We start from the raw sequence: 114,996 nt of genomic DNA, 5'->3' as shown, positions 1-114,996 counted from the left end.
CTATTCTATGTCTCCAGATCACTGCGCACAACGAAGCGAGTTTCGTCGAATGGTTCAGGCACTCCATGCCGCCAAGATCGAAGTAATACTGGACGTAGTGTTCAATCACACATGTGAGGGAAACGAAACAGGACCGACTTATAGTTACAAGGGAATTGATAACGCGAGCTACTATCTAGCTTCGAAAAAGCCAGCCGAAAAATATGCAAATCTAACCGGCTGTGGAAACACTCTGAATACGTCAAACCCGATTGTTCGAAGAATGATTATCGATAGTCTCCGCTATTGGGTGACAGAGATGCACGTCGACGGATTCCGTTTTGATTTAGCGTCCGTCTTTGCGAGAAACTCCGATGGGTCTCTCAACCTCAATGATCCGCCAATATTTGCCGAGATTACAGACGACTCTGCCTTGCGAGATATTCGGTTGATTGCTGAACCATGGGATGCAAGTGAAGCATTTCTTCTAGGGAAACAATTCCCTGGTGCTTCGTGGATGCAGTGGAATGCGCGGTATCGAGACACGCTCCAAAAATTTATTCGCGGCGATTCTGGAATGATTGGAGACCTGATGACTCGAATATACGGGAGCTGTGATTTGTTTCCCGATGACCCGTACAACTCATTTCGACCTTGGCAAAGCATCAATTATGTCACCTCCCATGATGGGTTCACCTTGTACGATTTGGTTTCTTTCGACCAAAAGCATAACGAGGCAAATGGACATAGCAACAGCGACGGAGCCGAGGATTACTCCCACAATTGTGGCATTGAGGGCGAGGTTAATGTCCCGGTCGATTTGATGCGGCTTCGCAAGCAAAAGATCAAGAACTTCTTCTGCCTGCTGATGCTATCCAATGGTACGCCGATGTTTCGTATGGGTGACGAGTTCATGCAAACACAGGGAGGAAACAATAACCCCTTCAATCAAGACAACGAAACTAGCTGGCTCGACTGGAGCCGGCTACAATCTCACGCCGATATCTTCCGGTTTTTCAAGGCGATGATCGTATTCCGAAAAAAACACGTATCACTATCGCGTTCTTGCTATTGGCGGGACGATATCGCTTGGTTCGGTGCTGATGGTCCCGTCGACCTTTCTTTTAACTCCAGAACGTTGGCGTTTTTCCTGAGCGGCAAATTGGAAAGTGACGACGATCTCTATATTTTAGTCAATGCGTCTTGTGGACCCGTAAGCTGCCAAATTCAACGTGCGTCGTCGAACCGTTGGCGAAAGGTCATTGACACCGGAGCAGATTCTCCGAATGACATCATCGAATACGACTTGTCTGAAGCCATCATGTCGGATGCCTTGACACTCGCTTCGAATTCCGTTGTCGTACTAGTCAGCGCACGCTGAATGTTCACTCTTTATTCATCGATTGAAGATCTAAACGAAGACAGTTAATGAATTATCAACCTACACTCTTTTGGCTTTCGGAGTCGGGAGCGATTGGCTCCCGAACCGATAGCACCCACAACCAAGTCATGCGACCGAATGATCGCATGACATATTGTGTCAGATACCAACGCATTACTTTGTCGTTGAGGGTACTGCAGATCCGTGATCGTGATTCGCCGCATGCTTTCCATGGGCGGCGTCCTCATGACCTAGCTCCTTCAGTAGCATGTCATGCTCTTTCTTGATTTGCTCAAGACTAGCCTCGAGCTTCGTTGCCATTGAACTGCAAACTTTGCCATCCGGTGTCGCTTTGCAGCACTCTTCATGCAGAGACTTATGCATGGCCGTGCATTCGGTCAGCTTGGTTTCAATCTTTTTTACTTGTTCTACAACCTTGGGGTTCGAGGCATGCTCCTCGCGAACGATAACCATGTCCCGTTGGATTCCCTGAAGTTGCTGGCCAAGGATTTGAGATTCCGCTTGAGTTATTTGGTGTTGGATCATCGGTACTTGGGTTGCGTACCGTTGAATACCGCGCGAGTAGTCTCTCGCGTGCTGGATGTTCCTCGACGTCCTTTCGTTCGCAAAGAAGCTGGCGCCGTTGTTGCGTGACACCTTGTCGTTGATCCGTGACTGAGCATGTGCCGGTTGCATTGTACCGATAGCAACAATCGCAACCAGAGCCGCGATCAATGACGAAGTGGCATACCGTGTTAAACTCATTTTTCGTTCCTTTCAAGAACTTTGCTCTAACCGAGAGGGCGATGCAGCAACATGCCGCGATCGCGGATTGAATTAGCAACTCCCGCTGTCTGCTGCATATTAGATGCTCCACTGCTCCATGCACTTCACAGAATTTCAAGTTTTCTTTTCTGAGTATGAATTGTTCGCTTACTCGAATTAGACCATTTGCTCTTTGGTATCACCGACGTACCGACCTAAATTCGGCAAGAAAGCTGTCGTAACAGAGTACGATCCCCAACGTAACCTCGCGAATTTAAAGAAAACAACGGAAATCAGATGGCGTTTCAAATTGAAACGCGGATACATATTGTCATTTCCGATTAGAAACTTTGCCACTTTTCCGACTTATTTGCCACTTTTCCGACTTAGCTGCGCAGACCAAATTGTGCATCGGAACTTACTTGCCCTTTCGCTTTTGGATCGGTAACTCCCGCTTCGCGAGTTACTTACGAAACAGAGAGCAAACTACGCTAAGGGGAAAGGGCCTCGTTCCAAGCGCACAACCCAACCGGAAAAGTGGCTCAATTCCTAACCGGACTCGACAGATACATCAAACTCCGGATTACAGCTTGAAAGCAACGCTACCTTTTCACTTATTAACTCGTAAACGCGATAAACGCTCGTTTGCGAGCACAACCTGCTGCACAAGTCGATTAACTGAACAACCCATCAGCAAGCTTATGTCAGCAACAGCAATTTTTCGTGCTAGCTCGTACAGGATGACTTTGAGTGAGGCTATTTCAATTCAAACGCTTTCAGCGCTGGATTAGTTGAGAGAAGTTACGAACCCCCACAGCATCCGCTGCTGCAGCCTGGTTCACTTGAACCGAGAGTTCACGTTGAGCTGCTGGATGACAACTTAGAACTTTGCCTGGACGGCGATGCAGGCGCCGCCGTCTTTAAGGCCAAATCGGCAGAGGCCAATTCCGCCCCAGAAACGACGAAAGTCGGCGTTTTGCCGAATGACTGGGAACCTGGCCAGCCCGTTCCTTTGCAGCCGGCAGCCGAACACAGTACCGAACTGCTTACATTTGACGCATGAACGCAGAAACTATTTCGAGCAGCAACCCATGCTGCACGTGGCTTTTCCTGTTGTGGCTGTAGCAGCTCCCTTGCCCGAACAGCAGCCTGCGGAGCAACTTCTGGAATCCTCATCGCAGCAATCGCAATTGCAATTTTCACAGGTACAGACGCCGCTTTCACAGCAACAACCTCCATCTGGGCAGCAGCTTGTACAAGCACCAGCTTTTGCGACTTCAGTCGAGGGTTTGACAGCAAAGTTTGCTCCCATCGCGATTCCAATTCCGACCACACATAACAGTACAAGCGTAGCAGCGACTTTCATGTTTAATTACCTTATCAAATTCGCGGACAGTGGTTTACATCGAAGCACTGGCGGCTTCTTCTAAATTGGATGCTCGACACAGCAATATCCTTCACCGAGGGGTCAAAATATTTTTGTTTGCCCTGCGTTTTGTGGTCGCTCAGCGATCATCATCGCGATCCAGGAGGTTTCTTTTCGAGCGGCGAGAAAATATTTTTCCCCAGACCTGACATACGAAGGCCATAATTATATGCAAGCGGCTTGGATGCGTCTCAGCAAGCGAAACTTCACATAACTCTTAAAACTTTCCGCATCTTAAGGAAATGCTTGAAGCCACAGCGTTTTTCGGCGTTTCGGAGCACAAACTGCAAGGGTGGCATTTGTTGCTTCGAACTGTTCGAGGCTTATAGCCTTCCATGCCCAAAGAGGTTTTACGATGACCCAAATCCAATCCCTGTTTGCTGCCTTTGCATTGGCGATCGTCACGCCAGCCGTTCCTTTCGCTGATAAACATGAGGAGAACAAAATGATGATGAAATGTGCCCAGGTCTGTTCGGCTTGCCAACTCGAATGCGATAGCTGCTTCAACCACTGCCTCAAGATGGTCACCGATGGCAAGACTGAGCACAACGCGACTGCCCAGCTCTGTGCTGATTGTGCTGAGTGCTGCAAAGCATGTGCGACTTTGTGCGCTCGCAACAGCCCGCTGTCGAAACACATGTTGGAATGCTGCGCGAAGTGTTGCGATCAATGCGCAACCGCTTGTGAAAAACTCCCCAACGATGAACACATGGTGGCCTGCGCAAAATCATGCCGCGATTGTTCGAAGATATGCATGGAAATGTCAAAACACGATCACAAGTAGTTTTCGCTCTGTCATGTTTCTACCAACTGTCGACAGGCGCTTGCCTTACGGTTTGAATCGGACGGAAACGACAGCCGCTGGGGTTTCCAGCGACAGTTGGTGGAAGGCGAAAGATCGCCACTTTCTTTCCAGTGCATCGAGGTTCGCGATTTGATAGTGGCTTTTGAGCGCGACCTCTGTTCCATGATCGAGAGAGGAATTCGCAAACTCAATAACTTTCGCGGGACTCGATTGTTCGGCAAGCATTCGAACGAGCAATAGGCTTTGTCCGTAGAAGGTAGGCATTTGATCGGCTGATGAGAACGACTGGAGGGGCAAAAGTTGCGATAGGGCCATTGTCTTTCCTGCCGAAATCGCCTCGCGACAATCCCGAAGATGTAAATGCTGTTTGGTGGTCGTATCCGCCAGCATGGCAACTCCCTCATCGAGCCAGTGTGGCGGTTGCCTTCCTCGTAACAAATCTGCGAGCACGATATGCGTCAACTCATGAGGCAGCGCAGGCAGTTCACCAGCTTGATCAAGCAGAAGATCAATCTCGCGTACAACGACCTTTCCATCTCTGAATTCAATTGAACTGCAACCATTCGTCTGCCCACCAGCAAATCCTATCCTCCGAAAATAGTCGGCTCGAGTTTGATGCACACGGATTTTGCACCGAGGTTCCCAGGTGATCCCTGCCTGATCGCCGCCCCAAACTCGAAACAGTTCCGATCGAGATTCTTCGCAAAGTCGCAATACTTGATCTGTCGATGGCCCATTAGAACGGTTTTCGACTTCAAAATTATTTGAGGAAGAAGCAGGGTTGGCGTTATCGGACAACGCTATTTCAATCTCGCAAGCTACCAACAACGCAATCAGGGAAACGACAAAAAGCAATCGAATCATTCGCCCAGTCCAGCCTATTGAAATGTGTTTCTCCATTTAGCAAAGAAAGGTAGCAATGGAGGGTGGCGAGTCATTTACTCAAAGCGAATGCCAAATGGGGAGCTCGATCCGAGAACGCTGAGCTAACTCCTTACAGGGGTTAAAGTAAGAAAATGTGAAAATATTTTGAACTGTATTGGCTGTCCCATTCTGCCCAAACATTCAGCGGCGGCTGCATCGAAAGGCAGCACTCCCTCGACCATCTGCCATCCGACGGATTTGGATCGAATCCACAAATTCTTTTGCAAGGCTTGAAGGGATGAGCTGGTTGTCGCATCTAAATGTTAGGTGGCGACAAACGGATTTAGTCGTTTAAAACGTCGCATGATGCAGGGTCAAATTGTCCATTGCGGACAGGAGTTAGATAATGAAAAAGCTGTTGTTTTCAAGTTGCATCGCGTTGGCGGTGAGCGGTGTTCAAGCAAATTTGGCATCGGCGCAGACTAGTGCGGCGTGCTGCTGCCATTCGACTATTGCTAGCGTAAGTTCTACCGATGCATCGCGACCGACTACGTCCTATCAGCGGTTCTCTTACGAACCTACGCCGATGAGCGCGGTGCAGCCCGTGCCGTTGGTCACAAGTGTTGTGGAGCCTCAACCGAACGTCGCCAGGATGGCTCCGGCTGTCCAATCCTATCGGCGATATTCGTATCAACCGACTCAAGCTGTTCGTTCAAGTGGATCGAATGCTCGAAAGGAACGATGGGAGTATTCGAAGGCTGATCCGCGGAGATATCGGTAGGAACTTAGCATTGGTCCGGATAGGGTTCGATCGAAGCGACATGCGTCTCGCAGCATTTAATACGCTGAAAGCCTGCATCTAATTGAGTGCAGGCTTTCGCCATGAATGAGTCATTCCTCATTAATTCGACTTTTAATATATTGGCGGATCAATCCAATGAGCTTATTGACGTGTCGCGTTCAATGCATACTAAAAAGCAAATCAGCATTACTATTGTTCGCTGGGTTTCTTGTAACTGGCGTTATTGGCTGTCAGGAGTCGGTACGTACAACCGGTTCACAGACTGCTGATGACCATAGTAGTCACGGCAACTCAACCATGCCGTCAGTGCAGATTGTCTTTGATACTACAAGTCAGGAACTCAAGGTTGGCGTTCCGATTTCGCTAGAATTCCATTTGGAAGAGAATGGCAAATCCATAACGGAACTCGTTCCTCTGCATGAGAAGCTCGCGCATCTCATTGTCATCCGGGAAGGTCTGGATCAATTCAGTCACCTGCATCCTAAGGTTGGAACCGATGGAGCGATGAACGTACTCGCTACGTTTCCAATGCCAGGAAACTACTTTCTATATGCGGACTTCCAACCTAAGAACCGAAGTGCATTGCTCGCGAAAGCACGCGTCACCGTTGCAGGCCCATCGTTCGCTGCAGCCCCGCTTCTTCCGAATGCGAAACCGGAAGTGATCGTTGAAGATCTCAAAACGCATGTCACGATCGACGCGATGCGAAACGAGTCAACGATAACATTTCAAATTCGCGATTCGACTGCCCAACCCGTGACGGATCTTCAAGCGTATTTGGGTGCAATGGGACATCTCGTGGTCGTCAGTGCAGACGGCCAAGAGTATGTCCATGCTCATCCGATTGAGGACGCCCCGGCCGCAAGCAAGGGTATTGTCGCGTTTGGAGCACATTTGAAAGCGCCGGGCATTTACAAGCTCTGGGGACAATTTCAACGCAGAAACGAAATCGTCACGATCCCGTTTGTGGTTGAGTACCGATCCAAGGAAAGCGACAATTCTCAGCCAGCGCATGCAGATCACTAGCTTCATCGACGGATCGTACCGGGCTATTCGAAACGTTGTTTGATCCGAAGAAACGGACGTTCAACGCAATGGAATGACAACACGGCGATGGTCGCGATCAAACCGAACATTCCCACAACATACAGCAAACTTTGCACTAGTGGGTTGGACGGAAGCAGTCCGAACCATGCGGTCAGCGGCATCAGAGTAACCAGCGGCAGTTGAACGACATACATGCCATAACTGTACTTGCCGAGGAAACGCAGAAACGGGCTCTCAAACGATTTGACCAACACGGATGTTTTTGAACTCAGCAGTACTATCGCCATTCCCGCAATCAAAAACATCGGACAGAGCGTGTTAGGAATGCCGAGGAGTCGTTTCTCCGTGAATGCGACAGCTAACAAAATTGGTAGCAATACAAGTGCAAGCACCACTGAAACATTTTTGACAGCAGTTTGCTTGACAGAGTCGTTGAGCAAGACAGCCAGCAATGCTCCCATGCAAAGTGCATCGGCGCGAAAAAGAGTTAGGACATCGACGGCGACATCGAAGTCGCTGTTGATCGCTGCCAAGGTTCGTGCGATTGCTACGACGACAATCGTTCCAACGCAAACTCCGATCAGCCGTTTCGAAGCGAGCATCAAAACTACCGCAGGCCAAACGAAATAAAAATGCTCTTCGACGGCCAGTGACCAGAAATGATCAAACGGACCAAAACACCATTCGTTCAACCACGACATGCGAAGGTTGGACGTGTAGGTCCAAAGATAGAATTGCTCGCTACGTGGTAGATCGAAGACGCTTGTCGCGACCACATTTGGAATGATCCACAAACCAACGATAAGACTGAGAAAGTACAGCGGAAATATTCTCAACGAGCGACGAGCGATAAAGTTACGAAAATAGTTTGGCTTTCCCTTGGATCGAAGCAAGATGCCGGTGATCAGAAACCCCGACAAAACGAAGAATAAATCGACCCCTCGTTCGCCGATTGGGGCGAATCGTCGAACCATTGCTATCGCTGGATGAATATTCGGATCGAGCTCTTTGCACAATCGGTAGAGCGTTACCGTCAAGATGGCAAGACCGCGAACGCCATCGAGCGCGAGGCAATGAGAATTGGGCGACCATGCAAGTTCAGGCTCTTGATTGTTTTCTGCGTAACTCAATGCCAACCTCGCAAGCGAAGTGCATTGGTGACCACAAAGAAGCTCGAAAGACTCATCGCGACGCCCGCCAAGATCGGGGACAAGCTGAGTCCAAGCCATGGTTGGAGCAAGCCCGTTGCGACTGGGATCAAGACGATATTGTAGCCAAATGCCCAAATCAGATTTTGCTTAATATTCGACATCACGGCTTTCGATAACCGGATGGCTCGCGGTATGTTTTGGATGTCCCCAGACATCGCAATCACGTCAGCGCTCTCAATCGCTAAGTCTGTCCCGGTTCCCATGGCGATGCCAACGTTTGCAACGGTCAGCGCGGGTGCGTCGTTCAGTCCATCGCCGACGAAGGCGACACGTTTGTTTTCTTGTTGAAGCTTTTGGATCACGGCTGCTTTGTCGTTCGGTTTGACTTCAGCAAATACCCGGGCCTCGTCGATGCCACATTGTTTCGCAATCGACTTGGCGGTGCGGATGTTATCACCAGAGATCAAAGCAACCTCGTAGTGCTGCGACTTCAGTTCAGCGAGGGCGTTCGGTGTCGAAGGCTTGAGCGGATCAGACACGATCATTAGAGCGGCAAGTTGTTGATTCACAGCGGCGAAGAAGAAGCCATGGCCTTGTTGCATCGCTTGCTCGATAGCATGTTTTGCATCTGCAATATCGATGGCGTTCTCGCTCATTAGCTTTTCCGAACCGACAAGAACTCGATCACCGTTTGTAAGCCTAGCCTTTACTCCCGCCCCTGGGATCGCTTCGAAGTCTATGAGTTCCAACGTGGTGTTCAGATTTCGTGATCCCGCTGCTTGAACAATAGCCGTAGCCAACGGATGTTCCGACCGGCGTTGAATAAGTGCCAATTGCGAGAGCAAACGGTCTTCTTCAAATGGCGCAAACGCCTGAAAGAACGATAATTCTGGTTTTCCAACCGTAAGCGTCCCTGTCTTGTCGAACGCAATCGTTGTGACTTCACTCAGGGACTGCACGGCTTCTGTCGATCGAAACAAAATCCCCAGCTGAGCGGCTTTGCCGGTCCCCACCATAACGCTTGTCGGTACAGCCAGTCCCATCGCACACGGGCAAGCGATAATCAGTACCGCCACCGCATGAACGAGTGCCTTGTCAATGGAGCCGCCGGGAAGAAACAACCAAGCCATTGCGGTTGCCAATGCGATCATCAAAACGACTGGAACAAAGTAGGCAACGACTTGATCGGCGATTCCTTGAATGCGTGGCTTGGTCGCTTGTGCTGACTCGACAAACGCGACGATCTTAGCCAGAGTCGTGTTTGCACCGACGGCGGTCGCGCGAAACTGAATACTTCCATTGCCGTTGATCGTTCCTGCAACTACCGTATCGCCTGGTGCTTTGGCGACGGGCACAGGTTCGCCGGTCAACATGCTTTCGTCGATGTACGTGCTCCCACTTTCGACAATGCCATCCACAGCGATCGCGCCTCCAGGACGTACTTCGATAAGTTCATCGAGCATCACATCGTCGACGGATATCGATTGGGATTTGCCATCGCGAACGACAGTCGCGGTCTTGGGAACCAGGTTCAAGAGAAACTTCATCGCATCGGACGCTTGATGCCGGGAACGAGTTTCGAGATATTTACCTAGCAACACCAGCGTGATGACAACAGCCGAGGCTTCGAAGTAAACATGTCGCGATTCAGCGGGCAGCCACGCTGGCCAAACTGTCGCCACTACGCTGTACGAGAACGCGGCCGTCGTGCCCAATAGAATCAGTGCGTTCATGTCCGGTGCGGTAGAGAATAGACTCTTGAGGCCTAATCGAAGAAACTTCGATCCGAACCAAAATTGCACAGGTGCGGCAAATGCCAGCATGATCCAGTTCCATGATTCCATAGGAAGCCAAGCCATCATGGCAGACATGATATCGTGCGATAACATCGGAACCATCGCGATGAGGAACAGAGGTATCGTGAATGATGCGGCACCGACGAACTTCCACCAAAGTACGTTTGTCTCAAGTTCTCGACGATCGGCTTGCATTTCTAAGCTGTGGGAACCGGACGCTAACGCATTGCCGCCGATTTCGATCGGCTCGTACCCAAGTTTGCGAATCGCATCTTGGATGGCTGTGAGATCATTCGGACTTGCGTCATGGTCCAACTGCACCCGAGCTCGTTCAGTCGCGAGATTGACGCTGGCTTCGACGACGGTCGGGATTTTCCGCAATCCATTCTCCACGCGACGAACGCAGGCCGCGCAAGTCATCCCGCCAACGCCAACTTCGATTGGCTGTATCGCATTTTCCATGTTGTTCATTGCTCCGGAAACCGAGAATAATATCTGGCAGCTAATCGTTTAACGATGCTTCGTAGCCGGCTTCTTTCACCGCTTCGACAACCTGCAGCGCTATCGGCGTTCCGGACACGATCGCTGTCCCCGCCGACAAATCGACTATCACTTCAGTAACCGCTGGAACTTGTCGAATCGCCTCTTCCACCGCCGACTTGCAGTGCCCGCAGGTCATGCCAGTGACTCTAAAAATGTGTTGGGTGCTTTGATTTGTCATTCGAGTTTCTCCTTTTGTGAATTCGAGTCGAGTTATCTGGTTTACGAATTACGAGGCTCTAGCGGTAGGTTTTTACAACAGAAAGTATGCGTACCGTTCATCCTCAACGATAGCTTCGTAGGGAACAATGACAACGCACAATGGCTCAAAACCTATTTGCTTAGCCGCAGCCCAAAACTCGTCGATAAAGTACGCCACCATCATTGTCATACCCCACGAGTATCCCCAAGTCCGCCCCCGCGTGGATCGTTTTATTGTTGCATAGCGAATCTGAACGAAAGCCAACCCACCATCGACTAGCGAGTCGAGAGCAATCTCGAGCACCCGAAGACCATATTCCTTAGATGGAAGCAACTCATAAACGTAGGTACACAGAAAGATGTCAAACCTACCTTGCAGTTCATTAGGTAGTGACGGCGAACTTAAGCATATTTCCAATGGTTGAAAGTTTTGGAAATCAATGGAGTTCATCTGGCGCGAGCACTCATTCAAGCTAGCATTCGAAACGTCAGCGCCAACGTATGTGCTCGCTATGCTCGCAAATGAAACCGCGTTCGCACCTCCACCACATCCCCACTCCAGAATTCTTGAGCCGCGAGGCGGGCTCTGGAACGGGCTCATTTTGGACATGTAATCAAAAAGTGATCGATGAAAATTGCCGATTTTCGCCCATCGCTCCTCGTCTTTGAAAATCCCTGTTCCTCTCCAATGCGAATTCACGTGAAAATCTGGCCGTTGTTCGCCTTTCCAGTATGCATCGGCGTCAAACATCAAATGCCAATCGCTATGTTTGTAACCAATCAACGACAACGTGCGATCAACGGCGGGGCGGATGGACTTTAACATTTTGCGAATTTTGACCATTGAGCTAGCTGGGTAGGAAGGTTCGGGAAAATGCGCCTCCCGTCGCGATAGATGCCGATAAGTAACTGAACCTTCAGTTTTCGGACGAAAATTCTGAGGATGCGTCGATTCTCTTGTCTTCTTGAAAACTGATGTCTTGAGTTGCACGAACATGGGGTGGATTGCCGGAATTCCTACGATCCATTGAGACTTTCACCCGCCGTGGCTAAAATTTTCCGCCGCCGTGAAGGAAACGGCGTCCAGCAGCATCCAACTTGTGTCGACCCCAAAAAACTCGTATTCAAAGTACATTATGTTCCGAACGACGCTCCATTCTGTTTTGCTGCTGGCGGTTGCCTACAGCCAAATTCTGGGTGGGGTTTCGTGTTGCTGCCTGGGCCGATCGCTTCTCGAGAGCATCGGCGGAACGCCATATGCTGTTGCGACGGATGTTGCGCCATCGAAATCGGTTGCCACACAACAGGCCCCATGTCCCAAATGCGCTGCGCGTCCGACCGGAAAAACGGATGAGGCTGTACGGTCAGCGACGAAAACGTCGCGGCCTTTGCATCTGGGTATCTGTCAGGGTGGCCAATGCAATTGCAGCAAACTTGTTTTGAATGCAAGCGAGCCACCAGAGTCAGTTTCGGTACCGGCGAAGACCATCGCCTGGGCATCTGTTGCGGTTGGATCGCATAAACCTGTCGCGATTTCCTTATCGAACTTTGGCAAGTTTGAAGTACCCATTCGCTTTGGTGGACGTTCGTGGCAGTCGATTGCCTGTGTTTGGAAGAATTGAGGGTTTCAGCGAACATTTGTTTTATGTTTGTTGAAAGCGTTGCGACTCTGCTGTTGGCTAGCAACGAAAAGCTCTCAGTTATTTTTCAAAGTCATAGGTGTATCATGTTTGCGAGAATTGCTTTGTTGGGTTTTGTTGCTTTAGCTTCTTTCAGTTTCGAATCGAAGGGTGGCGTTCATGCTGCGAACGAATCTTCTTTATCGGATAAGGGTCAGCCAATCTGTTGCATGAAAAATGCTTACTGCTGCCTCGATAACCGATCCTGCTGCCGCCGTTAGTCGCTAGCGGTGTAACCGAAAGTCAGCCTGTTTGGAGTTGAGATCACTTCGAGCAGGTATCACTTTTTCGCAAATAGGAGTGAAGAATGCAGCAATCAGAGTCATCTAACCCACTGAAGTCGACGCCGCACGCAGCATCGATAGAAAATGTTTCGATTGACGAACTGAGGAAGTGGGTCAGCAGTGCAGCGAACGGAAACCGAGAGTTCCAGAAACGAGTTTACGAACTTCTGGCTTCGAGGATTTATCGAGTGGTCCGCAAGATTGTAGGAGACAGCAATGCAGACGACGTGATGCAAGATTTTGTCATCCAGTTGTTTGCGAAGCTCAGTCAGTTCCGATTCGAATCGTCGTTAGTGACTTGGGCCCATCGAATGGCCGTCAATCAGAGTTTGCAGTACTTGAGGAAAACTAACCGTGAGGAGCAGCGAACACGCAAAGTCGCGCTGGCATCGGAAATGGTCGACGATCCAAGCTATCAAAATCAAGCTGACGATGCAGAGGTTTTGCAACTCGCCATGGAGCAAATCTCCGGCGAGCAGCGAGCAATTTTGCATATGAAAGAAGTGGAAGGGTTGGGTTACGAGGCAATTGCAAGTGTGCTTGGTATTCCTGAAGGCACGGTGGGTTCAAGATTGAATAAAGCAAGAAAAGAACTTAGGACTTCGCTGATCCAATTGGGTTGGGAGGCATAATGATGAACTGCGATTGGGTTGAAGAACAGCTATCGGCTTACATTGACAATGAACTGGGGGCGCAAGAGCGACTCAAATTTGAGTCACATTGCGATCAGTGCGATTCATGCCGTGGAATTGTTGCTGAGTATCAAGCGATCGGTACTCTTATGCGGCAGTCGGAGGCACGCGTCGATACGAATTCCCTTTGGGAGCGAGTTGAGCATCGATTGGCCGTCAATCGTGTCATCTCGATTTCGACGAAGTCGCAGCCCAAAAACTGGGTCTACGCAATACTTGCGTCAGCCGCATCAGTTGCACTCATTTGGTTTGTTGCCAGGAATCCAATATCCAATCACTTTGATGGCGATGCTTCCCATGAACATGCAGCGCTTGCCGTTGATTTTCAAGAAATCATCCGTGCGGCTAAGTCTGAGCCCAAGGCCGCAATCGCAAAGCTGGTGTCAAAGTACCAAGGCAAGGAGCTTGATGCAAAAGCCACGGCAAGCTACCTCGGCTATGAACCGGCGATTTTCAAGAGCGTCCCCGAAGGTTTCACGCGGGTATCAACGCATGTACTCAATATGCCGTGCTGCAAATGCTCGGCGTCGATCTGTGAACGTAACGACGGTACGTCGCTGATCGTTTTCGAGCACAAAGACGAACAACCTGTTTGGTTCGGTGAATTGCCATCCATCGAAACACAATGTAGCGGTAAGTCTTGCAAGATTATTGAAGCCGCAGGCCAGCTCGCTGTGAGTTGGAAGAATGACGATCGTCAATTAACGATGATCGGTGCAAATGATATTGACGAAGTCAACCAATGGGTTGCGTCGATGAAGTTGTAACTGGTTTCCCCTTTTTTATTACTAAGAGGTCAAAATGATTCGTAGATTTACTAAGTTTCTCGCGTTGGCACTATCGTTTGTTCTCATTGGATCTACTTTTGCGGATGAGCCAAAGAAGGAGAGTCCAGAGCAACGTCGGGAACGATTGCGAATCGCCGTACAAGCAATCTGTCCGGTCTCCGGTGAATCGCTGACCAGTCATGCCAAGCCGGTCAAGATGACTGATTCAGAGTCAAAGGAAGTTCTTTATGTTTGTTGCGAGGATTGCTTGAAATCCAAGCCGAACGCGAAGTACCTCGATAAAATTCGCGGCAACTTCGCTAAAGCTCAAGGTCATTGCCTCGTGATGACTGACAACGAAGTATCGGAGAAGTCTAAGCATGGAATTATAGAAGGCCATGCTGTGTTTGTCTGTTGTCCGCCATGCATCAAAAAGATGACGGCCGCCCCGGAGAAGTTCCTGGCGAAGCTTGACGATCTATACGAAGCGTCGCTTAAGAAATAGTTCGATTCACTATCAAAGAAGGTTTAACAATGACAAAAAGATACTGGCTAACTGCGAGTTTGGTTTGGAGCTCAGCACTCGGCGTGTTGATCATCGCAGGATGCAATCCAACAAATCAGCTAAGCAAAGGAGACGCAAAAGATTCCCAATCAACAATCGCTCAATCGAGTGTGTCTGGGACCGCCAAAACTTCCGAAGTGACGCCCCTCTCGGCCGCAATGCCGGAATCAGACTCCGAACACGGGCACAAAGCCGGTGCGCATGGCGGAATCATGGTTTCCCTTGGTCGCGACAGCTATCACATCGAAGCTGTTGTCGAATCGGATGGCACTATTCGTCTCTATACGCTTGGCAAAGACGAAACACGCGTTATTGATGTCGAAAGACAATCACTGAAAGGCTTTGTGAAAGCGGATGGCGATGCTGATTCCAAGAGCATTCTGTTCGAGCCAAGTCCTCAAGATGGCGATGCGGAAAACAAAGCATCTCTATTCGTTGGGAAGTTGCCAAGCGAGCTTGTTGGTCGAAAGCTTGATGTGACCATTCCTAATATACGAATCGCAGGAGAACGATTTCGACTGGGGTTCCAATCCGGGCAAGAGTCGCATGGTGATTCACCCGAGATGCCAGACAAACTGGCGGATGATGCCGAAACGGAACTTTACCTGACACCCGGTGGTCGGTACACAGCGGCGGATGTCGCTGCCAATGGAAATGTCACAGCATCGCAAAAGTTCAAAGGAATCAAGTCAGCACATGACATGAATCCTAAATCAGGCGACCGTATCTGCCCAATCACTGAGACCAAAGCAAATCCAAAGTTTTCTTGGATCATTGACGGGAAGACCTATCAATTCTGTTGCCCACCATGTGTCGATGAGTTTCTGAAAACGGCTAAGACATCTACGGATCCGTTGCCTGAACCTGAGTCGTATACTAAGTAATGCAAATGAGAATCGAGGGATTCGTGCGTTTAGCTTTGCTTTTAACATTGAGCTTGGCGAGTTCATTGTCGCTGGCTCACGAAGGCCATCAACCACTACCTACAAAAGGTGTCCAAGTCGATACAGAGCGAGGTTACATCACTCTGTCCGGACAAGCCCGCGATGCGATCGGCCTTGAGACTGCTGAGGTCACTGTTGGCGAAGTTTCCTCACGCCTATTCGCTTACGCGGAGACCATCGCGCCATGGAACGCAAAAGCGTTTGGTTCGGCGCAGATATCGGGCCGAATCACGCGACTGCTTGTACGCCCCGGCGATACCGTTGCGAAAGGTCAAGTCGTTGCGGAACTCTCAAGTCGCGAACTGGATTTGCTTCAGCTCGAATTCAGCCAAGCTGAGATGGAACTCGCACTCAACAAGCAATTGCTTGAAATGACAAAGCCGTCCGCCAACTCAGGCGCAGTTCCAATGCAGCGTTTGTTCGATCTGGAAAATGCGTATCAACAGAGCGAGAACAGCCTGGCAATCGCTCGCATACGTGCTAAGACCTTAGGAGTCGACGCAAATGCATTTGAACAAAGCGATCAGCAGCCAATTCGACATTTGGTTCGTTCCCCGATCGCTGGAAAGGTGGTCCACTCGGACTTGTCGGAAGGCAAATTTGTAGATGCTTTTGAGCACCTTTTTGAAATCGTTAATAGTGACGCAACTTGGGTGAGGTTGCAACTACTCGAGAAGGACCTATTCAATGTTTCGATTGGGCAAACGGTGTTCTTAGAGTTTGCCGAGGGAACGGTGCGTATTGAAGGAACCATTGACCGAGTTGACGCGGGCTTGGAGCCGAAAACGCAAGTTGTCTGGGCTTGGGTAACTGTTTCGAATCCCGCTGTTGTTCCCGGCTTAGTGGGTAGCGCAGTCATACACACCACCTCAGACAAGGATCGGATGGCGATTCCACTCAGCTCTGTTTACAGCGATGGACTTCAAACGTATGTATTTGTCGAGGAAGCATCGACGCGCAGTTCAGCAGAATATAGGAAACGTAACGTAAAGATTGGCTACAGAAAGCTGAGTGAAAAAAACTCTGCGAACTCCGGCATTGAAATTATTCACGGCGATGTTTACCCGGGTGATCGCGTCGTTGTCAAAGGTGGTCATGAACTATCAAGTCTGTTTTTTCTCGGCGTCCTTAAACTTTCGCCGGAGGACCGCATTCGACTTGGGATAAATACAGCGACTGCGACTCATCGACAGATCGCAAATGCTATCCCGCTTGCCGCCAGCGTAACGCTTCCGCCCGAGAATCGATCGGTCGCATCTTCTCAACTCGCTGGTACTATCCATTCACATACGCTGACTCCAGGCAGAGAGGTTCGAGCTGGTGAGATACTGATGGAGATTGCGTCTCCTGAGTTCTATACACTGCAATTGGATTTGCTGAAAACCACACTTGATGCCGATTTGGCTCGACAACGAGCGCGGCGATTACAGGACGCCGGCGGTGATGCGATCTCGCGTCGCGTTCTATTGGAAACCACTGCAAAAGCAGACCAGTTGGAGGGTCGTGCTGAAAGCCTGAAACGACAGTTAGCTTCCTTGGGGCTAAATTCTGGTGAGATCGAATCGATATCGCGTCAGAAGCAGATCATTGATTTCTTGCCCATCCGGGCGGCAATTGATGGCCAGCTCGTCTCTTGGGTCGGAACTTTGGGAGAAACGGTTGTGGCTAATCAATCGCTCGTTGAAATTCATAATCTAAATTCGATTTGGATCGAAGCACATCTGCCAACACAACTTCGAAACAAAATTTCCGTCGAAAGCCAGGGCCAAGCTTCGGTGCTCTCTAACGACAACATCCATTTCCCGGTTCACGTGAACCGCATCGGCCCGACCGTCAGCGAGACGACAAGGACACAGCGGATTTGGCTTGTTCCCAGTCTCGATCCTAACCCGATGCTTAAACAAGGGTTAACAGATCGCGCCTCGCTTATGCAGCAGAAGCTTCGTGATGGGATGCAACTCACAGTATTGATTAAATCCGTAGATGGCCCATCTGCTTTGGTTGTACCATCGGAAGCAGTGTTGCGCGACGGCTTACATGCTTTTGTGTTTGTGCAGAAGGCAGATGATTATATCGAGCGTCGACGGGTGACGGTGGGACGAGCTGACGGGGAGTTCATTGAAATCACAAGCGGCATCGTTGCGGGCGAAGCGGTGGTCTCCGCAGGCGGACGCGAGTTACAGACCGCTTTTGCATCTCTGAGGTAAATCACTTGCTCGACGGAATCATTCGCTTCTCATTGCATAATCGAGCGATCGTCGCTATCGCATCACTATTGGCGATGGTTGTCGGCGTATCGTTTTTGCGTACTATGCCTGTCGATGTGTTTCCGGATCTTAACAGGCCTACTGTCACGATCATGACGGAGGCCCCAGGACTAGCACCAGAGGAAGTCGAGGTGTTGGTAACTCGCCCAATTGAATTGCTCCTCAATGGTGCTACAGGCGTCAAGCGTGTCCGTTCCTCTTCTGCGATCGGACTTTCGATTATCTGGGTCGAGTTCGATTGGGGTACTGATATCTTCATCGATCGCCAAATCGTCAATGAAAAACTGCAGCTCGCGCAGTCCAAGCTACCTCCCAACACGAATCCAACACTCGCTCCAATTTCGTCAATTATGGGCGAGATTATGTTGCTGGCTCTTCGGAGTGATTTCCCGGCAAAGTCTCCAGCGGAGGCTGATGCCAAGGCCATGGAATTGCGTACGCTGGGTGAGTTCACGGTTCGCAATCGATTGCTTGCCGTCGAAGGCGTATCTCAAGTCTCGGTGATGGGTGGAATCCTTCGCCAATACCAAATACTCACATCTCCTTCGCGACTAGCGGCTCGCAATGTCACTCTTGCTCAGCTTACTGATGCGACCACTAAGGCCAATGTACTAGCAGGCGGTGGCGTCATGAATCGTGGCGATAAAGAATCGCTGCTACGCATTCAAGGTCAATCTCTGACACTTGCGGAGATCGCCGCAACCCCAATTCTATGGCGAGAACAAGTCCCGATTCGTATCGGCGACGTTGCGGATGTAGTTTTTGGAGGTCCAATCAAACGCGGCGATGCATCCGCCGTTATCAAGATCGACGCGGACACACACTTTGCTGTAGCTCATCCAAAGGAGTACGAGCAGAGCAAGACCGTTGAGAAACCTGCTAAACAATCTCCAATTGTAGAAGGCGACAATGCTGTACCCAAGGCGTATCGCGAATTGCGAGGTGGCACAGCGGTGATGCTGACAGTCCAAAAACAGCCCGATGCTGACACAATCGCCCTGGATAATCGGATTAACGTCGTACTCGAATCACTGAAGCGAGAACTCCCTGCCGATATCAAGATAGAGACCGAGATATTTCGCCAAAGCCATTTCATCGAAGCGGCCGTAACTAACGTTAGTGAAGCGGTTCGCGATGGTGCGATTTGGGTCGTTGTTATCTTGTTCCTGCTGATGGGGAACTTCCGAACGAGCATCAGCTCATTGACGTCAATGCCTCTGTCGATCCTTTTGACGATCATCGTCTTCTACATCTTCGGAATTACGATCAACACGATGACACTGGGTGGAATTGCCGTGGCAATTGGTGATTTGGTCGATGACTCGATTGTAGATATTGAGAATATCTATCGGAGACTGCGAGAGAACAAGCAATTGCCACTCGCCGAGCAGAAAGCCCCGATCGACGTCATCTTTTCTGCATCTAGTGAGATTCGCAACTCGATCGTATATGCAACACTGATTGTCGTTCTCGTGGTTGTGCCTTTATTCATGATGTCGGGCCTAGAGGGGCGTTTATTTGCTCCGTTAGGGATTGCCTACATTGTCGCATTGCTATGTTCGCTAGCTGTTTCGTTAACCTTCACACCGGTATTGGCAAGCGTGCTATTGCCCAACGCTCCGTTTCTTGCAGATAAGCGTGAACCGCTTTTCCTGCGTTGGCTCAAGTCAGTCGACGAGAGAATGTTGCGATGGACCTTGAACCGTCCACGATTAGTGCTGAGTAGTGTCTGCGTGTTGGTAGTGCTTAGCTGCCTAGCGCTCCCATGGATGGGTGGCGAGTTCCTGCCACCATTTAACGAAGGGACTGCGACGATAAATTTAAGATTGGAGCCAGGCACTTCGCTTTCCGAAAGCCAACGCCTCGCTGCTCGTGTGGAATCGATCATTGTCGAGGTCCCCGAAGTTCTTTCCGTCGCACGGCGGACGGGTCGAGCGGAACTCGACGAGCATGCTGAAGGAGTGAACAACACGGAATTCGAAGTCCGGTTTGCCGAGCATAAGACGGATATACAAGGCTGGTTTTACACTATCCTTAGAGCCATCCCAGTCGCCCACCTGTGGAGTTTCGACTACCACGGTCGTCCACAAGAGGAAGTTTTTGCTGATCTCCGAGATCGCATCTCCAGCATCCCTGGAGCGGCTGTCAACATTGGCCAGCCGATCTCGCATCGACTTGATCACATGATGTCAGGTATTCGTGCTCAAATCGCTATAAAAGTCTTCGGGCCAGACCTTCGAGAATTGCGAACTGCCGCCTATGACATTCAGGCTCGCATGCAATCCATTGACGGAATCGTCGACTTGCAGATCGAGCCTCAGATTGAGATTTCCCAAGTTCAGATGCGAGTCAAACGCGAACAAGCCGCGCGATACGGTTTGGCTCCTGGAGATGTCGCCGAGCTCTTGGAGACTGCATTCAAAGGTCGCGTCGTTTCACAAGTCATCGAAGAGGACAAGTACTTCGGGATGGTTGTATGGTATGACGAAGATTCTCGCCGCGATCCCAAGGTTATCGAAGAGACGATTATCGAAACGCCATCGGGTGTCAAGGTTGCGTTGTCTCAAGTTGCCGAAGTACTCGATACGACTGGTCCAAACGTATTGAATCGCGAGAATGTTCAGCGCCGAGTTGCCGTTTTCTGCAATGTACAGGGTCGAGACTTGTCCAGCGTCGTAGCTGACATAAGGGCTGCACTTACACCAGTGGAAGCATCGCTTCGCGATTTACCTGGGGAATACTATCTCGATTACAGTGGCCAATTCGAAGCACAACGGGAAGCCACGTTTCGACTGTGGGGACTAGCTGTCCTCAGTATGGTCGGCGTTTACTTATTGCTGATGAAAGCACTTGGTTCACAGCGAGCGGCTCTTCAAGTTATCGCAAACGTGCCTCTGGCCGCCTTCGGAGCGATCATTGCACTATTGGTAGTCAATAGGCCCGATCTTGGTGAACTTGTAGATCACGCATGGTACACTTGGCCCATGGTTTGGATACAGACGACACATCTATCACTTGCCCACTGGGTCGGCTTTATCACGTTGATTGGCATAGTAAGCCGCAACGGGATCATGATGATTTCACATTATCAACATCTCATGGAGGTTGAAGGCATGCGCTTCGGCAAAGAGATGATAATACGCGGCAGTCTCGAACGCCTCGCCCCCGTTATGATGACCGCAATGACCAGCTTCATTGGGTTGGTGCCGCTTCTTTTTGGCTATGGCGAGCCAGGAAAAGAGATCCTTTATCCGCTATCAGTCGTTTTGTTCGGCGGAATGCTCGCCTCGACGATTCTCGACCAGCTTGTGACGCCGGCATTGTTTCTACTATTCAGCCATCAAGATTCGTTATCCCGAACACTTGAGACAGGGAACAATCCGTGAAAGTACGCGATAGCGGAATGCCAGAGGAAGTGTATTGGGAGACATTGGTGGATGTTTCATTGACAGTCGAACGATTTGGGTTTTCGCGTTATCGGGACGTGGTTGAAATGGGTTGTGGCTACGGCACGTTTTCGGAGTCTGTTGCAAGGTCAATTTCTGGCATGCTTTACGCTTACGATATCGATCCGGAAATGATTCAACGAACTAAATTGCGAGTAACTGACTTACCAATTGTCGTTGAAAAGCGAGACGTTTTCGTCGATGGATTCAAAAGCGAAGTGGATGCTGTAATGCTTTTTAATATCTTACATTGTGAAGCGCCTGAGCAGCTGCTTCGATTGGCATCGGCAGCTGCCCCAAAAATACTCGTAACGCACTGGAAATACACATCCACACCGCGCGGGCCAAAGCTCAGTATTCGGCCTCGTCCAGAAGCAATCGGTCAATGGGCTGCAAATTGTGGTTTATTTGTAACGGATTCATTCGAGCTTCCGCCGTGGCACTTCGGAATGGTACTTTCGCGGGCGTAACCGCTAAAAAATCACAAATGAAATGGCTTCAACCATCGCTCGTTCTCTCACACAAGGGTAGTTACCATTGATTTTTAATCAGCTGATCGTACTGAGTTTGTCCGTCTTGACGATATTCGTCATTCCGCTGCATGCCGATGAACCCTTTGTTATCTACAAAGGTGAATCACCAAACATCCCCAAGCAGCCTCAAGCGTGCGTGTCGCCCGACGGAATTGTCCATTTGACGTTTGGTGTGGGTGGTAAGATTCTCTACTGCAACAACAGCGACGGTTTTTTTGCAAACCCAGTGAACGCGTTTGAAGTTCCGAATCTTTCACTTGGAATGCGGCGCGGACCACGAATCGCATCTACGAACAAGTCAATCGTGATCTCAGCCATCGGTGGCGTACAGGGAAAAGGAAAGGATGGCGACTTGCAGGCATACCGATCGAAAGACCAGGGCAAGACATGGCTTGGGCCGATAAAAGTCAACGACATAGAAGCATCTGCACGCGAAGGCTTGCACGCGATGACGGTGTCAGAAAACGGTGTGTATTGGTGCGTATGGATCGACCTTCGTTCCGACAAGAGCGAGCTTTACGCATCCCGTTCGGAAGATGAAGGTCGAACGTGGAGAAAAAACCAGCTCGTCTATCGTTCCCCCGATGGTAGCGTCTGCGAATGTTGCCATCCTTCGATCGTCACCTTTGGCGAATCAATTCATATCCTCTTCCGCAATTCGCTTGACGGCAATCGAGATATGTTTCTCATCTCATCAAATGACGGTGGGAAGTCATTCGGCGGAGCGAAGAGGCTTGGCATTGAAAGTTGGCAGCTCAATGGATGCCCAATGGACGGTGGCATGTTGGCGGTAAAACCTAGCGGCGAGGTCATTACGGTTTGGCGACGTAAGGGTGCAATTTTCACAACCGAAAAACCGTCCAACCTTGAATCCAGCCTTGGCGAAGGCGAGCAAGCATGGATTGCAGCGAACGCGGATGAGACCTATGTAGTCTGGTTGGCCTCTCGGGACGGCGATTTGCTGTTCGCAAAGTCGGGCTCAAAAGTCGAAAAAATCGCAAACGCTTCACGTGATCCAGTCATCGTAGCTGGAACACGTAATTCTTCCGGCGCTCATTTGTTCTGGGAGCAACGCACTGACAGTGGTACGTCTATTGTGTGGAAAAATGTTCGTTGATTTCTAACTGACCATCGTCTGGAAAGGCGTATTGAATTTTGACGAGCACGTTGCTCGGTGTTGTGAGGTAGACTAAAACCGCGCCACAAAATCGACTGCACTAAATCAGACGTGAAACCGGAGTGAAATACCACATTCAATGAATAATTAACGAGCCGATAGAAGCTCATGTAAACTTCGACATGACTTCGCAAACTCAACTACCGCACTCACGGGCTGTCAAAGCGATATGGATCTCACTCGGCTCAGCCTTCGGATGCGGGTTTGTGTTTTTCGTCGGTCAATTCGTGAATCTGTTCTTTCCTTTCGCCCAATCGCCACGAGGTCTGCTGACGGGATATGTACCTCGAATTGGACTCTTTCTGCTGTGGGTCGGAGAGGCACTGGCCGTCGTCGTCGGCCTGGCGAGTTTATTGCTGATTTGACGATCGGACATGAGTTCGAAAGCCATAATTGGAATCGTGGTGGGGAGCGTATGCGGCATCACCGTGGGATTAATCGGCGTGATTTTTTTTGGCTCATCGTGGGGCATGTCGCCATTGGATTTTAGATTGAGCTAGATCCCACAATGACTTGTCCCTCAGAGCAGACTGTGGGGACCGAGGAATTCGTTCATGCAGAGTCAGAGATATTTGGTTTTGATTCGACGCATTCGAGCCGCTTCAGGATCTGGGTCACGTTGGCTCGGCTTACCCCCAGAAAGCGGGCCAAATCCGCCCGAGTTTTGAATTCGCCGCTGTTTAGCAGCGATTGATAGTAATTAGCCAATCGCAAGGGATCGCGGGCAGGAGCTCGCTGCTTTGCTGGCGTTTCTCGGATTGTTGGCAGTGCATTCCACGGATAGAATGCAATCACTCCGCGAGAAACCCTCGAAAACGCACCGAATTCGACGAATCCGTGATGTGAATGCTGGACGCCTCGGGGACTTTTCCGTCACCGTTCACATCAATGTCTGAGTTAACAGCACTGAGATTTTTTGCGGTTCGCTGTTAAAGTACTTGTGGCAAGCCGGAGCAATTACGGCGTGCCTGTGCCACGGTCATCAATGGCTTGGACTAAGTGTCTTTACACGCTGATGTTCTTCTCGTTCTCAAGTAGGTGAGATTTGTTTCGTCTTCCGGAACTACTACAACCTCTTGAATGATCACTTCAATAAGAAATGGACGAGCGAACTAACTAGCTTCTGACTTTGTTTGCCAAACTGCTCGCAACGTGATCAAGTTCGTTCAAAAGAGTCTCCCTCCCGAGACTAAACCGAATTGCCCCTGTGCATCGATCGGCGCTGAGTCCCATGGCGGATAGAACCGGACTCAAATGCTGTTTGCCGGCGTGGCAAGCGGAACCGGTGGAAGCAGCCAAGAAGGGCATTTGAGCAAGTAGATCGTAGCCAGCGATGTCGTCTAAGCTGATGTTAAGCGTATTCGGCAGCCGTTTAATGGGGTGGCCGTTTAAATGAACTCGCTCACCGAATTCATCCTGCAGTCGCTTCCAAAAGTAATCACGCAAGTTTTCGATTTGACCGTCGTCAATCCAATCTGCTGCTTCTTGGCAAGCGACTCCTAGCGCAGCGATCTCGAGGATGTTTTCGGTTCCCGCGCGTCGGCCCCCTTCGTGCCCCGCGCCGTGCATAAAAGGGGCAAGCTCGATTCCTTCTCGAACGTAGAGTGCGCCAATGCCTTGCGGCGCATAAAGCTTGTGTCCCGCGATCGATAGCATGTCAACGCCCATCGATTCAACGTCCACTGGAATCTTTCCGACGGCCTGGGCGGCATCAGTGTGAAAGAGAATCTCGTGTTCATGGGCGATGGCTGCAATCTCTTCGACAGGCTGAATTGTGCCGACTTCATTGTTCGCCATAATGACCGAGATGAGCACCGTCTCGGGCTCAATTGCTCGTCGAACATCATCAGGATCAACCAGGCCATGCTCATCAACAGGCACTCGAGTGACGCGAGCCCCCAAAGTTTCGAGAAAACGCAGTGGCTCACTGACCGCGGGGTGCTCGATCGAACTGATAATGAAATGGGGCTGCTTTAATCGTTGGTGGTTCGCGAAGAACACTCCCTTGATTGCTTGGTTGTTGGCTTCGGTACCGCCGGATGTGAAGATGATTTCAGTTGGATCGCAGCCGATCAGCGAGGCAATGCGAATCCTCGATAGCTCGACGATCTCTGCTGCGGGCGTACCGGCCCAATGTCGGCTAGACGGATTGCCGAGATCGCGCTCAAGCAGTCTCAACAGTTCGGCTTTGACCAACTTTGAAAGTGGCGTCGTTGCGTTGTAATCCAGGTAGATTCGCTGGCTCATGCTCGCGCTCGCACGGTTCGCTTGGCTGATGGCTTCGCCTTCTTTGGAATCGCGCCTTGTTTGGCTTCAAGCTTGGCTTTTTCGGCTTTGATCTGCTCTGTTGACTTCGACACGGGAGTTTCGTTGCACGCAAGCTCTTCGAGCAGAACTTGCGTCAGCTTCGGCTTGGCGAGATAGTAACAACGAGTCTGAGCGTCCTGAGCGAAGTCCACCAACTGCGTATGCCTCAATAACGCTAAATGCTGGGACAAGTTCGCTTGGCTTGCGGGCAGCAAGTCTTCGAGGTCCGTCACGCATTTCGGACCTTTTGAAAGCTCTTGAAGAATTGCCAGCCGAGTCGGGTGCGCAAAGGCTCGCAGCAGTACGGTGGCTGATTTCGTATCGATTTCAGTCAAGATCTCGCTCCGGGTTGTTGTATTCGCATATCCGAATACAATCCTACTGTTTTCATTTCGCCACACAAGATGAGTAGCCACGATGGACCGAACGCAGCATTGGGAAAACGTGTACCAAACGAAGAATTCGACCGAGGTGAGCTGGTACGAACCTGATCCGAAGCAATCACTCGATTTGATCCTCCAGGTTGCTGGAGAATCGCGAGGTCGCGTGCTTGACGTCGGCGGTGGCCAGTCGTTCCTCGTCGATCGACTGCTCGACGCGGGATTCGAGCATGTCGCAGTACTCGACATATCGCAAACCGCCATCGAGGCGACCAAGGCTCGACTTGCTGAACGGGCTTCGCTGGTCGAATGGATTGTTGCTGACATCACGGAGCGCGACGCAATTGGTGAGTTCGACGTTTGGCACGATCGAGCCGTTTTTCACTTCATCACCGATCCAGAGGACCGAAGGCATTACGTGGATTTGCTGAAGCGATCCCTGCCAATCGGTGGGCACTTCGTCCTAGGAACGTTCGCCAAAGGCGGGCCCGAAAAGTGCAGCGGTCTACCGATTTGCCAATACGATGCAACCACGATGCAAGCAGAGCTGGGGCCATCGTTCGAACCGCTAAAATGCAGCGAGTACCATCACACCACGCCTTCAGGTAAACCCCAGCTTTTCTTTTTCGGCGTATTCAGAAAGAAAAAGTGACTTGGTCGTAAACAATAATTGCGAAGGAGCGAGCGACAATTCGGATGTTTAATGCGAGGCAGGCATTCGATGCTGCGTGGTCATCGGATAGAATGCGACGGTCTCATCGGAGTCTCTTTTTGCGGCGTACCATTAGTGCTAGTAGATCGTTTTGGTAGGAAACACACGAGTCTTCGCGTAAGCGTGACGGACAGATGCAATCTGCGCTGCACCTACTGCATGCCTGCAGAAACTCCCGACTACTGCGAACGGGATGCGATCTTAACATTTGAGGAGATTGCGAGGGTCGTACGAATCGCCGTTGAACTGGGAGTGGATGACGTGCGGTTGACCGGCGGTGAACCGCTCATGCGTTCTCAGTTGCACAAGTTGGTGTCAGCGATCAACAAGATCGAAGGCGTGCGGAAGCTTTCCTTGACGACCAACGGCATCCTGTTAGCCGAGCAATTGCCTGCCCTTTACGCTGCAGGTTTGCGGAGCGTCAACGTGAGCTTGGATGCTCTGGACGAGGCATCCTTTGTGGAAGCGACCCGGCGACCTGGGCTGCAGCGAGTGCTTGGCGCAATCGAAGCCTGTCGAACGATGAATGTGAAGGTGAAGATCAACGCTATCGCCATGCGAGGCTTCACAGAATGTCAAATTGTGGCCTTTGGCGAGTTCGCTCGATCCACTGAGATTCCGATTCGCTTTATCGAATTCATGCCGCTCGATGCGGACGGGACGTGGAACGAGGCGGGCGTACTAGCTGGTCAAAGGATTTTGGAGCTGTTTGCAGAAAACGTCAGGCCACTTGTGCCGCTTGGGCAGCCCGATGCTTCGCCGGCTAGAGACTATCAATTCGATGATGGCAAAGGCTGTATCGGAATCATCGCGTCGGTTACCGAACCATTCTGCGGCACCTGCAATCGGTTCAGGTTGACGGCGGATGGGCAGTTACGCAATTGCTTGTTTGGCAACGATTCCGGCGATGTTCGAGCGCTACTCCGTAGTGGCGGTAACGATGCCTCGATTGCGAAACTGATGATTGATGCAGTTGCGGCCAAGAAACGAGGACACGGAACCGATGACTTATCTTTTGGTCATACGTCGCGTCCAATGTATTCCATCGGAGGCTAAGTTAGTTGCAAACTCGCCGCGAAAGCCTCAGTGAGCCACTGCCAGAGGTTCTTTGGCTTTTTGCGTCAGCTTGCCGTCTTCCATTTCGTAGAGAGTGTCAAAGACGTCTAGTGAACGGTGATCGTGAGTGACAACAATTACTGAGGTGCCCTGTTCGTGGGCTACTTTGGTAAAGAGCTCCATGACTTGCCGGCCACGAAAGCTATCGAGCGCTGCGGTGGGCTCATCGGCGAGAATTACCGAAGGGCGGTTTGCTAGTGCACGCGCCACCGCCACCCGTTGTTGCTGTCCGCCTGACAGCATCGAGGGATAACTTTGGGATCTGTCTTTGATTCCTAAGTAGTCGAGCAACTCCAAGGCTCGAATTCTGGCCTGCCTACTTGATAAGCCGTTCAGCTCGCAAGCAATTTGCACGTTCTCTCCCGCTTTTAGGAACGGGATTAGATTGGATTTTTGAAAAACAAACCCCAGGTGCATTCGTCGAAACGAACGCAAGTTCGTCAACGCCTTTGGGCCATCCATGATCAGTTGATTCGCGATATAGATCTTGCCGCTTGTCGGTGGATTAATGAGACCCACTGCGGTAAGGAAGGTCGACTTGCCAGAGCCGCTGGGGCCGAGCAAGGCGACGACTTCGCCAGCCATTACTGTCATCGAGGCGTCACGCATGGCGACGACTTCAGTGTTGTCTGCTCCATATATCTTAGTGAGACTTTCGGCTTTTATCGCAATCTTCGCCGAGGGATCATCGGCAGGCAGTGGCGTACTCATGCGAGGGCCTCATTGGGCGAAACCACCATCGCTTTCCAAACACCGAGACCGCTCGAGGCAATGGAGATAACAATGACGATTAGCGCGAGCTGGATCAAGTCTTCGCTGGTGATGATCACACGGCGGGGAAATTTGGGGAATATCTGCTGGCCAACCACATACGCGATCGCGAATCCGCTGGCTCCGAGAATCAACGCCTGCTGTAGAATTAGGCCTAGCAACACACTATTCGACGCGCCGATCAACTTGAGAAGCGCAATGGAGTGCAGCTTGTCCAAGGTGAGTGTGTAAAGAATGAGCGCCATGATGATCGTGGCAATGATGGTCAGCAAAATGCGAAAAAGTCCGATCTGGCTTCGAACTTTCTCAACGGATCCTTTTAGCAATAGGTTTCGCTGCTCGTCCGCAGTATAGACCGTCACATCCGTCCAGCCTCCGATGACTTCCGCGACCGCTTTTGCATCGGATGGATGTTCAAGAGTTACAAGAACTGCACTGATAGATGGACGAGCGATGGCTGGAAGCTGGCCTGATTGACGGGTTGCATTCTCGAGCAGTGCGGGTTGTTGAATTCCGACGTCAAACAAGCGTCCACGCGATTCACGAGCCGCACGCTCCAAGCGAACCGCTTCCCCTGGAACATCGAGTTGTACAGCCAAAGCATCCGCTGAACTTAAGAATGCAATAGCATCACCGGCCGAGCTAATCATACCACGGCTTATGCCCACGACTTGATAGACTTCGTTGCCAATCTCGATTTGCTTTCCCAGGGGAAGCTTCAGTGTTTGGTCGGCTATGAGTTCAAACCGTGATTGACCAAGCGGGCGACCTTCTACCAATGGAATCCAGTCTCCCTTGTCGGTCGGCCAGCTCAGACCGAGCACAGCCATTCGCAGAACTCGATCGCCATCTTGACGCTGGATCGTGTGATAAACGAACTCACGAGCAACGCGAACTCCCGGAACTGCTAAAGCACGATCGGAGAGCTTTGCAGGAACTCGAGAGATCTCAGCAAAAGGCCCTCTCGTACTTCGCTGAACGACCCACAGGTCAGTATCGAGCCGGTCGATCAGCAGCGTGGCATCCTCGACAACTCCACGATAGATCCCTCCCATGCCCATGACCACCATCAACAACATTCCGATACCGACAGCTGTCAGTACGAAACGCCCGATGTTGTAACTGATATCTTTGATCGCCAAGTTCATGGAAGCCTCACCTTCTGCCCGTCTCGCAACCTGGCTCCGTCGGGTAAGCGAAGCAGAACATCGCCTTCGTTTACACCGTTGCTAACAGCAATTCGATCTCTCGCTCGAAGGGTCACATCCACCGTCTGAACTTTTGCCACGCCAGATTGTTCGATAAAGATGGTCGCCTTATTCCCCTCCAGTTCGCAAAATTTAAGCGGCACCGTAGGTGCATGATCCAACCGTCCGTTTTCAATGTAGACTTCGGCACGCTGACCTATCGCCCAGTATTCCGGACGTTCGAGCAATTCGACATCCACAATCACCTCTCTCGTTTCGCGGTCCGCTTCTCGGCCAATGCGTACAACCTTGCCGAGAAAGGAGCGTTCCGGTTCGGAGCGAAAAACAATCCGACTCGGCTGCTCGAGACGCAGTTTTGCGATTTCGGTTTCGTCAACCCAAGCGCTAATCCAAAGGCTATCCATCGAGATGAGTGTGAGGATATTCGTACCAGGAACAACGATATCGCCAACCTCACGACGCCGTTTGATCACTAGCCCATCAAACGGAGCCATGATGAGCGTGTCCGAAAGTCGTGCCTTGTGGTAGGCAAGCAACTCTTGTGCAGCGAGGAAGGACTTCTTTCCTTGCACGATGGCGGATTCGGATGCTCCCAGACCTGCTTGCGCCACAGTCAAGGCTTCCAACGACTGATCAAGTTCTTCGCGGCTAATGGCACTTTGCGAAGCGAGCGACAATTTCCGCTCATGGCTACTTGTCGCCTGCTTCACTACCGCCTCCGCGCGAGTCTGATCCGATTCGAGGCGATCAATGTTGGACTCAGCGACTTCGACGTTGGCCGCCGCGATGGCAACTTGCTGTTGTAATTCGGCGTCATCGAGGCTTACCAATTTCTGACCGGCTGTGACCTTGTCGCCTTCATCTACTGTCAGTTCAAGGATGCGCCCCGCAATCTTAGGGCTGATCATCGTTTGCGTGCGAGCCTCGAGTGTGCCCGTCCCCATGACTTCCGACGCGAGAGCACCCCGCTCAACGACATGGGACTCCACTGTTACTGGAGCCAAGAGTCTCCAGTAGAGCAGACCGCCAACAACCGCTGCAACGCCCATGATCTTCAAAGAGGTGAATAGTATTCGCTTCATCATTGCTTGGACTGTCGATTCTGACTTGGGAAAGATCAATTGCCACGCGAAAGCAAGCAGCTATTTGGCGGGAACGCCTGTCGTTTCAGAGGGTCTTGCCGCTGGATTGTCTTTTGGTGCAGCAACAATCGGCATGGTGATCACGACTCCTGCCGTTCTATCTTCATTGCTTGTGCGGCGCTGTACGTGGCATTTAAGGCATTGCGATCCCAAGCGAATCGCTCCGGCATATTGGTAGCAGCGTTCCTCGATCTTTTCTGCCATTTGCTTTCCTGCTGCGAGCTCTTTCACCGCAGCCTTTTCGAAGGCGGACTTTGCTTGATGGTCGACGTTGACCAAGTCCGTATTCACAGTCAGCCACTTCATTTGCACGTCATAGCTTTTGCCCATCTCGTGAAAGACGTCTTCGAGCGATGCGGATGGGATGGCATGAGAGTTTTCTTCGTCGAAGAAATCACGATGCATAATTTGCAAAGCACCACGCACCATTTCGTGTAACAGCTTCGCACGTGATCGGGCTTCTTCCGGGTTGCTAGGAGGGGAGATTTCAATTTCGCTCTTGGATTGGCTCGTCGGTTGATTTTCATCACCGAGTACCAAGGCTGACACCAACAGTAAAACAGCAAGTAGTCTAAAATGAACGAAGACGGTTTTCAGATTCATCGCGCGGCCTCAACGGTCTTCGGTCGAGCGTCGGCTGGGGCGTCGTCTACACACTTAACGCAATTGAGTTCAAAGCCGAGCATTGTGTTGCGACCATTCGGTGACAGAACCCAGGGCCGTTGTTCCCATGGCGGATCGTGCCGAACATGCTGATTGTGGCCGCACGACAGTTGCGCAACCCAGTGTCCTTCATCGTCGAGGTGATAGCCTGTGATCTGCCTTGGGCAACTGGGTTCGGGGCCACTCATCGCGATGCACCCTCACAAAGCGGTAGGATTGCATTTGTTGATTCAACGAGGTCCTTGATGGTCACGCCAGCAAACGCCTTCTCCATGGCTTCGTAGGCCTTGTCGAGTTCTGCATGCAACGGACACAGGCTCGTGTGCGACTTAAGCCCAAGTGGACATCTCTTGATCCGCGCGATGGGCTCGACGGTGTTGATGACATCCAGAATCGTCAGCTTGTTCGTCGCGTAAGTCAGCTCGTAACCGCCACCGGGGCCAGGTCGAGAGTGCACTAAGCCAGCATTGCATAGGTCCTGGAGGACGCGGGTCAGATATCGACGCGGAACTTTGGTCTGTTCTGCCAGCACGTTGGCTGACAGAGGATGATCAACTTGGCTTCCCATGCAGGCAACCGCACGGAGAGCATATTCGGCTGTTTTAGATAGCATTCAATGAGCCTATCGCAGTGACACAAGCAAACTCGGGCCGCCAGGGGTAGCGACTTAAACTATACGCGTGGGTGCAGATATAAGCTTAACTAGTTGCTCGCTTCTTAACAATTGCAACCGCGCCGAGGCGTACCGCTAGTCGCCGGTCAAAGTAGCCATAATGTTGGCCTGGGTCGCAAATCCGAAACTCTTCCCTCTGTTTTCCGCAAGGGACGGTCGCCCCGGCTTAATAATGCACCTGAAAGTGCAGATATTGCACATGTGCTCGCTTTTTGAGTGCGGTCGGCGATTTGGTCAGGGAGGGCCTAATGGACATCAGAAGAATCATTTTGGGCGTCGGTGCCCTGTTTTTGCAGTTGAACACAGCGATGGCGCAACCTTGCAGCTACCAGGCGACATCTCAGTGGCCTTCCCTTTTGTGCCAGCCAACGCATGAGCAATACGCACCGATTCCACAAATCCAGCGTGGATGGGAACCGTACTATCCGAGCCATGGATTAACGACACCAAGAACAGCCTTTGACGGTAATGGCTGTTCTAGTTTTCAACAACCGAGCTCACCACAACCGATCCATCAGGGATACTTCCCTTTGCCACCACAGTCGGCACCATGTCTAGCACCGAGCGTCTGCGCCGGGGGTTGTGGGAGTTGGCCAGAGGATCAGCGACTATATTCAGATGTTTCTGTCAGAGGATTCCATGGTGGCCTGGAACTGATTTGGATAAGACCCAACTTTGATCAGAATGTGGCCATGATTGTGGACCCACCCGTCGGAAACATGTTGGTACCGTTTGAGTACGACTACCAACTGTCACCGAGAGCTTGGTTGGGCTGGCAATCCTGTAACGGGATAGGATTTCGTGCGACCTACTTCCGCTTTGACGAATCGGCCAATCGAGAGGCCGTCACTGCCGTGGCAGGAGCGACTCCAGTGTATCTGTTTGTGTATGGGGCTGGCGGAAATCTGTCCCGTAATGCTAACGCAAACATTGGACAGACGCTCGTGTCTAATCATGCGCTAAAGCTGAGTTCGCTGGACCTCGAAGCAACACAGCTCTTTCGTTGGCGTCAGTCCCAAGCGATTTTGGGCATGGGAGTTCGCATTGCGGATACGGAACAAACAGCCCGCGGTGAAGTGTTCAACGCTGGCGGGGCACTTGAGGAAGTCGTCCGGAACGACCTTGATTTGGCTGCGGCTGGGCCAACTCTGTCTGCTCAGTTGACACGTGGCATCGGTGCTAGCCATTTTGGAATCTTTGCAGCAACAAGGGCTTCTTTGCTGGTGAGTGAAACAGAACAGCGAATTTACGAGATGAAGGGTGCGTTCACGACCGAGCTGGAGGACATCGCAATTCAGCGCGAAATTCTCAGCAATTTGGAACTTGGCTTGGGCCTTCAATATGAGCAGGCGATTGGACAATCTGCAAGCATGTTTGTGCGTACCGGCTATGAATGCCAACTATGGCTCGACGCTGGTGGCCCCGTCGACTCCCACAGCACGGTAGGACTGGACGGAATCACTCTTGCGTTGGGCTTGCATTTTTGAACTCGCCGTTGGGATCGCCGAGCTCGTCGCGCGCAATTGGCAAATGAGCGACGACTGATAACCCATAAATAGCAGCGGATGCAATGATTATTTTGAGCATAACCGAGAGTGAACTGAAGATCAGCGTGGAACCGACCAGCAAGGTCACCATTCCATAAGCGAGATGTTTTACGCTGCGGCGTACTCCGCCTTGATCTCGCTAATCTCGGAGTGGCCCACCGACCAGCGGCCACGCCATCGCCTTCGCGTGCATTGCTGGTGAGACGCGTAACAAAAAGTAGCACATAAGCAGCAAGAATGGCGTGGTTGGGATTCCAGGCAAAGCAACACCGAGCATTGCCAAAAGAAAGAACACACCAGCCATAAGCCAATAGAGCAGGCGTTTAGCGCCGCGGGCTGTTTCAACCATCAAAGAACTTCTTGATAACGTGAATGGTTGCTGCTCGGTTGGCTCGTCCCCAAGAGTGCATTAGCGGAATGTTTTTCGGGCATACGGCTTGGCAATTGCCCGCTTTTCCACAATTTTGAATTCCACCTGGTGCGATCATAGCTTCAATACGGCGTGTCACGAGCGATTGGCCATTAGGGCTTGAGTTCATCAACACCGCTTGGCTCATTGCTGCGGCACCAATGAAGTGTTGATCAAGCTCCTCGTCGCGGCGTTTCACAAAGGCCTCTTCCGACTCCTCTTGATGGCGATTGATGACAACTTCATTGAACTGGGGGCAAGCTTCCAAACAGCAGCCGCAGCTCATACATTGACTTAACGGATAATCCCGTTCTTGTTGTTCGGATGACTGCTTCGGTCCACTACCCATGTCGTAGTAGCCATCAACGGGAACCCAGCATTGAAGTTTTTCCAAGGCACGGAACAAGCGATAACGATCGACGCACAGGTCGCGAACGACCGGGAACTTACTCATCGGCCGCAGTTCAATCTCAGTGGGACCGTCCAAAAGCAAGCGATCGACCAATGCCGAACATGCTTGGCGTACTCGCCCGTTGATGCGCATTGTGCAGGAACCGCAAACCTCTTCCAAGCAACCTGACTCGTAAGCGACCGGCGCGACCATCAGCCCCTCGTTTGTAACCGGATTCGCCGAGATCCGCTGCAGCACGGCGGTGATGTTCAGTCCAGGCTCGCGGTCGAATGTGAATGACTGCCAGTACGAGGGCTTTGATGGATGGTCTTGGCGTTCGATGCGAACCGTGAATTGTTGGATCGTCATGTTAACGCTCGCTAAGAGTCCTGGGAAATTTACACCTGCATGTATACAATAGGGCATCTCGTTTGACTTCGATAGACCTATCCGCGTCCAGGAGATGCACGATGAACCAGCCGAGCACGGTTTACGAAGTGCCACGGACAAACTTTCAACAGACCGCTGAACTTACCCGCGAGGATTAGATTCAATGACTTGGTTCAAGGTCGCTTGCCTGGAAGACATCCCACCGGGCTCAAGAAAAATGGTAATCGCAGATGATCAACTCATCGCGCTGTTTAATGTCGACGGAACGATTTACGCAATCGACGATTTGTGTCCGCATCAGGGGGCTCCATTGAGCGAAGGACTGTTCATCGGCTGCGTTGCCGTTTGCCCATGGCACGGTGCTGAGTTTGACGTCACCAACGGCAAGCTTCTCAGCGGGCCAGGCGTTCGTGACGTCAGAGCTTACCAAGTTTCAATAAAGGGTGACGATGTGGAAATTGAGTTGAGTTGAGCGGAAGAAAATCAATCGCCGGTGCGGTTCACGGAACCCTTCAACAAGATCGTGACCAACACGGTTGAATCGTCAACGGCTTCGACCGCATGCGGGGCGGCAGCAGTCAGGTACAGTAGGTCGCCAGCAAGAAGTTCTTTGGCCTCTCCTTGAGATGTGAACTTCACGCGTCCTTCCAGACAAAAGACAGTGATTTCGTCTGGCGCTTTGTGCTCGGCGATCTGCTTGCCTGCTGGTAAGACAAGCCGTATCGCCTCCATCACCTCAGTTTTGAACAACGTAGAAGTTTTGGTGCTTCCGATCTCGGAACCCAGCGGCTGCAAATGAATCACTTCGGATGGATTTGCGTGTTTAATGGACATTGGAACTTCCTGTTTTTATGAGTGGAACGTTAGTAAAGTCACTGTCCGACGCAGTACAAGTGTTGGCCGGTGCGAACGAGCAGACGATCACCGGCTACTGCGACGCCATAAACCATCGGGTCGCCATACGAAAACATTTCGTGGAGCTGATTCTCTGGCATCCCTGCAAATACTTTCTCGGGGCCAGTTTTAGGAGCAGCCTGTTCTGGAGGAACGGCATTCGCCTTCCTTTGCTCCGCCGCCGCACGGCTCGCCTCCATCATCGCGTCGGCGTCATAAAGCTGATTGCGGGCAACTCGATTGTACTGGTCGCCGGGCTTAAGAATGACCGTAAACCCATTCTTTAAAACAAAATAGACGAGTTGCTCCCCGTCGGGTTGAGTGACTCCGACGGCCGATGCCCAGCATGGATTGCCGATTCGTTTGGCAAAAACTTGCTTACCTGTCTCTTGATCGACGCAGAACAGCACCCCAACCTTGTTGACGTAGTAGACGTATCCAGCGAATGCCAGCGGCGTCGAATAATACGAATTTGCTCTTTCAGCGCCCCAGCGGACCTTATAGCCTGCTTTCCCATCAACATTCGTTAACTTGATGCAGCAATTCGATCCAGCCGTCGCGTCCTCGTCGGTTGCCCCACCATACATGGTCGTTGAGCCGACGAAGATTTCGTCACCATCGATGATTGCCGAGGGAATGTGATTACCCTGCAAACCGCCAAGCTGCCAGAACGACTCTCCCGTCTTTGCATCGTACGCATCCACCGTGTCGGCAGAGCTGGTAATGACAATGTTGCGGTCTCCTGACTTTGCGACTACCGGTGAAGACCAAGAAGGCACTCGTTCTCCACGATCCGTTTTCCAAGCCACCTCGCCGCTCTGCTTTTCTACCGCCACCAAATAGGACGGTCCATGGTGATCGATCAACACGAAAAGGTGATCGTCTGTCTGCGCAAGTGAACTTGCGACACCGCGTTCGTTATCGACATTTCCATAGGTCTTGAGCAGCGGAAGACTCCAAAGTTTTTTACCGTCATGCGACATCGCCGTCACATCGCCACTGGCAAAGAAGGAGTAAACCGCGTCCTGATCGACACAGCACGTTGGGGCAGCGCGGCTGTTGCGAAAATAGTTTTCAACTTTCGTGGTCGCCTCGATATGCGAGGTCCACAACTTATTACCACTTTGCAAGTCGAAAGCGTGGACCTGGCAGTCTTCCTGAAACGGACCCTCACTGCTAGTTACATAGACTTTGTTGTTCCATACGACGGGTGAGGATTGCCCATAGCCAGGGATACTCGTCTGCCATGCGACACCTTCAGTAGGCGACCACTGGGTCGGCACGTTCGCTTTTGCTACCCCACTTCCGTCACCACGAAAGCCGCGCCACGAATCATCACCAAAGCAGGCTGACGCCATCGCGAATCCGAGCAACACAGCGAGCGTCGTTCGATTAAATGAAATGGAGCTTTGCCCGAATCTCTCTGCAATAGAACCTAAGGGTGCGTTCATGATACGGCCTTTAGAACAGTCTCAAACTCTTGGTTGTCGTAGCAACGCAGGGTCTGAGTTCTTACGTTGCCATTCTTTGCCAACTTGACGAGCAATGCAGATCCAACTGCCTCGTCAGGGACTTCAAAAACGACGCAACCATCGTATTGGCCAACGGCCCAAACTTGCAAGACAAGCTTTCCGCCAGCATCGCTAACGGACTTTCCAAAGTCTGAAGCACGTTGGACTGACTTGTCGACATTTCGGGCACCTTGGTCCGTGAACTGGATCAGAGAGAGATAGCGAATCATAAGGAGCGCCTTTTTGAGCGAGTGAAAAACAGGAAGGAAACATTCTCTAAACTCTCACACTCGGTCGTGCTCGAGTTGAACAGCCTTCGGAAACAAGACGTTGTTTTCCTTGTGGATGTGCTGGTGCATATCTGCTTCTAGTCTTGCGAGCGAATCAAGCATCGCTCGATAGGTATTGCAGGCCCATTCCGGCGGTGTGTACCCGTCAGTGGACTCGTTCAGTATCGCCAGAGCATCACCTGCTTGGTCGTGTTCGTGCTCCATTTGCCGAATGGGATTTACCACGCTACCGCAGTGGAATTCTTGACGCTCCGGTGAGGCCTCAAGCTGCCGAACGATCGGAAACAGAATCCTCTCTTCTTTCATCATGTGCGGCTCGAGCTCTGCCTTGAGAGCGACAAAAGCCTGACGCATCTTGAACAATCGCTCGTCCTTGTCACCGTGAACTCGCGCGACCTTTTCGGTCATTGCATCCAGTCGCGGCAGTTCCTCGCGGAGGTAAGCATGATGGGTCGCTTCGATGTGATCAGCTAGTTCAGTGAGTCCCATCGAGTCAACGTCGACTAGTGTGCCAAGATCAGCTTGTTCATCGTTTGTGCTGATCGCTTGCAGCACCTCGCCCAAGTCGATGCCCCGTTTCTCGCAAGCCCGAACAAGCGAGACCTTACCACCGCAGCAGTAGTCAATTTTGAGCGATTCAAAGACTCGGGCGCGAGTTGGTTTTTGACGAACAAAGTCACCGACGGTTTGTTCGGGATCGAGAGTGATCATTTTTGATTCCTGTGGGAGTTCGTTGAAACAAAGTAGTTTGAAATGGCCTGTGACAGCGTGGACACACGCGATCTGCTTGAGTTCTCAGGCAAGTGCTGTGTCACGTTGCTCCTTTTGGGCGTCGGGATTGAGACTTTCCAAAGCATCACTTTCGGGAGGATCAAAACCGTCATCGACACTGGAGAACGAATGTCCGGTCTTAAGCCCAAGAATGAACCAGACTAAAGCAACAGCTCCAAGGAAGAAGATGGTGTCACCGGGAACTCGCATCCATCGCAGTGTTTGCATAAGATCGGTTTGCATGAATTCACTACTGCGGGCGAACCAATAACCGCGTTCTACCGAGGCTTTGGTTTGCAACAGTCCAACTGGTAGTAGGCTCAGTAGGCACATTGCCATGAGACCGACGTTCATGCCCCAGAAGCCTACTCTCAGCATGCCATCTTTCCATGGTCGGCCCGGAATTAGTACTCGTAAACACATCAGCATGAGGCCAATGCCAAGCATCCCGTACACTCCGAAGAGCGCGGCGTGTGCGTGAAGCGGTGTCGTGTTCAGGCCTTGCATGTAATAGAGTGCGATTGGCGGATTGATCATGAACCCGAATAAGCCGGCACCGATCATGTTCCAGAACGCGACCGACACGAAGAAATAGATCGGCCATTTGTATCGCTGGACCCACGGAGACGCTTTGCTTCGTCTTAGGTCTTCCGTCGCATCGAAGCCGATGAGCGTGAGCGGCACCACTTCAAGTGCACTAAATACTGAACCCCATGCAAGCGCCACCGTCGGTGTTCCCGAGAAGTACAGGTGGTGGCAAGTTCCAATGATCCCGCCCGCCAGGAAAATCGTAGCCGACAGTAATGCCGCCGCTGCCGCTAAACCAGGACGAACAAGGTTCAGTCGCATGAATACGAACGCGATCACCGTGGTCGCGAAGACTTCAAAGAAGCCTTCAACCCAAAGGTGAACGACCCACCACCGCCAGTACTCAACCATCGTCAGATGTGAGTGCTGCCCCCACGTCAACCCGGCTCCGTAAAACAATGCGATCGCGGCGGTCGCCACGGCCAGCAGTACGACGAGATGACGCTGGGAATTAGCTTCTGTCGTTGTGGGATCGGCCTTCTGACGCAGCGCGGGCCAAAGAACTCTCAGCATTAGGACTAGCCATAACAGCAGTCCACCCAATAACGCGATCTGCCAGATTCGGCCAAGCTCCACGTATTCGTAGCCCTGGTGTCCGAGATAGAACGAAACAGTGTCGCTCATGTAATTTTTGATGCTCAGCCATTCGCCCGTCAGTGAACCGACGACGACCAATAGCAGCGCTCCGAAAAGAATGTTGACCCCTAGACGCTGATACTTTGGTTCGTGATTGCTGACTAGCGGCCCGATAAACAGCCCGGCGGCGAGCCAAGCGGTTGCAATCCAGAACAATCCGATTTGGACGTGCCAAGTTCGTGAGACGCTGTAGGGTAAATACTCTGCAAGCGGAAAGCCGTAGAACCCTTCACCTTCAACACCGTAGTGAGCGGTTATGATTCCCAACGACATTTGAGCGAAGATCAATGCTGCAACAACCCAGAAATACTTGATGGTTGCCTTTTGCGATGGTGTCGCCTTCCACTGAGCCAGTGGATCGCTAGCAGCGATGCTATCAGGCTTTTCCTCATCTTCACGACGGGATGCGTACCACCACGCCATACCGGAAATCCCAGCCAGCAGCATGATGACGCTCACGCCGGTCCAGACAATGTTGTCACCTGTCGGGCGATTACCAACTAACGGTTCGTGTGGCCAATTATTGGTGTAGCTGGCAATGTCGCCTGGCCGCGTTGTCGAGGCGGCCCAAGATGTCCAAAATACGAAAGAGGAGAACTTGCGCAGCCGCTCTTCGCTCGAAATGGCTCCGGCTTGAATCGCGTAGTCGGCGTTTCCATCAATAAAGACGGTCCGGTAATGATCGACGTTGGACTCAAACGCCTCTGCCCGAATGGGATCGATGGTCACGACACCCGTTGATTCTTCATACGTGTTGTTTCGCATCAGGTCCGACAAGCGGCCACTTAGTTGAGCTTGTCGTTCGGAGTCAAGGTCTGCAAACGGCTTGCTGAATTCGGCTTTGGCCCACTTGTCGAGGATGAACACGGCCTCACGGTGCAACCAATCAGCCGTCCAGTCCGGGGCCACGTAGCTGCCGTGGCCCCAAATGGAGCCGACCTGCATACCGCCCAGTGACTGCCAAACGTTCTGGCCTTCGCCAACTTCACCACTGTCTATTAGCGTAGCGCCAGCAGTAGTTACAAACTTGTCTGGTATCGGTGGCATCTCCTGAAAGATGCGAGTCCCAATCCAACCAAGGACTAGGAATGAAAAAATCATCACGGCCCCGAAGGCCATCCATAAGCGTTTCATTGATTTAACTTTCAGAGCTATCGGGACCTGTGACCAAGGTCTCTTGTTTTGGTTTTATGACTATGCGTTTCTCTGAACTAGACTGACGCGGCGACGAGATCTTCTTTCGGCCCGAAGAACTCATAACGAACGCGATGTTCATCGACGCCGAGTTCTTGCAATGAAGCGCGAACATTTCGCATAAACGGTTTGGGCCCGCAGAAGAAGAACTCGGCCTCGGAATAGGGAGTCCAGTCTCTGAGCAGATCTGTCGTGATAAATCCCGCCGTATCACACTTTCCGCCTTCCACGTCGCCGGATAGAGGCGCATCGAATATGACCTTCGTGCTGACATTGCGTCCCGACTCGGCGAGATCGCGAAGCTCGCCCGCAAATGCTTGTACCTGACTATTGCGAGCAGCCTGTATGAAGCAAACCTTTGCTTCTGGATTTTCTTTGACGAGAGACTTGGCCATGGACAGCAGTGGAGTCACGCCAATTCCGCCGGCGATCAAAACGATCGGCTTAGCAACGGCCGCTGGATCAATCGTGAATTCGCCGCAAGGCGGACCTAGTTCGATGCGGTGTCCCTCTTCGACTGCGTCGTGCAAATGATTGGAAATCAATCCATCAGGAGCATCCGGAGCGAGTCGTTCTTCGCGTTTGACACTGATGCGGTAATGGGGTTGGCTTGCACAATCCGAAAGGCTGTAGTTCCGTGGTGATGTTGGTGTATGAGGATGATCGATGTGTACGGTGATGTATTGACCTGGCTTAAACGGTGGAAGCGGGCCGTCGTCAGCGGGTTTCAGGTAGAACGAGGTTACCAATGAACTTTCGGGAACCTTCTTTGCGACGACGAATGTTCGCGTTCCGTTCCATCCGCCGGGCAGCGAAGCCTGCTCTTCGTAAATCGCGCCTTCACGCCCGATGAATAGGTCGGCCAAAAATCCGTAAGCTTCGGCGACAGCTTCGACGATTTCGTCGGTGGCTCCATCGCCCATCACATCTTTGATGGCAGCCAGAAGATTGCTGCCGACGATCGGATAGTGCTCTGCCTTGATGCCTAGCGACACATGCTTTTGCGCGATCAGTTCGACGGCTGGCAATAGCACGGCCGGATTATCGATGTGCGTGAAGTACGCACAAATGGCACCGGCGAGCGCACGCTGCTGACCGCCTGTGTGCTGGTGAGCCTGATTAAAGAACGCCTTCACTTCAGGGTTGGCCTCGAACATCCGTTCGTAAAACCGTCGCGTAATGGTCTCCGCGTTGGCGGCCACCAATGGCGTAATTTCCTTGACGATCCGAATCGTTTTTTCACTCAGCATGGGTGGGGTTCTCAATTTTGGGAGAGGTTCTTTCAGGAAGGTTGCCGACAGCGTGGTGCGACGCAACTCAAACATGCACTTAAAGGTATACTATTCAATGTGCACGTCAAGGTGTATGTTTAGGGCAGCAAGCTAAACTTCGTCAGCTAGGAAAGACCATGCTCACGCAGACAACAGAATACGCACTTAGAGCCGTCACATTCCTAGCAACGCAAGTCGCCTGTGACAAAACGCCTTCTTCTGCTGACAAGATTGCCGCAGCGACGCAGATACCTCGACGCTATCTTCCCAGGGTCATGCAGAATTTGACCGCCGAAGGATTGGTGGAATCGCGGTGCGGCGTACAAGGAGGTTACGTGCTGGCACGATCTGCCGAATCGATCACGATTCTTGACGTCGTCAACGCGGTCGAACCGATCAAGCGGATTTGTCATTGTCCGCTGAATCTACAATCGCACACATCTTTGTGTCCGTTGCACGCCGAACTCGATCATGCCTACGAGGTAACGGAGCAAGCTTTTGCCAATGTGACGATCGCTGGCTTGCTGAATTCCACCAACCCAATCATCCCTTTGATCGACTCTCCGTAATGCCGAGAGTCTGCGGGTCTACATCAACAAAAGCGAATTCGCGGTGTTGCTCTGTGTCGATCAAGCCGCGAGTTTCTTGCGACTCGTCTTTTCAACGATTGCAAAACCCTGCCGCTTGAGCTCGATTCTGTGCTCTGCGGTCACGTTTGCCTGAGCGGCCGACACTCTGCAACTCAGTTCCGCTTCGACTTCGGGTGAATGTCCGCCAGCGAATTGAGCCGCAACATGCTCGACAATTCCTTTGAGGGTTCCAGCCGCCACGACAACGTCAAAATGAAGTATTGAACCGTCGTGTCCCGTTGCGTAGGTGTCATAGCAATCAATAACCATAGCATGCCATCCCTTTGAAAGCGTATCGAGACTAGTTGTCACGAGTGCTCTCCCGCCTAAAGAAAAGCGACTCATTGCTGGCAGATTCGTAAATGCCACTCAATTGCACTTCGATCGGCAACGAACCTGTGATCCTGCAGAAAAACTGATGCAATCGCTAAAGTCGACGCAAGCTACCATCGAGTTCTAACAACCGTTGGGTACACGATTACGAGTGATTTTGGTGGTGGGATTTCCCGGCATGATCGTGTCGCACCACATCTCGCCTTCAAAAACGTATCGCACCTGAATCGCATGTGCTTCGTCCGCTGCAAAGGCGGCTTCCGCAGTCGCAAGCGGTACAGTTGCATCGGTCGCCGCTGATTTCAATTGCACATGCTGTACGCTGGCCCCCGCGGCTAGGTCGGCGAACAACTGCAACACTTGGTCTTTGGCCCATTCCGCCTGAAGAATCTCCGGTAGCGGCACATTGTTCTCAAGATCTTCTAAGCTTAGTTTTTTGCTCGTCATGGTCTTGGTAATCCTGGTCGAGAGAAGGCGGGCATGAGCAGAATCGCATTTTCGGGGGCTGGGCAAACGTAGCGACACACGCCGCAGCCTGTGCATGTTTCTTCGTTGATAATGGGCTTGCCGTCAGTAACCGTTATTGCGCTATCGATGGGGCAACGTTCACTACACACGGTGCAAGTTGTGTGATGATGAGCAAGGCACAGTTGTTCGGTGACCTTGGCTGTGCCCATGATCGGAGGGAGGAGCTTGGTCAACACTCCAGGTTCGCACGCGTCGATGCAGGGAAAGTCTGGACACATCATGCAAGCCGCTGTGTCCGCTTCAATAATCGGTGTACCGGCTATGCTGCCAAGTCGCTCAGGTGCTTTGCGAATCGCCTCGTAGGGACAGGCAGTGATGCAGTCACCACACCGCGTGCAGCCAGATAAGAATTGAAACTCATCGATCGCTCCGGGCGGACGAAAAACGGGCAACGTTCGCGATACCGATCTAAGTCCCAAGTTGGTTGATGGGACCGGGTCGATGTTGATACCCGCGATGCTGCGAGGTTTCGCGTCGGACGATTTTTCTTCGCTTGGCTCGGAATACTTCGTCGGATACCGCATGACCAGCGGCGGAAACTTGGCAGATGGAATGAACTTCCACATGCGGCCTTGCAGTAAATCTCGCCGGCTTTGATTCGTCTTAGGCGACGCAAACAAATACTTAAACGCAGCTACCGGAAGCTTGATTGTCACGTAGAGGGCACGCCACAGAGCCGAGTAAATGCGAGCAATGAAACTACCCGCCCGATTTTTCATTGCGGCGTTCCAGCACCTACTTTTGCGGTCACCACATCGAGCGGCGGCAACATGGGAACAACTTCGGATTCCGGCATTTGATCTAGCGTGGCTGATGGGGCGTGGCACTGAACGCAGTTGGTCCGCCATGGGTGCGTTGACTCCATACCGGCCCAACCGTGCGGCCCGCCGTGGCAGGCATTGCAGTTCTCTCGCATCCAACGCGAGTGTGGGATTGTTGGCGGCGCACCCTTGTATGCTCGCTTTCCTTCTTTGGGTGCCGGCAAGCCTACGAAGGTTGTTTCAACCGTCGAATCAATTGTCTGAAAGGGTGTCGGTGCCATCGGCGCGTGACACTGAACGCAATTTGCAAGGTACGCATGCGACATCACACTGGCCTTCAAGCCCGCTATCTTCACGCCTCCCGAGTGACATGCGTAGCAAGCTGCATCGTTTGTGTTTTCGACCGGGTGGGGAATAATCGGCGGTGCTCCGTTGTAAGCTCGTCTTGAAGCACGCAATTTGCTCGATGCTTTCTTTTCTGCTTCGCTGGGTTCAATCTTGGTGTACAAGTCAAACTCAGGTTGCGGCAAGCTCTGCAGCGTTGCTTGCCATGCTTTGGTCGGTCCCATGGGCGTACTCGCGATGTCGGCATAGCTAAGTGCCGGAACTAATTTCGTGTCCACGACGGCCGAGTCGGAAGGCCACAGGTCGACAAGCGATGATTCGTTGACTCCGTCTGGCATCGGGACACCATCGCCGATGCCGACAAAAAAGCCGATGACAGCGATTGCGATCACAGAGGAGAGAAAGACCGTAACGAACCGGCTCATGACGGCACCTTCACTGGAGGCTTCTTCACTTCGCTCTTTTTCACCACGCGAACGGCACACTTCTTATAGTCGGGTTGTTTCGAAAACGGATCATGTGCCTCGAGCGTGCAGTTATTGATCAACTTGGTTTCGTCGAAGAAGGGAACAAACACTGTCCCGCGTGGCGGTCGGCCACGGCCATCGATCCACACCGGTAGTTCGCATGTTCCACGACGAGATTCAATGACCACCTTTTCACCCTGGCGAATGTTGGCCGCTTTCGCGTCTTCGCTGTTCATCTCGACGTAAGCGGTTGGCATCGCTCGATTCAGCGGCGCGAGTCGGCGTGTCATTGTTCCAGAGTGCCAGTGTTCCAATACCCGGCCCGTGCAAAGCCACATTGGATAGTCTTTATCCGGCATTTCCGGAGGCGGCGCATACTCATGAAACCAGATTTGTGCGCGACCATCGTTGGAGGATGAGTGATAGAACTCGAACTCTTGTCCTTTGGTAACGAAGGGGTCGTCAAACTCCGAGAAGCGATAGCGTGTCTCTCGCCAAGAGCCGTCGTCTTGCTGAACCACGGGCCAACGTAAGCCGCGAGCTTTGACATACTCATCGTACGGAGCGAGATTCTTATGCTTCATCGTGGAGAACAAGCGATACTCTTCGAACAGGTGCTTATCGACGTTGGTGTCGTAGTAGTGCTCGAACTGCCAAATCGGAATTTCCTTTCCGTCAGCATCCTTGATGGCAAAAATAAACTCGCCATTCTTATCCTTCATGCCTTCATGGCCCATCTCGAACAACTTATGAGCGATCGCGATCGTCATCCAGCAATCATCGCGAGCTTCACCAGGTGGATCTACCATCTTGAACCATTGTTGAGTGCGCCGTTCGCTATTGCCGAACATGCCATTTTTCTCAACCCACAAAGCCGCAGGAAGTATCAAATCTGCAAGCTGAGTCGTGGCCGTTGGGTAGACTTCACTGACGATCAGGAACTTATCCTCAAGGCCCTTCTTGCTGTTGAACAACGCGTTTAAATTCGGCAGCGTTTGTCCTGGGTTGGTAACCTGCACCAGCATCGTAGTGATATCACCACCTTCAGCCGTTGGCTTCGTGAAATGCTCGAACATCTGAATCGTATGATACCCGGGCACTTCATTAATACTGCCGGCGCGTAGGTTCCAAAACTCCTCGCAATGCTGCCGGTGCTCTGGCTTCGTAACAACGCGACCGCCAGGCAAGGCGTGGGCCAGCGTGCCCACCTCGCGCACCGTACCACAGGCCGAGGGCTGTCCCGTCAGGCTCGTCGGCGCGTCACCGGGACGACCGAAGTGCCCAGATAACAAGTGTACTCCGTGAACTAGCGAATTAATCGCTGTTCCCATTGTGTGTTGATTCATCCCCATGCACCACAACGATGTGATGCGGATGTTGTGGTTGCCAAACAGCTCACCCAGCATGCGGATCTTTTCGGCGGGCACACCCGAGAGCTCTTCGACATGCTCCGGTGTGTATTTGGCAATTCGTTTGCGGAACTCCTCCTCACTGATCGCTTCACCTTGAAGCGTTGGCGTTTCGGCCTCAGGACCACGGAAATTGCAATGCTTTTCAACAAACGATTTGTCATAGTTGTCGTTCGCAATCAACAAGTGCATGATGCCGAGCGAGATAGCAACGTCACCATGCGGCTTCATTTCTAAGTAGTCCGTGGCAGCATCAGTGGTTCGCGTTCGCCGCGTACCGATGTCGATGATGCGAACGGTTTCTCCGCGCGATCGGCGGTCCGTTACACGCGAGAACAGCACCGGGTGCATCTCAGCTGGATTGTTCCCCCAAGTGATCAGTACATCACATTCGTCGAGGTCCTGGTAACAGCCAGCTGGTTCGTCAACACCGTACGTTGCCAGGAAGCCCGTTACTGCCGACGACATACAAAGTCGTGCGTTGGGGTCGATATGATTATTGCTCAAGCCGCCTTTCATGAATTTCTGCGCGGCGAAGCCCTCGGGAATCGTCCACTGACCGGACCCGTAGAAGGCAAATGTCTTGGGCGAGTCGAAGATGCGTTTCGCGATGATCTCAATCGCTTCGTCCCATTCGATCTCTACTAGCTTGTCTGCTTTGCGCAACAATGGCTTAGTAAGTCGATCTTTGCCGTAAAGGATGCCGCCGACGTGGTAGCCTTTGACGCATAGCAACCCTTTGTTGACATCCGCAGCTTTGTCGCCTGCAATCGCAACGACACGACCGTTTTCGACGCCGACTTGTACGTGGCAACCGGTTCCGCAGAATCGACAAGGAGCCTTGTTCCAGGAAAGTCCATCAAGCACCGGCAGATCACCAACACCCTCGTCAGCTTGTACGACCGGTAACGACGTGCCGCCAGCAACCATCGAACCGGCTGCGACCATCGCAGCGGACTTTAAGAAACTGCGACGTTCGGAATCCATTATGTTTTTTCCTAATTGAATCTTCATTAATTGGCCTGATCATCTTCATCGAATGCGACCATCGCGACAGCCACGTCAAGCACGCCAGGCAACTGTTGTACCGTGTTCCAGATTTCCTGATCGCGACGCTTCGTTTCAGAATCGATGACGATCGCCAATTTACTACCCGCCGACTCACCAATGTCGATCTCCGGTATCATACGTAAAGCCTCAACAGCCGCGGAATGCTCGGTGACCGGGGACCGGAAGGTTACGACAAGTCCGCTGATTGGCACCGCGCTTGCTTTCCTAAAAAGTAGTGGCATCGTTGGAAACTGAGGTTTCGCTAACATGCACCTAAGTGTATACATTAGATGTCGTCTGCGAAACCTCATTTGGAACGGAAATTTATGCCGCGAATCGCAAGTTTATTTTTCGCAGTTTTGTTGTGTTTATTCGCTTCGATGGCTTTGGCGGCTCTCTGGCAGTCAGGCACACGAGCGAATATGTCCGCTAGTCGTACCGATAAAGCTCAGGCGTCGCACGCGTCCGTCCATTCGAACGAAACGCATCCGGTCATCATTCGCAAGCCATCCGGACCACCACGAATCGAGCTCGCTGGGAACGATCCGCAGGGGCGCATAGCTAGCGTTGCATGCTCAACCTGTCACAGCGTTCGCCAAGCCAATCTCGAAAACAAGACCGCGACGACACTCGATGAGTTTCACCAAGGCATGACGTTCAATCACGGAAACATCGCCTGCTATGCCTGCCATAACCCAAATGAATCCGACGCTCTGCGATTGGCTGACGGAAGCTCTGTCACTTATGAGAACGTGATGACGCTTTGTTCTCAGTGCCACAGTAAGCAAGCTGAGTCGTTCGCTCATGGTGCTCACGGCGGCATGAATGGCCACTGGGACCTGAGTCGTGGTCCCCAGATGAAGAACAACTGCATCGACTGTCATGATCCTCACGTGCCGAAGTATCCGAAAATGATCGTCGGGTTCAAGCCGAAGGATCGCTTCAACGAGCCGTCAAACTCGGAACACCAACAGGAAGGGACGGCTGCGCATGACAAACACTGAGCCAAACAACACCCAACAGGCTGAATCCAAAGCAAATCGCTCTCTACCGATCGTCGAGAATTTCACTCGCCGTGCCGCTGTGAAAGGAGGCTTTGCGACCCTCGGGGCTGCCGCCTTTGTCGCTGCCATTTCGCCGCTTCGGCAAGCCGCCAAGAGCACGACTGCAGTCGAATTTATGCAGCAGCACTACACGGAACTATCGCCAGAGCAGAAAGCGGATGTCATCGCTCGCTTGGAAGCTGAAACCAAGGAAAAATATGGCGCTGACGTTACCATCGCCGACGACCGTCCGATCCCCGGTACCAAGTTCGTCTACGCGATCAACCTGAGCGTTTGCAACGGAAACGGCAAGTGTGTCGAAGCGTGCCACAAGGAGAACAACCACGACCGCTCAACGAATCAGTCTTACATCCGCGTCATCGAAATGCCCAAAGGCACGATGGATATGGAGAAGGGTTCGACGACCTATTCGGGTGTTGTTCCCAAAGACGACAAGTTCTACCTGCCAGTTCAATGCCAACAATGCGATGAACCACCTTGCGTCGATGTTTGCCCCGTGAAGGCAACGTGGAAAGAGGAAGATGGCATCGTGGTCGTTGACTACAACTGGTGCATCGGATGCAGGTACTGTGAAGCCGCCTGCCCGTATCACGCTCGGCGTTTCAATTGGAAGCAGCCCGAAGTTCCAGCAGAAGAAATCAATCCTGACCAGAGCTATTTGAGCAATCGAGTGCGGCCAGTGGGTGTCGTCGAGAAGTGCACCTACTGCCTGCACCGCACTCGCCGCGGCAAGTTACCAGCTTGTTTAGAGGCCTGCCCGACGGGTGCTCGCGTGTTTGGCAACATTCTCGACAAGAATTCCGATATCCGCTGGATTTTGGAAAATAAACGCGTCTACATCCTCAAGGAAGAACTCGGTACCAAGCCAGCGTTCTTTTACTATTTCGATTGAGCGACATGAGCAGTATTCCCGTAAAAGAAACGGCCATCACCAGCTACCCGAAGTTCATCGGACGAGCGCTATGGTTGGCGACCGAAGGCTCCTTTGCGTTCTACGCTTGGATGACTGCGCTCACGGCCGTTTTCCTTGTCGGGGCTAATGCGTGGGCTAATCAAGTAGCCGGCGGCATGATCAGCACCAACATGACGGATCACGTCAGTTGGGGTTTGTACATTGCCAACTTTACGTTCTGCGTTGGACTGGCGGCTGGTGGCGTGATGATGGTCATTCCAGCCTACCTTTACGATGACGAAGAGATGCATAAGGTGGTCATTATCGGTGAGGCAGTAGCGATTGCTGCGATCGTGATGTGTACCTTAAGTGTCGTTGTGGACTTAGGCCGACCAGATCGGTTTTGGCACTTGATTCCAGGAATCGGCAAGTTCAATTGGCCAATGTCCATGTTGACCTGGGACGTGATTGTATTAAACGGCTACTTGGTCATCAACTTGCACGTCGTTGGCTACCTGTTGTACATGCGATATTTGGGGCGCAAGCCGAACGGCTGGTGGTACCTTCCGTTTGTATTTCTGTCGATCTTCTGGGCCATCAGCATTCATACTGTGACTGCGTTCTTGTACTGCGGACTCGGTGGTCGTCCGTTTTGGAACAGCGCACTTTTAGCGCCACGTTTCTTGGCTTCGGCGTTCGTCAGCGGTCCCGCTTTCATCATCCTGGTGATGCGGGTATTGCGAGTGACCACAGGCTATGCGGCACCCATTGGTCCAGCGCGTACGTTGATCCAAATCATCCGAGTCGCAATGACGATCAATCTCCTGATGCTGGTCAGCGAAATCTTCACAGTTCTGTATACCGGCAGCGCTCATGCAGCGCCGCTCAATTACCTGTTCTTTGGTGACCACGGGAAAAGCGGCCTAGTACCATGGATCTGGACTGCGATCGGTATGAATCTGCTTGGTACAGTTCTGTTCTTCACGCCTGCAGCCATGGAACGCAGCCACGTGCGAATTCTGGCGTGTCTACTTGTGATCGTTGGTATTTGGATCGAGAAGGGTATGGGCTTGATTGTCCCCGGGTTTATTCCATCAACACTTCACGAGATCGTCGAGTACTCACCGAGCTTACTAGAATGGAAGGTCGTTGCTGGCATCTGGGGATTGGGGCTAATTATCCTCACTTTGTCACTTAAGCTCATCGTCAACGTGTTTACCGGCCGCATGCACACTGACGAACCAACAACGTGACATTCGTTGAATGCTCTGCCGCTTCTCCACCTTTGAAAAGTGAGCACAGCGAATGGTTGGGACATTCACAGCATCAAGTTATGGATTTGTCGGCGCACTGTCACTTGGTGTCATCCAAGGATCAATTGCTTTTCGCGTTCGAACCGATTGAGTTAAGTCTGCTTCGCCTGTGGAAGCAGAGTGTCGCTCTGCGTAATGGCCTGCCATGATCCGCGAAAGGTAAACTAGATCTTCTTCGCTGACGTCCACGAATGAATCGAGCGAACGCACTGCTTCAACTAAGTTGCGATGATCGTCTTCTGAAACCAAGACGTTTGCGGCTTCTTGAGGAGGTGTCCTTTTTATCAACACTGCTGGATAGCGTCTCCAGCAAAACGGGAAGTTAATCAGCACGGCGAGTAACAGCATAACAACAGCATTTAGGCCGACGGGGTACAAGACATACAGATAGCCAAGATCTTCAATCGCTTGGCCACCCATCACGGCAGTGAAAGCGGTCGCGCCGCCTGGTGGATGAATGCACTTCAACTGGTGCATCACGCCGATCGACGCACCCACCGCTAATGCAGTTGCAAGCACGGGGTTCGCAATTAGCCGCGCGCAACTCACTCCGATCAGAGCTGACACAACGTGGCCACCGATCAGCGGCCATGGTTGAGAGAGTTGCCCGTGAGGGACCGCAAATAGCAGCACCGCTGTCGCCCCCATTGACGCAATGACGCCAATTGCTGCCCCAGATGGCAATAATGAAAGTGTGCACCAAAAGACACAGTAAATCGCGAGAGCTGAGCCAACTGCCGAGATCAACTTTTCTTTGAGGCTTACTTCAACTAATTCAATGCCTAACCACTTCGTCGCCTGCATTCCGGGCTCGATTCTCACGTTAAATCCATACCCAGTGACTGGCTATGTCCGCTCATAGCCAGTTTCTTGGGTATTTATCCAGACGACTTTAAGTAACGCGGGAGGAGCGTCAACATCAGTTGCCGATTTGGAGTGTGATTTGATGATCTCTCCCGAGCTATTGCTGCATTTTGAGACCCACTGCCTCAAACCATAATGGCCATCCAACATGCTGTCGCAACTGTCCCACCAACAAGCGTCCATCCCACGCGTTTGAGCTGCTTCGCGGGCGGTGGGGCATAGAGTAAGTACCAGGACATAGAAATCATCGGTAGCGTAACGATAGGAATCTGGAAACCTGCCCACGTGAGTGCCGCAACGGCGAGCGAAAGACCTGCAATGACGCCCCAATGTAGCGCTCGCGACTGACGCTTCTGGGACGCAATGACGCCCCGAACTGCGAGCGTTGTAGCTCCGAATCCAATCAACCATGTCCCCCAAGCTTCCATCGTCAATCCAACGGGTATATCACCGGCAAGTAAGATGGGAACACAAGGGACTGACAAACCGATGACACCCCAGAGCTGTCCGCCAAGCGTGCGATGTTTGCCGGCGATCGCGAGCACGAAACAGGCGATGGAAAGGGCGCAACACAGGACTAATGAGTATCGCACGCTCGTCGATCCTACGACCACCGCGATGACACCTCCCGCAATAGTCACCGTTAGCAGCACCGCCAGCCTACGTTGTGCGGCGGGAGTCGTGCGTTGAGCTCGTGCACCTCGATGACCAAGTGCCACTAGCAATGGCTCATGGGCCAAAAAGCCTGCTAACGAAGCAACCGCAACACACAGGCCCACGACAGTCGGCCCGGTGACCAAAATGGCTGTCACGATTGGAATCGCAAGAATCGCATAGGCCCCGTGCTCCTTCGGCTTCAAATTCGCGGCTGTTTCAACCCGAGACATTTTGGCCGATTCGATGGTGGCTGTGCTCATTTTTTCCGGGCCTCAGGTGCTAGTCTTGGCTAAGTGTCGGAACTCGTCTCATCCCAATATATCGCAATGTGCACCTGCGGGTATAGGATTGTTTTGCAAAAAGGTACCGCGGCGAAATGTCTCGCGTTCGAACCGACGCCTGAGATTCCAGCGAAGCGTTCTTTGGCTCAGTCGAGCAACTTCAATTCGACTTCGAGTTTGCCGACTAGCGAGGTTGCTACAGGCAAAACGATCCCACTGGCCGGAAACGCGAACAAAGTCGATAAAGATAGTGTGCTACTCTAGACTTTAGGCGGTAACCGCGAGAGGAATCTAGACTCGCTTTCTGACGCGAAGGATCGTGGCACAAGCCGGCCCCTTCTTTCTAGTAGCTCGAAACGATGAATGGACTCATCAGATGCGATTCAAACAATTCAGCTGCTCAACCATTTGCGCGGTTGGCCTTGCGACTCTGACGTTCGCATCTTTCGCCCGCTCAGTCGTGGCACAAGAGCTTGAAGCGACTGGATCTCAGCCCCTTGCGATAACGCAAGTGAAACCTGAAGTGCCGACCGATTCATCGCAAGAGATTTCGCAACTGCAACCGGAGACGGCTCCGTGTGGGGAATGCGAGAAGCAGGCGGGCAAAACTAAAGACACTTTGAACGCCGCCATGAAAGATGCCTACAAGGGCGTGTTCTATTCGAATGATTTCTCGTATTTGCGTAACCCAGCATACGATGGTCCACACTTCGCTGGAGATTCGTTTAAGGGGCTGATGGACGGCAAGTTGGATTTGGGTGGCGAGTATCGATCGCGCTACCACCACGAAAGCAATATGCGTGGACTGGGTCTTACTGGGATCGACGACCAGTTTTGGCTTTCGCGCGTGCGGCTCTTTTCAAACTACCGAGTAACCGAGAATATTCGAGTGTTTGGTGAATACCTATACGCGGACTCCGGCGGAGAGGATTTCGCACCGCGTCCGATCGAAGAGAACCGCGGCGAGTTTCAAAATCTCTTCGTCGATGCGACGCTATTTGATTGTGATGACATGCAGGTCATCGGTCGCGTTGGTCGCCAAGAGTTGCTGCTCGGAGCGGAACGACTTGTATCTCCGCTCGACTGGGCCAACACTCGGCGAACCTTTGACGGCTATCGAGCAACGGTGAAAGGCTCCCAAAACGCAGTCGATTTGTTCTACACGAATCCAGTGAATCGAATCGCCGCTACTGGAGGCACAAACGAATGGGACAGCTCCAACAACAACCAGAGCTTCTACGGAGCCTATTTGTCCAACAAATCATTAGGCAAAGATTATGGTGTGTCTGCCCTGGAGACATACTACATTGGCTATGACAACACCGACCAGAACTTCTCGTTTCACACGATTGGCAGCCGAGTTGCCGGCAAAGTGGATTCAGTACTCTATGAGTTCGAAGGTGGTGTGCAGTTCGGTGACAATGCTGATGGCTCGGGACATGATGCAGGCTTCATGGCCGCTGGGCTCGGCAAGGTTTTAAACGCGGATGGAACGTTTGGTACATGGTCCCCAACTGTGTGGGCTTGGTATGACTGGGCTTCGGGCGGAGACTCTGCGCTCATTGCTCCCGGTGACGATGGGTTCCACCATTACTTTCCCTTGGCCCACAAGTACAACGGGTTCATGGACCTTTTCGGACGTCGCAATTTGAACGACGTGAATGTCCAGTTCATCTCGCCGATCGGCAAACGAGTGAACTTCTTAGTCTGGTATCACTATTTCTTCTTAGACGAAGCCACGACACCCTACAGCGTAGTCATGACTCCCTACAACGCCGGCAACGCCGCTGTTTCCAAGGACCTTGGACACGAGATTGACCTTCTTTGGACGATCGCAATCAACCCGCGACACAATCTGATGATCGGTTACTCCCACTTCAATTCTGGCGACTACTACAACACGCCTGGCGTTGCGTTTTCTGGCGACGCCGACTTCTTCTACTCCCAGTACCAAATACGCTTCTAAATTCACATCGAACCATAAAGCTTATGAGCCGAGGCGGAAGCATCTCGATTCCGACAACTGTTCTACTATAGCTTGAGCCACTTTCTGCCTTAGTTGCCAACATTTCGAAAACGACATGAGGACGTACTTATATTGGCAGATCATTTCTTAGGTCGCGTTGACATTTAGCTTCTGAATACTCGATGGCAGCGAGTGCGGGTCGCGAAGGGCGGCAGTTTGGAACTCCTTTAGGCGAGATGTACCAGTGGACCCCACCCAAACCGGAGCAAGTTGGCTTCGTACAAAACAGCCAATTTGCATTGTCCGAGTTCAGCTCGACTTCCGACCAATTCATGGTATCGTCGCCGGTCACCTCGATTAATCGTTTCATGAGAGTTTTTCGAATCGAGGGTTATTGTTCCTCGCGGCCCGAATTTTTCGATCCCAGGCAAGCTTTTATTGGACCTACGCTGAGTAGGGGATTGGCAGATTTATGTGTGGGACATCGAGTCGTTTCAGGACTTGAGTTACCCGAGCTCGGCTTACCCCCAGAAAGCGGGCTAAATCCGCCCGAGTTTTGAACTCGCCGCTATCGAGAAGCGACTGGTAGTAGCGGGGTAACCGTAAGGGATCGCGGGCAGAAGCAGTCTTTCTAGACGGAGTTTCCGGGATTGTTGGCAGTGCATTCCACGGATAAAATGAGAGAACTCCGCGAGAAACCCTCGAAAACGCACCGAATTCAACGAATCCGTGATGTGAATGCTGGACGACTCGGGGAGCTTTGGCTTCCAAGAGCCGAAATCTCACTACCCAAGTGTAAACGCCTGGAGCTGTTAACCAGTTCCCAGGCGTTTTTCGTTTCCACCAACAAATTCGTTGGCTCTGCGACTCTCGCGCCTCAAAAGTTCGAAGAGGGTCTGTCTCGGGACCCCGAACCAAACCCATAGGGTTGGGATCGGACCCTCGCGCGCGAGTATCGAACTCTCTGACTCTCGGTTAACAGCTTTACCGGGGAGTTAACAGGGGTGGGAGATCTCTCGCTAGAATCTTCTCTCAGTCCCATCTCGTCATATTGGAGAGGCAGCCGTGAGCCAAGAGCATGCCAGGCAACTTGTGATCTACGTCGATGTCGACGACACGCTCATTCGCACTGCCGGCAGTAAACGTATTCCGGTTAGTGGCGTCTCGCAGCACGTGCGTCAAATGCACGGCGAAGGCGCTGTGCTGTATTGCTGGAGCTCAGGAGGTGCGGAATACGCCCGCGAAGTCGCCCTGGAACTGGGATTGGCAGATTGCTTCGTAGCGTTTCTACCGAAACCAGATGTGTTACTCGACGACCAAGATGTCTCAAAGTGGAGACGGCTTGCGCAAGTTCATCCAGGCAAGTGTTCGGCCATGTCCGTGGAAAAGTATCGACTGGCCGTGCAACAAGGATCGCAAATCAGCCAGCCCTGACACGTCTCTTTCTCGATTAACAGGAATACCGGGGAGTTAACAGGGTGGGGAGACTCTATCGCAGCAAGCTCAGCCCAATTTGCCGCATAAGAATTTTCGTATGCCAAGTAGTTCAAGCGAACGACAAGTTCCCCAAAAACGCCACGACGAATGTTTTACTCCTGCCGATTGGTCGGCTTGGAGTCGATGGTCGGACGATGCATCCGGGGGCGCAAAAGCGAAGAAGCGGAGCAGACCTGTTCCATCACAGACGTAAAGGCGGCCTGCCACGCTTAGCTGCAATCTCTAGGCTATTGAGTAGGTCTCGGACTGAACTGTGAAAAATGGCTAGATCGCTTTTACTCGGACTCTCGCAGACAGAGGTCGAGGCTTCTATGAAAAATGTCGGAGCCTGCCACTGCACGAAGCACCGCATGGACAGTGTTTCCTGCCCGAAAAGATTGATGACCAGCGCGACGCATCTTTCGTCTAGACTATTCGAACCTGCTGGGAAACAACTGACACCAAGACTATGGAGTACGGGGGTGTGGCGATGCGAAAAGACTTCGCACACTATCCTGGGACAGTCCCGTGAGATCAGCTCTGCGAACGCACGTATCTCCTTTAACAGCTGATTCAAAACCTCTATGGCCGATTGCTCATTAAGTTTCATTTGAGAACCTACCATCAGGCATCTCTTTCGATTCCTTAGTTGCCCACACTCGGCGTCGTAACCGGTGCCCGCAACTCGACATCGATTCCTGTGGACGACGCTGACGGCGGCTTGGGTTTACCGCCTGGTTCGTCGGTTTTCCGGTCTGCCGCGCGACCGTCGCCCGACGTTTGAACTGTGCGAATCGACGTTTCCAGTATAGGCGTTTGTCCTCATCGATGACAATTTGCCCGTCGATGATTTTCATTTCTGTCGACTTCCAAAGTGGCGGTCGAATCTTCGGTATCAATGTTGTGGGATACCGTTGCACCAAGTCCATTCGAGAGCCTTTCGTGTCGAAGTTTTTGACATGCAGCAATGGTGACAAAGTCTGAACGAGAGCACGAATTCCCTCGATTGTCGGCAACGAGAAGAACACTGGACCAGCATAGATGCGAAAGCGCGTTGACACAGCGTGGATCTGCAGCACTTGGAAAGGTCGATTGCCGCATGCGATCTCTGATCGAGTCAACACGCGCTGGTTTGCATGGATGTCCAATGTCATGTCACCGCGCGTGTCGGAGCACCAATACATAGCCGGTGCGGATCCATCGTCAAAGAGCTTTGCCCTGCCATCCAAGTCTCCCCAACCGAGGCAACTAGATAGAGCATTGAGCTTTCTTATCATGATTGATGAGGGTACAGGCATGAACTTCATTTTATTACGACTGCCTGCAACAGTGTTGTCTTTCAGCTTGGACCGACGAACGACCCGCATCAGCGGGCCGGCGCGAGATGCGTTGATTTCAAAACCGACCCGACCGCCGGCTCCGTTGCATGCGATGGTTATCTGGGCTTAGTTACGCGAGGCACGGATCAGCGCCTGCAGGATCGAAACGATCATCCTTCACAATGAGCAACAAGTGATAGTTAGAGTTTTCGGCATACTTGTGACCAATTTGAACTGCATCGCCAGGCTGCGCAACGGTCAGCGCAGTGTCGATCAACTCGGCGAGGCGACTCAGATCATCAAGCGTCCCGTGAATAGAATTGCCATCAAGCCCAGCTTCGTTCCACGTCATGATCTTGAGGTACATGTATGGCCCGTAGTGATCGTGTTCAGTGAGTTCGGAGTTACAAGGATTGTCGCAGTACGCGCGGAGAATAGACGCAAAGCCGCCGAGTCCAGCTCTGGAACCCACAAGCCGCCAGCACTTTGACGATTCGTCGAGTTCGTAAAAGAAGCCGAGTTCACGCCATTCATCCCGCGTCAACTGTTTCGTCGCTTCGGAGGAATTCATGTCGTGATACACATTTCAGATAACGCTGGGCGTAACCTAGTCCGAAGGGATTGGGAATACTTTAAGTCAGAGGCTCTTGAGGACTTAGGTTCACGCCATTGTTCGCGAGTCCTTCTCCAGATCTGTCGATGACGAAAGCCCTGTTGGTCATGCATTTGTATTTGGTGTGCCGAGGGTCAGGGATCCACCATAACGTGATCGTGAAAGGGGACAGCATTCCAAACTGCGTTACCATGGGGTAGCTCGACGAGACCACTGGCTGTCTTCGCGACGAAGTCCACGTCGCCATTTTGCAGCCTTTCTAACATCTCATATCGCCCCGAGGATGTTTTCAAATCGATCACGACTCCTTTGGAGACGCCAATAGGTCTCCCGGACCTCATTTCGTCAATCCAAGTCTTCGGGACAATTACGCCTGCTTCAAGCCTCTGCCTGTAAAGAAGTGTTGCAATTTCTGCGGCTTGATCGCTCGTGCGGACAATTTCATCCCGCAACGCTGTATGGTCACACCACCAGGCGATTAAAAGAGCACATAAGCCAACCAGCAACAATAAGGTTGAAACTCTAATTTGCAAGTTCAATTATCTCCCGAAGTGCATGATCGCGAACGCTACGCATCAGCGGGCCGGCGCGATACGTGTTGATTTCAAAATCGATCCGACCGCCGGCTCCGTTGCATGCGATGGTTCGCCGACTACGACTGCATTGCCGTGCAGACTAGGGCGTAGGCGATGAGCAGTAACCAAAATAGCATCAATAACGCAACGATGGGCAACGGTGCAGCAAGGGCACCAATGAATACCGCAATCGCAAACCGCTTAAACAGGTACGCGACGCCTGTCGCTACCAACCAACCCGCGAGACCAAGTAGGCCCAATCCAACCGTATCCGTGTTTCCGTATTTGTTCGAAATTAGCGGCATTGATATCAAACCGAAGATGATTCCAACGAAAATCAAGAACACGCAAAATGTAACACGCGCAGTGCTAATGCCTGAGACGAAAGACCGCCGTGCATTTGGAAAGTTCGTTCCAGAGGGCGTTAAGTCGTTTATCAATGGTCTATCGTAAGGATTCACGTTCACTCAGTGCCTTGTTCGGCGAACGGTTGAAATCACGGAGCCGCCGCGCATGATCGACCATTGAGTAGGCACGCTGTCGGCGGCTTGCGTGCATTTCTTGGTTCGTCGCAATTTACCACGTAGCGGTATGGAACAACCATCGCACTTTCACTGGTACCACAGTCTTACCAGGCGGTCGTCGTATTTCCGATACTCCCGTTGACTCATTCGCACGTACTTCTGTAATTGTAACAATTCGATTATTTAGTTGTGTTTTCTTTGCCTCCAGCCTCATACCTACGATCAGATGCTTGTCGTGACCAGCATCGAGAACAACATCTTGAGATACGAGATCAAGTTTGTCCGTCAACTTCTTTCGATTCGGAGCGTTTGCAGAGACAACCTTGACTTCGATAACATCCAAATCGAGGTACTTCTCATAGGGTGCAGGCAATAGAGGACGTTTGTGATCCGTTTGCTTGGGTGCAGATCGTGACAAGAGAAGCCCCGTAGGCATCGAATACAAACCACGCGCCGCCAGGCAGAAGCGATGAATTTCGTGATCAGGAACCAGATAGATGGAAGTGCGAAACGGTACCACGACGTAGCGAGTGTTTGTCACAAGTGGATTGTCGTTTACGATCTTCCAGGAGATGGAAAGATGTGGCCCATCCGAGTCAATTGTGCCGAAGTTCTGTTCGTACAGACCCATGCAGCCATGCCATTGGAATACGGCTCCGGTGCGTGGCGCAACCCACAATCGAAGATTCATTCCAAGTCCGTCGCCAGCGTGATACTCGCCAGCCCATGGATGTCCGGGCAAGGATGCAATCTCAGCTTTTGTATCGGCTATTCGATCCGCAATGTCATCGGCAGCAGTAACAGCGCGCAGGATGTGTGAAGTAAACAGCACCAACATCACGTAAACGTCTTTCATGCTGACGTTCTCACTGTCGACGAACGCTAGTCGTCACCAAGTTCGCGGGATGACGCAGACCATTTCGAAAGCACCGGATCGCGAACTTTGGTGCACGACTTTGTTCGTCCTACTATGTCTCTTCCGTGCTCCATTCCGATCCGTTCCAACGCGCAATTGCTCCCGGTTCTGGTTGCCACGAAGTATCAAGACGCATTCGATCGGGCGATTCACGTTTTAGAGCAGGATGCCGAATCACGAACTTGTAGCCGGTGCGAGCGTCAAAAGGAATTTGCAAGGTTGCCACACCACTTTCTTTGAGTTCCAGCTGAGAACCGCGAGGAAGCAATCGGCTCTTGAGGATGGGGGCAATTTGTGCGCGGAGTTTCTCAATGTACTGTTTGCGAGCGTCTTCGTCGATAAACTGGTCGGGTAAGTCGTCCAGTTGTTGCTCAATTGCGGTTAGGACATCCTCCTGGTTTAGCATCAATTTTGTGAATTCCTGTGATGGAGCGAGATTTTCGTTTGCGTTATAAATAGCCGTTGCCAGCGGCACAAAATTCCACCAAAGATAAACCTGTCGTATAGCAACAATGAGAACCGCAGTACAAACCGTTGCAGCCAGTAATGTCCGTATACTGTATTGAGATCTAGTAAGAGCTTTCATCTAACGCTTCCTTGCAACTCATAGGACGAACTTACAATTCTCCGGCGCAGCGCCGGTAAATACTAATTCTCCGGCGCTCGCGCAGGTAAACGCTTCTGATTGTAGCCAACTGGGTGGCGAAATGCTTGCCGCATCCAATCCACCTCCAGACAAACCGACTGTAGCGATCGCAAGCTGATAGCATCCCGCCCAGCTTCAACCGGCGGCAGAAACAGCAACCATTCCTGAATCTCCGGACTCAAGAGATTCAGATTCATAATCTGCGTCATCCTAGCCCGGGACACTTGTGCCAAAATCGCTAGTTCCGAGTACCCTTCGACCTCTCCTCGATCGACCATTTCCTGCATCCTGATCGCCAGCGCCATGAGTTTGGCGATCCTTGGGATGCGACCACGAACTGGCGGTCGAGGCTCCTTGATGGCTTTCCGTCGACCGTCTTTCCCGAACTGAATGGTTCCTTCGACCTTCATGCTGCGACTCCCAGGTTGACGATTCCGGCTAGGTTAAAGGCCACCACGATGCGTCCAGTGCGGCCGTCGTAGTCGATCCGGGAAACCAGTAGCTCGACGACGCGCGTTTGTTCCTGGGGCGTAAGCGTGGCCCAGAGGTCGTCAAATTCCGACAGCGCTTTGGACACGTCCTCGGGGTCGATTATCACAACGGCGGCTCTGGCTTCGTGCAGTTCGGTTGCTTGGCGCTCGCCTGCGGCTAGGCGTTCGTGCAGGTCGGCTTGGCGGTTGGCGCAGGTGGTTGGCAGCTCCTTGGTCCAGGCAGCGACGTCCTTTTTCAGCAATGCCAGTTCGGAATCCAACGCCTGTACTTCTTCCCGGGCCGCACGGTTAGCTTCGTCGATCGTGCTGGCCACCAGCTTGGGATCCTGGCCGATGCCTCGAATCTGGTCGACAACATACTTCTCGATCTCTAGCGCGGGAATCGACTTCGATGGACAGTTCCTCCAGCCGGTCTTCTGCGCGTTCGTGCAAACGTAGTAGCGATACCTCCGATTGCCTTTGGTAGAGTGCGTGGGCGACATTGCACACTCGCATGCCGAACAGAACAGCAAGCCTTTGAGCATCGCACCGAACTTGTTCCGAACCTTGGCACCGCCAGTTGAGCCGTTGAGCGAGAGTTGCTTCTGAACGGCAGACCAGACTTCTTCCGTCACGATGGCTTGGTGCTCACCGGGATGCGTTTCATCCTTGTATCGAACCCTCCCCACATAGACCACGTTGGTCAGCAATGAGTGCAGGTTGGTCTTATTGAAGGTCAGACCAGGAGTGTGAATCCCCTTCTTGGTCGTCCAGCTCTTCGTCTTCCATCCACGTGCATTCAGTTCGGCGACCACTGGCAGCAAAGCCCGATGCTGTGCGTATAGTTCGAAGATGGCTCGGACCATCGGAGCTTCTTGTGGATTCACGACCAACTTCGTGTCCACAACGTCATACCCCAGGATAGGCCGACCACCGGTGTATTTGCCTTTACGACGTGTGGCTCGGATCTTGTCCCGGGTTCGTTCGGAGACCATCTCGCGTTCGAACTGGGCGAACGACAAGAGCACGTTGAGCATCAGCCGACCCATCGATGAGCTGGTATCGATCTGCTGGGTGACCGAGACGAACGCAACCTTGTGCTTATCGAACGTCTCCATCAGTCTGCCGAAGTCGAGTAAGCTTCTGCTCAATCGATCGACCTTGTAGCAAACGACCACGTCGATCTTGTCGGCTTCGATGTCAGCCAGTAGTCTGCGAAGCGCTGGTCGATCGACGTTGCCACCGCTGAATCCGCCATCGTCATAGCGCGTCGCGATCATGTCCCATCTCTGACTCTTGGCATAGGCCTCGCCGCATTCGCGTTGTGCGTCCAGGGTGTTGAACTCTTGCTCGAGTCCGTCTTCCGTGCTCTTCCGTGTGTAGATTGCACATCGCATTATTTGGGCTTCCTTAATCCGAAGAATGCGTTGCCGGAGCAATGGCTGCCGGTGATGTGTTTGGCCAGCGCGGATAGCGACGAAAAACGTTCGCCTTGAAACTCGAAGCCATCTTCCAGCACTTTCACCCGCAACGTTCGACCTTTGTATTCCCGCGTGAGCACCGTCCCCGGCGTCAGGCCCACCACGTTTGCGCGTGGCGCTATCGGGATCGTCACTTGGCCTTTGGGCGGGATCACCCTGATGTCCGCGTCGTTGGCTAGCTCTGCTGCCCTACGCTTGGCACGTTCGGATAGTCCGCCCAGCGCATTGGCTTGCAGCCGCCAGCAAATTCGTTTGATCAACCACTGCTTGTTGTTCGTGCGAGTGTCCTCACCGAACACGTCCTGGTACTTCTTCCGCAGCTGGCTGACCTTCATCTCCGCCATCAACGAAACCTCGCGTTCAATATTCATTCTTCTTCCTCCGAGATAGGAACCTCTGTTAACCCACTGGTCACAGAGAGCCTTGTTTCCTGCGACTCATCAAGCGCCGGCGGGACAGATTTCTGCAACTTCAAGAGGCGGAGGTATGCTCGGGCGAAGATGCGGGATAGTTCGCGAAGGCGGTCAGATTCCAATTCAGACATGGTCACTCCTGGTTAACGATGGTCGCTAACTGTTAACTAGCCGGTGGCGCGGTAAACTGGCCCAGAAAGTTTTGCAATCAGTGACCAAGTTTGAGTAATGGTATGAGTGAAGAGCTAGAGCTTCTCGGGATCTGGACCTCGTATCTGGTTAAAGCGTGCTACGACTATCGATGGCACTGCTGTGAGTTCTCGAAGTTCCTCGTACAGAGTGTTCCGGACGACTACTGGCCGGATGTGGCAGCTCAGTTATTGGGACTTTTGGATGACGTGGAATACATGAACGATGACTGCAGCAAGCGACTGGAGCCTTACCAAGGGCTCCTCGTGAAGACGGTCGCCGAGCTGAATCTTCCGAAGCCGCCATCTCATTTATCGTGGACCATTTGGGCGGTAGAACATTGGCAGTACATGTCGTGGAGTGCCAGGATCAAGGTCCAGCTTGCTCTTGAATCAGACAAGAATCCGACAGATCAATGGTTCGTAAAGAAGGGATATGAGGCTCGCGCGAAACCCGAACGATGCCTTCACCTCGCGAAAGAACTGTTCGAAATTGGAGAACGCTTTAAGGCGTTTGACGAGCACGCGGAAATCAGCGATAGGATTCGGCGTGAATGCATGGGCAGTAGATACCTCTCCTCAGCACCGCCCGTCGAGAAAGACTGCCCTATCAAGATGTCAACCTTGTGCGAGCTGTGTGTGGGCAAGAAGAATCGAGCCGGCATTATATTCGCGCGGGGTGAAAGTACTGTTTACGGTTGGCAAGATTCGAAACATTGGCCCAAAGTCGTTACATGGAACTCAGTTCGTGCTTTCGTTGATAAGTTCAAAGACTTCGACATTGGTGACCCTCGTAACTAACTACAAGTTTCTACAAGTTCTTACGAGTTTACATGTCCATGTAAAAAAGCCACTTTAAGCAATCTCATCCTCCGCAATACTTCACATGCGGTCACGTTTTGTTACGTCCCATGTTGAGGAATTGCAATGCAAACGAAAGAGAAGCTCTATCCGCTGGTTGATGCCGTCGAAATGGAAACCGGACGGCGCGTCGCTTACACAACCTGCTTCAAGTGGTTCAAGTTCGGTGCACAGGGTGTGCGATTGGAAACGGTCGTCTTGGGTGGCAGAAGGCTAACGACCTTATCTTCAGTCCGCAAGTTCATCGAAGCCACGACCGCTGCTGATCGTGCTACCCGACCGGAGGCACGCATATGATGCTGGCCTTCGATTGGCAGGACAACGGGTTCGCCGGTCAGTTTATCGCTTGTATGGCGCGACGGCTAAATTGCTCAATTCGGTCTGCCAGATGCGGAGCGGACGACATCGAGCAAGAGCTCGCCATTCAGCTCTGGCAACAGCGCGATCGATTCGACGAGAACCGTGGCTCGTGGGAAGCATTCGTCACGAACGTGGTGCGCACGTCGGCGATCAAGCTGATCCGACATGTCCGTGCGGCCAAACGCGACGATCGGCTGACTGTATCGCTCGCGTCGGATAGTCCAGTGCCATCCGTGAACCGATGTGTCGACCTGCGGATGGATCTGGCGACCGCGATCCGGCAGCTGTCTCAGCCGCAAAAGCGCTTTCTGGCTGCGATCGGCACTGGGCCTCGCGATGAGGTTCGTGCCGCGCTCGGTATATCTCGGCGGAAGTTCGACTCGCGCAAGAAATGCCTTGTGCGGACACTGCGTGCTATGGACATGGATGCGTATTGCTGCTGAGGAAGGGCTAATGGAACCGTCAGGCGTGGTAGGGCCAGTAGAGTACTTAACAGCGCTGTATGGTAAATGCACCAAGGGTGACATCGTCCTGGTTGGTCACTCGCGAAACTATGTGCATGGCCATTTCCCGGTTACAAGCATAAGCGAGGCAGCCGTTCATATTGAGCGGTTCCCACTAGACCTTTTCATAAAGGTCAATGTGATGGACCATTCGAAGACTATAGCTAGAAATAAGCATGGCATCGGCGGAATCGCGGAAGTCGATGCGATCATCGGCTTCCACTTGGATGTCGACGTTGGTGAAAAGAACAGCGAAAAGTACATCAGCCGAGAGCAAGTGCTAAGGATTCTCGACGAGATGCCGCTGCCAACCTCGCTAATCATTTTATCTGACGGCGAGGAGAAAGGATTTCATGTTTATTGGCTCCTTGAGGAGCCAATCTACATCACATCAGAAGAACAGCGTCAACGGATTGAAGCGATCGCTCGTAGATGGCGCGACGAGCTTGAACTCAGAATCAAGTTAGTCAATTCACAGTGCGGCCTAGATCACGGTGCCAATCTTGACCGCCTGCTTCGGCCGATCGGTTCAAAACGGAAGAGCGAGAACACTGTAGCAGCGTTCAGATGGAATCCAGAGCTTCGGTACAAACTCGAAGACTTTGAGCTGCCGCCTTTGCCGGGCAGTCCGGAACCTACCGACTGGAGTGGACCCGCAGGGGATAGCGTACGAGCTGAGGGCGAAAGCATCATCGAGCGATATCTTGATGCGACGGGTGTCAATACTGTCGAAGCAGTTCTATTCCAACAAGGTTACGACCGCTGGCATGGCAGCGATCGATTTCTCGTTCGACCAGGTTCTTCCAGCGGCTCTCCGAGCGGTGAAGTATTCACGCTGACAGATGGCCGGCGAGGTTTTACGGTCAAAAGTGGCTCTGCTCAGCCACTATCCAGCGTTAATCGCAAGGGTGGCACGGGCAATTGGTATTCGGTGTCGGCCCTGTGGGTGTCATTCAAATACGACGTTGATGCGAAGTCTCCAGTGAACAAGTCCTACTGGAGGCAAGCCGCTAAAGAGTGCCATGACTTCTTGAGGCCTCCTGATTTGCCAGGGATTACGAACATCAACGGTGGAGGTGAGATTGTGTCGCAGGTGACTAGTGCGCAGGCCCCACCGAAAGAATTGCTTCGTGAGAACTGGACCAAACGCGGATATCCACCGCCCATAAGCCTCAAAGAGTTCCTGGCCACAGACTACAAGGTCGACTTTCTAGTCGATAGCTGCGTGGTCCGCCACAACTCTCTGATCATTGCCGGAGCGTCGAAGGCGATGAAAACGACATTAAGTTTGCACCTAGCCTTGTCTCTTGCCTCGGGTGCACAGTTCCTCGGCAGGTTCAGGACAGTGCAGTCCAGAGTACTTTTTGCATCGGCCGAGAGCGGTGAGCGTGTACTCAAACGCAATCTACGCGGAATGGCTCGAGCAATGGGAATAGATCTCGACGAACTCCAAGACTCTGGTTTTCTTCATCTACAGTTCTGGGTGCCGCGCATTATGAATGCAGAAATGATGGATTACTTCGCCGAGTGTCTTGATGGCATCAACCCCGATGTAATGTTGGCCGATCCACTCTACCTAGCGATGAATGGAGAGACGCAAGCGAATCTATCAATGAGTGGCGAGCAGATCCACAAACTCACACAGATGTGCCTGGACCGTGGTGCTACGCCCATCATTGACGATCACGTGAAACGCTCCAGTCAGAACGCCAAAGAGTACCAACCCCTTCAGCTCGAAGATGTATCTGGCGCAGGTAAGGCGGAGAGCTTTCGCCAGTGGATGCTCCTGAGCCGCCGGTCTAAGTTCCAGGACCTAGACGACTCGCTAACCCGCTACCACGATCTTTGGCTAACGATCGGTGGCTCTGCTGGCCACTCTGCCACATGGGGCTTGGATATGAGCGAGACATTCGACAAGTCGTACTCAGAGATTGAATACGAGTATTCAATTCGCCGCGGCTCAGAAATTCGGACCGAAGCCAAAAAGGTCAAGCAAACGGAGACTGAAAGCAAAGCCGAGATCAAAGCCAAAAACGAAGCCGATCGAATAGCACGCAAAGCCAAAGAGCTAATTGACAACGTCTATGCAGGAGATGCTGCCATGGCGCTGAGCCACAACGATATTGAAGCGAGGTTGCACATTAATCACAAAGAGGCTGCCAAAGTCATCGCAATGCTTGAGAGCGAGAAAAAAATCGAGCTTGTCGAGAAGGTAGTGCTCAAGGGTAACGGTCAGAAATATCCCGGGTACAAGCTGCCAGGAACACTAAATCTTTCAGTGGGAATCACCGGGAACAATTCCCAGTGTGTTCCCAGTGATCCCCAGTGAGAGCACACAGTGGGAACAAGTGCTTATATAGATAAGCACGTTCCCGTTCCCACTGAGTGTGTGTGCGAGGAGTGCAAATCGAAAATGCGTCACCTAGATCCCTGTCCCCAGTGCCCAGGCACCATGCGTAAGTACTGCACTCGAACCAAGGGCAAGCTACGAACTCGCTATCTGAAGTGCGACCAGTGCAAAGCCACTGACCAAGAGGTCTTCCGTGTCGATGACCAGGGCCGACCAGTATTTGTGGACTACCGTACCCCGCTGGGTACCAACGATGTTGGCGCTGATTAGCAAGCCGTTACCATCGCTATGTATGAATGCTCAAACACCAACATGGCTAACGCTAGAGTCGGCCGCCAAGTACTCGGACACTTCAGTGCATACCCTTCGTCGCTGGATCAAGCAGGGTTTGCTGCCGGCCAAGAAGCTCCCCAGTGGCACGTGGAGGATTCGGCGCGAGGACTTGGACGCGTTTATTGAAGGAGCGACATCATGAGTTTGCGAGGGCTGTTAATTCTGTTGGCCGGACTGATCGTGCTGCTGATAGTGGGAGTTTACTTTGAAGGTTGAAACCTGGCCGATTGAAAACGTTCGTCCATACGAGAACAACCCACGCATCAACGCCGAGGCTGTCGATGCGGTTGTTGCTTCCATCCGCGAATTCGGGTTCCAGCAGCCACTGGTTGTCGATCGCGACGGCGTGATCATCGTTGGGCACACTCGCCGGCTCGCAGCGCTGAAACTTGGGCTAACCGAAGTGCCAGTGGTGGTTGCTGACTTGGCACCGGAGAAGGCACGTGCTTATCGTATCGCAGACAACCAAACGGCCACGATCGCTGAATGGGATTACGATAAGCTGCCGCTGGAGATCTTCGCGCTACGGGATGAAGACTTCGACCTGTCGCTGCTAGGCTTCTCGGCCGACGAACTGGCTCGCATCCTCGGCGAAGAGGCTGAGGAAGGCGAGTGCGATCCCGACGATGTGCCAGCGCCACCGGACGAGGCTGTAACGCAACCCGGGGACTTGTGGATCTTAGGTCCTCACCGACTCTTGTGCGGCGATTCAAGCAAGCCTGCGGACGTCGATCGGCTGCTCGGTGGCGCAGTCATCCATCTCGTCAACAGTGATCCGCCGTACAACGTGAAGGTCGAGCCTCGCTCCAACAACGCCATCGCTGCCGGCCTGTCTTCGTTCACTGGTCCCAAGCATCACCAGAGCCTGGATCTAGCTCGGCACCCTTCCAAATCCAAACCAACCGGCAAGCTGCGTGCTAAAGACCGACCGCTGGCCAATGACTTCGTGACGGACGATGAATTCGATGTCTTGCTTGATGCATGGTTTGGCAACTTCGCGCGTGTGCTCGAGCCTGGACGTAGCTTCTACCTTTGGGGCGGCTATGCCAACTGCGCCAACTATCCGCCGTTTCTGAAAAAGCATGATTTGTACTTTAGCCAAGCCATCATCTGGGACAAGCTGCATCCGGTGCTAACGCGCAAAGACTTTATGGGCGCGCATGAGTGGTGCCAGCCACCAGATACGATGGTAGCCACGCCAACGGGCCTGGCAGCGATTTCTAAGCTAACTGACGGTGATCGAGTGGTTTCATACGACCCGAGCGCAGGGACGCTTAGAGAGGCCGCTATACGCACGACGTCGCGATACTACGATGGTCCGCTGTATCAAGTCCACTGCGCCGGCGAGTCCACATGGTGCACGCCTGAGCATCTGTGGACGGTGCGTGATACTGGTAGCGACGAGCCATATGTGTGTTCGACCCTAGACCTACTGCCTGAAGACATGGAACTACCTGTGCCCAGTGGTAGCTCGATTGTGTGGCGCTATCTTGATGACGTTAAGACGGAGCTATACGCCGGCCGCGTCTATTCGATGGAGGTGGCGCACGACCAGCACTACATCGCCGATGGCATTGTCACGCACAACTGCTTCTACGGCTGGAAACTCGGCGCTGGTCACAAGTTCTACGGGCCCAATAACGTGACCGATCTGTGGCATGTGAAGAAGATACCGCCACAGAAACTCGAACATTTAACGGGCAAGCCTGCAGAACTGGCTGTGCTCGCTATGCAGTACTCATCACTCAAAGGCGAGAATGTCTTGGACCTGTTCGGTGGCAGTGGCTCGACGTTGATAGGTGCTCAGCAAACCGGGCGCAACGCATTCTTGATGGAGATTGATACTCTCTATTGTGACGTGATTGTCGACCGTTACCAAAGGTTCTCAGGCAAGCCCGCTGTTCTTGAACGCACTGGTGATTCGCCAATACCGATGGGCAAGCGCGAGGAGGCTATGCGGTGACATCAGAACGCGCTGCCCTTACGAACATCCCATTCATGTCCGCTGGTCGCATTGCCATGCATCAACAGCACACAGAACTTAACACCTTGCAGTTCCGCCTTTTCCAGTGCCTGCTCCCAAGCCACCAGTTCGCGTTTAATCGCATTCCGCACTTCGGCAGCAATAGGTTGGCCATCAACCGACTGAAGCAACGTCCGAACGCACTGGAGGCCTTCATGCGGATCTTGCCATACAAGCGTCTCACCACGCAGGTCGTCGGCGAATCCAAACGAGCTTATTCGCCTTTCATCAAGCTCCATGGCCAACTCGTCGAGTTGCTTAAGGTACCGCGCCAGTGTATAGCCAGAGAGAAACGTATCGATGCTGCCAAGCTTGCGTTCGAAATACGGCATAACACGCACGTAGCGGATGGTGTCATACAAGTAAATCAGACTTCCCAGTCCAAAGTATATGAGCATGGCAGCACCAAATGCTGCGAGGTATGGTTGCAGGTTGAAGTAGATAGTGGCAGCCAACGTGATGGCGAAGAACGAAATGTAGAATGCCAGCACACGAACTGTCGCCCATTTGCAGCTTCGGACGACCTCATAGTACTTGGTGGGATAACCAGTCCTGGTCCAGTCCATCGCTCACCACCTAACCTCAATCCCAAGTTCCTCGGCCAATGCTTCGCCAGTCCACATCTGATGCGCTCCTGGGTTCTCCGTCCCTGGCATGCCACCAAACACACGCTCAAAGGCCTCTGGCGTCACTTCTGGCGCACTGAACTCCAGGTCGACGTAAAGAGGCTTGCAGATAACAAACACGCCACACGTTGCGGCACGGACCTTGTAGATCGCAGCCCAGCGCTTGTACCCAGCTTCGTCACCAAGTTCCTTGATCGCTGGGTGCTTTCGATGGCTAAGCTCGAGCGGCACTGGATCGTTACCAGCAACCATGCAGTTGTTAGGCAGTGCCAGTCCACGCTCACGATACCACCCAGCGCCAACCTCGTGCGACGGCATGCCGTCCATCGTGCGGAAGATCTGGCGTAGTTGGGCTTTTGAGTCTGTCATGGTTTGCTCCGGTGTTGAAATGGAATAAACACCATGAGCCATGGAAACTCGCGGACAGCAAGTCAATTTCGGAGAGAATCTTGGTTGGCCCTTGGAATGCACGAGCGATTCGGTCGACGTTTCTACCCGACCTACGCCCTCGAATACGTGTCGGCGCAAACAGTGGCCTCACGGAGCTGTTCCCGCAACTCTTCCAGCGGACCGATGTGACCATAGTGCAAGGGGAGCTGGTTCGTGGGTTCCGGTATCTGTGCTCGTCTATATCACGTTGATCGCAGTGGTACTATCCATTCCGACGGGCCCAGTACTTTCTCCGTGTATCCTGAGTTCTAACAATCTTCTGTATTGGCTAATTCGACAGTCTCTTATCGCAACTGTCATAGGTAGCCTAATCTGGCGGCTGTCTGGTAAGAGTGTGTTAGTTGGAGCTACTCTCGCGTTCGCTGTGGTCGTACTTTGGGGCCCCCTTCTTGCAATGTGGATTGAATCATTGTTGACTGTACCCCGATATAGGGTCGTATGGAGATGGATCGAACACCGTGGTTTGGGACATTTTTATCAAGCCACCTGGCTGACGGTTCAAAATTTTCCGTGGCGACGCTGACAGCGCATCTTTACTCGAGTGTATTTCGCTGACGACTGGGCAGAGATCCAAGAAGCGTGGAGAGAGGCACTTCGTCGTTACCAGGAAACGAACGCGGAACTCATTGAGCTGATGGAAGCTAATCCGTATTTCAAGACGATGCTGGCCAATGCGTTTGGTAATGGGTTCCTGCGGGGGAAGATGGCGGAGGCGCAATATCGCTGTTAAGCTACTCGCTTTGAGTAAGACGTCAAATGTGTGATCAATCAGCCATCAGGCAGTGGTAAGCAGTCAGTATGACGCAATGGGCCGTAAGTAGAACCTTGATAATTACTGGGAGTCCCCGATGCGCCGCTTGCCGTTTTCTATTCGAGAGTTATTGCTCTTCACAGCTGTCGTCGCGCTGGTACTAGCGCTTTTGTATGAACGGGCTCGATACGGAGCCGCCAGAGTGCAGCTCGACGACTTTCTTCAGCCTCCGCACGTTTGGGTTTGGGCACCTGCAACGCTCCATGACAGGGTCCCGATCGGCGGTGCAGTCGGGGTTGCCGCTGAATTTTATCATTCGGATAAACTACGGTTCAGCCAGCCGATTACGGGTAAGGTCTCGATGATTGATTCTGCCACAATGAAGACAATCGCTGAGTTCTCAAATGTGCCGACGGTTGGGGTGCCTGGACGAAGATCGTGTGTAGCGAATTTTAATAGCAAGCTATATGGAAAAGACCTACTGCCCGGAGTCTACATATTTCTCGTGGTTATGTTCGACGGTGATAAGGAAATCTGTCGGGGTTCTACGTCCATGGAGTTCTACAAGAGGCAAGTGCCGTGATGGTACCGGCGTTTGTCGCGTCCCGGAACAAAGAAACGCCCCAGCAAATGCCGAGGCGTCGGTGCTCATGAACAGGGAACGAAGTTTGCTTGCGAACTAAGCGTCAATTAAAAGCCGGAGGGACCATGCATCGCAACTACTTCAGTTCTTTGTTTATTGCGTCCAACGTGTGGATGCTCGTCGCCCTCATATTGTTTGTGGGCAAAAAGTTTGAGCGAAGTGAACCGACCATGTATTCATTCATCGGCGTTGGTGGTTACTTCTACCCAAGCAGTTACGATGCGCTGGTCTACGGAAGCTTGGTAGTTGCGATTGCGTTTCTAGTGGCAGCGATCTTGGCGATGCGTAAAGAACGCGGTGACTAACAAAAAAACGCCCCAGCCAGAGCCAGGGCGCGTTGAACCAGCCAGCCGGCTACCGCTTCGCAAACCGTCCGCGCTCCGTCTTAACGAACCTAGATTCATCACCCTTGGTTGTAATCTCGCGTAGGATGGCCGAGTACAGCGTAGCGTGAGGCGTCTTGCCACCGGGGCTGGTCCAGAGCTGCTTGCTGGCCATGGCTTCGATCAGCTCTTTGCAGTTCAGCGGACCACCGGTTTCCAACACCCTGACTGCAGCGTCGATCGCCGAGAGCTTGCCAACCACCCGCGCGGTAGTGGCCGGCTGTTCAGGATTGCGTTTTGATTTCGTTGGAGCGGCTGGCTTGCACTTGTCCTTCATAGCTGGCGCTGGTTCTGTCGTCGGAGCCTCGGCCTTCGTCTTGCGTTTCTTGGCCCCAGGTTTCGCGTCTGTCGCGTTCTCTGCTACGGGGGCGGCTGGTTGCGCGAGAGTCCAGATACTCTGCGGAAGAGTGGAGCGCTCTGTTCGAGATGGGAGGCATCCTTCAAACGCTCGGCGTCACTATGGTCCGGTTCGGTTCAGAGGCGACCGCGAATCAAGAGCAGCTACTGCAAGCCATGAATGTGTTCCGCCGCGCTGTTGAGGTAATTCCCCAGCTAGAGCACGAGCAAAACGCCGAAATGATTGCGAAAGCAGCTTACTGTGGTCGATCGCTTTCCAGGATACTCGCAATTGAAGATATGGCCGACTATTTCGAGCAGACAATTGAAAGAATAGCCGCGACCGGGGCTTATGGCGAAGTGCTCTTGAGGCAAGAGGAAGCGAATGCCGATAGTATCCTTAATATGCTTAATGCAAACGATGCAAGTGCAGATGATGCACCTGAAACACTTGAAGGAGACGACCTTGAGGAATATGTGCAGAGGTTCACGGAGCATGTAATGGAGTCAACGGGTTGGCCATCTGACCGGCGTGTTTTCGTGGAGGATGACATTCGAAAGATGATTCGATTTGAAAAAGAAAAGGCTCGTTTTTGTCGCCACCTTTTGCCCCTACAGGACCTTCAACACACGATGCACCACGCGACCGTATATGCCAAACCAACAGACTACGTTATTGGTTGTAACCTACTGAATGTGAAAACCCAGTTTGGTGTTACGGACATAACAGTCGCACTCAACGCTATGAAAGTGACCTTTTGTGATAAGTGTATGCATCGATCCCCTAAAATGATGGATGTGAGTTAGCATCTTTGCTGACGGCGGAAAGGACAATCTATTGGTTTTCGGTCACTGCACCGCGCGTTGCATTTGGCCAGCTCCTCGGTGTAGTGCTCGCCGATCCACTGGTCGTTGGCGAACTCCTCCAGCAAGCGGGCTAAGCCTAGTTTGTCGGTGCCGTGGTGGTGGGCGGTGAAGGGCATGGGTGTGCTAATACCTAGAAGCTCCGCACGACAAGGCGGCGTTCAAGAGGTTGAAGTCCGCGAACAGGTTGTGTTGCGTTCGAGGCCAACTGTGCGATTACGTGCGAATTGAGGCTTGCTGTTTCTTTCATGACGATCCAGCTCACATTTTCAGAGTAAGGATAAGAGGTGAGCGACCCTTCGTAGTGAAACCAATCGGTCGCGTTTAGAGTTCCTTCATCACTGCGCGGCATTAGAGATAACGGATTGATCGTCGCGCATTCCTCCGACATTGCTGATTCAATCAATTTCGCCGCGGCGCGATTTGCGAGAGAGTCTTTAGCGGCCGTGGTCGACTTGGTAAACAAAACTCCAACAGCAACGAGTGGAGACAATACCAAGCTACCTTTTGGTGCATGAACGAAGTGCAGTTCCATATCTCGGTGGTCGTCATGCCCAATCGCGTGTTCGGACCCACTATGCAGATGAATCTTTTTCAGTTCGTACTCATTCCCTCGAAATACAATAACTGCCGAGCCTTTTTTGACAATAAAGTTTGCTTCACCACCATGGCCTTCAAAGCACCCCCACACTTCTGTGTCGCCAGCGTACTTCAGCTCAAACAGCTTTTGTGGTTGAGATAGTATCAGTGCCGTTTCTAGATCAAGTTGAATAGGTGACTGTGATGACATGTTGACCTTTCTTTCGGAGTACCACCACTTCGGCTACAATCGCCGTCATCATGAAAAATGCACTTTGCCTGATTCTATCCCTACTCCTAATCCTTCCGCCACTGCCCGCCCACGCCTGGTCAGAAGGCGGCCACCACCTGATAGCCGTCATGGCGTTCAGGAAGCTGCCGAAGGAACAGCAGGCCGAGCTAATCCGCATCCTGAAGGCTCATCCACGCTTCGCCGAGGACTTCCGCTTACCCAGCAAAGTTCGCAACGCCGACGAATGGCTGATCGGTCGCGCTGGTTACTGGCCGGACGTTGCTCGCAGCCAGCCAGAGTTCAACAGGCCGAACTGGCACTATCAGCTCGGTTCGTGTTTGAACATCGGTTCTGTCAGCCCACCAGCGTTCCCTGGGCCGCTACCTTCCGATGCCACGATGGACACCAAGGAGCTGCACATCGCACAGGCGCTGGAACTGGCGACGAAAGTCCTCCACGACAAGACCAAGCCCGATTCCGAACGTGCCATCGCCCTGTGCTGGGTCGCGATCTAGTTGCCGACGCACATCAGCCATGTCATGCTGGTTCGTTGTACGTGGAAGGCGTCTTTCCAGAAGGCGATCGAGGCGCAAACGAGATTAAGACTCACCAAAGCAAGAACCTGCACGCGCTTTGGGATGGATTGCTTGGTCCGAAGTGGGATGAAGGCGACTTGGAGCGACGCGCTAGAGAGATGCCGAAGGTTGAACTTGCTGCTGGTGGGATTGACCAATGGCTGACCGAGAGCCGAGCGCTGCAGTGCGCGACGTTTACGCTCCTGACGTCATGGAGCCGGTCTCAGTGGCCAGTAGAGGCAATACGGAAGTGCCGCTGGTGACGCTGTCGGAGGAGTATCTGAAAGCGGCTGGTTCCGTAGCACAGCAGCGAGCGGCTGAGGCGGCGGGCAGGTTGGCGCACGAGTGGGGGAAACTATAAATGTGGTTAGGTAGTATTCTTCGTAAGCTCTACTTCAAACCCAAGTACTACAACATTCTGGGAATAGTCTTTGTTTTGTGGGGACTGGTGACCGTCGCGCTGTGTACGAGCGAGATAGGTCTCTGGTACAAACAATTTGCAACAGCAATATGGCTTATAATTCCGCCAATTGTTGAGTTTGCCGAGTTCCATATCGTAAGAGCCTCGGTTCGAGGAGAGATAACTGGGGAGACCATCCTGCAGGACCTCAAAGACAGCCAGGAAAAAGCTCGCTACGTTTGGGCTGGGTTTGCTGCCGTGCTTGTTGGGATGTACTTAAAATAGTGACCAACCTAGTCGCACACCTCCCCGACACTCTCCTATCAAAGGAGTGTCACCATGCGACGGAAGCCACCAGAATTCAGATTCGAGGAAGAAGCTGCAGCCGAGCGAGCCAAACTGATCGTCGGCCAGGAAGTGCCAATCTCAATGCGCTACTGCCTCGGACCGCGACCCGTCTTACTAGCCATCGACGGCGACTTCGCTCTGCTACAATTTCCCAACGGCGCAGTCCTAGGGCACGAGTGCCGCTGCGGGATCTGGTGGATGATAGTGGGTATTGGAAGCGGTGACGTCTAGTCGTCATGTAAAGTGAAATCATGAACGGTATTGAATGCCCACGCTGCGGCACTCCAACTGTTTACTTTCAGCGCGAAGATCCTCCTGGTTTAAAGGTCTTCAAGTGCACGACATGCCAGGAGGTCAAGCGTTCGTGCCCGCATTGTGGTCATCAAGGTTGGCTGGAACACTATATTCGTCCGGGTAACGAGGGAAGCATTTACGTCTGCGACGAATGCATTGACGTCCGCGATTCCACTTGGCAGCGGCTTGTGCCTCATGACGGTGTCGTATCGCTAAAAGACTTCTGGGGCGAAGATTCGGTCCACGTTATTGACTACGAAATCAGAGCCGACGATTAGACTTCGACAACGACTTCGCTCTGCTACAATTTCCGAATGGCGCAGTCTTGGATAACGTGCCGTTGCGGGATTTGGTGGATGATAGTGGGTATTGGAAGCGGTGAGGGCCGACTAATAAAGGGGCAACCCGGCAACTAGCCCGACGTTGCCATGCTCAATACGATTAGGTCGGTGAGCGAGGACTACCATAATTTAACTCCACAGGTGCAGACGTGGACAAGCTCGAACGCGAATTGAAGCGATGGACTAAGACACGAAAGGTTGGTCGAACCAAGTTCGTGTGGCTATATGGCGTGGTGATATGGGGTATCACTTCAGCCTTCCTCTGGTCGGCTGTTATGTCGCAGGTTTCGACTTGGGACTGGTGGTCGATCTATCTCTACAAAGCCTTGATCGGCTTCCCAATTGGCGGGTTTGTGTTTGCAACGATTGTCTGGAAGGCGATGGAAAGAAAGTACCAAGAGTATCTCCATCGCACACCCGCTTCACCGATCTGTGGAGACGAAGGGGCGGCAGAGATTAGCGACAATCCCTACGCACCTCCCATCAGTGGGCAACTGTCATCGCGCTCCCTATCAAAGCGAGAAAGCTAAATCATTCGTCTAAATCAGGCTGGATTTAAAGCCGCCAATTACATCGCGAGCGACGTGAAGTAAGGTCATGAAATTCGGTGGCTACTGCTGGAACGTGATGGAGCAGTAAGCATGTCGGCTCGGTTACGAAGTGGTCCTTAAGCGAATCCACAAAATGCTGAGCAATCGTTACAAAACCAATCCCGTTGAGGCCTTGCGAGACGTTTGCATGGTTCTGGTATTAACAGGTCTGACGCTCTACGCGGTCGGTTTCGCAAGCGGAACGGCTTGGTGCTTTAAAGCCGCTGCCTGGTCATTTCTAGTCGCCTTTGTGCTTGCTTGTGCCCCAATTACCATGGTGGCCGTCATTACATTGTACGATCGACTATTTGGCAAACCTGATCGGTAGGCCTGTCCATACTCGACCGCCCCACCCTAATCCAAAGCATCGATGCCGGTGAGAAGTTTTCGTTCCTGTGCTCCTACGGACATGCTGTAACGGTGCCCGTCACCAAGACCTGCTTCAGCCAATGGTATCCAGCACCATTCACCGTCGACGGCGTCTTGTACCCCACAGCCGAGCACTGGATGATGGCTGGCAAAGCACGCCTATTCAAGGACGAGGACGCACTAGAACGCATCCTGGTTGCTCCTGCCCCAAGAGCGCCAAAGCTATCGGTCGCGAGGTTCGTGGCTTCGATGACAAAGTGTGGAAGGCGAACTGCCGGCGAATCGTCACCGATGGCAACGTGCATAAGTTCAGCCAGAACGAGGAACTGCGGAACTTCCTTTTGTCGACCGGCGATGCCGTTCTTGTCGAAGCAGCACCGCGCGACCAGATCTGGGGTATTGGACTTGGTGCGGATAATCCTCGCGCTCAGGACCCTAGCCAATGGCGCGGGCAGATTCTGCTTGGGTTTGCGCTGATGGATGTGCGGGAGGCGATGCGTGTATCCGTTTGAGCCACCGACAACTCAAAGCCAGCAATCGCCGATCACAGAGACGGCAGGGCGAATTCGCCAGCGACGGGCTGACGAGGCGGCTCTCAAGGAAGTTGAAACCATTGGACTAGTCGTTTAGCTGGCGATTGGGGCGATGGTGGCGGCGATGCTTTCTGGTCGGATATAATCTCGTGCGCATTTTCCTATATGCCACTTCTGAACGAGGCCGCCCATGTCTGCTGATCGTAATCTGCTGTTTGGTATCCTCGCGCTCCAGCTAAACTTTGTTACCCGCGACCAGCTTGTTGAAGGCATGAACAAGTGGGTGCTGGATAAGACGAAGACGCTGGGTGAGCTGTTCGTTGCCAACGGCGCGATGAATGATGACCAGTTCAAGCTGCTAGATGCGCTTGTTGACAAGCATGTGGAGAAGCGTGGCGGGAACATCGAACAGAGTTTGCGGCAGCTCAGTTCTGTTGATCCGCACGCCCTCAGGGAAATCAAGGCGATCGATGATTCCGGCCTGCAGGAAACTATTGGTTTTGTAAGCCTAAGCACCATTGACCCGCATTGGACTGAGCCAAGCGGGTCGTTAGTCAATCAATACACTTCACGCTTTCGCATAATTCGGCCTCACGCCAAAGGCGGGCTTGGCGAAGTATATCTGGCTCATGACACAGAGCTTTCACGTGAAGTTGCATTAAAGGAAATTCAGGGACGTTTCGCAAATAATCCTGATACGAGAGATCGATTCTTGCGCGAAGCCGAGATCACAGGGCGGCTCGAACATCCGGGAATCGTTCCCGTCTACGGACTCGGTGTCTACGATGATGGGCGTCCATTCTACGCTATGAAGTTCGTGCGGGGAGATAGCTTAAAAGATGCGGTCGAGAGATTCCATGCGGATCCTAGAACACTGGTAGTCAAGTCTCTAATGATGGGCGATGTGGGAATTAGGTTTCGCGAAATGCTTAGACGCTTTATCGACGTTTGTAATGCGGTCCACTATGCCCATTCTCGAGGTATCTTGCACCGAGATTTAAAGCCAGGGAATGTCATGATCGGCGAGTATGGCGAAACGCTAGTCGTCGACTGGGGCCTAGCTAAGGTACTAGGAGAGCGGGGCGTTGAGGGATCAGATAGATCACTGCTCCATCCGCGCCAGTCAACAGAAAGTTCTGAAACGATTGACGGCAGCGCAATAGGCACACCTGCTTACATGAGCCCCGAGCAGGCTGCTGGCAGGATTAGCGAGCTTGGTATAACGAGTGATGTTTTTAGTTTAGGAGCAACTTTATACAGCATACTGACAGGGAAAGCTCCCAAACCGACGAACAGTGCTTCGCCTCTACATCTTGGCAATCCGCAAAGCCTTGAGTCTTTGCCCGTCCAGATCAGGTCAGCGTTGCCCAGAGCATTGACGTCAGTATGTTCGAAGGCGATGAATCACGATCCCGAGGATCGCTATCAGACATGCTTGGCACTTGCACAGGATGTCGAGAGATTTCTCGGCGGAGAGCCTGTCATCGCTCATGAGGAATCTTTTCCTGAGCGATTGAAACGCTGGACCCGAAAGAACTACGTTGGTATCGCAATACTGGCAGCAGGATTGATCGCCGCCGGGACCGTCTCAGGATTATTCGGACTAGTGGTGCAATCAAAGAACAGTCAATTGACTAAAGCGCTCGTCGACGCAAATGCCGCAAAGGTGGCGGCAGAGTCAAGCCAGGCAACCCTTCGCACCGAGTTGGAAAGATCGGCTAAACAGTTGTACACTCGGCAAATCCGAGAAGCACAAAGCCGATGGACAGAAGGGAATGCGAGCCAAGCAATCAGATCACTTGAATCAACTGCGACTCAATTTCGCGGATGGGAGTATACTTACCTCCAAACACTTTTTTACGAATCGAATGTTCCGCTTAACGAGCAATTTATAAGCTCAAGTGAATTGTGTTGGAGTCCTGATGGACGCAAGCTTGCGGCGTTCACGGTAAATGGTCTTACCGTCTGGGATTCAGTCACGCTATTCGAAGCCCCCATCGTAATCTCTGAAGCGATAAGTTCTGACTACATGACTTGGAGTCCAGATAGCACTCGTATTGCCTACATCGACAAGTCGAACTGTATTGATGTTTGGGATGTTAAAAGTAGGATTCTGATAATGCATGTAGGGGAGGATGCATTAGGACCAATTGCCTGGAGTCCAGATGGCAAATGCCTTGCACACACTGACGAGTTGAATCGCTTGAGAGTGTGGGACATACCGACTAGCAACGAAACACATAGATTCGAAGGACATCGTTCAATAATTCTTTGCATCGCTTGGAGTCCTGACAGCACTAGACTTGCTACGGCCAGTGACGATACCACGATGAGGGTATGGAGTGTGAGGTCCAATCAACAAGGAACAATTGTCAGTGAACACGATAATGCGGTAAACGAGGTGGCTTGGTGCCCCGATGGGAAGAAGATTGCTTCGGTCTCGGACGACAAGAAACTTCGGTTCTGGGATGCTCGGACAGGGGAGTCGGCTGGAGAGTCTTGCTGGGTTGATGCAACAGCCGTGTCGTTTTGTCCAGATGGCGAAAGAGTCGTTACAGCAGGGCGCGATGGAGTAATTAGAATCTGGAACTCCAATAATGGGCAGGAATACGTTTCACTCCGTGGGCACTCTGGCTTGATACAGCAAGTGGCATGGAATCCCAATGGCGATCTTATCGCTTCGGGAGGATCGGATGGCAGTGTCAGACTTTGGAAGGACTCAGGCCGAGGCGAGATGATGGTTTCGTTAGAGAGTCCATCGTGGGTACACGATGTATGCTGGTCTAAGGATAGCGATCGACTTGTTGTTACTAATTTGTCCGGAACAGCTAAGGTGTGGGATGTGCGCGACGGGCGAGTTGTTTCTACGTACCCTACCCCGGATTACAACGCATCTTGTGTGGAATGGAACCCACGCGATGACACCATAGCGTTATCAGGTAAAGATGGCATCATTAAGATCTGGAGTTGTGGCACCGGTCAAACGCTGAGAGAGTTGACTGGTCATGGCCAATGGGTAAATCAATTGTCCTGGTGCTCGGATGGCCATCGGCTAGCTTCGATCGCCGACGACAATCAGGTGTGTATATGGGAAGTTTTGCAAGGCAGAATGCTTCTAGCAAAGCCAATCGATGGAAACAAGATTTTGGGGTGGAGCCCGGACGGCAAACGCCTCGCATTTGTGGAAGGAAAATCAGACATTATTATCGCTGATCCGGACAGCCTCGGGACCATAGCCAGGATTGATGGACTATCGACCAAGATTACTTCGCTCAATTGGAGTCCTAATTCACAAAGCCTGTTAGTCGGTTTGAGTGGTGGAACAATGGAAATTCGTGACTCCAGTTCCAAAGCGTCGCCCGTCAAGCTCGTGGGACATTGGGGGTGGGCACGAGGAAGCTGGAGCCCAGATGGAAGTCGCATTGTGTCCCATGGCGAGGACGACACCATTCGAATTTGGGAAAGCGAAAGTGGTCAAGAGCTAATTAAATTGGAGATAGAACGAGTGGGGCACGCGAAGTGGAGCCCTAATGGAAAACACATTGCAATCTACGGGCAGGATCTATATGTAGTTACAGCAGAAGTCGGTAAAGGACTCGAAGAAGTTGGGCAAGCCGCGTGGATTCGCAATAAGATTGCTGGCTGGCTAATAGTAGAGCCCTCCTACCACAAAGCTAAAGCAGATCGAGCAGAGGCTGAAGGCCTGTGGTTTTCTGCTGCTTACCACGTGAGAAAGCTTTTGGACTATGATCCCGATAATCCGGAGTTCCAGACGAGGTTAGTAAAGGTTGAAGAAAGGATGAACGAGAAGAACTAAGCACTTCACCGGAAGTACGTACCCCCAAACGTGTGCAACGCTCACCTCGCGCCTCTGTTAACCCGCCCCCAGCTTTCTTCCCGTTCGAAAACTTTGACCTGCCGATGCTCGCGAAAATTCACTGGCTGTCAAAAGAAGATGGTGGACGTTCCAAGCCACCGAGCGGATTCGGTCTAAGGCCGTACAGCACGGTCGTGCGATTTGATGGTGATCCTTGGCCAGTCAACATCGGCTGGTCTTTGGTCGTCGACAAGCTCAGCAGCGAATCCGCGTCGGAATGGCTGGCGGACGTTTGGTTCCTTGCCGACGAAGCGCCGCAGGAAGTGCTCTTACCAGGCAACCGGTTCCGCTTGTTCGGGGGCAAGCAGTGTGTGGCAACGGGCGTGCTGATGGCCTCGCGCCCCTGTTAACCCGCCACCAACTTTCTTCCCGTTCGGAAAAAACAACCCGCCAGTTACCACCCAGCACAAGTTTTGACCCAACCGCCCGCCCTCACTCGGCTTCGCATTCTCCGCTACCTGCGATATTCCCTGGCAAAAACGCCATCTATCTCGCCAGTTTTCGAAGAGGGTCTGGTTCGGGGAGCTTTCGTCAAAGTTCTAACTTTGGCGACCAAAAGACTTAACGCCCGGCGTCGAGAGATCGACCGCCGGGCGTTTTTCGTTTCTACCCACTTATTCGCGGGATTCCAACGCTTTTCGGGTCCCGCCGGCCCAAACCGCCGCGCTCTCTGTTTGCAGAGAGATTTCCGTCTCTCGAACGCAACCTTCAAGGTTGCACCCGCCGGTGCAAAAATCGGTCCCGAACTCTCTGACTCTCTCTTTTCGGGGGGCTCCAGAGTTAACACAGAGTTCTCGTTCGGAGACCGGGCGAGAACGGATTCGAACTTGTTGGCTACAATTTGCTCGAACCGATGAAGCGGACTGTCTAAGCGTTCTTTTACCGATGGGGATCGCCATAGACTCTTTCAAAGCTGGCCGGCTGAACCATCGAAAAACCGAAGCCGATATCGCGATAAGCATCAGTGTGGGAGGTTCTCGGGAGCGAACATCCACATGACTTATGCTGTCTTTTCGATCACTAAAACAGAATGCAATCATCTACAAAGGAGTTAGAGCATTGCCGGACATGATCCAAACCAAGACGGTCAAGCCCATACTTGACCAAGCGAATAACTCTTCCGTTCAAGTACTTGCGAAGGATACCGCGACATTCACGATGGAGGGTATAGCGTATTCTTCAGCTTGTGAGGCTTTGCTTCATTTATCGCCACGCCCATCGCTTGTCTTTCAGGCAAAAGTGCCTGATGGCAAAGTATCGATTCCACAGATGCTTGGAATGATAGAACCACCGAAAGACTTCTGCTTCCGGGGAAAAGAAATCGCCGGTTTTCATGGTGGTTACGTTGGGGATTGCTTCGTATGGATTCCCGAGAGCGAACCTGTGATTTCCCTGGGAGATGACCAAACGATGATGTCACGCATCGTCTTTCATTTATTCAATCACCACGAATTCATGTCGCTGACGGAAGGGTTATCGGAAACAAGAGGCAGATCTTCGGTAGCGATTCATCAGACCAGTCTGAAATCAGAAATCTTCCGCATTGTTATCAATTCGCTTTTTGAAACAAGCGACAACGCGAGAGGTATCCGAAGCGAGGGCGGTTGCAAATGCACACATGCTGCCGAGATTTGCAAACAAGACGGCAGTCTGATTAGCGGTGCAGAAGCAAGCAATCTCCTTGCGACGCTGAAGGATTTCTTCTCCTTTGCGAATGGAATTCGCTTGGCTCCAGTATGCGCTACTGGATTCGATGCAGCGCAGAATGAGGTCTGGAGTTGTTGGAATTCACCAATCAGTTGCGACCCACCGTTAGAAACATGGTTTGACCGAAATCATCCTGTTCAACTGCAGTCTCTTTTTCCAGATTTTGTGAAAACTCTATCGAGCGAAGTATGGGGTCGTCCGCTTCACGAAGCCATCTACTGGTACGTACGTTCGTGCAACTCGCATTCTGGCATCGACGCTAACATTATCTTGATTCAAGCCGCCTTGGAGTTACTTGCATACACACACATCGTCAACGACAAGCAACTGTTGACGCAAAAGGGTTTAAGGATCTCTGGGCATCTGATAAGATTAGGTTGCTACTGGGATCTCTTGGGATACCTTGTAGTATTCCTGCAAACTGCAAGTCAATTTATGGCTTGATTCAATCAAATAGCTCCGTGAAATGGACAAATCTGCCACACGCCTTTAGCGATATTCGCAATTCACTCGTTCATCCTGACGTCAAGAATCGAGATGTTTACTCTCAGGCTTATCTTGATGCTTGGAAAGCTGGTTTATGGATGGTCGAAATGGTGATCCTAAGGGTTTGCGGATACCGCGACACGTACAGCAATCGCCTTACAACTCGCTACGTTGGGACTGTCGAATCAGTACCATGGATGCAGATGACGCCATAAGGGCAACACGAGTCGGGCACGAGGATGCAACTACAAAGTCACGCAAAAGGTCGCATAACTTGGTTAGAACAAAGGGCAATGAAGAAAAGCATTCCAATTCCAGAAAGCATGAAAAGCACACCGGACACGCTTGCTTTTCATTTGCAGCACCCTGATGTGGACGCCATCACCTATACTCAAAAACGAAGGCGTGATTGGGGTAAGCAAGCGGCTAGCAAACGACGCATCTACTTGGATACTAAGTACTGGATCTACGTTCGGGATGTCTATTTGGGTAGGGAACAAAAACCAATTCACGTCCAGATCGCCAGTGAGTTGCGAAGGCTCCGAGAGTGCGGATCAACGATTTGCCCAATTAGCTATCCAGTCTTCGCTGAACTGCTGTATCAGACTGACAAAGCTACTCGCGGAGCTACCGCGAAGATGATTGACGAACTCAGCGGTGGCTTTGCAATCCAACCGCCCGACCCATTGTTTGGTTGCGAGTTTGTGTACTTTTATCATCGCATAATTCATCCACACGTTGAACTTATCCCAATCGAGCAGATGGTCTGGACACGCGTGGGCTTCGTTCTCGGCGATACATTTATTTCCTTAGACGACAATTCAGTAGACCCTCTTGTTGCAAATGCAATTCAGAAGGCAATGGACGATGTGTTGTGGTCATGTTCATTCGAAGACATGGTCGAAGTCATGCCTCTAAGTGACGGAACAGATCAGCGTGTAAACCATGACCTAGCAAGCAAACTCACAAGCGGTAAGTTTGAGCACCAAAAAGCGAAAGATCAGTTTCATTCCCTTTTTTTAGACGAAGTCGACGGGGTCCTAGAGTCACATCACTTAGCCATTGGCGAATATCTTCAGCAACAAGCAGTTCTCGAAGGCAAGTCAGTTGAAGGCACTAGTAAGCCTGAACTTTGTTTCGCCGGAAAAATGGTGAGTAGGATGATTCGTGAAGCATTTCGAAACAAGCGAATTACAACTGAAATGCCAAGCGTTAGCATACCTGCGGCACTACATGCTCTTGTAAGACTGGATCGAACCCGAAACTACAAGAAAGGAGATTTTGAAGACTTTCGCCATGCAACTTCCGCGATTGGCTATTGCGACATGTTTCTGACCGAGGCTAGCTTGCGGCACTTAGTATACGACAGCAATTTTGGATGCGAGTCCAACTATCAATGCGTGGTACTTTCTGACTGTCAGCAGATTTACGAATCGCTTTCAAGATTGTTGTGATTCTGCATTTGCAGTTCGAATTTCTGGCTGAGTGCTTCGGTATTCAGGCTTTGTGGGCAGCAAGCAAGGAATTCGATCGTCTCTTTCGCACCCTACTCCGTCATTTCGAACCTGCACCGGGTATTCCTACAGATAGACGCGGCTGTTGTGGCTGCGAATGTCTGTCTTCGAGCCGCCAATTATAGCGGCGTTGAGCATGGAGGTGCGAGTTGCTCTCGTCTGTTCCCCCTTCTTCACTGTCCGCGACGGCTCGGCGATCGGAAATCGCTGCGATTCTGGCGGCCGGCATCGTTCGGATGAAATCGCGTATGGCGATCCTGGATTCAGAAATCGACGACGATCCAGCGGAATTGCCAGCAGCTTGCCTTGAGGTTTCTTCGGAAAGCGTGCTCTCTGTGACCAACGTGGTTAACGACCAGTGAGTCCGTATTCCAGGGAGTAATCAATGCAAATCGACATCGACAAAGAGGTCGCTCTGCTCCAACGCATGACGGTTGGGCAGCTGCGAGAGAAATTCGAAGAGACGTGGGGCGAGCCGACCAACACTCGCAACAAACAGTGGCTCGTCAAACGTATCGCTTGGAAGATGCAAGCCAATATCGAAGGCGACATCTCACAGCGGGCCAGGCGTCGCGCTGCGGAACTCGCACGCAGTACTGACATCCGCACGACCGCTCCCAAGGCCGTAAAGCCATTGAGGAGGCCAGCGGGCGACACGGTGACGGGCTTCGTTCAACCAGAGGAAGACAATCGTCTCCCGCCGCCAAAATCGGTACTCGAACGGGTCTACAAGGGAGAGAAGATTCTTGTGCTCGTTCTGGAGAACGGCTTTGAATACGAAGGCGCGATCTATAAGACGCTCAGCGCCGTTGCCAAGAAGATCACGGGCCAACACTGCAACGGGTATCACTTTTTCAATCTAAACAAGAAGGGAGGCAAGTGATGAGCAAGCAAGCCAACAACCGTCAACTGAACTGTGCAATCTACACTCGCAAGTCAACAGACGAGGGCCTCGACAAGGAGTTCAATTCGCTCGACGCCCAGCGTGAATGCGCCGAAGCGTATATCAAGAGCCAGACGCAAGAGGGATGGCATTGTGTGCCCGATCGATACGACGATGGTGGATTCACCGGTGGCAACATGGATCGCCCAGCGCTGAGGCAACTTCTGGCGGACATTGAAGCCGGCAAGGTGAATTGCGTGGTGGTCTACAAGGTCGACCGACTAAGTCGTTCGTTGATGGACTTCGCTCGGATGCTTGAAGTCTTCGAACGCAACCAAGTTGCCTTCGTCAGCGTGACACAGCAATTCAACACAACCAACTCGATGGGCCGGTTGATGCTTAACGTGCTGCTCTCGTTTGCACAATTTGAACGTGAGCTGATCTCGGAACGAACCCGTGACAAGATCGCGGCAGCGCGACGTAAAGGCAAATGGTCGGGTGGCATGCCACTGCTCGGATACGATATCGACGGCCAAGGCGGCAAACTAAAAATCAACGAGATTGAAGCCAACAAGGTGCGAGCCATCTACGATCTTTACCTCGATAAGCAATCGATCATGGCGACGATCGCCGAGTTGGACCAACGCGGCTGGACAACAAGACATGGAAAACGCGGAAGGGAACACAGCGAGGCGGCTCGCAGTTCACTAAAGCAACGCTATTCCGCCTGCTCACCAATGTGACCTACATCGGTAAGCTTGGCTACAAGGATGAAATCAACGAAGGTGAGCAGGACGCGATTATCGACGCGGACGTTTGGCAGAAGGTGCAATCGCTTCTTCGGCGAAACGGTCGCACTGGCGGTGTCGAAGCGAGAAACAAATTCGGTGCGCTACTCAAAGGAATCATTCGATGCGCTTGTTGCGACTGTTCAATGACGCCGACGCATACGACCAAGAATGGCACCAAACGCTACCGTTACTACGTCTGCATGAAGGCTCAGAAGCGAGGTTGGAAAAATTGCAAATCGAAGTCGGTACCGGCCGCCGAGCTCGAGAAGTTCGTGGTCGACAAGATACGCCACGTTGGCCACGACGCGGCGATGGTCGACGAAGTCGTAGAACAAGCCAAGATTCAATTTGAACGCGAACTAGGCGTACTTGTGGCCGAACGGGATGGGCTTGTGAAGGAGTTGGAGTATTGGAATGAAGCAATCCGAATTGCAGCTCCAACAATCAAGCCCGGTGATCGATGGCGATTTGCGTTTGAGCGAAGACCCTTCGTCTGGCAATCGCATCGTGGCACCGGTCGATCCACACACATCCGAACTGATGATTGAGCATATGATCCAGTCACTAACTTTTGAGCAATTAATCCATGGGCCAAATGACCAATTTGTAAAACTTCGATCCGAACACGCAAACGGCGTCAATTGCGATGTCTATGAACAGAAATCGGCAAGCGTGGCAGGTGGTCCCGGATCACTGCAACGCATATGGTTGGACCCAAGAAACGGTCTTCCTTTAAGAATGGATCTGTACCTTGTGAAGGGTAGTGACGAACCTCAACTCGCACTGACGCTTGGTGAAATACGAGCCAACGAAGAGGCTCCGGAGGATTTGTTCCCGTTGGAGCGCAATCCGGCTCTGCTTCCCCAAGAGTTGGCTGGAATTGAGGCGGTTGCCTCGGCTTCAGCCGGACCCACACGATTGGGAACTTGGTATGCACTGCGAATAAGTTCGACCAAGGCACTCATTTGTTGGACGCAGCACGTCATGGTCGACGGCGAAGTTAAATGGTTCGCGCAAGAACCAACGTTCCTACTAGCTGGCGATGAATCGAATGAGGCCCTAAAAGTCGATAACCTTCGTGAGTTCGCAAGCAACGGAGGTCGTTGGCGATGGTCGCTTATCACGTTATCAGGCGAGGAGCAATTTTCTGGAAGAGCAATTCGTGCGACAGTTACCTACGATCGCCGTTCCGCCTCATGTGAGGCACTTCCATTGCAGTTTCCTGAGGATCGTTTGCAAGAAGTTTTCGATGTTATGCAAGAGCTAACGCCAGATACGACTGGTGAGAAGGTTTTGACGCTCGATTCACTTATTAAATAGTTTTGAAAAGAGCGAGCCTCGGACAGAAAGCGATCGATCGTTTTCTGGTACCGAAATCAGGAAAAGCAGCTTCGAGCCGTCTACAGCGACTTCACGGTGGCAACGATTGCAGACGCTGAACTGCCTAAGAAACTGCTACTCGCTAGCTCAACGGAACCCAATCGGGTCAAACATCCAGGCCGAAGCGGCGTCGCTTCGGCCTGAGTCGTTTGAGGATCAGGGCGCAGGATGCGCATCCAGAAAAAATTTTCGAAAGATAAGCTGGGGTGCTGTGTGTTACTTACAGAGGAATCCAGATGCACCATTGGCCAGAAACGAACGAAAGCCTGATCTTACGGGTCAAAGACCCAGCGGATGCGGCTCCGTGGTCTGATTTTCTATCAATTTATCGGCCAGTGGTAGTACGAATGGCCTGTGGGCGAGGTTTGCAACACGCCGATGCCGACGACCTAGCACAGCAGGTTTTCCTATCCGTCTCGAAAGCGATCGATGGATGGGAATCGGACGCTCAGTAAACGCCGTTTGGTGTTTGGCTCTCGCGGACTACTCGTAGTGCAATTAACGACTTGTTTACGAGTCGTGCGCCTTATCCACCCCATCTGCAAACGACAGAGCTTTTATCAAGTAGTTCAACTCCATTCGAACTTCCTCTTCGTCCACCACGGTTTCAGCAATCTCCGCCTTAACGGCAGCCCGAAATCGCTTGCGTAAACGATGGACAGTCATCGAGACAGCTTCAAGTGTTAGTTCGAGTTGTTCACCAAGTTCCGCCGATGTGGGCATTGCTGCATCGCCAGTCAGGCACGGTTTCAATAGTTCGAATTCCTTTGACTTGCCCGCTTGTTGATGTTGCTTCTCAAGCGACGCTAGTACTCGACTAAGCAATTCAACTGCCCACTGGCGGTCAAAGTAGGCATCAGGCGGGAAGCCTTGCGCATCGATCAACGGCAGCACTCCGGGTTTATTCTCATCCATTGCAAGAACATGAATCGACAGTGGCATTTTTCCCGCACCACGCTTGGTCGCCATCCGACGATCATTGGCATCGCTGAGAAAATGCTTTACGCAACCGAGCAGATAGGACCGAAACCGTCCTTTATTCGGTTCGGCATTCACGAAACCGTGTCCATCGAGCGCGCGAGCAAAAAAGTCGTGCGTTAAGTCACGAGCATCCTGTGACGATCGACAAGACTTGCGAATGAACGCTTCGACCGGCCGATAGTAAGCATTACATAGCTCACGGAGCGCCTCACGTGCTACAGATGAATCGCCTCGAGCAGCAACAATTCGCGTCCACTGAGTGGTCGCAAAAGGGAGTGGCTGGTGATCAGACAATTCGGACGAATTCGGCATGATTGGCTGACTAATGCTTCACTGTTGTTGGATCGTAGGCTGTGATAGGTTCGCTGACAGCATTCGAACTGTTCGTGACTACGTTCAATTGAGCGTATATCATTGTTGCAATCCCGATCGTTCCAAGGCTAAGGATACAAAAACTAGCAAACACAGCCAGAATCACCTTCCAGATTCTGTTTTCAATATAGTTAACAATCAACATCACGGTGCCACAAGTTCCCAATACGATCGCAACGACAGAGAACACGAACGCGGTCCACAGAGCTCCGAAGATCGACGAATGAGTGCTAACTATCGTTTGGGCTTCATTTATGTGTTGGTCTTGTGTCAGTGGGGCAATCCATTTTTCCAACTCTGACGTATCATTATTGCTGTTAAGAGTGGTCCTTTCATTCAATTTTGCCTTCTCTGCTTGTTCGGCGTTGAACGCTGCTTTCGCCTTGGTCATTGCCTGACTTTCGGCATGGAGTTGCCTCGATTCTTTGGCAAAGTGAAGACTGAATCCTAGAATCGGGAGCATGATAGCCATCAAGATCGCGATGATTCCCATGGCGGCCAAAGCTGGCCTGCGAGTTGATGCAGATGTCGAAGCACTAGTTTTGGTGTGCGCTTGGCTGGCTGTTTTGAAGAGCCACACCGAGCAAACGGGCAACGCGAGTGAGCCGCACCAAACGGTGCAACAGACGATCAATTCATTTAAAACCGGGTTCCAACTCGGATCGTCATTCACCGCGTCAAGTAAGAAAACAGCCAGTCCGCTGATAGGAACGAATAGTAACGCACCTGCCCAAGCGATCAAAAGTAGCGGTCGATATTGACGCGCCACGCCCAACGCGCGAGCTTGACCCGCGAGTGAATCGTTCCACGACAAAATAAAGAATGCAGCAAGCATCGATAGGGGTATACAAAGCAACCAACCAGCGACAAGGAATCGACCCATCGTTGCCGACGAAAGGAGTACTGCCATGAAAACCGCCGACAACATGAACAGGATCATGCTGGTCGCGGCGAACGTAATACCCCAGTGCGTCGACGTTTCTGGCGCTCTGGCGGGTAGGGAGATTTGGCGGACTTCTGCGGCAGAGAGAGTGGCCAATTGAGCCTTGAGCGCAGCCGTTGTTGGCCAACGCAATTCCGGGTTCCGGTCCAGTGCTCTCATCACGATCTCGTCCAGACGCACGTCGACTTGAACCTTACGCGATGGCATTTCAAAATTTCCACGTGGCAATTCACCCGTGAGCATTTCGTACAACACAACTCCGAGTGAATAGACATCCGCTCGTTGATCAACGGCCTCGGGATTCTGGCTCTGTTCAGGTGCCATGTAGTTAGGCGTACCCAAGACGACGTTACCGGTAAGCGGTGAACTTGAGTCTTTTTGTTGGGTGCTTCTGCCGACTTCGGTTGCCGTGTGATCAGCCGGTATTCGAACGATTCTAGCGATACCGAAATCAGCGATCTTCACATGACCGTTCTTGTCCAACAGCAGGTTCTCGGGCTTGATGTCTCGATGCACGATCCCTCGGCTGTGGGCAAAAGTCAGCGCCTCGCAGACGGGTGGTACAATCGACAACGCTTGAGCTGGAGACATCCGCCCAGCATCCATCGCTTGCCGAAGATTCACCCCATCGACGTATTCCATGAGTAGGAAGTAGAAGTCTCCGGCTTGGCCGAAGTCATGAATCGTGACAATGTTGGGATGATTCAGATCCGCCAGCGCCTTGGCTTCGCGTGTGAAGCGAGTTTCAAAGTCGAGCTGGCCAATCGACTTCCGTGTCAACAGTTTGATGGCGACGAAGCGATCGAGCGATTTTTGCCGGGCTTTGTACACCGCCCCCATTCCGCCTTGACCGATCAACTCGATGACTTCCAGTTGCGGAAAGGCTGCTTGAACCGCTTCAATGCCAGGCGGCAAGGGTCGCGATGGTGAATCCTCTCCGTCGCCAGTATCCAAGGCTGCTTCGAAAAGCAGGCAACGTGGGCACATGCCTCCGAGGGCCTCAATGGGGAGCGTCGACCCACATTGTGGACATCGCGGCGAACTAGGTGCCTTTGTTGATTGATTCATGATTAGTGCCTTGGTTTTCTGTTTCGTTCAGTATCGCTGCTTCTGGTTACTTGAGGATTGGTGAAGCAGACATAACGTGAATTCTTCAGAAATCTCGAAAATTCCGCAGGCCAGTATGATGGATTCCGGCGAAACCTACGCGAGCGATGACGATCATCCATATCACTCGCCACCAGGTTATCACTATCCCGACAATCTGCCCGAAGGCCATCCAGGACATTACTACCCTGAGTTGCCACCTTATCCTATCACGCTTCCGTAGTTCATCCGTTATTCCCGCGCTTGTGCTTAACTTCCACAGAAACAGCAGCTATTGCCTAGCTCAACTGATCTTGATCGGGTCAAACATCCAAGCCGAAGCAAAGTTGCTTCGGCCTGAGTCGTTTAATGATCAGGGTGCAGAATGCCCATCCAGAAAAATTATTGGAAAGATAAACTGGGGTTCTGTGTGTTACTCACAGAGGAATCCAGATGCACCATTGGCCGGAAACGAACGAAAGCCTGATTTTACGGGTCAAAGACCCTGCGGATGCGGCTTCGTGGTCTGATTTTCTCTCCATTTATCGCCCAGTGGTGGTACGGATGGCGTGTGGGCTGGGATTGCAACACGCCGAGTTTGGGTTACTGGATCGTTATTTGCAACGAAGGTCAACATAATGCGTCTTCAGAAGAATTTGAAACGGAACATCATCGTTAACACCGCAGGCATCATCCTGGTTGGCACGATTGCGATTGCCTTGACGATTCCTTACTCCGAACCACGACCACTGTCGGACGACGAATTGGTCAGCGTTCACAACGCGATTCACGCCGTAGCTCCAGGTGACATTCACAATCTAAAACAAAACCGTGACGGCAGTGTCACAGTGTTCGTTACAAGTGGCCACTACAGCAAACAAACGGTCGTCGCCACGAAAGTTGGGGACAAATGGACCGCGTCGGTCACGATGGAATACTTTTAGCCAGGAGCACGGGATGACAAAGAGAGTCGTCCGGCATATACACCAAGAATCGCAAATTACAAAAGAAGCACCCGAGTTGCCGAGCGGGCGTTTTCTCGAATCAAAGTCACGTCGCGGCAACCGGGTGATTTTGGCCGTTCGTCGCAATGATAATGGGTCGCTTTAATGAACATAGCCATTCAAATTCTTATGCTGGCGCTCGTACTTACGGCCATCTTTTCACTTGTAACGTTCGGCTTGATTGTTCTTCATTGGCGTAGAGCTGCGCGAAGAACGCATGTCATTCGACTGATTGTTGCAGTTGCTCTCTTGCCTTGCATAATCGCTGTGCTTAACTGGAGCGTCACCCGCGAATACATTGACCGAGTTGAATCCGCACGTGCTGAAAGGAATCACAAAGTAGCAATTGTCCAAGTGGGCGAAGCGTTACCTGAATTTGCAGTCACTGACTCGCAAGGTACTAGATTCTCCATCTCCGATGCAAAGGGGAAGGTGCTGTTGATCAATTTTTTCGCCACCTCGTGTGGTCCATGCCGTAAAGAATTGCCGCACATCGACAAGATATGGGATGATTATCGAGAGTCTGGAAAATTACAGGTACTAATAATTGGCGTTGACGAGACGTTGGACTCTGTGAAACGATTTGGCGAAGAGAATAAAATGTCGCTTCCTTTCGCACCGGACCCAGATGGCAAGATTTTTGGACTGTTCGTGAAGCCGGAAGCCTCGATTCCACGAACGATCATCGTTTCACCAACAGGCGAAACCGTGTATGCAAAAGGTGAATTCTACGATTGGGATATACACACAATCAGATCTGTAATCGCACGCCAACTTGCTGGCTTGCATTAAGTGCGAGCGACGAACAAAGAAATGCACGTGCGAACTGGAAATGGTCTGATGACAAGCGGTTGCGATACCCGCCGGAGTAGCTCTTAGCCAGAGGCTTCGTATCGAGTGTTGCAGCGTGTCTATAAGAAGCCGTGAAGCCGTAATGCTGGCGACGTCCTCGAAGTGGCCCGTTGAAGCGTACACAGAAGGGTAGTAAGGGCAATCGCCCGGGAGTAGCCTCTCGGCGGTGGTGTATATGTTGTCTTGTAATTCAATTCGCTCAGGTAGGTGATTCGCCTCAAGCCTTCTACTTTCACCTTGTCTTCTTCACGGTTGTGTGCCTCCCAATCCCAACCGCCTCCCTTCTGCACTCTGTGTTTTCGCGACGTCGTCAATCATCGCCACGTCTCATCTGGCTGGCCATAAGCGAAGTTTGTTTTCTACTACCGCTTTGGGCGAGCATGGTGGATGATCATTTTGGCGGTCAGTTGCTGGATCTGCTTTTTCGAATGAAGCGCTCGCCCTTCTGAAGAGGCTGCACAAATCGGGTAAGGGCCATCATCGCTGATGACTTGCCGAAGAAATTACTACTCGCCAGCTCAACGGAACTCAATCGGTTCAAACATCCAGGCCGAAGCGGCTTCGCTTCGGCCTGAGTCGTTTGATGATCAGGGTGCAGAATGCCCATCCAGAAAGATTATTGGAAAGATAAACTGGAGTGCTGTGTGTTACTTACAGAGGAATCCAGATGCACCATTGGCCAGAAACGAACGAAAGCTTGATTTTACGGGTCAAAGACCCAGCGGATGCGGCTTCGTGGTCTGATTTTCTCTCCATTTATCGCCCAGTGGTGGTACGGATGGCGTGTGGGCTGGGATTGCAACACGCCGATGCCGACGACTTGGCACAGCAGGTTTTTCTGTCCGTCGCGAAAGCGATCGAGGATTGGGAGCCTGACTCTCGTCAGCCACCGTTTCGAGTGTGGCTCTCTCGGATCACTCGAAACGCGATCGTTAATGCGCTGACTCGTAGAAAACCTGACGCTCCCAGCGGCTCAACCAGTGTGCAGGAAATGCTGCGTGAATTGCCAGATCGAAACAATGAAACTACGCAGCAGTTGACGGAAGAGAGCCGCCGCGAAGCCATGCAATGGGCGGCCGACGAGATTCGAAGTGAATTCACAGAAGCAACCTGGGCCATGTTTTGGCTGACATCGATCGAAGGTGAGAGTGTTGCCGATGTAGCTCGTCGACAAAACAAAACCCCCGGAGCCGTCTACATGGCTCGCTTCAAAGTAATGCAGCGATTGAAAGAAAAAGTGCTCGAAGTATCCGAAGTCTGGAGTGACGTAAAATGAATCTTTCTACTGAATGCCTGCAAGCGTCTCAAGTCGATTCACTGCTGCAAGGGAACTTGACTCCGGAAGAATACGAGTCTGCGCAGAACCATTTGGAACAGTGCGAATCATGTCGGGCTCGCGTCGAAGCGACCATCGGACCTGAGCAGTGGTGGAGCGATGTCCAAAGCGTGCTCCTGAATTCTCGAACCGGGGCGTTCTCCCAACGCAACGCTTTTTCGACAGACGCGGAACCAAACGAACCATCGACGGCTAAACTTCTCGACCTGCTCGGTCCGACCGATGATCCCAACATGCTTGGTCGTATGGGGCCCTATGAAATCATCGGGCTCTTGGGGCAAGGCGGAATGGGAGCAGTCTTTAAGGGCTTTGATCGTTCGCTCAATCGCTTTGTGGCGATCAAAATATTGTTGCCGCATTTGGCTGCTTCGGGAGCTGCTCGCAAACGCTTTGCTCGCGAAGGCCAAGCGGTCGCGGCAGTGGTCGATGATCACGTGATGGCGATTCATTGCGTCGACGAGTGGCAAGGCGTTCCGTATCTGGTGATGACCTATTCACGTGGCGTTTCGCTGCAAAAGCGACTCAGCGACAACGGGCCGCTGGAAGTTCGCGAGATCCTCCGCATCGGAATGCAAGCTGCCAAGGGACTCGCCGCTGCGCATGTGCAAGGCATCGTGCATCGCGACATCAAACCAGCCAACATCTTCCTCGATCAAAACGTCGAACGTGTGCAGTTGATGGACTTTGGCCTAGCTCGCGCGGTCGATGATGCCAGTCTCACACGCAGCGGCACACTTGCTGGAACACCGCAATACATGTCCCCCGAACAAGCTCGAGCTGAAACGGTCGATCATTGCAGCGACTTGTTTAGTCTCGGCAGTGTCATGTACGCCATGTGCACTGGCCATGCACCCTTTCGAGCCGAATCCAGTTACAGCGTCCTAAGGTTGATCACGGACAAAGAACCGCGACCGATTCGCGAGATCAATCCCGAGATACCGGAGTGGCTTTGTGCAATTATAAGCAAGCTAATGGCGAAACAAGTTAATGATCGATTTGCATCGGCTCAGGAAGTTGCCAAACTCCTCGAAGATTGCTTGGCTCACGTGCAGCAGCCGACTATAGCTGCACTACCGGATGGACTTGTCGACAGGTCTGTTCCCGGTTCTTTCTCGTTTCGCTCTCGCACCATTGGAGTCTTCGCCATGTTCGTTGCCGTCTGTTCGTTCATAGTGGCGATGTTGCTGATGCAAACGCCGGACAAACCAAGTCCAAACGGTGATCCACCAAGCCCAACAAACATTGTCGATCGAGTAGATTCCGGTCAGTCTACGCATCTTATGAAGCCTGTGACAAAGGAAAATAGCGAGTATCGTGTCACCCTTCTTGGAATCACGAGGGAAGTTTCGGCTGAATTTACAGAGAGCGCGAAACGGCCAGGCGAAAGCCAACCCGATGCATGGATGCGAGCAATTGCGATGATCGAACGACTTGACAATGTGGATGGACCCTATGGGTTTGAGGCACAAGTGACTGATGGGCTCAAGCAAACTAGAAAGCTTAATATTCGTTCGACTTCCGAATTGGATCTCAATTCTCGGCATTTGGCCAGCAAGATTTCACCAATAGCAGTTCCAAAATTTCCAATTTCGGCGCGAGGCAAGATTTACATGTTCACAATTTATGGCGAGTTTCAGGCATCAGATATAGCCACGCTGCGCTTTCAATTTGGCAGACCAGGCCAGCAAGAATTAGTTTTTGAGGATGTCAAGATTCCGTCAATAGAAAAAGAAGCGAATCCAAATTCGATCGGACTGCTTCCGCTGACTTCCGGCGAAGTGGTTGTGCAAAATGCCAACGTTTCGGCACCACCTGCTGGTGATGCTGCCAAGGCGGCTCTAGCGGAATCGCCGTTGCGAGTCGAGGCAAGGAAAGCTCTGCAGGCTTGCCAGAATTTTCTTTCTTGGAAACAAAAATTCGATATGCGAGTGACGAACTCGTACGTCCACAGTCAGGTGGGTAAAGTCACAATTGAAAGTCGAGTCCGCCGCGATGCGCCCCGCATGGTCGAAAGCAGTCTTCAAACATTTGACGATCAGCCCAAGGACCATATTCGGCTCGACAATTGGTGTCTTGACGATGGTGAAATGTTTATCGGTAGAACAACAACAGTCGGACAAAAGAAGCTAACTGGCTTGATGACTATCAAGGGGCGTCAAAAAGCAAGTTGGCGAATGCTTGAATCCAGCAGCAGCTTTGCCATGGAGGGTCACTTTCCTGGAAATCAAGGGAGAACATTGATGGAACTCCTTATGGAGTCAAAGGAACCTGATGTTCGAATCGAGAAAATTGGCGACCATGATTGTCTAAGGATTTCCGGCCGCAATGATTGGGGAACCATGACTGTCTGGATCGAAGCTGGACCATCAAGGCGTCTACGGCAATGTGAGAGTCTTAAAGAGAGGGGAAATCGCTTCGCTGATGGACGGGTTGGCGAAGACAAGGACACAGCAGACTTAGAGTCGTTCTCATACTTTGTGGAAGACATTCAGTATAAGGTGGTAGATGGAATGGAAATCGCCGTGAGTTGCCGCGTCCGAAGTACATCGATTCCAAACGGTGGAGTCAAGCAAGAAATCTCGACCGTATACAAGCGGACGGAGATCCATCTGCGACCAGACTTCGCCATTGACAATCCCTTTGTAGGCGATTTCGATAATGGTGCCAGAATCAACGATGGCGATGCCTTCGATCGCGATGCAGCGTTTCGCTGGCAGGATGGCAAATTGATAACCCTGCCAAATCCCAAGAAGAGTATCTCCGATGAAAGCAAGGTGCCGACAAACCTGCAGCGCTAATCGACCTCGTTGCCTCGAAAAGTAAAAATGGAAGTGTCGGATAATCCCTAGTTGAAATGTGCGATTAAAGCTTTGGCACCCGCGCTTCGGTCCTCCGATTCACCGATGTTTCGTCTATGGAATGCAAGACTCTTCAGCAAACTTGAAAGATAATGCTGGGGTCTGGGTTGAAGAGAGTAGAGGACCCCAATAGATAACTGGCCGGAAACAAGTGAAAGTCTGATTCTGCGGTTGAACAACCAGCAGGATGCGGCTGCATGGAATGAATTTCTCGCGATTTATCGTCCCGTGGTTCTACGCATGGCTCTTCGCCGTGGGTTGCAACATGCCGATGCGGACGATCTCGCGCAGCGAGTCTTTCTGTCAGTGGCTCGCAAGGTCAGCGACTGGGAATCGCACAACGCAGAGACTCGGTTTCGCAATTGGCTGGGACGGATCGCTCGCAATGCGATCCTGAATGAGCTGACGCGAGCCAAACCGGATCGAGCAACCGGAGCGGGAGCTCACGATGACTTGTTGGCCCAGCATCCCGATCAAGTCGACCTGTCTTCGAGCATAACCATTGAGGCCCGCCGACAGGCACTTCTTTGGGCGGTGAGTGCGATTGAAGATGAATTCTCGTCATCGACTTGGGCGATGTTTCGTCAAACGGCGATCGATGGCAAGCAGGTCAAAGCGGTGGCTGAAGCGTTGGGGCGATCAGCCGGTGCGGTGTATATCGCTCGCTGTCGAGTGATGCAACGGATAAAAGAAAAAGTGCAAGAGCTGTCCAGTTTTTGGAGTCACGAATGATGAAACCGTTAATTGAGTGTTTGCAAGACGAAGAAGTTGGACGATTGCTGACTGGCGAAGTCGACGCAGCGCGAACTTCCGAGCTGGAGCAACATCTGGCCAACTGCATCGACTGTCGCCAACGGCTAGAGCAACAAGTCGGTGAAGATGGCTGGTGGAACGAAACTGAGTCATCGCTACGGAGTCAACACGTAGCAGCGTCTCTCCGAGACGCTGATGACGAGCGAGCTGATGCTGCGAGTCTCGGAGGGTCTCGCCTTCGTGAAAGCGTTCTCGACCTGCTCGGGCCTACCGACGATCCGAATATGCTTGGTCGCATCGGGCCCTATGAAATCATCGGTCTTTTGGGGCAAGGTGGCATGGGAGCAGTCTTTAAAGGTTTTGATCGGTCGCTCAATCGCTTCGTGGCTATCAAGATGTTGTTGCCACATTTGGCTGCCTCGGGAGCGGCTCGCAAACGGTTCGCTCGCGAAGGTCAAGCCGTAGCGGCGGTGGTCGATGATCACGTGATGGCGATTCATTGCGTCGACGAGTGGCAAGGTGTGCCGTATCTCGTGATGACCTATTCACGTGGCGTTTCATTGCAAAAGCGACTTAGCGATAACGGCCCCTTAGAAGTTCGCGAGAGCTTTGGCTCTCAAGAGCCGAAATCTCACTACCCAAGTGTAAACGCCTGGAGCTGTTAACCAGTTCCCAGGCGTTTTTCGTTTCCACCAACAAATTCGTTGGTTCTGCGACTCTCGCGCGCGAAAAGTTCGAAGAGGGTCTGTCTCGGGACCCCGAACCAAACCCATAGGGTTGGGATCGGACCCTCGCGCGCGAGTATCGAACTCTCTGACTCTCGGTTAACAGGTTTACCGGGGAGTTAACAGGGGTGGGAGGTGGCGCGAGAAAGGCTGGCCACGCTAAAATAGGCGTGCTTCCAGCTTCTCGGAGATTGGCCAATGAAAGTCCTGTGTATTCGAGGCAATGGTGTTTTGGACTTTGACTCTATCATTGCCCGCATCAGCGAGGTCTTTCCAGGCACTGCCGTTATCGATCCGGATTACTACTCGACACTGCTTCAACGATTCGTTGAAGTCGCGGCCCAATTAAAGCTGCCAAACCCGAACCCCGTAATTGAAAACACGACCCGCGTATCGAGAGAACATGGGATACAACGAGAGTTTGAAGTTCCGATCGGAGACCTCCGACTTCACGGACGTATTGATAAGCTCGGCTGCCTCGTCATTGCAAACAGGGAATTCGACCAGACTGAGATCGATGAACTCGTGGAAGTGCTTAGAGCTTGCGATTTGACCGTGACTGCGCCTACGCCTGAGGGCCATAGCGAAATCACTCTCGGTTAACAGGTTTCACGGGGAGTTAACAGGGGTGGGGAGAGGGTGCGCGAGATTAGTTTGAACGTTTAACCTCGGCGTTGCCTTGTAATAATACTCCAGCGCGTAATTGCGAGCCTCTACCAAGACCTACACGTTAGACGTTGGTAGCGTCGCGATCGCAACTGGCCATCCGACGGAGGAAGGGTTTGTCGTATACGCTGGCTCCAAGGCGAAGTCATTCGATTTAGACAGTTTGAAAGGTGGGTACCAAGCCGCAAAGGAAGACTTAAAGAAGAGCGGTGTGCTCATTCCTGACAGTAACCCAGACTACTTTGTCTTTGTGCAGGACTACGTCTTCAAAAGTTCCAGTGCGGCAGCAAGTGTCATCGCCGGTTTCCAGAAAGGCGGTCCTGCGTCCTGGAAACGCGCGGATGGAGAGTATCTGAAGCAGGTCGAGGCTGACGAGGCAGGCAAGGAAGTTACGCAACTAGCTGCTGAGTTATAGGCCACATCTCCCAACGTAATCAAAAAGCAAAAGATCATGAGCGACGTTGTATTCATTCTCGGCGCTGGCGCGTCAAAGGCTGCCGGCGCGCCACTAATGGGCAATTTTCTTGACGTTGCGGCTGACCTGTATACTTGCGGTAAAGTGAATGAATCGAAGCAACACTTTGAGCGTGTGTTCAAGGTCATTGGAGGGCTTCAGCAAGTCCATTCCAAGACCCTGCTAGACCTGAACAATATCGAATCAGTGTTTACAGCGTTAGAACTTGGGGCGACTATAGGTCGAGTGCCTGGGATAGATCACGACGATATTCAGCCATCAATTGAGTCGCTAAAGGAACTGATAGTTCAAACGCTGCATAAAACAATGAAGTTCGAAGTTCGCAGTGGAAAGATACAACCCGCACATCCGTATGGCGACTTCGCATTGATGGTGATCGGCTGTCCGTCGGAAGGGCATGAATGAAGATTCGCGACTGACTAGAAAGGCTAAGCATGCCGCGACTCCTGTCGCCAGCGACTTAAGCTACCCAGTACTGCCTCCAGCGCCGCAAGGTTCGCTGATGGCACTCGCACCACCATGCCGTCTGCCATTGAAACTTCGATCCATGATGGGCCAGTGCTAGCCACAACTGGAACCGATGGCACTGGCAGCTGAACAAACGCTTGCAGCGTCCGCCCGACTGCTTTCCCAGTGCCAATGTGCGACTGGCCTTTCAACTTCGCAAATCGAAGCCGCCAAGCATGAAAGTTCCCAACATGCAAACTGTTTTCGCGACAGAATTGAGCCACCGATGACCCGCTCTCCTCCTGCCTGAGAATCCACTCCTGACGCTCTGCCCACACAGATTCCTCAACACGACCAGCCATAGCCTCGGTTCCTTCAATGAGTTAAAAATTCAAAACCAACCCATCAAACTAACCGCGACGTCAAGTACGCCTAACCCGGACGCTTACGAACATTTCAAATTGCTGGCCAGCCTGCGACTAGAGTTTACACGGGTGATCGACGGGCAGGTGACAATGTTATTGACAAAGTACCGTCAAACGCAGCTCGACCAGTTTACGTGTCGACGACCCTTTACCAATCATTTTTTCCTGATCGCTATAGAGAGCTGCAGATTAACGGACTCCCTGGTGATTCTGGCGGAGGGCTGATTGTTGATGGTAAGGTTGTTGCCATCGCGTCAATCGCAAGTGGAGATAGTTATAACGCGATCACGCATTACTCCCGCCTTGACAACGCCTGGATCGACGCCACCATCGCCAGCAAAGCGAAGAAGTGGCAGAACGAAGCAAGCCCGCTGGACGTCAATGCAGATGGCTCAGTGACTGCCATCGATGCGCTATTGGTCATCAACTTCCTGAACACTCAGCCAGGCGATCCACCAGCGTTCCAGCAGCCTTACCTGGACGTGACTGGCGACGATGCGATAACTGCCATTGATGCGATGTTCGTCATTAATGCGCTGAACACTCAAGCAGCCAGCGAAGGCGAAGCCAACGATGAGTTCTTCGCTGACGACTTCGAACTGAACCGTCTCACGAAGCTGCAGTCACCGTTAGTTCGACCAAAGCTAGTTCAGATTCGATGAGTCGTTTGAACCGATCCATCACCGCCTCGACCGCTTGCTCCTCGGCATAGTGCTCGCCGATCCACTGGTCGTTGGCGAGTAATTGAGCAGTAACTCCAAGGAATGGTTCGGTTGCCTTGCCAGTTGTACACTGACAGAAAGCTTAGACTCTGTTTCTACTGGTTGGAGTTATTCATGTTCGGTGCAAACGATTGGTTTTCGTGGGCAATACTATCTGCTGTCTTCGCGGCGTTGACGGCAATCTTCGCTAAGCTGGGCCTCGACGGTATCGATTCTGACTACGCGACACTTCTTCGGACTTTTGTGATCGTTCTCGTTTTGTCCGCATTAGTGGTGTCAGCGAATAAGTGGCAAAACCCGCTGATCCTAAACTGGCGAACTGCACTATTCCTCGTTCTATCGGGCCTGGCTACAGGTGTATCGTGGGTGTGTTACTTTCGAGCGTTGAAAGCAGGAGCGGCATCAAAAGTAGCGCCTGTCGATAAACTAAGCGTCGTGCTAGTCGCAGTTTTTGCGGTGTTGATTCTTGGCGAGCGTCCCCTATTGCGTGAGTGGATTGGAATCGCGATGGTTGGCGCAGGAGTAGTCATTTTAAGTGTCAAGTAATCCACTGGTCGTTGGCGAAGGCTTCGAGGAGAGCAGCTAGGCCTAGTTTGTCGGTACCGTGGTGGTGGGCGGTGAAGGGCATGGAGGGAACTCTGCGTCGAGGATTTCTTTGATTGGACACTCCGGCAGATTGCCGTTCCGGACTGGGGTTGAGCCGATTCGCAAAGAGCGTGGGTTAGTCTGGGTTCTGAATTGCAGGTGCTTTGACAGTTCCCCTATTTCCATTCTCACCAAAATTGAGTCGCAAGATACCAAAACTATTTCCGCCATCGGCAGAAGTCACAATACTCGAATCGGCACCGTAGTTCCGCAATATCAGTTTGCCTCGACTATTGTCATCTTCGATTGTGATACCTTCGCCATCAGGCTGTTTCAGTCCTTGTAAAGGCTTGACTGGCTTAATTGCCACAAGATGCGGTGAATCCGGGTCAAGAATAAAGTTGTTCAACAAAAATTTTTGTAAGAAGTCAATGCGCCCTCGCAGCTCAACAACTTCTCGCTGTAAAGCTTGCCAGTTGTCGATGGTTATGCCATCGCCTCTATTGCCGTCTCGAAACCAAATGCCAATAGTGTCGCCTCGCTGCCCGATCTCGACGCCTTTGTCTGGAGTAGCTTCTTGAAAAACCTTGAGATCATTGGATGTAAGTAGTGGGAAGTGTGTCATCAGCTCAATCTCCATTTAAGTTAGAAAGGCGGTCATTTGAAATCGGCTCACCAGCTAGGTTGCGAGCCGGATTGTACCGGCGGAATTGTACCGAATCAATGTTTTGCAATGGGCGATGGCGATACGCACGAAGTCTACTGGGAAAGTTCGACAGATTATGAGTAAGCTATGCAGTTCGACGTGCGAAAAAATCTCAAGAGAGCGGTTATGAAATCTACACTCTGCCTAATTCTAGTTGTCCTGCTAATCCTTCCGCCACTACCCGCCCAAGCTTGGTCCGAAGGCGGCCACCATCTGATAGCCGTGATGGCGTTCAGGAAGCTGCCGAAGGAACAGCAGGCAGAACTCATCCGCATCCTGAAAGCGCATCCGCGGTTCGAGCAGGACTTCCGCTTACCCAGCAAAGTCCGCAACGAGGATGAATGGCTGATCGGTCGCGCTGGCTATTGGCCGGACGTTGCTCGCAGCCAGCCAGAGTACAACAGACCGAACTGGCATTATCAGCTCGGCAGTTGTCTGGTCCTGGGGAACTGCCAAGTGCCTGAGCGCTCGTGCGACTGTCCGGACGATGCCACACTAGCCACCAAAGACCTGCACATCGGCCAGGCACTGAACCTGTGTTCAGGTATACTGCACGACAAGACCAAGCCCGATTCCGAACGTGCCATAGCGCTTTGCTGGGTCGCGCATCTGGTTGCCGACGCTCATCAGCCATGTCATGCTGGATCGCTGTACGTTGAAGGCGTCTTTCCAGAAGGCGATCGAGGCGCGAACGAAATCAAGACTCGCCAGAGCCGGAACATGCACGCGCTGTGGGATGGCTTGCTTGGGCCGAAGTGGGATGAAGGCGATCTCAATCGTCGGGCTAAGGAAGTGCCGGAGGTTGCAGCTGATGGCAACATCGAAACGTGGCTGAAGGAAAGTCGTGAACTAGCGGTATCTGCGGTCTAAGCTTCAGAGGTCATGGAACCGATAAGTGTGGCAATGCGTGGCAAGACCGAAGTGCCTGAAGTGAATTTATCGGACGCCTATTTAAAGGCCGCTGGTGCAGTCGCGCAGAAGCGGGCGAGCGAGGGGGCAAGTAGGTTGGCGAAGGTCTGGGGGCAATAGTGGATGAGAATCCGTACGAACCGCCGAGTCATGGTCCAGCCAGTATACGCATTCAGCGACGTCGAGAAAGCTGGCTAGTCCGATCGATTCATGCTGGGCTGACACTCTTTTTTTTCGCTTTTCTGGCGACCTTCGACTTCCATCGCATGAATGATGAACTTTGGATTGCAGCTTTAGTTTTCGTTTATGCTGCCTTCACGACTGGATTCGTGGCAGTCACCGGCAGATGGTTTTCACTGGAACGACTCTTTCGTAGACCAACCTAGTCCACCTCCTCCCCGACATTCTCCCTTCAAAGGAGTGTCAACATGCGACGGAAGCCTCCAGAATTCAGGTTCGAAGAAGAAGCGGCAGCCGAGCGAGCCAGGCTGGTTGTCGGCCAGGAAGTGCCCATCTCGATGCGCTACTGCCTCGGCCCACGACCACGCCTAGTTGCCAATATGCTTCATTTTTCGATGGTAATTTTGTTCTGAACTTGACCTTTTATGGTGAGGTTTCCCCCAGCGTTGGAAGACGAGCCTCCTGACGTCTTTGTCCAAAATGCTGCAACGAGGAGTATCGCGAGGAGTATCGTTATTGCAAGTTGCCCATATCCCGCATAGTGCGACTTTGTAATTCCCGACCAAAAAGTGTTGTCCGCTTCTCCATACCAATGGAGGTCCCCTGGAAATTCGGGCCACGATTTAGGTTGGTCGCCGGTTGATTTAGGTTGGTCGCCGGTTGATTTAGGTTGGTCACTGGTTGATGGTTTTAATCCTGGGCACAGGTCTACTTCGATCATATGGCACAGAACACTTTCCCAATAAAAGGAAGTTCTTAAATCACGTCGATGTGAGTTGTCCATCCAAACTATGATCAGCGCGTAATATGAGACTACAATCGCTACCGCAATGCCAGTTGCGATCCACGCGGAATACAACGAGATCTGTTCCGGCGATTGCCACACCAATCCCGCCGCAGCTCCGAAAGCCGCCCAAACACCAAATGACAGTTTCCATTCATAGTCCTTCCGTTTGTCAAAGCGGGCAGCAGCCTTTTTAGAAAGTGCCAGGACAATATCAGCTTTATCCTTTTCAAAAGGTAACCGGGGTAGTGCTGGTGTTTTGCTGTCACCACTCATTCGATATTCCCATAGGCTGTAGTAACTGTGCACAAATTTGCTTCAGGGCACACTCTTGCGATGCAGTATACTACAGAGCATCGATCGCACTTCATGCCTTGAAAAAATCTTCAGACACACCGCATGCTCGATCGCCCCACTCTAATCCAACGCATTGAAGCCGGTGAAGGATTTTGTTTAATTGTCCTTCTAAGCCAAATGGTGAACTGGGATTTCATAAAAACGATGAATTTGGACAATCAATAACGCGTGTCGTCACGCCACTGCCGTTACCGAGATTGAACGATTCGGCGTGGACTGCAACTCGGTAAGTGCGCTGTGAGCGTCCGACGAACTGCATCTTGACGCGAGCAGAGTTTTCTACTTGCGTTTGTTGAGCTTTCGCTTTCGAGCCTTGTCCTTTGACTCACGTTCTTGGCGGCGGATCTCGTCGATCTTCCAGACGTGGTCTGGGTGAGCTTGAAGCCAACGATCTGGCAGCAGGTCGTCAAGCTCGGTGCTTGTTACTCGGTCACCGGCTGCGGCTTGCTGGAAGGCCTCGCCGTTTCGATGGTAAGGCAGTCGTGTAAAGACTTCTTTCAGCCAGGCCAAGGTTCAACGGAATTGATCTTGGCACTGTTGACCAATGAGTAGAAGTTCGCTGCATTGCGACCGGCTCTTTCATTGCCAACGAAGAGATAGTTCTTGCGACCGATCGCTGAATACTTCACCATTCGTTCCGCCAGGTTATTGTCCATCGATAGGTAGCCTGCTTCGACGTATCGATTGAGCGCACTCCACTGATTGAGCGTATAGGTGAAGGCCTTCTTGATCTCACTCTTAGGAAGGATGCGGCCAGTCATCGTTTCCTTCTCAAGCCAGTTCTTAAACTCATCGAGTATCGGGCTTGAATGCTTTTGTCGAGCTTCAGCGACAGCCATGAAGTCGCGTTCACCGCACTGGTTTAGCCGTGGAAAAGCCTTCTCTATTTCGGACTCGATTTGAAACAATCGTGCGATGTAGCCTAGCGCCATGTTGGCTCGTGCACTGTCATGTTCGCGCACGTCATACCAGTAGCGTCGGGTATGTACCCAGCAGGCAACTTCTTTGACCATTCCAGATGCATACACACAGTCGTACCCTGAATACGCATCGGCTTGCAGATAGCCTGCATAGTTCTCCAGAAATCGTTGTGGTCCGAACCGTTTGCGGTCGATGGTAAAGTCAACGACTACATAGTTGTGTAACCGGTCGCCATGGTAAGGCCAGAACTTAGCTTCCTGGCAGATCCCCGGTTGTAGCATCTTGATCTTCGTGTCATCAGTGTGAATGACTTTCGAATCAAGAATCAGATGCTTCATCCGCATTACTAATGGTTCAACAAGAAGCCCCAACTGTGAAAGCCAATTGCAGATCGTACTGCGACGAATGATATGACCGGCACGGCTGTGAATATCTTCTTCGCGATAGAGCGGCATGTGGTCGCCGAACTTCGAAAGAACTGAGTAAGCACACAGGCCAAGACCAGGCAACCCTTTCTCAATCGGCTGCGGTGGCTTGGGGGCCACGATTACGTTTTCTTGACAAGCTGTGCAGCAGTACTTAACACGATGATGCTCGATGGCTTTCCAATGTGCTGGAACGTATTCCAGCTGTTCGCTCTTCTCTACATTGAATTCAGTTCGCGTTTCACTGCAGCAGGGGCACTTGCGTTCGTCTTCGCTCAGTTCATGGCGAATGATTTCTCGAACGATGTTTGCGGGCAATCGGCGACGGCCTTTGTGGTTGCGCTTTGGCTTGGCTTTATCATCTGCACCTTTGCCATCAGATGCTTTATCATCGCCGCTGGTTGATTCATCACCTGTCGTTGCATCATCACTCAGTTCGCCGTTGGGCTCATCATCGGCTTGACCTGGATTCTTCTTGGCTTGTCCTAACTCATCGGCCAGTTGTTGAATTTCAGCTTCGCTGAACAGTAGCAGTTGATCAGGATTGATGCGTTCTTGACGAGACCCACGCACGGTGATGAGCAATCGCTTGACTTGCGATTGGAGAGAAGCGATCAAGCTATCCTTCTCTTGCAGTTGCTGTTTGAACTGCTCGGTCACAGCAGTGAGCTGTGCCTTGAGTTGTTCGATTTGCAGGTCCTTTGCGTCCATACTTAACTAACGTTTGGGAAGCGAAAAAAGTTCTCATTGTAGTTGAAAATTTTCAAAGAAAAAACGCTCGTGTGACAAGCTCCTCTTATCACACGAGCGCTGGTGATTGTGGTGGTCGTTTTGGACTTCAATCAACTGGCAAGCGAGAAGCGTTTGTGCCGCTTCACACTTGATAGATCGATACCACGCAAGAGCATCGTAAACTCTTCACTTCGGATCTCGACACCTGATGAGTCTTGATTGACCTTCGGCAAGCGAAACGTACCTTGCTCCAGTCTGCGGTACCAGATGGCCAGTCCATCACCATCCCAGTACAAGACCTTCATGCGATCACGACGCTTGTTGATGAACAGATAGAGCGCGCCGCACAGCGGATCCTTCTTCAGCTGCTCGATCACCAAGCCACACAAGCCATCGAAACCCTTGCGCATATCGGTCGCGCCAAGTGCGATGTAGATCTGAGTCTGAGAACTGATCTTCAGCATGATCGAGCGGCCTCAACAGAATCGATCGCTCTCAGCACTTTGACCAATTCACCTTCAGTCGCCGATCCACTAATGGTTATAGATACACCAGAAGGCGTGAACACTTGAATGCAAGATCTGGCTGCAGCCTTAGGCTGCTCGACTGGGGGCGCTGACCAGCTTGACTGGCAGAATCGCGGGAATTTGAGATGCTGCTGGCTCCGCCTCCCGCTGCAACTTAGTGCGCCACTGATAGAACGAAGTAGACGCAATCTTTCGTTCTTGACAAAACTCTACAACTGAAAGGCCCGATCGGCTATGCTCCTCAATAAGCCCCTGCCAATACCGAACCCTTTCCACACGACCTTCACGACTTACACGACTTACACCTGCCATAGCTAGACTCCTGGGTGAAACGAAACAAATCCATCGAATCTAGCACCCCAGGCAAGATGTACTTCGTCGAACGCTCACGCTAACGACGGAAAACTGGTGTACAAGCCGATTTCGAAGTAAAAGATTTGGCGTATTCCATTTCAATCAAATGGAAATCTAAAATGGCCCAAGATTCCCGAAAGATCACGTAACAGTACGCGGTGTCAGTTGTGTATCTCTATAGGAAACACTCATGACACCAACTCCAACCACTCGAGCCAGCTTGCTATTTCGACTTCGTGATTCTCAGGATCATGAAGCCTGGGTAGAGTTTGTCGAGATTTACGAGCCTGTCATCTATCGCCAGTTGCGAAAATGCGGCTTGCAGGACGCGGACGCTCGGGAGTTGATGCAGGAGTTTTTCATCGCCGTCAGCAGGCGGATCGCGCACTGGGAATTGGCAAAGGAACGAGGCTCGTTTCGTGGCTGGTTGCGGCGTGTTACCCGAAATCTGGTCATCAATTGGATGAGGCACGGGCAACGTCGCATGATTGCCTTTGGTGGTCAGGAGTCGCAATCGCTGTTCGCGGATATTGCGGCTGATGACTGTCCCGAATCGATCGAGTTCGATACCGAGCTTCGTCGCTCTAACTTTCAGCGTGCTTCCGAAAGCGTTCGGCAAGAGCAAAGTCCAAAAGCCTGGCAAGCGTTTTGGAGCACGGCCGTCGATGGGAAAACACCAGCGATCGTCGCTCGGGAACTGGGACTGAGCGTCGGAGCCGTACGCGTGGCCAAGTGCCGGGTGTTGGCTCGGCTCAAAGAAGTTGTTTTTACGTTGGAGAATGAATCATGAACGATGTTTGTTCCATTGAGCTACTAACCAATGCGGTCGCGAATCGCTTAACGGCGGACGAAGAAACGGCTTTGTACGATCATCTTGAGCATTGCGAGGCATGCTGTGCTCGAATGGAACAGCTTGCTGGTGGCGAGCAATGGCAGCAGGAAGCAGCAGCGTTGCTAACTACCGATGAGCTGGATGCAGCGGTCCCGGAGCCAATGGTATGGTCGGAGGTCGACTTCAGCGTCGAACATCTCGAGCCAAGCAAGGATGCGAATGTGTTGGGCCAGCTCGGCGGCTACGACGTACTTGCGATCATTGGGCGTGGCGGTATGGGAGTCGTGCTGAAAGCGTTCGATCGCGAGCTAAAACGATTTGTAGCGATCAAGGCGTTGTCACCGCATCTTGCGCACAGCTCGGTGGCTCGCAAGCGATTTGCACGCGAAGCCCAGGCCGCAGCCGCCGTCGTCAATCCGCATGTCATCGCCATTCATCACGTTCAGCCGACGGGCCGCTTGCCGTTCTTGATTATGCCGCTGCTTACCGGTGAATCTCTAGCTCAGCGACTAAAGTCCCGCGCGCCTTTAGAACTGACGGAAGTATTGCGGATTGGGATGCAGGCTGCTGCGGGCCTTGCTGCGGCCCATGATCAGGGACTTGTTCATCGCGATGTAAAGCCAGCCAACATCTTTCTTGAGAAAGGGGTCGAGCGAGTCGTGATCACCGACTTTGGATTGGCTCGCGCGGCGGACGACGTTTCGATGACTCGCCTGGGTGTTGTAGCGGGAACACCAGAGTACATGTCGCCAGAACAAGCTCGCGGAGAGGCACTGGATGCTCGCTCGGATCTGTTCAGCCTGGGTTGCGTGCTGTACGAGATGGCGACAGGTGTATCGCCATTCCGATCTGATTCAACGATTGCAACCTTACGGCGGATCGTCGACGACAAGCCCGCTGCAATTGCTTCGCTCGCACCCGAACTGCCGCCATGGTTCACCTACATCGTTGAACGACTGTTGTCAAAAGACCCGGCTCAACGTTTTGCTTCGGCTAGCGAGGTTGCCATATTGCTTGAACAGTGTCTGTCGCACCTCCAGCAACCAGCGTCGGTGGCTCTGCCAGCGTCGCTGGTAGCGCACGCCAAAGGACATCGTTCGATTTTCAACTCAAACAAAAAGGGAATATTGACCATGTTTGGCACACTCGGAACGGCATTGTTAGGGATGGTGTTATGGCAATCGACAGAACCGCCGGATATCAGCGGTCAATGGACCAGCGACGAATGGGGCACCGTGGTTCTCGAAGCCAAAGAGCCCGGAGTGTACGAAGGGACGTTCACCGGCTTCGGGCACGACAAGCGAACCCAGAGTAATAGCTCTCTCGGTGGTGTCGATCCCGCCACGTTTGGTCTTCGCATCAACGTGCCGAGCATGGGCCCCGAGCCGCTTGGCTTTGACTTTTCCAGTAGTTTAGGGGTGAGTCCCAAGTCGGAGCCTGACGTCTTCGACCTGAATAATGCAGTAACCGATGGCAAAACCCCCAGTAAACTCTATGTTCGAGACGGGGTACTCAAGAACTCAGGCACACTGCATTTGAAGTGGTCGCGACTCGAACGCCGCTACAACGGCACATGGGGCAAGGGCGAGAATCGCAACGGTAGGATGTCGCTCCGGCTGGTTGGCAACGAAATTCGTGGCGCGTGGACGACGAACAAAGAAGCTCTAGAGGAATCCGGCACCCCTCGGCTCGGTGATTTGTTGTGGACTCGCAACGCTCCCAAATCTCAACCGGCCGAGTCACCGCCGGAAGCGCACGCAGCTACGGTCAAGCGCAATGCCGACGAAGACCATGGCCTGTTCGCGACCAACCTAATTTTCACTCCGCCATCGATGATGCCTGAAGGGCACATTCGCAGCCAGGATTTCGGGACAAGTTCCGTGACTTTGAATTTAGGGTCAACACAAGATGTGAAGGTCGGATATGTCTTCCATGTGTTTCGGCCAACTGACGACGGCAACGGTGTGAAAGGAGTCATCGGCGCGATCAGAATCACGGATGTGCAGCGAACTACGTCGACCGCAAACGTCTTGTCCATGCAGTTTGTGGATAAGTTCAAAGACACCGACCGCGTGAGGCGTCCGATGTTCTACACGCACGAGAGTGGGAAAGTTCACATCAGCGTAACGCTCACGAAGGAGCAACGAGCGCAGTACGCATCATTGGAACGCACGTTCGCCCCACTGCGAGCTCTCATAGGAAGCAAAGGATTGATCGCTATTGACGGCGGAGATTACCAGGACTGCAGGGTTTCAATTCATCCGCCGACCAAGTACGACCCTGAGTTCGTGCAGAGCATCGCTGACTACTTGCAAACGCAAAAGGTAATCTCATTTGCTCAAGTAACCGTTGTTCGGCAATCGGGAGCGGATGCATTTGAGGGTGCCGATTCTGCGGGAACCCTCGGCAGTCAAACTGAGTCTGTAGAAGCGTCGAAGAACCAAAAAATAATTGTTAAGTTGTACGCCATCCAGGATCTGCCGCTTTGGTCTAAGGACGGAAACTCTCAGCACATTGACCTGCTCATTCATTATCTTGAAGCGAGAGTGGAATCGACCAAGATCGGAGGAGACAAGACTTTTTCCTACGACGCTGGTCGCGGAGTGTTGGTCGTTCGCGGGGATACCAGAAAGCATCAGCAAATTGCTCAAGTCCTCTCCGACTTGCGAGCCAGTTCCGGCCAACCTGTCGAGGACTTAGCGACGACCGATTCAATCGCCGACTTGCGAGCCAATTCGGCCCAATCTGCCGCGGACTTAGCGAAGGAAACCTATTCTATTGCTGATTTCCCCATCTGGTCGAAAGACGGGAAGAAGCAACATGTTGACCTGCTGTTGAGCTATCTTCGTCTCAACGTCGATCCGCCATCGTGGGAAAGCAAAGTAGCTCGTGCAGCCTATAACGCCAAAATGCTCGCGTTAGTTGTGCAAGGGACGCCAGAGGTCCACAACGGGATCGAAGCAGCCCTATCTGGGCTGCGCGGGCGCACAGAAGAATTGGCAGGAACCGCAAACGCTTCGACATCAAACGTGCTCAATCCGAAGTCGATCAACATGCCTCCACAAGCGGCCAGCGGGACGCGAAGCGTAGTCTCGGTTCCGGACGGCGGTAACGTTCTGCTGGGAGGTATATCGGCCTATGCTGAGTCCAAACCTGCTCCACTCATAATCCCTCTCGGCGAAATCCTCCTGGATGTTTATGCCGGGCGAGGTGTTTGGAATTCGAAGGATAAGGAGGTCGACAAGCTGCTGAATTCGGTCAAATTGCTGCGGGGAGTCACGGTCCAAGTTCACGAAGATGGCAAAGGGGACGCCTTCACGAAGGCCGAGATACGCGACCCTGTGCCCGTTCGTGCGGAGCCTGCGGAGACTCAGAAGCGAGAAGAGATGATTCGATTAATCAAGATCGCCATCGACCAAGCACTTCGGGCACACAAGGTTCCCAACGTTCGCTGGCTCGATGCAAGTGGAAATCAACAAGACGGACCGGTACCCACTGGGCCGGCACAACCGCCGACCCCTGCCAACACGGATGATTCAGCATTATCGGTGGTTGATGAGACGCTTAAGTCATTTATCGAATCACTGAAACCAATTCAAGGAGACTGGGTGGTTGAATCATTAGGCCCATGGTTCTATCCGACCGATAAACTCGGTGACTCCGCCGTTTCCCATTTTGTCATGCGTATCCGGACGAATCATGTGGAGTTGCGTCCGTTTCCCCACTCAGGCGAGCAGCCTGTGACGAAGCTGTTGCTTCACCCGCTCCAGGATGCGAAGCCAGGGCATTTCCTGGTGGATACAGATCCGTCGGCCGTAGATCAGCAGTTCTCTCCCGGAGAGTTCTCGTTCGAAGTCCAAGATAATCAACTCCAGGTGAAGCTCATCCCGGCAAAACCGAACGAATCGAATCCACCTGATCAAGGCAGCGAAGCCCCGAAGGGGTTTTCAGCGCGTCAAGCGACGGACGAAGAACAACGCAAGTTCGCACAAGACCGACTTCAGCACATGAGAATGGTTGGCTACAAGAATGCAGATCGCACAAATCCCGAGGCCGTCGTCGAAGCCTACGTTGCCGCGTCTCTTGCCGGCGATGTTGCAATCGCGGCCTGTCTTGCGGAAGGCTATGCAGCACGACCGGACCAAAGCACCGGCTGGAACAAACACTGGAATCTAAACGACTTCGCAATCAAGTCTGTCAGAGTTCGCGGGCAGGTTGTTACGCCGATGCGGGTCACTGCCAAAGAAGCGATCGTCGTTTCCGAACTCATGCACCGAACATCGCCAGCAACCATTGGAGATGTCTCAGTCGGCCATCACGTGACGTTTTTGAAAAACATCAATGGCAAATGGGTTGTCAGTGCATTCGATCTGTGGACTGCAGAGCACTACAACAAGGGAATCGGGAATTTCCTGAACGCCGACGGCGACGCAATTGGAGTACCGCAGGAAGACGTCGAGGGGACCTCGGAGAAGCGCTCTGCAGGCCAGTAGCCTATTTGCGGCGATCCGCGAGAATTGCCCAAAATTCCCGAAGGATCACGTAACAGGACGCGGTGTCAGTTGTGTATCCTTTTTAGTCGCGACATTGCATTACTATTGGGAGAAGTAATTGATGACAATGATTTATTGCGGTGAAGGACGTTTCAAATGGGGAGTGAAGAATATCGTCGCCACTGACGAAGGCCGACTGAGTTTCCAATGTCAGCCACCTGATCGGTTCCGTGAAGAACGCGAAGATGGGACTCAAGGCTATGTGAAATCGCCTTGGATTTCCGTTCAAATCGAAATTAACGAAACCGAGGAAACGGCCCAGATTGTCTTAGAGGGGGATGACTTGGACGACGGGGAAAACCCAGGACGCCAGGTGTGGAGGGCACCTGTCTACAAACGAGGCAACGAAACTCTGATCATGAACTTTGAAGCGAAAGATATTGATCTTTGGGACGGTGGGATTTGGTTCTGTCGAGTTCTCGATTAACGAGTCATTCCTACACATTTGCGCCAACCGCGCTCATCTGCGCGTCTTGTACTGAGAAAAGAACAGACAATATCAACAAAGTCGCAATTGCAGTGAAAACCCTGGCGTTTTCCATTTCAAACAAGTGGAAGTGATCCGGCCATCCCGGACGACAGGATCGATATCTGGGACACGGACTCTGGACCCGATATTCGAACAGCTCTCCCGTATCTGGGGTCCTATTCCCTCGAGAATGACTCCCTGCGGATTTGTTATCACGGTAGGGCAATAGAACTCGAAACTCCCCAGTCGCGGCCACCCGTTCAACCTGGCAAGGGATTTATCTACTTGGAACTGCAACGCGATCCAATCGGAGAAAAGGTAAGTGTTGCCAAGGGCAAGACCGATGATCGTCGGACTGGCCAGTCATATCAAATCAGTTTACTAGTGTTGGCTGACGACGATTTGCAACCAGTCGCTGGCGCTACTGTCGACGTCACTTTGATAGTTGACGACAACGGCGTTACTGGCGACGGAGGGTTA

114 protein-coding genes and 3 pseudogenes (2 of these 117 only partly in view) are annotated in these 114,996 nt (G+C 52.1%); 68 read left to right on the top strand and 49 right to left on the bottom strand.

What is annotated here, in order from left to right; genetic code table 11:
* Positions 1–1,360, top strand: partial view of a glycogen debranching protein gene (locus SH573x_RS15275; protein ID WP_479356406.1) — the 3' portion only. It extends 974 nt beyond the left edge of the window; only the last 1,360 of its 2,334 coding nucleotides appear in the window; the start codon falls outside the window, past its left edge; it ends in the stop codon at positions 1,358–1,360.
* A gap of 174 nt (positions 1,361–1,534) precedes the next feature.
* On the opposite strand, the gene SH573x_RS15270 is transcribed toward SH573x_RS15275, so the two are convergent.
* A complete protein-coding gene (locus tag SH573x_RS15270; RefSeq protein ID WP_479356404.1) occupies positions 1,535–2,125 on the bottom strand; it encodes a hypothetical protein in 591 nt (196 codons plus the stop codon).
* Between the two features lie 1,091 nt (positions 2,126–3,216).
* Between SH573x_RS15270 and SH573x_RS15265 the strand changes: the two genes are divergently transcribed.
* Entirely contained in the window at positions 3,217–3,555 is a 339-nt protein-coding gene (locus tag SH573x_RS15265) for a hypothetical protein (protein WP_479356402.1), read from the top strand.
* Positions 3,556–3,906: 351 nt separating this feature from the next.
* Positions 3,907–4,335, top strand: coding sequence for a four-helix bundle copper-binding protein (locus tag SH573x_RS15260; RefSeq protein WP_479356400.1), 429 nt, complete (start codon positions 3,907–3,909; stop codon positions 4,333–4,335).
* A 45-nt stretch (positions 4,336–4,380) separates the two neighbouring features.
* On the opposite strand, the gene SH573x_RS15255 is transcribed toward SH573x_RS15260, so the two are convergent.
* The gene (locus SH573x_RS15255; RefSeq protein ID WP_479356398.1) at positions 4,381–5,220 is read right to left on the bottom strand and encodes a hypothetical protein; all 840 of its coding nucleotides are present in this window, start codon (positions 5,218–5,220) and stop codon (positions 4,381–4,383) included.
* A gap of 1,099 nt (positions 5,221–6,319) precedes the next feature.
* Between SH573x_RS15255 and SH573x_RS15250 the strand changes: the two genes are divergently transcribed.
* A complete protein-coding gene (locus tag SH573x_RS15250; RefSeq protein WP_479356396.1) occupies positions 6,320–7,048 on the top strand; it encodes a DUF8832 domain-containing protein in 729 nt (242 codons plus the stop codon).
* Positions 7,049–7,071: 23 nt separating this feature from the next.
* Here SH573x_RS15250 and SH573x_RS15245 read toward each other — a convergent pair whose 3' ends face one another.
* The 4 genes from SH573x_RS15245 to SH573x_RS15230 form a co-directional block, all read right to left on the bottom strand.
* Positions 7,072–8,199: an acyltransferase family protein gene (locus SH573x_RS15245; RefSeq protein ID WP_479356395.1), complete on the bottom strand. Its 1,128-nt coding sequence runs from the start codon at positions 8,197–8,199 to the stop codon at positions 7,072–7,074.
* Complete coding sequence (locus SH573x_RS15240) at positions 8,196–10,478, bottom strand: heavy metal translocating P-type ATPase (RefSeq protein ID WP_479356393.1); 2,283 nt, start codon at positions 10,476–10,478, stop codon at positions 8,196–8,198. Before SH573x_RS15240 ends, SH573x_RS15245 begins: the two co-directional genes overlap by 4 nt.
* Positions 10,479–10,518: 40 nt before the next feature.
* On the bottom strand, positions 10,519–10,737 hold the full coding sequence (locus SH573x_RS15235; RefSeq protein WP_479356392.1) for a heavy-metal-associated domain-containing protein: 219 nt from the start codon (positions 10,735–10,737) through the stop codon (positions 10,519–10,521).
* 72 nt (positions 10,738–10,809) lie between these two features.
* A complete protein-coding gene (locus tag SH573x_RS15230; protein ID WP_479356391.1) occupies positions 10,810–11,754 on the bottom strand; it encodes a class I SAM-dependent methyltransferase in 945 nt (314 codons plus the stop codon).
* Positions 11,755–12,743: 989 nt separating this feature from the next.
* Here SH573x_RS15230 and SH573x_RS15225 point away from each other — a divergent pair.
* The 9 genes from SH573x_RS15225 to SH573x_RS15185 all read left to right on the top strand — a co-directional run bounded on the left by SH573x_RS15225 (position 12,744) and on the right by SH573x_RS15185 (position 23,476).
* Positions 12,744–13,352, top strand: a complete 609-nt coding sequence (locus SH573x_RS15225) for an RNA polymerase sigma factor (protein ID WP_479356389.1) — start codon at positions 12,744–12,746, stop codon at positions 13,350–13,352.
* Positions 13,352–14,179 (top strand): anti-sigma factor family protein, encoded by an 828-nt coding sequence (locus SH573x_RS15220; protein ID WP_479356387.1) that lies wholly within the window; start codon positions 13,352–13,354, stop codon positions 14,177–14,179. The genes SH573x_RS15225 and SH573x_RS15220 overlap by 1 nt, the downstream gene beginning before the upstream one ends.
* A gap of 34 nt (positions 14,180–14,213) precedes the next feature.
* Positions 14,214–14,684 carry a hypothetical protein gene (locus SH573x_RS15215; protein WP_479356385.1) on the top strand — a complete coding sequence of 157 codons (471 nt, stop codon included), beginning with the start codon at positions 14,214–14,216 and terminating at the stop codon, positions 14,682–14,684.
* A gap of 29 nt (positions 14,685–14,713) precedes the next feature.
* On the top strand, positions 14,714–15,628 hold the full coding sequence (locus tag SH573x_RS15210; RefSeq protein WP_479356384.1) for a hypothetical protein: 915 nt from the start codon (positions 14,714–14,716) through the stop codon (positions 15,626–15,628).
* The gene (locus SH573x_RS15205; RefSeq protein WP_479356382.1) at positions 15,628–17,895 is read left to right on the top strand and encodes an efflux RND transporter periplasmic adaptor subunit; all 2,268 of its coding nucleotides are present in this window, start codon (positions 15,628–15,630) and stop codon (positions 17,893–17,895) included. The genes SH573x_RS15210 and SH573x_RS15205 overlap by 1 nt, the downstream gene beginning before the upstream one ends.
* A gap of 5 nt (positions 17,896–17,900) precedes the next feature.
* On the top strand, positions 17,901–21,341 hold the full coding sequence (locus SH573x_RS15200) for an efflux RND transporter permease subunit (RefSeq protein WP_479356380.1): 3,441 nt from the start codon (positions 17,901–17,903) through the stop codon (positions 21,339–21,341).
* Positions 21,338–21,871: a class I SAM-dependent methyltransferase gene (locus SH573x_RS15195; protein ID WP_479356379.1), complete on the top strand. Its 534-nt coding sequence runs from the start codon at positions 21,338–21,340 to the stop codon at positions 21,869–21,871. The genes SH573x_RS15200 and SH573x_RS15195 overlap by 4 nt, the downstream gene beginning before the upstream one ends.
* A gap of 67 nt (positions 21,872–21,938) precedes the next feature.
* Positions 21,939–23,051 (top strand): sialidase family protein, encoded by a 1,113-nt coding sequence (locus SH573x_RS15190; RefSeq protein ID WP_479356378.1) that lies wholly within the window; start codon positions 21,939–21,941, stop codon positions 23,049–23,051.
* Positions 23,052–23,233: 182 nt separating this feature from the next.
* Positions 23,234–23,476 carry a hypothetical protein gene (locus SH573x_RS15185; RefSeq protein WP_479356377.1) on the top strand — a complete coding sequence of 81 codons (243 nt, stop codon included), beginning with the start codon at positions 23,234–23,236 and terminating at the stop codon, positions 23,474–23,476.
* 751 nt (positions 23,477–24,227) lie between these two features.
* On the opposite strand, the gene SH573x_RS15180 is transcribed toward SH573x_RS15185, so the two are convergent.
* Together SH573x_RS15180 and SH573x_RS15175 are read right to left on the bottom strand one after the other, a co-directional pair.
* Positions 24,228–25,358, bottom strand: coding sequence for a cysteine desulfurase family protein (locus tag SH573x_RS15180; RefSeq protein ID WP_479356376.1), 1,131 nt, complete (start codon positions 25,356–25,358; stop codon positions 24,228–24,230).
* Positions 25,355–25,753, bottom strand: coding sequence for an ArsR/SmtB family transcription factor (locus SH573x_RS15175; protein WP_479356374.1), 399 nt, complete (start codon positions 25,751–25,753; stop codon positions 25,355–25,357). The genes SH573x_RS15180 and SH573x_RS15175 overlap by 4 nt, the downstream gene beginning before the upstream one ends.
* Before the next feature lie 82 nt (positions 25,754–25,835).
* Between SH573x_RS15175 and SH573x_RS15170 the strand changes: the two genes are divergently transcribed.
* Both SH573x_RS15170 and moaA read left to right on the top strand, forming a co-directional pair.
* Positions 25,836–26,450, top strand: coding sequence for a class I SAM-dependent methyltransferase (locus tag SH573x_RS15170; protein ID WP_479356372.1), 615 nt, complete (start codon positions 25,836–25,838; stop codon positions 26,448–26,450).
* A 135-nt stretch (positions 26,451–26,585) separates the two neighbouring features.
* Positions 26,586–27,566, top strand: coding sequence for a GTP 3',8-cyclase MoaA (gene moaA / locus SH573x_RS15165; protein ID WP_479356370.1), 981 nt, complete (start codon positions 26,586–26,588; stop codon positions 27,564–27,566).
* Positions 27,567–27,593: 27 nt separating this feature from the next.
* On the opposite strand, the gene SH573x_RS15160 is transcribed toward moaA, so the two are convergent.
* The 6 genes from SH573x_RS15160 to SH573x_RS15135 are packed head-to-tail and all read right to left on the bottom strand — an operon-like array spanning position 27,594 to position 32,023.
* Positions 27,594–28,337, bottom strand: coding sequence for an ABC transporter ATP-binding protein (locus SH573x_RS15160; protein ID WP_479356368.1), 744 nt, complete (start codon positions 28,335–28,337; stop codon positions 27,594–27,596).
* Positions 28,334–29,545: an ABC transporter permease gene (locus SH573x_RS15155; RefSeq protein WP_479356366.1), complete on the bottom strand. Its 1,212-nt coding sequence runs from the start codon at positions 29,543–29,545 to the stop codon at positions 28,334–28,336. The genes SH573x_RS15160 and SH573x_RS15155 overlap by 4 nt, the downstream gene beginning before the upstream one ends.
* Positions 29,542–30,690, bottom strand: a complete 1,149-nt coding sequence (locus SH573x_RS15150; RefSeq protein WP_479356364.1) for an efflux RND transporter periplasmic adaptor subunit — start codon at positions 30,688–30,690, stop codon at positions 29,542–29,544. The genes SH573x_RS15155 and SH573x_RS15150 overlap by 4 nt, the downstream gene beginning before the upstream one ends.
* Before the next feature lie 57 nt (positions 30,691–30,747).
* Positions 30,748–31,350 carry a c-type heme family protein gene (locus SH573x_RS15145; protein WP_479356362.1) on the bottom strand — a complete coding sequence of 201 codons (603 nt, stop codon included), beginning with the start codon at positions 31,348–31,350 and terminating at the stop codon, positions 30,748–30,750.
* A complete protein-coding gene (locus tag SH573x_RS15140) occupies positions 31,347–31,598 on the bottom strand; it encodes a DUF3565 domain-containing protein (RefSeq protein ID WP_479356360.1) in 252 nt (83 codons plus the stop codon). Before SH573x_RS15140 ends, SH573x_RS15145 begins: the two co-directional genes overlap by 4 nt.
* Entirely contained in the window at positions 31,595–32,023 is a 429-nt protein-coding gene (locus tag SH573x_RS15135) for an RrF2 family transcriptional regulator (protein ID WP_479356358.1), read from the bottom strand. Before SH573x_RS15135 ends, SH573x_RS15140 begins: the two co-directional genes overlap by 4 nt.
* A gap of 308 nt (positions 32,024–32,331) precedes the next feature.
* Between SH573x_RS15135 and SH573x_RS15130 the strand changes: the two genes are divergently transcribed.
* Positions 32,332–33,570, top strand: a complete 1,239-nt coding sequence (locus SH573x_RS15130; RefSeq protein ID WP_479356356.1) for an Lpg1974 family pore-forming outer membrane protein — start codon at positions 32,332–32,334, stop codon at positions 33,568–33,570.
* 199 nt (positions 33,571–33,769) lie between these two features.
* Here the strand turns inward: SH573x_RS15130 and SH573x_RS15125 are convergent, their stop codons facing one another.
* Positions 33,770–33,979, bottom strand: coding sequence for a DUF454 family protein (locus SH573x_RS15125; protein WP_479356354.1), 210 nt, complete (start codon positions 33,977–33,979; stop codon positions 33,770–33,772).
* Positions 33,972–34,799, bottom strand: coding sequence for a succinate dehydrogenase iron-sulfur subunit (sdhB, locus tag SH573x_RS15120; protein ID WP_479356352.1), 828 nt, complete (start codon positions 34,797–34,799; stop codon positions 33,972–33,974). Before sdhB ends, SH573x_RS15125 begins: the two co-directional genes overlap by 8 nt.
* A gap of 184 nt (positions 34,800–34,983) precedes the next feature.
* Between sdhB and SH573x_RS15115 the strand changes: the two genes are divergently transcribed.
* Positions 34,984–35,292 carry a Rieske (2Fe-2S) protein gene (locus SH573x_RS15115; protein WP_479356350.1) on the top strand — a complete coding sequence of 103 codons (309 nt, stop codon included), beginning with the start codon at positions 34,984–34,986 and terminating at the stop codon, positions 35,290–35,292.
* 11 nt (positions 35,293–35,303) lie between these two features.
* Here the strand turns inward: SH573x_RS15115 and SH573x_RS15110 are convergent, their stop codons facing one another.
* The 6 genes from SH573x_RS15110 to hmpA all read right to left on the bottom strand — a co-directional run bounded on the left by SH573x_RS15110 (position 35,304) and on the right by hmpA (position 41,954).
* Entirely contained in the window at positions 35,304–35,654 is a 351-nt protein-coding gene (locus SH573x_RS15110; protein ID WP_479356348.1) for a cupin domain-containing protein, read from the bottom strand.
* Positions 35,655–35,692: 38 nt separating this feature from the next.
* Positions 35,693–37,165, bottom strand: a complete 1,473-nt coding sequence (locus tag SH573x_RS15105; protein ID WP_479356346.1) for an outer membrane protein assembly factor BamB family protein — start codon at positions 37,163–37,165, stop codon at positions 35,693–35,695.
* The gene (locus SH573x_RS15100; protein WP_479356344.1) at positions 37,162–37,455 is read right to left on the bottom strand and encodes a GYD domain-containing protein; all 294 of its coding nucleotides are present in this window, start codon (positions 37,453–37,455) and stop codon (positions 37,162–37,164) included. Before SH573x_RS15100 ends, SH573x_RS15105 begins: the two co-directional genes overlap by 4 nt.
* A gap of 54 nt (positions 37,456–37,509) precedes the next feature.
* Positions 37,510–38,226: an iron-sulfur cluster repair di-iron protein gene (gene ric, locus SH573x_RS15095; RefSeq protein WP_479356342.1), complete on the bottom strand. Its 717-nt coding sequence runs from the start codon at positions 38,224–38,226 to the stop codon at positions 37,510–37,512.
* An 84-nt stretch (positions 38,227–38,310) separates the two neighbouring features.
* Positions 38,311–40,611 (bottom strand): nitric-oxide reductase large subunit, encoded by a 2,301-nt coding sequence (locus SH573x_RS15090; RefSeq protein WP_479356742.1) that lies wholly within the window; start codon positions 40,609–40,611, stop codon positions 38,311–38,313.
* Positions 40,612–40,721: 110 nt separating this feature from the next.
* Positions 40,722–41,954, bottom strand: coding sequence for an NO-inducible flavohemoprotein (gene hmpA, locus SH573x_RS15085; protein WP_479356340.1), 1,233 nt, complete (start codon positions 41,952–41,954; stop codon positions 40,722–40,724).
* A 158-nt stretch (positions 41,955–42,112) separates the two neighbouring features.
* On the opposite strand from hmpA, the gene SH573x_RS15080 reads away from it, so the two are divergent.
* On the top strand, positions 42,113–42,544 hold the full coding sequence (locus tag SH573x_RS15080; protein WP_479356338.1) for an RrF2 family transcriptional regulator: 432 nt from the start codon (positions 42,113–42,115) through the stop codon (positions 42,542–42,544).
* A 60-nt stretch (positions 42,545–42,604) separates the two neighbouring features.
* Here the strand turns inward: SH573x_RS15080 and SH573x_RS15075 are convergent, their stop codons facing one another.
* The 6 genes from SH573x_RS15075 to SH573x_RS15050 form a co-directional block, all read right to left on the bottom strand.
* Entirely contained in the window at positions 42,605–42,874 is a 270-nt protein-coding gene (locus SH573x_RS15075) for a DUF2024 family protein (RefSeq protein WP_479356336.1), read from the bottom strand.
* A gap of 186 nt (positions 42,875–43,060) precedes the next feature.
* A complete protein-coding gene (locus SH573x_RS15070) occupies positions 43,061–43,384 on the bottom strand; it encodes a hypothetical protein (RefSeq protein WP_479356334.1) in 324 nt (107 codons plus the stop codon).
* The gene (locus tag SH573x_RS15065) at positions 43,381–44,184 is read right to left on the bottom strand and encodes a 4Fe-4S dicluster domain-containing protein (protein WP_479356332.1); all 804 of its coding nucleotides are present in this window, start codon (positions 44,182–44,184) and stop codon (positions 43,381–43,383) included. Before SH573x_RS15065 ends, SH573x_RS15070 begins: the two co-directional genes overlap by 4 nt.
* A complete protein-coding gene (locus tag SH573x_RS15060) occupies positions 44,181–44,996 on the bottom strand; it encodes a nitrate reductase cytochrome c-type subunit (RefSeq protein WP_479356330.1) in 816 nt (271 codons plus the stop codon). Before SH573x_RS15060 ends, SH573x_RS15065 begins: the two co-directional genes overlap by 4 nt.
* Positions 44,993–47,434, bottom strand: a complete 2,442-nt coding sequence (locus SH573x_RS15055) for a molybdopterin-dependent oxidoreductase (protein WP_479356328.1) — start codon at positions 47,432–47,434, stop codon at positions 44,993–44,995. Before SH573x_RS15055 ends, SH573x_RS15060 begins: the two co-directional genes overlap by 4 nt.
* A gap of 26 nt (positions 47,435–47,460) precedes the next feature.
* Positions 47,461–47,739, bottom strand: coding sequence for a chaperone NapD (locus SH573x_RS15050; RefSeq protein WP_479356326.1), 279 nt, complete (start codon positions 47,737–47,739; stop codon positions 47,461–47,463).
* Positions 47,740–47,919: 180 nt separating this feature from the next.
* On the opposite strand from SH573x_RS15050, the gene SH573x_RS15045 reads away from it, so the two are divergent.
* From SH573x_RS15045 to dsrP, 3 genes are read left to right on the top strand one after another with little or no spacing between them, the layout of a single operon-like run.
* Positions 47,920–48,501: a cytochrome c3 family protein gene (locus SH573x_RS15045; protein ID WP_479356324.1), complete on the top strand. Its 582-nt coding sequence runs from the start codon at positions 47,920–47,922 to the stop codon at positions 48,499–48,501.
* Complete coding sequence (locus tag SH573x_RS15040; protein ID WP_479356323.1) at positions 48,488–49,453, top strand: 4Fe-4S dicluster domain-containing protein; 966 nt, start codon at positions 48,488–48,490, stop codon at positions 49,451–49,453. Before SH573x_RS15045 ends, SH573x_RS15040 begins: the two co-directional genes overlap by 14 nt.
* Before the next feature lie 5 nt (positions 49,454–49,458).
* Positions 49,459–50,706: a sulfate reduction electron transfer complex DsrMKJOP subunit DsrP gene (dsrP, locus tag SH573x_RS15035; protein ID WP_479356321.1), complete on the top strand. Its 1,248-nt coding sequence runs from the start codon at positions 49,459–49,461 to the stop codon at positions 50,704–50,706.
* A 78-nt stretch (positions 50,707–50,784) separates the two neighbouring features.
* Here the strand turns inward: dsrP and SH573x_RS15030 are convergent, their stop codons facing one another.
* Complete coding sequence (locus SH573x_RS15030) at positions 50,785–51,588, bottom strand: HPP family protein (RefSeq protein ID WP_479356320.1); 804 nt, start codon at positions 51,586–51,588, stop codon at positions 50,785–50,787.
* Positions 51,589–51,755: 167 nt separating this feature from the next.
* The gene (locus SH573x_RS15025) at positions 51,756–52,547 is read right to left on the bottom strand and encodes a YwiC-like family protein (protein WP_479356318.1); all 792 of its coding nucleotides are present in this window, start codon (positions 52,545–52,547) and stop codon (positions 51,756–51,758) included.
* A 532-nt stretch (positions 52,548–53,079) separates the two neighbouring features.
* Here SH573x_RS15025 and SH573x_RS15020 point away from each other — a divergent pair.
* Positions 53,080–54,534: an alginate export family protein gene (locus tag SH573x_RS15020; RefSeq protein WP_479356317.1), complete on the top strand. Its 1,455-nt coding sequence runs from the start codon at positions 53,080–53,082 to the stop codon at positions 54,532–54,534.
* 1,065 nt (positions 54,535–55,599) lie between these two features.
* Positions 55,600–55,968 (top strand): hypothetical protein, encoded by a 369-nt coding sequence (locus SH573x_RS15015; protein ID WP_479356315.1) that lies wholly within the window; start codon positions 55,600–55,602, stop codon positions 55,966–55,968.
* 641 nt (positions 55,969–56,609) lie between these two features.
* On the opposite strand, the gene SH573x_RS15010 is transcribed toward SH573x_RS15015, so the two are convergent.
* Positions 56,610–56,867, bottom strand: coding sequence for a hypothetical protein (locus SH573x_RS15010; protein WP_479356314.1), 258 nt, complete (start codon positions 56,865–56,867; stop codon positions 56,610–56,612).
* Between the two features lie 184 nt (positions 56,868–57,051).
* Here SH573x_RS15010 and SH573x_RS15005 point away from each other — a divergent pair, with 184 nt between their 5' ends.
* Complete coding sequence (locus tag SH573x_RS15005; protein ID WP_479356312.1) at positions 57,052–57,459, top strand: hypothetical protein; 408 nt, start codon at positions 57,052–57,054, stop codon at positions 57,457–57,459.
* Here SH573x_RS15005 and SH573x_RS15000 read toward each other — a convergent pair whose 3' ends face one another.
* Positions 57,460–57,900 (bottom strand): hypothetical protein, encoded by a 441-nt coding sequence (locus SH573x_RS15000; protein ID WP_479356310.1) that lies wholly within the window; start codon positions 57,898–57,900, stop codon positions 57,460–57,462. It lies immediately after the preceding gene.
* A gap of 938 nt (positions 57,901–58,838) precedes the next feature.
* On the opposite strand from SH573x_RS15000, the gene SH573x_RS14995 reads away from it, so the two are divergent.
* Entirely contained in the window at positions 58,839–58,970 is a 132-nt protein-coding gene (locus SH573x_RS14995) for a hypothetical protein (protein ID WP_479356308.1), read from the top strand.
* Between the two features lie 123 nt (positions 58,971–59,093).
* Here SH573x_RS14995 and SH573x_RS14990 read toward each other — a convergent pair whose 3' ends face one another.
* From SH573x_RS14990 to SH573x_RS14970, 5 genes are all read right to left on the bottom strand, one after another.
* Positions 59,094–59,897: a hypothetical protein gene (locus SH573x_RS14990; protein WP_479356306.1), complete on the bottom strand. Its 804-nt coding sequence runs from the start codon at positions 59,895–59,897 to the stop codon at positions 59,094–59,096.
* A gap of 112 nt (positions 59,898–60,009) precedes the next feature.
* Positions 60,010–60,543, bottom strand: a complete 534-nt coding sequence (locus tag SH573x_RS14985) for a hypothetical protein (RefSeq protein ID WP_479356305.1) — start codon at positions 60,541–60,543, stop codon at positions 60,010–60,012.
* A gap of 62 nt (positions 60,544–60,605) precedes the next feature.
* Positions 60,606–61,013 carry a hypothetical protein gene (locus SH573x_RS14980; protein WP_479356303.1) on the bottom strand — a complete coding sequence of 136 codons (408 nt, stop codon included), beginning with the start codon at positions 61,011–61,013 and terminating at the stop codon, positions 60,606–60,608.
* Positions 61,010–62,470 carry a recombinase family protein gene (locus SH573x_RS14975; protein WP_479356302.1) on the bottom strand — a complete coding sequence of 487 codons (1,461 nt, stop codon included), beginning with the start codon at positions 62,468–62,470 and terminating at the stop codon, positions 61,010–61,012. The genes SH573x_RS14980 and SH573x_RS14975 overlap by 4 nt, the downstream gene beginning before the upstream one ends.
* Positions 62,470–62,925: a DUF2924 domain-containing protein gene (locus SH573x_RS14970; protein WP_479356300.1), complete on the bottom strand. Its 456-nt coding sequence runs from the start codon at positions 62,923–62,925 to the stop codon at positions 62,470–62,472. The genes SH573x_RS14975 and SH573x_RS14970 overlap by 1 nt, the downstream gene beginning before the upstream one ends.
* A 275-nt stretch (positions 62,926–63,200) precedes the next feature.
* Between SH573x_RS14970 and SH573x_RS14965 the strand changes: the two genes are divergently transcribed.
* From SH573x_RS14965 to SH573x_RS14940, 6 genes are all read left to right on the top strand, one after another.
* On the top strand, positions 63,201–63,956 hold the full coding sequence (locus tag SH573x_RS14965; RefSeq protein ID WP_479356299.1) for a hypothetical protein: 756 nt from the start codon (positions 63,201–63,203) through the stop codon (positions 63,954–63,956).
* Between the two features lie 126 nt (positions 63,957–64,082).
* Positions 64,083–64,313 (top strand): DUF1580 domain-containing protein, encoded by a 231-nt coding sequence (locus tag SH573x_RS14960; RefSeq protein ID WP_479356297.1) that lies wholly within the window; start codon positions 64,083–64,085, stop codon positions 64,311–64,313.
* The gene (locus SH573x_RS14955; protein ID WP_479356295.1) at positions 64,310–64,819 is read left to right on the top strand and encodes a sigma-70 family RNA polymerase sigma factor; all 510 of its coding nucleotides are present in this window, start codon (positions 64,310–64,312) and stop codon (positions 64,817–64,819) included. Before SH573x_RS14960 ends, SH573x_RS14955 begins: the two co-directional genes overlap by 4 nt.
* 202 nt (positions 64,820–65,021) lie before the next feature.
* Positions 65,022–67,208 (top strand): AAA family ATPase, encoded by a 2,187-nt coding sequence (locus SH573x_RS14950; RefSeq protein ID WP_479356293.1) that lies wholly within the window; start codon positions 65,022–65,024, stop codon positions 67,206–67,208.
* A 220-nt stretch (positions 67,209–67,428) separates the two neighbouring features.
* On the top strand, positions 67,429–67,704 hold the full coding sequence (locus tag SH573x_RS14945) for a helix-turn-helix domain-containing protein (protein ID WP_479356741.1): 276 nt from the start codon (positions 67,429–67,431) through the stop codon (positions 67,702–67,704).
* Between the two features lie 63 nt (positions 67,705–67,767).
* The gene (locus tag SH573x_RS14940) at positions 67,768–69,525 is read left to right on the top strand and encodes a DNA methyltransferase (RefSeq protein WP_479356291.1); all 1,758 of its coding nucleotides are present in this window, start codon (positions 67,768–67,770) and stop codon (positions 69,523–69,525) included.
* A gap of 2 nt (positions 69,526–69,527) precedes the next feature.
* On the opposite strand, the gene SH573x_RS14935 is transcribed toward SH573x_RS14940, so the two are convergent.
* Both SH573x_RS14935 and SH573x_RS14930 read right to left on the bottom strand, forming a co-directional pair.
* The gene (locus tag SH573x_RS14935) at positions 69,528–70,151 is read right to left on the bottom strand and encodes a hypothetical protein (RefSeq protein WP_479356289.1); all 624 of its coding nucleotides are present in this window, start codon (positions 70,149–70,151) and stop codon (positions 69,528–69,530) included.
* A 3-nt stretch (positions 70,152–70,154) separates the two neighbouring features.
* Positions 70,155–70,580, bottom strand: coding sequence for a hypothetical protein (locus SH573x_RS14930; RefSeq protein WP_479356287.1), 426 nt, complete (start codon positions 70,578–70,580; stop codon positions 70,155–70,157).
* 622 nt (positions 70,581–71,202) lie between these two features.
* On the opposite strand from SH573x_RS14930, the gene SH573x_RS14925 reads away from it, so the two are divergent.
* A complete protein-coding gene (locus SH573x_RS14925; protein WP_479356285.1) occupies positions 71,203–71,391 on the top strand; it encodes a hypothetical protein in 189 nt (62 codons plus the stop codon).
* Positions 71,392–72,120: 729 nt separating this feature from the next.
* Positions 72,121–72,360 carry a hypothetical protein gene (locus tag SH573x_RS14920; protein WP_479356284.1) on the top strand — a complete coding sequence of 80 codons (240 nt, stop codon included), beginning with the start codon at positions 72,121–72,123 and terminating at the stop codon, positions 72,358–72,360.
* A gap of 49 nt (positions 72,361–72,409) precedes the next feature.
* Here the strand turns inward: SH573x_RS14920 and SH573x_RS14915 are convergent, their stop codons facing one another.
* Complete coding sequence (locus SH573x_RS14915; RefSeq protein ID WP_479356282.1) at positions 72,410–72,715, bottom strand: winged helix-turn-helix domain-containing protein; 306 nt, start codon at positions 72,713–72,715, stop codon at positions 72,410–72,412.
* Positions 72,716–72,864: 149 nt separating this feature from the next.
* Here SH573x_RS14915 and SH573x_RS14910 point away from each other — a divergent pair, with 149 nt between their 5' ends.
* A complete protein-coding gene (locus tag SH573x_RS14910; protein WP_479356280.1) occupies positions 72,865–73,581 on the top strand; it encodes a hypothetical protein in 717 nt (238 codons plus the stop codon).
* 190 nt (positions 73,582–73,771) lie between these two features.
* Here the strand turns inward: SH573x_RS14910 and SH573x_RS14905 are convergent.
* Positions 73,772–74,443: pseudogene (locus tag SH573x_RS14905) on the bottom strand (carbonic anhydrase family protein); the annotation flags it as partial.
* A gap of 35 nt (positions 74,444–74,478) precedes the next feature.
* On the opposite strand from SH573x_RS14905, the gene SH573x_RS14900 reads away from it, so the two are divergent.
* The 17 genes and pseudogenes from SH573x_RS14900 to SH573x_RS14815 all read left to right on the top strand — a co-directional run bounded on the left by SH573x_RS14900 (position 74,479) and on the right by SH573x_RS14815 (position 88,477).
* A complete protein-coding gene (locus SH573x_RS14900) occupies positions 74,479–74,964 on the top strand; it encodes a phospholipase C/P1 nuclease family protein (protein ID WP_479356279.1) in 486 nt (161 codons plus the stop codon).
* Positions 74,965–75,181: 217 nt separating this feature from the next.
* Positions 75,182–75,385 (top strand): hypothetical protein, encoded by a 204-nt coding sequence (locus SH573x_RS14895; RefSeq protein ID WP_479356277.1) that lies wholly within the window; start codon positions 75,182–75,184, stop codon positions 75,383–75,385.
* A complete protein-coding gene (locus SH573x_RS14890; RefSeq protein WP_479356275.1) occupies positions 75,386–75,709 on the top strand; it encodes a hypothetical protein in 324 nt (107 codons plus the stop codon).
* 54 nt (positions 75,710–75,763) lie between these two features.
* Positions 75,764–76,003, top strand: a complete 240-nt coding sequence (locus SH573x_RS14885) for a hypothetical protein (RefSeq protein WP_479356273.1) — start codon at positions 75,764–75,766, stop codon at positions 76,001–76,003.
* A gap of 20 nt (positions 76,004–76,023) precedes the next feature.
* A complete protein-coding gene (locus SH573x_RS14880; protein ID WP_479356272.1) occupies positions 76,024–76,344 on the top strand; it encodes a hypothetical protein in 321 nt (106 codons plus the stop codon).
* A 212-nt stretch (positions 76,345–76,556) separates the two neighbouring features.
* The gene (locus tag SH573x_RS14875) at positions 76,557–76,937 is read left to right on the top strand and encodes a hypothetical protein (protein ID WP_479356270.1); all 381 of its coding nucleotides are present in this window, start codon (positions 76,557–76,559) and stop codon (positions 76,935–76,937) included.
* 154 nt (positions 76,938–77,091) lie between these two features.
* Entirely contained in the window at positions 77,092–77,325 is a 234-nt protein-coding gene (locus tag SH573x_RS14870; RefSeq protein ID WP_479356268.1) for a hypothetical protein, read from the top strand.
* A gap of 121 nt (positions 77,326–77,446) precedes the next feature.
* The gene (ybiA, locus tag SH573x_RS14865; RefSeq protein ID WP_479356266.1) at positions 77,447–77,878 is read left to right on the top strand and encodes a riboflavin biosynthesis intermediates N-glycosidase; all 432 of its coding nucleotides are present in this window, start codon (positions 77,447–77,449) and stop codon (positions 77,876–77,878) included.
* Positions 77,879–78,089: 211 nt separating this feature from the next.
* Positions 78,090–81,716, top strand: a complete 3,627-nt coding sequence (locus SH573x_RS14860) for a WD40 repeat domain-containing serine/threonine protein kinase (protein WP_479356264.1) — start codon at positions 78,090–78,092, stop codon at positions 81,714–81,716.
* A 104-nt stretch (positions 81,717–81,820) separates the two neighbouring features.
* The gene (locus tag SH573x_RS14855; RefSeq protein WP_479356262.1) at positions 81,821–82,126 is read left to right on the top strand and encodes a hypothetical protein; all 306 of its coding nucleotides are present in this window, start codon (positions 81,821–81,823) and stop codon (positions 82,124–82,126) included.
* 652 nt (positions 82,127–82,778) lie between these two features.
* Positions 82,779–84,184, top strand: a pseudogene (locus SH573x_RS14850) (YopA family protein).
* Positions 84,185–84,262: 78 nt separating this feature from the next.
* A complete protein-coding gene (locus tag SH573x_RS14840) occupies positions 84,263–85,423 on the top strand; it encodes a hypothetical protein (protein WP_479356258.1) in 1,161 nt (386 codons plus the stop codon).
* Positions 85,424–85,868: 445 nt separating this feature from the next.
* Positions 85,869–86,366 (top strand): DUF2924 domain-containing protein, encoded by a 498-nt coding sequence (locus SH573x_RS14835; RefSeq protein WP_479356256.1) that lies wholly within the window; start codon positions 85,869–85,871, stop codon positions 86,364–86,366.
* Positions 86,366–87,109 carry a recombinase family protein gene (locus SH573x_RS14830; RefSeq protein WP_479356254.1) on the top strand — a complete coding sequence of 248 codons (744 nt, stop codon included), beginning with the start codon at positions 86,366–86,368 and terminating at the stop codon, positions 87,107–87,109. The genes SH573x_RS14835 and SH573x_RS14830 overlap by 1 nt, the downstream gene beginning before the upstream one ends.
* Positions 87,016–87,387: pseudogene (locus SH573x_RS14825) on the top strand (recombinase zinc beta ribbon domain-containing protein); the annotation flags it as partial. The gene SH573x_RS14830 and the pseudogene SH573x_RS14825, both read left to right, overlap by 94 nt.
* Positions 87,279–87,509: a hypothetical protein gene (locus SH573x_RS14820; protein WP_479356253.1), complete on the top strand. Its 231-nt coding sequence runs from the start codon at positions 87,279–87,281 to the stop codon at positions 87,507–87,509. The pseudogene SH573x_RS14825 and the gene SH573x_RS14820, both read left to right, overlap by 109 nt.
* A gap of 62 nt (positions 87,510–87,571) precedes the next feature.
* On the top strand, positions 87,572–88,477 hold the full coding sequence (locus SH573x_RS14815; RefSeq protein ID WP_479356251.1) for a hypothetical protein: 906 nt from the start codon (positions 87,572–87,574) through the stop codon (positions 88,475–88,477).
* A gap of 570 nt (positions 88,478–89,047) precedes the next feature.
* On the opposite strand, the gene SH573x_RS14810 is transcribed toward SH573x_RS14815, so the two are convergent.
* Positions 89,048–89,830 (bottom strand): RNA polymerase sigma factor, encoded by a 783-nt coding sequence (locus SH573x_RS14810; protein WP_479356249.1) that lies wholly within the window; start codon positions 89,828–89,830, stop codon positions 89,048–89,050.
* A 10-nt stretch (positions 89,831–89,840) separates the two neighbouring features.
* Positions 89,841–91,901, bottom strand: coding sequence for a serine/threonine-protein kinase (locus tag SH573x_RS14805; protein WP_479356247.1), 2,061 nt, complete (start codon positions 91,899–91,901; stop codon positions 89,841–89,843).
* 76 nt (positions 91,902–91,977) lie between these two features.
* On the opposite strand from SH573x_RS14805, the gene SH573x_RS14800 reads away from it, so the two are divergent.
* From SH573x_RS14800 to SH573x_RS14755, 10 genes are all read left to right on the top strand, one after another.
* The gene (locus SH573x_RS14800) at positions 91,978–92,163 is read left to right on the top strand and encodes a hypothetical protein (protein WP_479356246.1); all 186 of its coding nucleotides are present in this window, start codon (positions 91,978–91,980) and stop codon (positions 92,161–92,163) included.
* A 394-nt stretch (positions 92,164–92,557) separates the two neighbouring features.
* Positions 92,558–92,863, top strand: coding sequence for a hypothetical protein (locus SH573x_RS14795; RefSeq protein ID WP_479356244.1), 306 nt, complete (start codon positions 92,558–92,560; stop codon positions 92,861–92,863).
* Positions 92,864–93,028: 165 nt separating this feature from the next.
* A complete protein-coding gene (locus SH573x_RS14790; protein ID WP_479356243.1) occupies positions 93,029–93,715 on the top strand; it encodes a TlpA family protein disulfide reductase in 687 nt (228 codons plus the stop codon).
* A 727-nt stretch (positions 93,716–94,442) separates the two neighbouring features.
* A complete protein-coding gene (locus SH573x_RS14785) occupies positions 94,443–95,051 on the top strand; it encodes an RNA polymerase sigma factor (RefSeq protein ID WP_479356241.1) in 609 nt (202 codons plus the stop codon).
* Positions 95,048–97,909, top strand: coding sequence for a serine/threonine-protein kinase (locus SH573x_RS14780; protein ID WP_479356239.1), 2,862 nt, complete (start codon positions 95,048–95,050; stop codon positions 97,907–97,909). Before SH573x_RS14785 ends, SH573x_RS14780 begins: the two co-directional genes overlap by 4 nt.
* 231 nt (positions 97,910–98,140) lie before the next feature.
* Entirely contained in the window at positions 98,141–98,701 is a 561-nt protein-coding gene (locus SH573x_RS14775) for an RNA polymerase sigma factor (RefSeq protein WP_479356238.1), read from the top strand.
* Positions 98,698–99,387, top strand: coding sequence for a protein kinase domain-containing protein (locus SH573x_RS14770; RefSeq protein ID WP_479356236.1), 690 nt, complete (start codon positions 98,698–98,700; stop codon positions 99,385–99,387). Before SH573x_RS14775 ends, SH573x_RS14770 begins: the two co-directional genes overlap by 4 nt.
* A gap of 258 nt (positions 99,388–99,645) precedes the next feature.
* Entirely contained in the window at positions 99,646–100,050 is a 405-nt protein-coding gene (locus SH573x_RS14765; RefSeq protein WP_479356234.1) for a hypothetical protein, read from the top strand.
* A gap of 100 nt (positions 100,051–100,150) precedes the next feature.
* Positions 100,151–100,528, top strand: a complete 378-nt coding sequence (locus SH573x_RS14760; RefSeq protein ID WP_479356232.1) for a DUF4357 domain-containing protein — start codon at positions 100,151–100,153, stop codon at positions 100,526–100,528.
* Between the two features lie 36 nt (positions 100,529–100,564).
* Positions 100,565–100,993 carry a hypothetical protein gene (locus SH573x_RS14755; RefSeq protein ID WP_479356231.1) on the top strand — a complete coding sequence of 143 codons (429 nt, stop codon included), beginning with the start codon at positions 100,565–100,567 and terminating at the stop codon, positions 100,991–100,993.
* Positions 100,994–101,016: 23 nt separating this feature from the next.
* Here the strand turns inward: SH573x_RS14755 and tnpA (SH573x_RS14750) are convergent, their stop codons facing one another.
* On the bottom strand, positions 101,017–101,397 hold the full coding sequence (gene tnpA / locus SH573x_RS14750; protein ID WP_479356229.1) for an IS66 family insertion sequence element accessory protein TnpA: 381 nt from the start codon (positions 101,395–101,397) through the stop codon (positions 101,017–101,019).
* 197 nt (positions 101,398–101,594) lie between these two features.
* On the opposite strand from tnpA (SH573x_RS14750), the gene SH573x_RS14745 reads away from it, so the two are divergent.
* Both SH573x_RS14745 and SH573x_RS14740 read left to right on the top strand, forming a co-directional pair.
* Positions 101,595–102,122 (top strand): dockerin type I domain-containing protein, encoded by a 528-nt coding sequence (locus tag SH573x_RS14745; protein WP_479356228.1) that lies wholly within the window; start codon positions 101,595–101,597, stop codon positions 102,120–102,122.
* A 174-nt stretch (positions 102,123–102,296) separates the two neighbouring features.
* Positions 102,297–102,728 (top strand): EamA family transporter, encoded by a 432-nt coding sequence (locus SH573x_RS14740; RefSeq protein WP_479356226.1) that lies wholly within the window; start codon positions 102,297–102,299, stop codon positions 102,726–102,728.
* A gap of 175 nt (positions 102,729–102,903) precedes the next feature.
* On the opposite strand, the gene SH573x_RS14735 is transcribed toward SH573x_RS14740, so the two are convergent.
* On the bottom strand, positions 102,904–103,407 hold the full coding sequence (locus SH573x_RS14735; RefSeq protein ID WP_479356224.1) for a hypothetical protein: 504 nt from the start codon (positions 103,405–103,407) through the stop codon (positions 102,904–102,906).
* A gap of 153 nt (positions 103,408–103,560) precedes the next feature.
* Here SH573x_RS14735 and SH573x_RS14730 point away from each other — a divergent pair, with 153 nt between their 5' ends.
* Positions 103,561–104,343: a S1/P1 nuclease gene (locus tag SH573x_RS14730; RefSeq protein WP_479356223.1), complete on the top strand. Its 783-nt coding sequence runs from the start codon at positions 103,561–103,563 to the stop codon at positions 104,341–104,343.
* Positions 104,344–104,947: 604 nt separating this feature from the next.
* Here the strand turns inward: SH573x_RS14730 and SH573x_RS14725 are convergent.
* From SH573x_RS14725 to tnpA (SH573x_RS14710), 4 genes are all read right to left on the bottom strand, one after another.
* Positions 104,948–105,622 carry a hypothetical protein gene (locus SH573x_RS14725; protein WP_479356221.1) on the bottom strand — a complete coding sequence of 225 codons (675 nt, stop codon included), beginning with the start codon at positions 105,620–105,622 and terminating at the stop codon, positions 104,948–104,950.
* Positions 105,623–106,200: 578 nt separating this feature from the next.
* Positions 106,201–107,760 carry an IS66 family transposase gene (gene tnpC / locus SH573x_RS14720; RefSeq protein ID WP_479356219.1) on the bottom strand — a complete coding sequence of 520 codons (1,560 nt, stop codon included), beginning with the start codon at positions 107,758–107,760 and terminating at the stop codon, positions 106,201–106,203.
* A gap of 131 nt (positions 107,761–107,891) precedes the next feature.
* A complete protein-coding gene (tnpB, locus tag SH573x_RS14715) occupies positions 107,892–108,245 on the bottom strand; it encodes an IS66 family insertion sequence element accessory protein TnpB (RefSeq protein WP_479356217.1) in 354 nt (117 codons plus the stop codon).
* 129 nt (positions 108,246–108,374) lie between these two features.
* Positions 108,375–108,620 carry an IS66 family insertion sequence element accessory protein TnpA gene (gene tnpA, locus SH573x_RS14710; protein WP_479356215.1) on the bottom strand — a complete coding sequence of 82 codons (246 nt, stop codon included), beginning with the start codon at positions 108,618–108,620 and terminating at the stop codon, positions 108,375–108,377.
* Positions 108,621–108,852: 232 nt separating this feature from the next.
* Here tnpA (SH573x_RS14710) and SH573x_RS14705 point away from each other — a divergent pair, with 232 nt between their 5' ends.
* The 4 genes from SH573x_RS14705 to SH573x_RS14690 form a co-directional block, all read left to right on the top strand.
* A complete protein-coding gene (locus SH573x_RS14705; RefSeq protein ID WP_479356213.1) occupies positions 108,853–109,452 on the top strand; it encodes an RNA polymerase sigma factor in 600 nt (199 codons plus the stop codon).
* Positions 109,449–113,987 carry a protein kinase domain-containing protein gene (locus SH573x_RS14700; protein WP_479356212.1) on the top strand — a complete coding sequence of 1,513 codons (4,539 nt, stop codon included), beginning with the start codon at positions 109,449–109,451 and terminating at the stop codon, positions 113,985–113,987. Before SH573x_RS14705 ends, SH573x_RS14700 begins: the two co-directional genes overlap by 4 nt.
* Before the next feature lie 121 nt (positions 113,988–114,108).
* On the top strand, positions 114,109–114,474 hold the full coding sequence (locus SH573x_RS14695) for a hypothetical protein (RefSeq protein ID WP_479356210.1): 366 nt from the start codon (positions 114,109–114,111) through the stop codon (positions 114,472–114,474).
* A gap of 327 nt (positions 114,475–114,801) precedes the next feature.
* Positions 114,802–114,996, top strand: the 5' portion of a protein-coding gene (locus SH573x_RS14690) for a hypothetical protein (RefSeq protein WP_479356209.1). Its footprint extends 36 nt past the window's final position; only the first 195 of its 231 coding nucleotides appear in the window; its start codon is at positions 114,802–114,804; the stop codon falls past the right edge of the window.

The organism is Rania fehmarnensis (assembly GCF_056494185.1).
This window is presented reverse-complemented; position numbering and strand designations above follow the sequence as displayed.

Bases quoted from the DNA above. Each gene is read 5' to 3' on its own strand.
- SH573x_RS15270 (WP_479356404.1), bottom strand. From the start codon at position 2,125: ATGAGTTTAACACGGTATGCCACTTCGTCATTGATCGCGGCTCTGGTT.
- SH573x_RS15265 (WP_479356402.1), top strand. From the start codon at position 3,217: ATGCTGCACGTGGCTTTTCCTGTTGTGGCTGTAGCAGCTCCCTTGCCC.
- SH573x_RS15260 (WP_479356400.1), top strand. From the start codon at position 3,907: ATGACCCAAATCCAATCCCTGTTTGCTGCCTTTGCATTGGCGATCGTC.
- SH573x_RS15255 (WP_479356398.1), bottom strand. From the start codon at position 5,220: ATGATTCGATTGCTTTTTGTCGTTTCCCTGATTGCGTTGTTGGTAGCT.
- SH573x_RS15250 (WP_479356396.1), top strand. From the start codon at position 6,320: ATGCCGTCAGTGCAGATTGTCTTTGATACTACAAGTCAGGAACTCAAG.
- SH573x_RS15240 (WP_479356393.1), bottom strand. From the start codon at position 10,478: ATGGAAAATGCGATACAGCCAATCGAAGTTGGCGTTGGCGGGATGACT.
- SH573x_RS15235 (WP_479356392.1), bottom strand. From the start codon at position 10,737: ATGACAAATCAAAGCACCCAACACATTTTTAGAGTCACTGGCATGACC.
- SH573x_RS15230 (WP_479356391.1), bottom strand. From the start codon at position 11,754: ATGTTCGTGCAACTCAAGACATCAGTTTTCAAGAAGACAAGAGAATCG.
- SH573x_RS15225 (WP_479356389.1), top strand. From the start codon at position 12,744: ATGCAGCAATCAGAGTCATCTAACCCACTGAAGTCGACGCCGCACGCA.
- SH573x_RS15220 (WP_479356387.1), top strand. From the start codon at position 13,352: ATGATGAACTGCGATTGGGTTGAAGAACAGCTATCGGCTTACATTGAC.
- SH573x_RS15215 (WP_479356385.1), top strand. From the start codon at position 14,214: ATGATTCGTAGATTTACTAAGTTTCTCGCGTTGGCACTATCGTTTGTT.
- SH573x_RS15210 (WP_479356384.1), top strand. From the start codon at position 14,714: ATGACAAAAAGATACTGGCTAACTGCGAGTTTGGTTTGGAGCTCAGCA.
- SH573x_RS15205 (WP_479356382.1), top strand. From the start codon at position 15,628: ATGCAAATGAGAATCGAGGGATTCGTGCGTTTAGCTTTGCTTTTAACA.
- SH573x_RS15185 (WP_479356377.1), top strand. From the start codon at position 23,234: ATGACTTCGCAAACTCAACTACCGCACTCACGGGCTGTCAAAGCGATA.
- SH573x_RS15180 (WP_479356376.1), bottom strand. From the start codon at position 25,358: ATGAGCCAGCGAATCTACCTGGATTACAACGCAACGACGCCACTTTCA.
- SH573x_RS15170 (WP_479356372.1), top strand. From the start codon at position 25,836: ATGGACCGAACGCAGCATTGGGAAAACGTGTACCAAACGAAGAATTCG.
- SH573x_RS15160 (WP_479356368.1), bottom strand. From the start codon at position 28,337: ATGAGTACGCCACTGCCTGCCGATGATCCCTCGGCGAAGATTGCGATA.
- SH573x_RS15155 (WP_479356366.1), bottom strand. From the start codon at position 29,545: ATGAACTTGGCGATCAAAGATATCAGTTACAACATCGGGCGTTTCGTA.
- SH573x_RS15150 (WP_479356364.1), bottom strand. From the start codon at position 30,690: ATGATGAAGCGAATACTATTCACCTCTTTGAAGATCATGGGCGTTGCA.
- SH573x_RS15145 (WP_479356362.1), bottom strand. From the start codon at position 31,350: ATGAATCTGAAAACCGTCTTCGTTCATTTTAGACTACTTGCTGTTTTA.
- SH573x_RS15140 (WP_479356360.1), bottom strand. From the start codon at position 31,598: ATGAGTGGCCCCGAACCCAGTTGCCCAAGGCAGATCACAGGCTATCAC.
- SH573x_RS15135 (WP_479356358.1), bottom strand. From the start codon at position 32,023: ATGCTATCTAAAACAGCCGAATATGCTCTCCGTGCGGTTGCCTGCATG.
- SH573x_RS15130 (WP_479356356.1), top strand. From the start codon at position 32,332: ATGGACATCAGAAGAATCATTTTGGGCGTCGGTGCCCTGTTTTTGCAG.
- SH573x_RS15125 (WP_479356354.1), bottom strand. From the start codon at position 33,979: ATGGTTGAAACAGCCCGCGGCGCTAAACGCCTGCTCTATTGGCTTATG.
- sdhB (WP_479356352.1), bottom strand. From the start codon at position 34,799: ATGACGATCCAACAATTCACGGTTCGCATCGAACGCCAAGACCATCCA.
- SH573x_RS15115 (WP_479356350.1), top strand. From the start codon at position 34,984: ATGACTTGGTTCAAGGTCGCTTGCCTGGAAGACATCCCACCGGGCTCA.
- SH573x_RS15110 (WP_479356348.1), bottom strand. From the start codon at position 35,654: ATGTCCATTAAACACGCAAATCCATCCGAAGTGATTCATTTGCAGCCG.
- SH573x_RS15105 (WP_479356346.1), bottom strand. From the start codon at position 37,165: ATGAACGCACCCTTAGGTTCTATTGCAGAGAGATTCGGGCAAAGCTCC.
- SH573x_RS15100 (WP_479356344.1), bottom strand. From the start codon at position 37,455: ATGATTCGCTATCTCTCTCTGATCCAGTTCACGGACCAAGGTGCCCGA.
- ric (WP_479356342.1), bottom strand. From the start codon at position 38,226: ATGATCACTCTCGATCCCGAACAAACCGTCGGTGACTTTGTTCGTCAA.
- SH573x_RS15090 (WP_479356742.1), bottom strand. From the start codon at position 40,611: ATGATTTTTTCATTCCTAGTCCTTGGTTGGATTGGGACTCGCATCTTT.
- hmpA (WP_479356340.1), bottom strand. From the start codon at position 41,954: ATGCTGAGTGAAAAAACGATTCGGATCGTCAAGGAAATTACGCCATTG.
- SH573x_RS15080 (WP_479356338.1), top strand. From the start codon at position 42,113: ATGCTCACGCAGACAACAGAATACGCACTTAGAGCCGTCACATTCCTA.
- SH573x_RS15075 (WP_479356336.1), bottom strand. From the start codon at position 42,874: ATGGTTATTGATTGCTATGACACCTACGCAACGGGACACGACGGTTCA.
- SH573x_RS15070 (WP_479356334.1), bottom strand. From the start codon at position 43,384: ATGACGAGCAAAAAACTAAGCTTAGAAGATCTTGAGAACAATGTGCCG.
- SH573x_RS15065 (WP_479356332.1), bottom strand. From the start codon at position 44,184: ATGAAAAATCGGGCGGGTAGTTTCATTGCTCGCATTTACTCGGCTCTG.
- SH573x_RS15060 (WP_479356330.1), bottom strand. From the start codon at position 44,996: ATGAGCCGGTTCGTTACGGTCTTTCTCTCCTCTGTGATCGCAATCGCT.
- SH573x_RS15055 (WP_479356328.1), bottom strand. From the start codon at position 47,434: ATGGATTCCGAACGTCGCAGTTTCTTAAAGTCCGCTGCGATGGTCGCA.
- SH573x_RS15050 (WP_479356326.1), bottom strand. From the start codon at position 47,739: ATGCCACTACTTTTTAGGAAAGCAAGCGCGGTGCCAATCAGCGGACTT.
- SH573x_RS15045 (WP_479356324.1), top strand. From the start codon at position 47,920: ATGTCCGCTAGTCGTACCGATAAAGCTCAGGCGTCGCACGCGTCCGTC.
- SH573x_RS15040 (WP_479356323.1), top strand. From the start codon at position 48,488: ATGACAAACACTGAGCCAAACAACACCCAACAGGCTGAATCCAAAGCA.
- dsrP (WP_479356321.1), top strand. From the start codon at position 49,459: ATGAGCAGTATTCCCGTAAAAGAAACGGCCATCACCAGCTACCCGAAG.
- SH573x_RS15025 (WP_479356318.1), bottom strand. From the start codon at position 52,547: ATGAGCACAGCCACCATCGAATCGGCCAAAATGTCTCGGGTTGAAACA.
- SH573x_RS15010 (WP_479356314.1), bottom strand. From the start codon at position 56,867: ATGAAAATCATCGACGGGCAAATTGTCATCGATGAGGACAAACGCCTA.
- SH573x_RS15005 (WP_479356312.1), top strand. From the start codon at position 57,052: ATGCGAAAGCGCGTTGACACAGCGTGGATCTGCAGCACTTGGAAAGGT.
- SH573x_RS15000 (WP_479356310.1), bottom strand. From the start codon at position 57,900: ATGAATTCCTCCGAAGCGACGAAACAGTTGACGCGGGATGAATGGCGT.
- SH573x_RS14995 (WP_479356308.1), top strand. From the start codon at position 58,839: ATGATTCCAACGAAAATCAAGAACACGCAAAATGTAACACGCGCAGTG.
- SH573x_RS14990 (WP_479356306.1), bottom strand. From the start codon at position 59,897: ATGAAAGACGTTTACGTGATGTTGGTGCTGTTTACTTCACACATCCTG.
- SH573x_RS14985 (WP_479356305.1), bottom strand. From the start codon at position 60,543: ATGAAAGCTCTTACTAGATCTCAATACAGTATACGGACATTACTGGCT.
- SH573x_RS14980 (WP_479356303.1), bottom strand. From the start codon at position 61,013: ATGAAGGTCGAAGGAACCATTCAGTTCGGGAAAGACGGTCGACGGAAA.
- SH573x_RS14975 (WP_479356302.1), bottom strand. From the start codon at position 62,470: ATGCGATGTGCAATCTACACACGGAAGAGCACGGAAGACGGACTCGAG.
- SH573x_RS14970 (WP_479356300.1), bottom strand. From the start codon at position 62,925: ATGAATATTGAACGCGAGGTTTCGTTGATGGCGGAGATGAAGGTCAGC.
- SH573x_RS14965 (WP_479356299.1), top strand. From the start codon at position 63,201: ATGAGTGAAGAGCTAGAGCTTCTCGGGATCTGGACCTCGTATCTGGTT.
- SH573x_RS14960 (WP_479356297.1), top strand. From the start codon at position 64,083: ATGCAAACGAAAGAGAAGCTCTATCCGCTGGTTGATGCCGTCGAAATG.
- SH573x_RS14955 (WP_479356295.1), top strand. From the start codon at position 64,310: ATGATGCTGGCCTTCGATTGGCAGGACAACGGGTTCGCCGGTCAGTTT.
- SH573x_RS14950 (WP_479356293.1), top strand. From the start codon at position 65,022: ATGGACCATTCGAAGACTATAGCTAGAAATAAGCATGGCATCGGCGGA.
- SH573x_RS14945 (WP_479356741.1), top strand. From the start codon at position 67,429: ATGACCAGGGCCGACCAGTATTTGTGGACTACCGTACCCCGCTGGGTA.
- SH573x_RS14935 (WP_479356289.1), bottom strand. From the start codon at position 70,151: ATGGACTGGACCAGGACTGGTTATCCCACCAAGTACTATGAGGTCGTC.
- SH573x_RS14930 (WP_479356287.1), bottom strand. From the start codon at position 70,580: ATGACAGACTCAAAAGCCCAACTACGCCAGATCTTCCGCACGATGGAC.
- SH573x_RS14920 (WP_479356284.1), top strand. From the start codon at position 72,121: ATGCATCGCAACTACTTCAGTTCTTTGTTTATTGCGTCCAACGTGTGG.
- SH573x_RS14915 (WP_479356282.1), bottom strand. From the start codon at position 72,715: ATGAAGGACAAGTGCAAGCCAGCCGCTCCAACGAAATCAAAACGCAAT.
- SH573x_RS14910 (WP_479356280.1), top strand. From the start codon at position 72,865: ATGGGAGGCATCCTTCAAACGCTCGGCGTCACTATGGTCCGGTTCGGT.
- SH573x_RS14900 (WP_479356279.1), top strand. From the start codon at position 74,479: ATGAAAAATGCACTTTGCCTGATTCTATCCCTACTCCTAATCCTTCCG.
- SH573x_RS14895 (WP_479356277.1), top strand. From the start codon at position 75,182: ATGGCTGACCGAGAGCCGAGCGCTGCAGTGCGCGACGTTTACGCTCCT.
- SH573x_RS14890 (WP_479356275.1), top strand. From the start codon at position 75,386: ATGTGGTTAGGTAGTATTCTTCGTAAGCTCTACTTCAAACCCAAGTAC.
- SH573x_RS14885 (WP_479356273.1), top strand. From the start codon at position 75,764: ATGCGACGGAAGCCACCAGAATTCAGATTCGAGGAAGAAGCTGCAGCC.
- SH573x_RS14880 (WP_479356272.1), top strand. From the start codon at position 76,024: ATGAACGGTATTGAATGCCCACGCTGCGGCACTCCAACTGTTTACTTT.
- SH573x_RS14870 (WP_479356268.1), top strand. From the start codon at position 77,092: ATGCTGAGCAATCGTTACAAAACCAATCCCGTTGAGGCCTTGCGAGAC.
- ybiA (WP_479356266.1), top strand. From the start codon at position 77,447: ATGGTATCCAGCACCATTCACCGTCGACGGCGTCTTGTACCCCACAGC.
- SH573x_RS14860 (WP_479356264.1), top strand. From the start codon at position 78,090: ATGTCTGCTGATCGTAATCTGCTGTTTGGTATCCTCGCGCTCCAGCTA.
- SH573x_RS14855 (WP_479356262.1), top strand. From the start codon at position 81,821: ATGCTCGCGAAAATTCACTGGCTGTCAAAAGAAGATGGTGGACGTTCC.
- SH573x_RS14840 (WP_479356258.1), top strand. From the start codon at position 84,263: ATGAAGAAAAGCATTCCAATTCCAGAAAGCATGAAAAGCACACCGGAC.
- SH573x_RS14835 (WP_479356256.1), top strand. From the start codon at position 85,869: ATGCAAATCGACATCGACAAAGAGGTCGCTCTGCTCCAACGCATGACG.
- SH573x_RS14830 (WP_479356254.1), top strand. From the start codon at position 86,366: ATGAGCAAGCAAGCCAACAACCGTCAACTGAACTGTGCAATCTACACT.
- SH573x_RS14820 (WP_479356253.1), top strand. From the start codon at position 87,279: ATGCGCTTGTTGCGACTGTTCAATGACGCCGACGCATACGACCAAGAA.
- SH573x_RS14815 (WP_479356251.1), top strand. From the start codon at position 87,572: ATGAAGCAATCCGAATTGCAGCTCCAACAATCAAGCCCGGTGATCGAT.
- SH573x_RS14810 (WP_479356249.1), bottom strand. From the start codon at position 89,830: ATGCCGAATTCGTCCGAATTGTCTGATCACCAGCCACTCCCTTTTGCG.
- SH573x_RS14805 (WP_479356247.1), bottom strand. From the start codon at position 91,901: ATGAATCAATCAACAAAGGCACCTAGTTCGCCGCGATGTCCACAATGT.
- SH573x_RS14795 (WP_479356244.1), top strand. From the start codon at position 92,558: ATGCGTCTTCAGAAGAATTTGAAACGGAACATCATCGTTAACACCGCA.
- SH573x_RS14790 (WP_479356243.1), top strand. From the start codon at position 93,029: ATGAACATAGCCATTCAAATTCTTATGCTGGCGCTCGTACTTACGGCC.
- SH573x_RS14785 (WP_479356241.1), top strand. From the start codon at position 94,443: ATGCACCATTGGCCAGAAACGAACGAAAGCTTGATTTTACGGGTCAAA.
- SH573x_RS14780 (WP_479356239.1), top strand. From the start codon at position 95,048: ATGAATCTTTCTACTGAATGCCTGCAAGCGTCTCAAGTCGATTCACTG.
- SH573x_RS14770 (WP_479356236.1), top strand. From the start codon at position 98,698: ATGATGAAACCGTTAATTGAGTGTTTGCAAGACGAAGAAGTTGGACGA.
- SH573x_RS14765 (WP_479356234.1), top strand. From the start codon at position 99,646: ATGAAAGTCCTGTGTATTCGAGGCAATGGTGTTTTGGACTTTGACTCT.
- SH573x_RS14755 (WP_479356231.1), top strand. From the start codon at position 100,565: ATGAGCGACGTTGTATTCATTCTCGGCGCTGGCGCGTCAAAGGCTGCC.
- tnpA (WP_479356229.1), bottom strand. From the start codon at position 101,397: ATGGCTGGTCGTGTTGAGGAATCTGTGTGGGCAGAGCGTCAGGAGTGG.
- SH573x_RS14740 (WP_479356226.1), top strand. From the start codon at position 102,297: ATGTTCGGTGCAAACGATTGGTTTTCGTGGGCAATACTATCTGCTGTC.
- SH573x_RS14735 (WP_479356224.1), bottom strand. From the start codon at position 103,407: ATGGAGATTGAGCTGATGACACACTTCCCACTACTTACATCCAATGAT.
- SH573x_RS14730 (WP_479356223.1), top strand. From the start codon at position 103,561: ATGCAGTTCGACGTGCGAAAAAATCTCAAGAGAGCGGTTATGAAATCT.
- SH573x_RS14725 (WP_479356221.1), bottom strand. From the start codon at position 105,622: ATGAGTGGTGACAGCAAAACACCAGCACTACCCCGGTTACCTTTTGAA.
- tnpC (WP_479356219.1), bottom strand. From the start codon at position 107,760: ATGGACGCAAAGGACCTGCAAATCGAACAACTCAAGGCACAGCTCACT.
- tnpB (WP_479356217.1), bottom strand. From the start codon at position 108,245: ATGCTGAAGATCAGTTCTCAGACTCAGATCTACATCGCACTTGGCGCG.
- tnpA (WP_479356215.1), bottom strand. From the start codon at position 108,620: ATGGCAGGTGTAAGTCGTGTAAGTCGTGAAGGTCGTGTGGAAAGGGTT.
- SH573x_RS14705 (WP_479356213.1), top strand. From the start codon at position 108,853: ATGACACCAACTCCAACCACTCGAGCCAGCTTGCTATTTCGACTTCGT.
- SH573x_RS14700 (WP_479356212.1), top strand. From the start codon at position 109,449: ATGAACGATGTTTGTTCCATTGAGCTACTAACCAATGCGGTCGCGAAT.
- SH573x_RS14695 (WP_479356210.1), top strand. From the start codon at position 114,109: ATGACAATGATTTATTGCGGTGAAGGACGTTTCAAATGGGGAGTGAAG.